This is a genomic window from Qipengyuania sp. NPDC077563 (assembly GCF_044901345.1).
Taxonomy (GTDB): domain Bacteria; phylum Pseudomonadota; class Alphaproteobacteria; order Sphingomonadales; family Sphingomonadaceae; genus Qipengyuania; species Qipengyuania aestuarii.
In genome coordinates this window covers 786974-902316 of the sequence record NZ_JBJDPC010000001.1, presented here as the reverse complement: position 1 = coordinate 902316, position 115343 = coordinate 786974, and the positions used below count along the sequence as shown (strand labels likewise).

Genomic DNA, 115343 nt, shown 5'->3' with positions numbered 1-115343 from the left:
ACGAAGAAGCCCTCTCACGCATACTTTCCGCAGTGCATCGCTTGCCGAGCGAGACGATACCGATCGCGCAGGCTGCAGGGCGGTTCCTTGCTCAGGACGTGCGTGCCGCAATCGATGCGCCCCGCGCGGATGTCTCGGCGATGGACGGCTATGCGGTCAGGATCGCCGATGCTGCGGGCGAGGGCACCCTGACGATGATCGGGGAAGCGGCAGCGGGCGCACCGTTTGCTGGGCATCTGAACGCGGGCGAAGCCGTACGCATCTTCACCGGCGCGCATTTGCCAATGGGCGCCGATTGCGTCGTGATGCAGGAATATGCCGAACGCGACGGTGACAAAGTTCGCTTTCGGCAAGGCTTCGGGCCGGCGCGCCATATCCGCACGAAAGCCAGCGATTTCTCTGCCGGGGACGTCCTTCTCGAAAAGGGGCAGCGTCTCGATCCCAGGGCCATGGTCTCGCTTGCCGGGGCCGACATGGCCACGGTCGAGGTCGCCCGCCGTCCGCGCATCGCGCTTATCGCCACGGGCGATGAACTGGCCGATCCGGGCCATGCCGCGCAATCGGCGCATGCCATTCCGGAATCGGGAAGCTTCGGTGTCGCCGCACTGGCCGAAAGCCGGGGCGCGGTAATCTCGGCGCGGATGACCGGGCGCGACGAACTGGACAGCCTGGCGCGTTTCGCGCGGGACGCCCTGGAAAGCGCCGACTGTGTCGTGGTCATCGGCGGCGCTTCGGTCGGCGATCACGATCTCGCCCGCCCGATGTTCGCGGGGACCGGGCTTGAAGAGCATTTCGCGAAAGTGGCGATAAAGCCGGGCAAGCCCGTGTGGTTCGGCATGGCGGGGGAAAAGCCCGTGCTTGGCCTGCCGGGCAATCCCTCCTCCGCCATGGTGACGGCCCGCCTGTTCCTCGCGCCTCTGATCGCGGCGTTGCAGGGCGGACGGGCGGGTGCCGAAACGCAGTTCATGCCGCATCTGCTTGCCGCCGACCTGCCGCCCAACGGATCGCGCGAAACTTTCGTGAGGGCGCGTGCCACCCAAGAGGGGCTGCTACCCGCCAGTAACCAGGAAAGCGGTGCGCAGGCCCCGCTCGCCGCAAGCGACTGGCTGATCCGCCGCGCCGTGGGTGCGGATGCCGCCGCCGCCGGAAGCGTGGTGCAGGCGCTGGCCTTCTGATCCCGTCGCGGCGAAATCCGGCCGCCTAATCTTTCGCAGGTCTGCGCCTGCGCGGGAACAGCCCGTGCGGATCGTTCATGACCAGCGCCGTGTCGCTGCGCGCAAGGGTCAGCAGCGTGAGCCTGCCCTCGCGCGCACGCTGGATGGCGAGGGTGGACGGCGCGCTGATCGTGACCAGCATCGGTATCCCGCAGCGCACGGTCTTCTCCACCAGTTCCTGACTGCACCGCGCGGAAAGCAGCACGAAACCCTGTTCATGATCGACACCTTGCCGGTCGAGCGCACCGATCAGCTTGTCGAGCGCGTTATGCCGCCCGACGTCTTCGCGCAGCAGCATGATCTTGCCATCGAAGGAACAGAATGCAGCGGCATGGGCCGCCCCGGTAGCCCGGCCCAGCTCCTGATGTGACCGCATCCCCGACAGCGCCCGGTTCACGGCTGCATGGCCGGCCCGCGGCTGGGCGGCAACCGGCTGCAGCGGGGCCAGCGCGGCGGCGATGGAATCGATGCCGCAGATGCCGCAGCCGCTTTCCGAAACCCGGCTGCGGGCACGTTCGGCAACGCGCGGAACGCTGGATGCGGGAAGGTTTGCGCGCGCGATCCAGCCTCCGCCTGTTTCGAACAGGGAAACTTCGCCGATCTCGTTTTGCCGGGCCAGCCCTTCGCTAAGCGAGAAGCCGGTCACGAAATCTTCCAGATCGGTGGGCGTGGCCATCATCACGGCATAGCCGATGCCGTTATATTCGATGGCCACCGGCACTTCGACGGGGACGATGCGCGTGGCTTCCTCCGCCTGCCCGGTCTCGAAATCAAGCTCGTAAGCGCCGTACACATCGGCTGCCGCCCCCAGCGCGCTCGTCTTCTCCAGTGCATCGAGCGCGGCTGGTGTGTTCACATTCACGATCTCGCGGCCCGCATAGTCCACCATGCGCGCACCGCAGGCTTCGATCCACGAAAGGACCGATCGGTTGCCGGCTTTCAGATGCTCCTCCAGCGCCTCTGCCAGATCGCTTGGCCAGAACCCAAACAGCCAGTGCCGGTGGAGGGCTGCCGGACCTGAGCCCGCAAGACGCCCCAGCAATCCATCCGGCACAGGATGCGCATCGACCGGCACGCTCAGTACCGCATCGAAACCACGATCGCGTGCATGGGTAAGGGCAGCGCATAGTCCGCCGAGCGGTCCGAGGCCGCGTTCCGGAATGTCCTGCAAGCGGACTGCCGATTGCGGAATGTCTTCATGGAAGCCGCCGCAGACCACCACATCATCGCATTCAGCGAATAACGCCCGTACCGAATGGCTCAACAGGGACCCGCCCTGCCATTCGGCAGCGCTTTTGTCGGAGCCGAAACGGCTGCTCTGGCCGCCTGCAAGGACAGCTCCGAGAACGCGGGAAGGCTGTTCCGTCAATGCGATGCTCCCATGCCGAATGTCATCGCAAAGCGATTACACCGTCCGGGCGATATGCCAACCGTGGAGAAGGACCATCTGGGCGCGCGAGAACCGTTCTCGATCCCTTGCGTTTATCGACCGGCGACGGTCTTGCTACGCCCGCTTTCAGGGTTCAGGATGCGCCGGGAAAACGAGCAGGACAGATGTATGGCCGACGATAGCGCACATAAGCCCAAGGATCTCCCGCACTCGCCCGGCCCCGCCGGTGGCTGGGGCTCGATGAAGGGCATTGCCAGCATCTACGGCGAAACCTGGGCATCGCCCGGTGCGCTCGACAGCCTGCGCCGTCTGAACAAGCCCAAGGGCGTGATGTGCATGTCCTGTGCCTGGCCGAAGCCGGCCAATTATTCCGCTTTCGAATTCTGTGAGAACGGCGCCAAGGCGACCTTGTGGGAACTGACCAAGGATCGCTGCACGCCCGAATTTTTCGCCGCCGAAGGCCATACGCTGGCCGAGCTGCGCGAATGGTCGGACCATGAGTTGGAGAAATCCGGACGCCTGACGCATCCGATGAAATACGACCCGGCATCGGACCGCTATGTCCCGATTGACTGGGACACGGCCTTTGCCGAAATCGGTACCACGCTGCGCGACCTGCCGCGCGAAGACGTGGTTTTCTATGCTTCCGGCCATGCCGGGCTTGAAGCGTCTTATCTCTATGCGCTGCTGGCGCGCGCTTATGGCAACAACAATTTGCCGCAAAGCTCCAACATGTGCCACGAAACGACGTCGGTCGGTCTGACCAAGGTGATCGGATCGCCGGTGGGCACGGTGACGTTCGAAGATCTCGCCGAGACGGACTGTTATTTCTATTTCGGCCAGAATCCCGGCACCAACAGCCCACGTTTCCTGCACAATCTGAAAGACCTGAAGGACCGCGGCGGCAAGATCGTCACCTTCAATCCGGTGATCGAGCAGGGGCTGGTCTCCTTCGTCGATCCGCAAAGCCCGTTGGAGATGATGACCGGCAAGGAAACCATCATTTCCGATCAGTACCATCAGCTGAAGGCAGGGGGCGATGTCGCCGCCATCCTTGGCCTTTGCAAGGTGGTGGTCGAAGCGGACGATGCCGCTCAAGCCGAAGGCAGGCGCGAGGTCATTGACCATGATTTCATCAAGCAGCACACGACCGGTTTCGACGAGTTCATCGCCTGTTGCCGCGATGCGCAGTGGAGCGACATCGAGAATGCCAGCGGTTTGACGGAAAGCGCGCTGCGCGATGCGGCGCAGGTCTATATCGCAGCCGAAAAGACTATCGGCGTCTATGGGATGGGATTCACCCAGCATACGTATGGTGCGCTCAACATCGCGATGATAGTCAACCTGCTGTTGCTCAAGGGCAATATCGGGCGGCCCGGCACCGGCTGTTGCCCGGTGCGCGGCCATTCCAACGTCCAGGGGCAGCGCACGGTCGGCGTCGCCGAGAAAGCCCATCTGGTGCCGTTGGACAAGCTCAAGCAATTGTTCGATTTCGACCCGCCGACCAAGGACGGCATGCATGTCGTCGACGCCGTGCAGGGCCTTATCGAAGGCAAGGTCCGCGGCTTTATCTCGCTGGGCGGTAATCTCGTTCGGGCCGTGCCCGATCAGAAGCGGATGGAGGAAGCCTGGGCCAGTCAGGATCTGGTCGTCATGGTCTCGACCAAGCTCAATCGCAGCCATCTCTATCCCGGCAAGGCGGCCTATATCCTCCCGTGCCTGGGCCGTTCCGAAGTGGATCAGCAGGCGACGGGCAACCAGGCGGTCACCAGCGAGGACAGCTTCTCGATGATCAATGGATCGGTGGGCCATCGTCCGCCCGCATCCGAACTTCTCAAGAGCGAGCTGGCCATCGTGACGGGCATCGCCAAGGCCACGCTCGACCCGAACCCCAAGCTGAAATGGGATGAATGGACAGCGGATTATTCGCTGGTGCGCGACCTCATCGAATATACCTATCCGGGCGATTTTCACGATTTCAACCGGCGCATGTTCCAGGCCGGCGGCTTCTGGCGCGGCAATCCCGCGCGCGAACGGGTGTGGAAGACCGATAGCGGAAAGGCCGTCATCACCACGCCGCCGCACCTTACCTCGCTGGGTTTCGAGGACAAGCCGGGTCGCTATCGCCTGATGACGCTGCGATCGAACGACCAGTTCAACACCACCGTCTATGGCTATTCCGACCGCTTCCGCGGGATCGAGGGCACGCGCGATGTGGTGCTGATGAACCCCGACGATATCGCCGAGGCAGGCCTGTCGGACGGTGATATGGTCACGCTGGTGACCGATTATGACCGCGACGACGTGGAACGGCAGCTGGCCGGGCTCAAGCTGGTTGCCTACAAGCTGCCGCGCGGGACGATCGCCGGGTACTATCCCGAATGCAATGTGCTGGTGCCGATCACCCACCATGACGAGATATCGAAGACTCCCGCATCGAAATCGATCCCGGTGAAGGTGGTCGCCGGCTGACCGGAGTGATCCCCGGCTGGGTCAGTACGGCCAGCATCGCTCTGCTGGCACTTGGCGTTGGCTGCGCGCTGTACATGGCGTGGGTGATGGTGCGTCATCCGCCAAAGATGGCAGTGATGCGGTTCGTCTGGCCGCTCTGCGCGCTGTTTGCGGGGCCGCTCCTGGTCTGGTTCTACCATCGCCATGCCGGACCCGAGGCCGGCGATACGCCCTTCGCCGCAAAAGTTGCCAAGGGTACTCTCCACTGCGGCGCAGGCTGCTCCCTCGCCGATCTCATATGCGAGAACTTGGCGCACTTCGCACCCGGCGTTCTGACCCTGTTCGGCATGGGCACCATCTTCTCGACGGAGATCTTCGCGCAGTGGACGATGGATTATGTCTTCGCTCTCGCGACGGGGATCGTCTTTCAGTATTTTGCCATTGCACCGATGCGCGACCTGTCGGTCGGTGAAGGGATCAAGGCTGCGGTAAAGGCCGACGTGCTATCGCTCACCAGTTGGCAGGTGGGCATGTACGGCTTCATGGGCCTTGCCCATTTCATTCTCTTTCCGTCTCTCTTCGGGGCAAAGGTGGACGCGGGCAGCCCGGTCTTCTGGGTCGCCATGCAGATCGCCATGCTGGCTGGCTTCGCGACTGCCTATTTGCCCAATTGGTGGCTGATCCGCTCGGGCCTCAAGGAAGAGATGTAGAGCGATCTTCGTGCGAGCTGTCGTGCATCCGGCCCCCGAGGTCGGACATGATGTACCACGTTCCACCAGCCATGATCGCCAGCAGCATGGCCGAAAACAGGACGAGCAGCAGATCCTCGCGCGATTGCTCGCCCGAGAAACTCAGATGGAGGAAGTTGCGCATATGCGTGACGATCTGAAGCAGAGCCGCAGCGCAGATGACGATGATCTTCCACTCGGTCGGCAGGTCCGAAAGCGCGGCGGCGAACGCGCCGACGGTAAGCAGCAGGCTGGCGACGAAGCCAATGCTGTAGGACCTCAGCTCTTGCCTGGCGCTTTCCTGCGGTTCGATCTCTCCGGTGTTGGGTTTGGTCATGACAGCGGCACCAGGAACACGAAGGAAAAGATGGCAATCCAGACCAGGTCGAGGAAGTGCCAGAACACGCCGAGCATCGAGAGGCGAACTTTCACCACGTCGTCCACGCCGCGCGAGATGACCTGTGCAATCATGGCGAGGATCCAGAGGATGCCGGAAAAGACGTGCACACCGTGCAGGCCGACGAGCGTCCAGTAGGAACTCAGCCAGCCACTCGCCTGCGGCACGCCGCCTTTACCGGCCTGCGTAATGAAATCCTTTATCTCGAAGAACAGGAAGCCTGCGCCCAATGCCGCGCAAATGAGCAGCCAGACGATGATCTTGCCGCGCGGATGATCGTATTTCACCGCCAGCGACACGCCGCCATAGGCCACGCCGCCCAGCAGGAGGAAAGCCGTCTGAATGGCGACGCTCCTGATGTCGAACAGGTCGGATGGGCCGGGACCTCCAGCCAGCCCGATCGGGTCGAGATAGGAGGCGTAGGAGGCGAACAGGATGCCGAAGATGATGAGATCGCTCATCACGAACACCCAGAATCCGAACACCGTGGTTTCCGCCTGTTCGTGCGCTTCGCCGTGGCCACTGCCGAGGTTCAGGCCAGGGTAGAGATTGCTCTCGCTCATCCGGCGAACTCCGACAGATTCGGGCGGCCGCGATTGCGCTCAGTCTCCTCGTCCGCGCGGGTGGCTGGGGCGAGGTCGGCCATCATCGTGCGGAAGCGCCGGTCGGTCTCCTCAACTTCGGCCGCAGGCACGATCCGCGGCTCGATGACCTGCATCCCTCGCCGCGCCAGCAGAGCAGGGATGGCGAGGGAGGAAAGAACGGCGAGCCACCAGATATGCCAGACCATCGCGAAGCCAAGGGCTGATGCAGTGGCTGCGATCAGCAGGCCATGCGCTGTATTGGCCGGCATCTCGATATCGACATAATCCTGCGGGGCTTTCCACGGATCGCCTGAACGCTTGCATTCGCCCCAATCGTCTCGCGCGGCGACATGAGGGATGTGGGGGAAGGTCCATTCGGGCACCGGTGCCGGGGTGGACCATTCGAGGCTGGACCCGTTCCACGGATCGCCGCCCGGAACGGCCAGCGCCAGGCGGTTGCGATAGCTTGTCCAGAAGGTCCAGGCGAGGCTAGCCAGCGCACACAGCATCAGCACTGCGCCAAAGGATGCGATATACATCCATGGCATGAAGTCGGGGTTCTGGAAGGTGGGCGAACGCCGCGGCATTCCCATCAGCCCCAGCACGTAGAGCGGCAGGAATGTGAACACGAACCCGCCAACGAACAACAAAGCCGTGCGCCGCCCCCAATCCTCGTCCAGCCGGAAGCCAAAGGCCTTGGGGAACCAGTAGTGGATGCCCGCGAGCATGCCATAGAGTACGCCCGGAATGATCACGTTGTGAAAATGCGCGACCAAGAAGGTGGAATTGTGCACCTGATAATCGATGGACGGGTTGGCGAGGATGATGCCAGACAGGCCACCGATGACGAACAGCAGGAAGAAGCCCGTCAGATAGACGATCGGCGCCGTAATGCGGATGCGCCCGCGCCACATGGTCGCCATCCAGTCGTAGATCTTCACGCCGGTCGGAATGCCGATGATCATCGTCGCGATACCGAAGGCGATGTTGACGCCTGCGCTCTGGCCCATGGTGAAGAAATGGTGCAACCAGACAGTGAAGCTGATGACCGCAATGCTCATGCTGGCGATTACCAGCGAGGTATAGCCATAGAGCTTCTTGCCAGAAAAAGTGGAGCTGATTTCGGAGAACACGCCGAAGGCGGGCAGGATAAGGATGTAGACTTCGGGATGGCCGAACATCCAGAAGATGTTGGCATAGTTCATCATGTTGCCGCCCGCTTCGTTGGTGAAAAAGTGGAAGCCGGCATAGCGGTCGAGCGCCAGCATCCCGCTCGACACGGTCAACGCGGGCATGGCGTAGATCAGCATGATCGCGACGCACAGGCTGGTCCAGCAGAACAGCGGCATGCGCAAGAAATGCATGCCGGGCGCGCGTTCCTTGAAGATGGTGACGGCGAAGTTCATTCCCGTCAGCGTCGATCCGACGCCAGATATGAGGATCGCCCATAGCCAGTAATCCACACCTTCCCCGGGGCTGAAATCGATGCCGGTGTAAGGCGGATACATCGTCCAGCCGCCGGTGCCGAACTTGCCGACCAGCAGCGAGATCATCACCAGCCCCGCACCAGCCGCGGTCAGGCCCAGGCTGACCTGATTGAGCACCGGGAAGGCCATGTCGCGCGCACCCAATTGCTGAGGCAGGACGAAATTGATCAGGCCGATGAGCAGCGGCATGGCGACGAAAAAGATCATGATCGTGCCATGTGTGCTGAAGAGCTGGGCGAAATGGTCCGGAGAAACCAGCCCGCTTTCTGGCTGCGTTAGCGTGCCGAGCGCGGTCGACTGGTGTGTGCGGATCACGAAGCCTTCGATGATGCCGCGCGCCATCATGACAAGCGCCAGCGCGATATACATGATGCCGATCTTCTTGGCGTCCGCAGAGGTCAGCCAGTTACGATAGAGCGGCCCCCACCAGCGCATCCAGGTCAGCAGCGCGATGGTCGCGATGGCGCCCAGCACCAGCACACTGGCCGCGCCGGCGCCCACGATGGTGCTGCTGTTCACCTCGCGCAGCAGATCGGTATAGGGCGTGACCGACCAGTCGAGCTTGCCGAAGATGGGGCTGGTATCCGCGCTCATTTGCCTGCCTTCGCACCGTCGGCGGCAGGCTGGCCTATGCCGCCCCAGTGCTGCTCGCGTGCCGGATCGCCCGCGTCGTCGTGGTACTTCGCAACGATTGTCTCGAACACATCCGGCTGGCCGAGCGACAGCGTGATGTGGCCGGAACTTCCGCGCAGTCCCAGGTCGCCGCGCGCTTCCGCCAGAACCGATTGGCGGCGCAGGATCGCATAGGTTGCTTCGTCCAGCACGGGAGCGCCGGCTGCGGCAGCCTGCCAGCGATTGAAATCGGCGGTATCGAGTGCGCGAACGGTGAATTTCTGTCGCCCGAAACCTCTTCCGTTGAACTGCGTGTTCTCTCCCTCGGCTGTACCCGGGCGGCTCGCGGCGAAGTTCAGCTTCGTCGTCATGCCGGGCATGGCGTAGATCTGGCCGGTGAGCGGGGCGATGAGCAGGCTCTGCATCACGGTGTCGGTGGTCAGCGTCAGCTCGACCGGGCGACCGACCGGAATCGCAAGCTCGTCGACAGTGGCGATGCCTTGCTCAGGATAGATGAACAGCCATTTCCAATCGAGCCCGATGACCTGCACCTGGAGCGGTTCCGGGCCCAGCGGGTCATAGGGATCGAGCTTTTCGGTAGAGTACCAGAGCCATCCGGCCAGTATGACGACCACCAGCACCGGCACGCCCCATAATGCCCATTCAATTTTCTTCGAAAACTCCCACTCGGGCGCATACTCTCCGCGTGGGGCTGAATAGCGATAACGCCACAGGATCAGCGGAACGCCGATCAGCACCGGAAGAATGACCACCATGGTGATGGCGACTACGCGCAAGAGATGATTCGATTGCTCTTCCGACACCGGCCCCATGGGCTGTAAAAAGCTTTGCTGGAGAGGGGCGGATGCACTTGCAGGTTCGGCGAAGAGCGCCAGAAGCACCCAAGCCGATGCAAGCCAGCCCACTACCCTGACTGCCGGATTGAGTTTGAGAGCTTGCGGTGCGGCCAAACCTTTCCACCCTGCTGCCAAGCCTGAAAAATCCGACATCGCGTTCGCGATCATACGATCGGTTTGAAACTATCGGGATTCGCCATGTGCCAATATTCGGCAAAAGGGGTGCCGTCCGGCTCATACAGCAATTTGCCCGGCTGCACTTCGTTTACGACTTTTGACCACGGAACCATTTCGGCGTTGTTCTTCCATTGGCGCAGATGACGCGGTGTGAATTCGTCCGGGCTTTCCAGACCGCAAGCGACGACGATATCGTGCAGGCTGTCGAGAGTCTTCGACTGGAAATTGGCGACACGCTGGGCCTTTTCGGGGATCACCAGCCCGCGTTGGCGAGCGGGCGAGCTGGTCGCTACCCCTGTCGGGCAAGTGCCTGTGTGGCAGCGCAGCGACTGGACGCAGCCGAGCGAGAACATGAAGGCGCGCGCCGCATTGCACCAATTGGCGCCCAGTGCGGCATTCATGGCTATGGCTGATCCGGAGAAGACTTTCTCCGATGCGGCCAGCTTGATCTTGTCTTTCAAACCGGTGCCGACCAGCGCATTGTTGACGTAATAAAGGCCGATTCTGAGCGGCAACCCCACATGATCGGAAAGTTCCAGCGGCGCCGCGCCAGTACCGCCGCCGCCGCCATCCACGACGATGAAATCGAGCGTTATGCCGCTGTCGATCATGGCCTTGCAGATCGCGAAGACTTCGTGCGGCATGCCGACACACAGCTTGATCCCCACAGGCTTTCCGCCGGACATTTCGCGCATCCGGGCTGCAAATTCCAGCATCTCGCGCGGCGTGGAGAATGCCGAATGCCCTGGAGGCGAGAGGCAGTCCTCATGCGCGGGGACCTGGCGTGTGTCGGCAATTTCTTGCGTCACCTTGGCAGCGGGGAGCAGGCCGCCATGGCCCGGTTTGGCGCCTTGGCTCAGCTTGATTTCGGTCATTTTAACCTGATCGTGCTGGGCCTTGTCGCGAAAGCTTTCGGGATCGAAATTGCCGTCCTTGTCACGTGCTCCGAAATAGCCCGATCCCAATTCCCAGACGACGTCGCCGCCATGCTTCAGGTGGTAGGGCGACAGTCCGCCTTCGCCGGTATCGTGATAGAAATCGCCGATCTTCGCACCGAGATTCAAAGCCTCGATTGCATGGTTGCCCAGCGCGCCGAAGCTCATCGCGCTGATGTTCAGGCGGGCAGCATCATAGGGCTTGCTACATTGATCCGTCCCGACCTTCACGCGGGTGCGTTTGGGGGCTTTCGCATTGGGATTGATCGAATGGCAGAGGGCCTCATATTCTTCCGAATAGACGTCCAGTTCGGTGCCGAACGGATGGGCATCTTCCTGCTTCTTCGCGCGGGCATATACCAGCGAACGCGAAACCCGGTCGAACGGGCGCCCTTCCAGCGGGCCCTCCACGATGTAGCTGCGCAAGAACGGCCGCAGGTCTTCGAACAGCCAGCGAAATCGTGCAATGAGGGGGTAATTGCGCCGCAGCGAATGCCTGGTCTGAAAGAGATCCCAAACGGCAATCGCCAGCAGCGGCGCGAACAGCACCAAAGCCCAGTAAAACCCGCTGGCTACCAAGGCACCCAAAACACAGGTCAGGATGGTCAGTAGCAAGGACGCCCACAGGCCGAGGTTTCTCTCCAGGCTCTCGGCCCCAAACAGACTGCGAAATGCCATCCAGAATATCCTTCTCTCTCCGGCTGCAAGGTTAGTAGGCATGGTTGGCTGCAAGTAAAGCAACTTGCACCGCGGCCGGCTGCTTACCTCCTCAGCTTCAAACCCAGCCAGAGGGTGCGCGGGGCACCGAGATCGATCGATCCGCCCTGGTTACGGGTGACTACTTCCTCGTCGGTCAGGTTCTCTCCGCGCACGACCAGCGCCAGGTTGCGGTGCAGGGCGAGTTCACCATAGGCATCAAGCGTTGTCACTGCGGGGAGAATATCGGTTTCGAGATCGTCCTCGAATTGGCGGCCGACATGTCGCAGTGTAAGTGCGAGGACGGAATCCGGCTGGATCGTGTAGCGCAGGCTCGCGCTGCCAGCCCAGGCTGGAACCTGCGCGGGCCGCTTCCCATCAAACGCCGCCCCGCCTTGCCTCGCGGCCGCATCGGTATAGGCTAGGGAGCCATTGAAACTGATCGCACCGAATGTGAGATCGGTGCTCACCTCGATCCCGCGGGACGCTATCTCGTCGATATTTTGTCTCTGCCGTGTGACAGGGCCAAGCGTGACATTTGCGATGGCATCCTTGACGCGGTTGTCGAATGCCGTCGCGGACATGCGGATATCGTCGCTAGGGACCAGATCGAAGCCCGCTTCGAACCCGACAAGCCGTTCACTGCCCAGATCTGCATTGGCCTGGGTCGTCACCGGAAACACGGTGAAGGGGCGGTACAGCTCGTTCAACGTTGGCAGGCGAAGGCCAGAATAGGCAGCCGCCCTCAGCCTCATGCCGCCGCCAAGGGCGTAGATAATTCCGCCCCGGAACGAGTGCTCCCAATCGCTGCGGTCGGGGTAGGCTTCCTCTCGCAATACCCTGCCTGCTGGGTCACGAACCAGATAAAAACCATCGCGAATGCTGGTGCGATCCAGTCGCGCTCCGGCGGTAAGAGTGGCCTTGCCAATCGACAGATCGCTTTCCGCGAACACGCCGAGATCGCTCGTCCGGCCTCCGGCTGCGCGGCGTTCGTTTACGGATCCACTGAAAGCGCTCAGCGACACCTCTGCCAATTGACCGTCGCTGAGCCGGTAATCTGTTCCCACCCGAAGCTTCACCTGCTCCCCCACCAGCGGACGGATTTCAAATTTCCCGCCGAGCCCGGTTGAAGGGGTGTTGCGTTGATCGAGGACCGGGGCGAAGCGGGTCGAACTGACGACGATGTTGCTGAAGTTTCGCGATTGAACATAGGCCAGGGCATCGAATGGCAAAGCGCCGCGGCCAACCACGCGCAGGCTTGCATCCTGACCGGTGCTGGAACTGTCGGCGCCGTCGAAACGCAAGGTGCGATGGTCTTCATAAATCAGCGCGCGCGCTTGTAATTCGACGTTTGCCGTCAATGGTGCAGTGGCGCGTGTCTGGACGGAGAAACTGTCGAATGCCGCTCTCGCGGACGCATCAACGCGATCCTCTGCGGGCGTAGTATAGAAACCCCGCCCGCGATCCCATCTCCCCGATACCACAGCGAACCCGCTGCCAAGCCTTCCTGTAAGATGTGCCGCACTTTCCGTCTCGCCGCGATCATTGAGATAGATGTGCCCGCCGAGTTCAGAAAGCTGGTCGGGTCCTGCGCTGTTCAGTTCAATGGTGCCAGCAAGGGCACCGGCACCGAAGGGCCCCGATCCGCCCCCGCGCGTGACACGCACGCCGCCCAAACGCTCTGGTGCTATCGCGCTGAGCGGAATGAAGCCGAAGAACGGATCCGCCATGGGCACAGCGTCCAGCAGGACCAGCGCCCGGCTCGTGGCATTGCCTCCAAGGGCGCGCAGCGTGACACCCTGCGCGCTGGGATTGGAAGAGCGACTGTCGGAGCGGCGGAATTGCTGGAAGCCCGCGACAGAAGCGAGCGCGTCCTCCAGGCGGCCGGACGCAGTCGTCGTCAATTGTTCGCGATCGATCGTCTTAACGGCGTAAGCGCCGCTCGATTGCGGCGGCGGGAGGCCTTCACCCGTAACCACGATTATCGGAGAGCGCTGCTGGCCTTCGATTTCTTCTCCATCCTGAGCTGCCACCGGCAGCGCAGGCAAGCAGAGCAGGCAGGTTCCCGCCAAAAAACGGTTTCGTATGGAATTGAATATCGCCAAGATCATGCTCCGTCAGAAGGCGCGCCTATCCGATCCCGCCGATTAGGCAAAGGCATGGTTCAGGGTCTGGGGTAGTCGAGCACTGTTGGGGGCGCGGCTCAGCCTTCGGTGAAACCGACCCGTGGAACCGCGGCCCAGGTGCTATCTTTCCGGAAAAAGCGCACGATACCGTAAAGACGGTACCAGAGGTTGATCTGCCGATAGCCGAAATTCTCGACGATGGCGGCCACGCCGATGCGCAATAGGTCCCTGGCGCTTGGCGTCCGGCGCAATTGCTGTTCTTCGAGCGCGAGCGTGCCGACACTTAAGGCACAGCCGAAGACAATCGAGACGAAGAAAAACGCCAGAGCCATCATTGGGTCGAGCAGGCCGAGTAGGGCGGCCGCCGGCAGGACCAGATAGCCGAGCAATTCGGCTGGAGGACCAAGAATGTCTTCCAGCACGATCTGCGGCATCGCGATCATTCCGATCCTTCCATATCGGGGATTGAAGATCATGCCGCGATGGCGCTGCAGCGTCTCCATCGCACCTTGCTGCCACCGCGCACGCTGGTTATCCAGGCCTTTCAACGCTGCGGGCGCCTCCGTCCAGCAGACGATATCAGGTACGAATGCAATGCGATAATCCCGCCGGTTATCGCGCAGGAAGCGGTGCATTCGCACGACGAGTTCCAGATCTTCCCCGACCGTGTCATGCCGGTATCCCCCCATTTCAACGATAGTGGAGCGGCGAAACAGCCCGAATGCGCCGGAAATCAGCATGAGCGTATTGAGATGCGCGTTTGCCACACGGTTCATCAGGAAGGCACGCAGATATTCGACGATCTGAATGCGGGGGATCATCTCCTTCGCAATCCCCATCCGGTGCAAGGAACCGCCTTTGACGATACATCCGTTGACGATTCTGATTGCCCCGCCCACGGCAACCAGGCGGTCGTCATCGTACATGAATGGCTCGGCAGCCCGCAACAGTCCGTCGGGCTCGATGATGGAGTCGGCATCGATCACGCAGACCAGCGGCGTTCGGGCAAATCCGATGCCGGCGTTGGCGGCGTCCGCCTTGCGGCCGTTTTCCTTGTCGACCACCAAAAGGTTCGGATACCGCTTGGACCGATAGACACCTAGAATGCGGGTGTGCTGGAGATGAGCTATCTGCGTGCGCTCCGTTTTTTTCATGCCGAAGGCATCGATCAGCGTGTCGAGCGTACGATCTTTCGAACCATCGTTTACGACGATGACTTCGTGTTCGGGATATTCCAGGGCCAGCAGAGCCCGGACGCTCTGCACGATCGACAGCTCTTCATTATAGGCTGGTGCGATGACTGAAATCGGCAAGGCAAGGTCGGCGTAGCGGTGCCACAGGTCCCGGGCACCCTTGCCAGGCCTGACACGCGTCGCAAAAACCCACCCGGCAAGCAATAGCTGCAGAAGGGCGATGATATTGCGGAGCGCCACTACGATGAAGCAGAAATAGGCGATCCAAATTACCACATTTGCGATAATGTGAATGAATTCGTCCCAGCTCATGACTTCGCGTCTCCCGGCGACGAAAGCAGGCTTGGATCGAGATGCTCAATGGCTTCTTCCGCCCTCAGACGAACCCAGAGTTCGTCATCGTTGCGTAGCTGCAGGATTACCGGAAGTGCTTGCTTCAGATTTAGTTGAACTGCGGCCCTGATCGCCTGAAGCCTGACGGAATGCACGGGGTCTTCCAAGGCAGGTAAAATCCAATCCGCGGCAGCCGGATGGCCCAGCTTCGCGGACGCGCGTAGGGCTGCGTTGCGGACTTCAGGGTTCGGATCGACAGCCGCATTTTTGACTGCGTCGATCACGGCCAGACTTTCCGACCATCCCAGCGCATCGATGATCCTGGCTCTCCAGGCGCTATCCAAATCGTCATCCAGCAGCAGAAGCATCTGATCCGGGTAAAGGGGGGCGGTCGAACGCAGCAATGCGATATCTATACGGGCTGGGGGCCGATCCATCGCGCCGAGGATGCGAAGCGTTTCGCGCGGCGGCGGGAGCGCCGCGTTCGCGGCCAGCCCGAAGGCCGCCTCCAGCCTCACCCGGTCATTGCGATCGCGCGCCATCAGTTCGCGCAGCCGCCCGATGCAGGCTTCGCTGCCGACGCGCTGTAAAAGATGGACCGCATTTACCCGGTCTTTTTTGTAAATGCCGTGCGATCGGTACAGCGTATCCGAAAGGACGCCGTCCAACTCTGCGATTTGCAGCAGGCGTGTCTTCTCGCCACCCCGCAAGAGCGGCAGAATGCGCGTTACCGCAGCCAGTTGCGCCTTGGCGTTCCATTTTTTGGGGTCATCGACCTTATGGCCAGCCACCCGGTGAAGATAACTGCGGGTGATCGCCGTATCGCGTGCATCCAGCAGGGCAGCTCTCTTCTCGCCGATATATCTCCTCAAGACGAGAACGAGAAAAAACAGAAATACGGCCGTCGCGCCGATCGTAATGCCCAAGACAACTTGCTGATAGGCATTCATCGCCGGTCGAACCTGTAAGTCAGCGCCAGATTGCCGGCCCATCTGCGGTAGCTATCCTTGCGATCTTCGTGGCTGCCAGTCGCCGAGAGAGACAGCCGTTCCGATAATGGCACGTTCATACCCGCGGCCACGCTGCGCAATTGCCGGACATCACCAGCTTCGGCATCGGGATAGCTCGCTGCCAAGGCAAAAAAGGACGGACGGCTATCGCGCTGGAAATCCAGCCTTACCGACCCGCCCAGACGATAGCTTTCTCCGCCACCGAAGATGTTGATCGCTCTACCCGTGAGGGAGAAATCGCTACCCAGTGGGACACGAAGCCCGGGTTGGACGGAAACGATCTCACCAGTATCATAATCCGCCAGGCGGACATCCATGAGGGCAGCCGTGCGCCCGGAAATCAGCAATTCGCCGCCGGCGCCCAAGCTCCAGTTCTCTTGGAAGTCAGCATTTGGTACCACTGTGGCCGCGATATAAACCGAACCATCGGCAATCCGGTGGTCGAGACGTAGTCCCCCTCTCATATCGATCGCCGATCGTTCCTCGCGCGACAGGCTGACAGCAAGCGTATCTTCGGCTGAGAGGTCGAATGCTGCGACGATATTCTGCGTATTCCACGTCCGGCTTGCGCCGCTCTGAAGTGTGATGTCGGAAACGCCCGCTCCGACCGAAAGCGCCCGCAACCGAATTCCCGAATCCGCTCGAGCGCGCCGTAAACTCGTCTGGAGAGTCGCCAAGTCGGGATAGTCGGGTTCACGCGCCGCAATGGACTCGGTGACATCCTTGGCCGCTTTCAGGTCTCCTCTCCAATAAAGTATGTACGCGCGGGCAAGGGCAATATCGAAATCTTGCGGAGCGATCGTCGCAGCGCGGTCTATCAGATCGAGAGCCACGTCGAGCCGGCCCGCCGCAGCTTCTACCCGTGCAAGGCGCCTCAACAGATCCGGATCATCGGGATTTTCTGCAAGGAGATCCGAAAGGAGCTTGCGCGCAGCACTGTAATTTCCTTCAGCCTGCGCTGCTTCCGCCGAATGGATGGCGCCTGCCCGATCTTTTCCGCGATCTTGCGCAAATGAAGGCGCGGAGTGAAGCGATGCTCCGAAAGCTAATGCGACAATACAGAAGCTCGCGCGCATGCTCACACGGTTTCGATGAGGCCCGAAATCCTCACCAGCAATTCCTGCGGAATAAAAGGTTTCGTGAGATAATCTGCCGCTCCGCCCTCCAGTCCCGCAATGATGTCGGCCTCGCCATCACGCGCGGTCAGCATAACTACCGGGATGGTCGAAAGATCAGGATCCGCTTTGAGTTCGGTCAGAACTTCGGGGCCGGAAAGAACGGGCATCATCGAATCAAGCACGATCAGATGCGGGCGATTTTCGCGTGCGGCAGCCAACGCTTCTTCACCGTTGGTCGCTATCGAGACGGAATGGCCAGCGCCTTCGAGCCGGAATTTCAGGATCTCGACGAGAATGGGATCGTCATCGGCAACAAGAATATCAGCCATTTCACTCCACCTGCGACGCCATAACTTGCACTTCCAGGCCGGGAGGAAATCATCCTCCCAAAGTGGGACACCTGAAAATTAAGACTTGCATTAGTGTAATATCAACCAAACGAAATTGCCAATTGTTCCTGCATCTGGCGTAAAATGCCGAGCGTTTCGTCGGTCGTGTAGCTATCGCGGAGCTGGTGGGATTTGCTCCGACAAATCGCGCCGAAGGCGTCCTGGCCAAAATAAGCGGAGACGCCCGCTAGCTGATGCAGGGTATTGGCTATTTCTGTCCGTTCGCCATCGGTGGGCTGTCCGCGTTGCAAGATGCCGTCGATGGCATCGCGGGTATGCGCGACTCGCTCCTGGAACATCGCCTGCAGGCGCGGGTCGGTTTCCTGTTCGATCCCTTCGTGGATGGGCTTTGCTTCGGGTTCGGGCCGCACGTCTGCCCGCGACCTGGGGGACCACTGAGCGATGGCCGCACGCAGGTTTTTCAATCTCAGCGGCTTGGCCAGGTGGGCCTGCATCCCGGCTTCTTCGCAGCGTTCGATATCGTCGGCGTAGGCATTCGCCGTAATGGCCAGAATAGGCAGCTTTGCGGCACTGATCCCAGCGGCTCTGATTGAGCGGGTTGCTTCCAGACCGTCCATTCGGGGCATCTGCATGTCCATCAGCACCATATCGTAGGACCGATGTTCCTTTTCCGCCCGGATGACCATGTCGACGGCTTCCTGACCGTCGCGCGCCAGTACGCTTTCGTGGCCCGCCCTCTCGACCATCGCCAGGGTAAGCTCCTGGTTCACCGGATTGTCTTCCGCGACGAGGACAGTCAGCCTCCGTTCGCGCCCGGTTTCGCCCTCGTCCTCCGGATCTGCCGGTAGCGGTATGTCCGTTAGTGCCTCGCCTTCCTCCAGCGGCAGGGACAAAGTAAAGGTCGAGCCTTCGCCTGGCTGGCTCCGCGCGGTGAGTTTGCCACCCATGAGTTCGGCAAGCTCGGCGCTGATAGGCAGACCAAGCCCGGTGCCGCCATATTTACGCGCGGTTGTATCGTCAGCCTGGGTGAACTTGCCGAAAATGCTGTCCAGCCGGTCTTCGGGAATGCCGATACCGGTATCTTGGACCGCGATCAGGAGAGTTCCCGGATCCTGAGCGTCGGCCGCAGCGGAAAGCGTCACCTCGCCATCAGCCGTGAATTTGAGCGCATTGCCGACGAGATTGAGCACGATCTGGCGCAGCCGCATCTTATCCGTCATGACGCGTTCGGGCAGGGCTGGATCGATCTCAAGGCGGAGGTCGAGCCCCTGGCTCTGGGCGACTGGCTCCATCAGGCGCTGGCAACTGCGCAGCGCATGGGCGAGATCGGTGCTCTCCTTGACGATAGCCATCTGCTTGGCTTCGATCTTCGCGAAATCGAGCAAATCGTTCAGCAGGCGAAGCATCGCATTGCCGGAATCCGCGATCATCTGGAGGCGGCGTTTCTGATCCGGGTTCTTTTCGGCGGACAGGGCAAGTTCGGTAAAGCCGATGACCCCGTTCATCGGCGTGCGGATTTCGTGACTCATATTGGCCAGGAAACTGGTTTTCGCCTTGTCCGCCGCCCTTGCTTCCTCGATCGAATGCGTGAGCTTCTCGCGCATGTTCGTTTCTTCGGTCCGGTCGATGATGACCCCGAAGGCTGAGATTGCCTCGCCGTCCTCGTTGCTCTGGACCTGGCCCCGCACCTCGACATGCCGCATTTCCCCCTTTGCTGGGCAAAGCCGTGCATGAAAATCGTACGGTTCATGTGTTTCCATTGCAGTCGCCAGCGCCTGTCCTACCAGCGCGCGATCATCGGGATGGTAGAATTCAATCGCCCGCTCCAGTTCCGGCGTGTCGCCAATTTCGAGCCCATGCAGCCGATAGACCTCATCCGACCAGCGGATCTGATTGTTGAGTGTATCGAGATGCCAGTGGCCAATATGCGCGGTCGCCTCGGCAAGTTCGAGCATGTGGTTCTGTTCTGCGAGTTCGGTAGTTGCCCGTTCGACTTCGTTGAAAACATGGTTTTCACGGCGCAGGAATGTGACCAGCAGCAGACCGAGCAGCAGGGTAATCGCAAATCCGCTTCCCACAGCGATGGCCGGGGCGCTCGACGAGTTGCGCGCGACGAACGGCTGGAGGCTGGTCCAGCGAAGGATCATGGGCTGACCTGCCAAAGTCACCGACCGCTCTATCTCGAACCGGGGGGCCGCGGTCGTCGTCGCTGAGGAGAAAATCGGAGAGCCGGTCGGGCCAGCTCCGTTATTGCGCACTTCGAGTGCAAAATCTTCACCTTGGGCGGGTGTCAGCCCAGCAAAGAGTTCTTCTGCCACCAGGGGGGCATAGATCCACTGGCCGGTGGGCCTGCCGCGATCGTCGCGCACGGGAAGCACGAGAAGAAAGCCTGCCCCTTGCTTGGCATCCTGAACGAGGACGACGGGTCGGGTAAGAACCGGATCATCGCGGTTGAGCGAGAGAAGGATGGCTTCCCTGCGACCTTCCTCGAAAGCAAGATCCAGCCCCAGCGCGGCATAGTTCGCGGAAAGCGGTTCGACCTTGGTAATGACGTAATGGGTATCGCGTGGAATTCGGGGGTGAATATCGAATTCATTGCCATATTCGCTTTGGATTTGGTCTCTCAGCGCCGGAAGATCTGCGCCCTCGGCTTGCTGGAATATGCCGATGCCGCGCAATCCTGGATAGGCATCCGAAAGATCGAGCCGGCTCGCGTAATCACGCCATTCGGAAGCCGTGATATTTTCGCTGGTAGCAACGAAGGCCGCGGCGCCCTGCATGCCCCTTTGATAGATCTGCAGGCGATGCCGCAAAGCGTCTTCGGTTTCGGCTGCCATGGCGGAGAAATATCCGTCCGCGCGGCTGTATTCCTGTTCTGAAATGAACTTCCACGCATAAAGCGTGAGAAGCAGAGTGGCCACGAGACTGATCGCCAGCAGCGAATGAATGCCCTGCAGGATCCGCCCGTGCCATCGTACCGCAACCGGCGAACGGCGCGAGAACAGGAGGATGGGTAGCGTAAGCAGAACGCCGAACAGGTCACCGAAGTACCAGGTGAACCAGTTTCCGGAAGCGAGATCCAAGTCGATCTTGCCGAACAGCAGGAGCATGATCACCCCGGCCGTTGGCGCTATAAGACAGGGTAAAAAGATGACGACCACGATCGCACGGCCAAGGCGGCGCAGATTTGAAAGGTCGAGACCGTCTGCAAATTCGCGCGCCATGCGAAAGCCGACCAAAGCCTGAAGCGCCGCGCCCGAGGCAACAGCCGCCGCAATGGCGAAGGCGTGCCAATTGCCTGAGCTTTCCAGGCCGACCATGACGTTGAAGGCAAACGATCCCAGCCAGATGCCGGGCCACCGCGCCGGGCCGCGAGCGAGCAGGGCGCACAAGGCCACCCCCGATGCGGGCCAGACTATCGTGGCATAACCCGGGGGAACGGCAAGCGAGATGCCAACGCAGCCGGCAAGATAATAGCAGATCGCAAGGATTGCGATGTCGCGCCACAGGGTCGGCCTCAACAGGTTTGTGCCCGTGCTCCGGGCCCGACTTGGCTGAATGCTATCCATGGCTTGAGCCTGTTGGTATTATGTTTTCCCAGCTTGCGCCAGATGGTTAAGATTTTGCGCGGGAGATCGGGCTGGCACGCCGTTGAGCCGGTGCATTAGTCGTCAGGAACACCGGCAATCATGCACCGCTGATTATAAGTGCAAAGTGCTGGACATCGCAGGCGTTGAAACGTCCGCCACGCTGGCAGGGATCGCCTCATTTGCGGATGTCCCAAGCAGTGCGTCGGATAAATGGCGGAGACGGAGGGATTCGAACCCTCGATACCCGTTACCAGGTATGGCTCCTTAGCAGGGAGCTGGTTTCAGCCACTCACCCACGTCTCCGCATGACGCATATCGGCTGCGAGGGGCGCGCTATAGCCAGCACCTTCCAACCCTTCAAGGAAGAAATCGGGCCTTCTGCAAATCGCTCGAAATAACGCGTGCAGGACTCGATTCGGCGCAATCGGGATTCGGTTCATCGCCGTTTCATTGCGCGGCTGCTCAAACACGATTCTGTTTGCGGGGCAGCGCCATGCTTTTTGCCCGCGATGCCGGACGAGGGAACCAGAATGAACATCGCCACCAAATTCACCGCGAGCCTGTTGGCCGCCTTCACCCTGGCCGCAAGCCCGCTTGCCGCGCAGGTCCAGAGCGTGGATCCCGATGCCGCCTGGGATGCGCCGATCGACGGGGATCTCGACGCCCCGCAGAACGAATTGCCGCCCGTCGGCGAGACCGCCCCTGCGCAAACCCAGCCGCCTGTCTGGACGGAACCGGCTGCCGAAGCGCAGGCGCCGGTCGGCACGGAGCAGCCGCAATGGTCCGAAAGCGAAGCCGAAATGGCCGCCAATGCCGCGGTCGATCAGACGGCGGTCGATGACCCCGCTACCACATATCGCGAAGACGATCTGATCGGCGCGGCCGAAGGCGTCTTCGGCAAAGGCGCCAAGGGCGTTGCCGACATGATCCGCAAGCTGCTCGCCGACCAAGGCGAACCCAATGGCTACATCGTCGGTCGCGAGGCGGGCGGCGCGTTCATCGTCGGTGCGCGCTATGGTTCGGGCACGCTGTTCCATAAGATCGAGGGCGAAATGCCGGTTTACTGGACCGGCCCTTCGATCGGTTTCGATGCCGGGGCCAATGCCGGTAGCACCTTCGTGCTGGTCTATAATCTTTACGACACCGAAGAACTCTACGAACGCTTCCCCGCTGCGGAGGGCACCGCCTATGCCGTCGGCGGCCTCAATGCGAGCTATGTGCGCAAGGGCGATGTCGTCCTCATCCCGATCCGCGTGGGCGCGGGGCTGCGGCTGGGCGTGAATGCGGGTTACATGAAGTTCTCCAAGAAGCAGAAATGGCTGCCGTTCTAAGCCGGAATACGAAAACAAGCGCCATTTGAGGGGCCGCAATCTCGATTGAGGTTGCGGCCCTTCGCGTGATTGCGCAAAGAGCGCGGCATGCTCGACAAACTTGCCCCTCAGGCGCCCGACGCCCTTCTCGCCCTTATCAAGATGCACGCCGCCGATCCGCGCGAGGACAAGATCGACCTCGGCGTGGGCGTCTATCGCACGAACGAAGGCGCAACGCCGGTCTTCCGCGCGATCAAGCAGGCGGAAAAGCGCCTGCTGGAAGTGCAGGATTCCAAGAGCTATCTCGGCCCCGAAGGCGATGGCGGCTTCGTGAAGGCGCTGATGCCGTATATTTTCGGCGACGACAGCCCGCTGGCCGGGCGCATCGAAGGCATGCAGACGCCGGGCGGCACCGGTGCGGTGCGGCTGGCGGTCTCGCTGGCAGCCAAGGCCGGGGTCACCCGCATCCATCTGGGCATGCCGAGCTGGCCCAACCATGCGCAGATCCTGCAGGATGTGGGCGTCGAAGTCGTGCCGTTCGATCACGCCAACCAAGACGGCACTGCCAATCTCGACGCCGTGCTCGGTGCGATCAAAGGAGCTGGCGCCAACGACGCCGTGCTGCTCCACGGCTGCTGCCATAACCCGACCGGCATCGATTATACGCCCGATCAGTGGAACGCGATCGCCGCCGCCTTTGCGGATACCGGCGTGCTGCCGATCCTCGATATCGCCTACCAGGGCCTGGGGCAGGGCATGGAGGAAGACGTCGCCGGTGTCCGCGCCGTCCTCGCCAAGGTGCCCGAAGCGCTGGTGGCCTATAGCTGCGACAAGAATTTCGGCCTCTATCGCGACCGGGTTGGGGCGTTCTACATGATTGCGCGAGAGGGCGGCGACATGGACGCCATCTCCTCCAACGCCAATGCGCTGGCACGCGCCAACTGGTCCATGCCGCCCGATCACGGCGGCGCGGCGGTTCGCTTGCTACTGGAAGATGACGGCATGACGGCGGTCTGGCAGGAAGAACTCGACGAGATGCGCGCCCGCATGCGCCGGGTGCGCGACCGGCTCGCAGCGGCGGACAACGAAGTGCCGGGCCTCAACCTCGCCGCGCTGGGCGAGCAGAACGGCCTCTTCGCCATGTTGCCGCTGAGCAAGGACCAGATCGCGTCCCTGCGCGAAGATCACGGGATCTACATGGCCGGATCGGGGCGCATCAATGTGGCCGGTCTGCACCAGGGCAATATCGAGAAGTTCATCGCTGCGCTGGGCGAGGTGACGAAGGGCTGACAGGACATGGCGCTCGACCGGCAACCCCTGCTGGAGACCGAGCGCCTGTCCCTGCGCCCGCTGGCCGAGGACGACCGCGAGGTTCTCTACGCCGTCGCATCCGATCCGGCGGTGTGGGAACAGCACCCGATCCACGATCGCTGGCGGCGCGAGGTCTTTGACGCCTTTTTCGATGATGGGCTGGCCAGCGGCGGCTCGCTCGCCGTGCTGCGCAAGAGCGATGGCGCGGTCATCGGCCACACGCGCTACGATAAATTCGACGCCGATGACGGCGGCGCGGTGGAGATCGGCTGGACCTTTCTCGCGCCGTCATGCTGGGGCAGGGGGCTCAACCCGGAAATGAAGCGCGCCATGCTCGCCCATGCCTTCACCCAGGTCGCAACGGTCGAATTCCGCGTCGGCGATACCAATTACCGCTCGCGCAATGCGCTGGAGGCCATCGGCGCCGAGCGGACCGAGCGCTATGAACTGAGCCGCTATCAGGGGCGGCGCGTGGTGCATCTGGTGTATCGGATCACGCGCGAGGGATTCGAAGACGGCCCGCTGGCCTGACCGATCTTCCCCGCTTGCGGAACCAGCCGCCACGCATGTCGTTCTGGTTCAACGGACTGGCAAATCAATTGCTTGGATCCGCCAAGGGGAGATTGATGATGAAGAAGTTCCTGACCATGCTGCTGTTCGGTGGCACCGCGCTGACGCTTTCGGCCTGCAACACTGTCGACGGTCTCGGCGAAGACGTCGAATCGGTTGGCGACTGTGTCGACGGTGTAGAAGGCAACTGCTGAGCCAGCCCTTCGCGCGACACGCGCACAAGACAAGCAATGACAGGCGTCGCCCCGCAGGGCGGCGCCTTCTTTTATGAATTGCTGTCTCGTACGCTAGATTGCTCGCGCCCTTGCCGACCGCGCTACGCACGGTGTTTTTTTAGCTCTTTCGCTTCAATAACTGTGTTTGTCGCGACCCCACCGACAGGTATTCAAGAGCATCTGCCGGTTGAGGTTTGCTGAAATAATAGCCCTGAAGATGCGTGCATCCAAGCTCACTCAGCAACTCCATCTGCTCCTGCGTTTCCACCCCCTCTGCGACGATTCCCATCCCCAGAGCTTTGCAGAGGCTCACTACCGCCTCGATCACTGCTTTCGCCGCCGGCGAACTGGAGACTTTTTGAGTGAAGGACCGATCAATCTTCACCTTGTCGAAGGGAAACCGTTCGAGATAGCTCAAGGCAGAATATCCCGTCCCGAAGTCGTCCATCAGGATCTAGATGCCGAGGGCTCTTAATTCTGCCAATACGCGAAAGGTCCTGTCGACATCGCGGATGACCAGCCCCTCGGTCACTTCAAGTTGCAGCCGGTTGGGCTCCAAGCCTGTTCGTTCAAGAATATCGCTGATCTGGTCGACCAGTCCAGCCTTCTCGAATTGCATTGGCGAGAGATTGACGGCAACGCGAATGTCTTCTGCCCAGGTAGTCGCAGTGGCGCATGCGATTTCCAGGACTTGGGCGCCTAACTCGCTTATCAGGCCGGATTCTTCAGCTATCGAGATGAAGACATCGGGCGGGATCTGTTCTCCGTCAGGGTGGGTCCACCTCGCGAGTGCTTCGCAACTCGATATTTGCCCAGTAACTGTTGAAAGCACCGGCTGATAAGCGACCGTGATCTCTTGCGAGGCGATTGCTTTGCGCAGTTCGGCTTCGAGTGTACGCCGATCCAAGGCGGCCTTTTCAAGATCGGGGTTGAAAAACGAAACCGTGCCTCGGCCCGTCGCCTTGGCCTGGCGCAGTGCTAGGTCGGCGGCTTGGCGCAGCTCATCAACAGTTCCGCCGTCGCGTGGGGAGATGGCGATACCGACGCTGGCACATATGTGGGCAACAATCCGATCGATTTCGTAGGGCTCGACAATACTGTCGATGAGAGCACTTGCCATACGCGCGACGCGCGATATCGGCTCATGCCCTATCACTATGATTGCGAACTCGTCTCCACCTATACGGGCGATTACATCCTGCGGTTCGACAAGACTGCGTAGGCGGTTGCTAACTTCGAGCAAAACCTTGTCGCCAACAAGGTGGCCGAATTGATCGTTTACAGCCTTAAAGCGATCGAGATTGATAATCTGTAGAGCGAAGGTGGCGTCGTCGTGGATCAACCGTTCTATTCGCGCAACGAAGCTGGTCAAATTGAACAAGCCCGTTAGAGAATCGTGATGCGCCAATTGGAACATGCGGCGCTCGTTCTGCCGCAATTCCGTCACGTCTTCCGACAAGCCAATTATAAGTTTGCTGTCTACATGCGATGGGCCCACAACAAGGCGCTTTGTGCGCAGGATAACCTGCCGCCCGGTATCGTTGGTGAACGCGCTTTCGAAGTGTTCGATACCCTTTGAGTTCAGCACATCGGTATCGCGTTGATGAAAACCTTCTCCCAACTCGGGAAACAGTTCGCGATCAGTGCGCCCGATGACCTCCGAGGCCGGGCGACCGATCACTTCTTCGCCCACCTTGTTGAGTAGAAGGTAGCGGCGGGTCGCGCTGTCCTTTACGAACAACATAGCGGGGAGTTGTTGGATGATCGTATCCAGAAGCGCGCGAGTGCTGGAACGGTCTTCTTCCAGTGTTTTACGCTCCGTAATGTCACGGATTATAGCTGCGAAACCGCTTGTCACTTCCGAGCCACTTTCGTTCCGCCTTGCGATGGATAGTTCGAGCGGAAACGTTTCTCCCGACGCGCGTCGCCCTCGTGTTTCGATGGTGGTCCCAATTGGCAGGGGCTTTCCGCCGATTGCGGGCTCTGCCACCTCGCCGGAAGGCGGAACAGAGATGTCAGGTATGATCAAGGGCAGCGGTTCACCAATCGCATGCGCGCCGTGATATCCAAACATCTTCTCGGCACCAGGATTCCAAAAGGTGATCCGGCAGTCGCGCCCAACCGCCAGCACTGCGTCCGAAGTGGCCGAGACAACGGTAGCCGCGACTTCTCCCTCTATGCGATTAAGGCGTTCCTCAATCCGGTCTACTGCAAGTTGCGCCAGATCCTTGAGCGCCTGTCGCTGCCGGGACGAGAGCGGCGCCCGGACCGAGGTGTCGAATGCACATACAGTGCCCAGACAATACCCGCTGGCGTCAATCATCGGCGCGCCCGCATAGAAGCGAATACCGCCTTTGCGGGTTACCAGCGGATTGTCCGCGAACCGAGCGTCAGCCGCTGCGTCCGTCACTTCGAAAAAGTCGCGGGTCTCCACAGCATGGGCGCAGAAAGCGTGCTCTCGCGGTGTTTCCTGAAAGTCTATCCCGGTCCGTGCCTTGAACCATTGGCGATGCTCGTCAACGAGGCTGATCGCGACGCTCGGCACGTCGAGCATCAATGCCGCGAGCCGAGTGATCTTATCGAAGGCTAGCTCTGGGGCTGAATCCAAGATGCCGTACCCCGTAAGGGCACGGAGGCGCTCTTCTTCCGACGATGGAACTTCGTCCATACCTTGGTCCTATGGCCACGTTAACCTCACGCTAGCCATACTTTCAGGTCTGATCAATCACCTCGCACTGCACAACCCTCATGCGGCAATCCTACCCCGCCAGCCCCTGCATCCGCTTGAGATAGCGCGCCAGCACGTCGGTCTCGAGATTGACCGTGTCGCCTTCCTCCAGCGTGCCCAGCGTCGTCACTTCGGCGGTGTGGGGGATGATGTTGAGCGCGAAATCGCAGGTGCCGTCTGCGCGGTCATGCACCTCGTTGACGGTCAGCGAAACGCCATCGACCGTGATCGATCCTTTTTCCGCCACGAAAGGCGCGAAGTCGCGGGCGATGCGGATGGCGAAGTGCCAGCTGCCGCCCTTTTCCTGTTTCGTCACCACTTCGCCCACCGTGTCGACATGGCCGGTGACGAGGTGGCCGCCCAATTCGTCGCCCAGCCGCCTTTTATGAATAGCGCTCGCCTCCGGACAGGGCCGAAGCCGATTTCGAAAAGGCACGGAGGTGAGCGGGGTATCCGGATAGAGCCACCGTCTCTCCCAATCACAACTACCCTTCCTCACTTGCCTGCCACGCCCGCGATACTATGAGATGGCCGCATGACGGGGCGTTCGATTGCGATTGCTGGATGCGGTCCTTGCGGACTGGCCTCTGCGCTGCTGCTCGCGCGGGCAGGCAATCGCGTTGTGGTTTTCGAGCGTTTTACCCAGCCTCAGCCGATCGGCTCGGGCCTCATGATCCAGCCTACCGGGCTCGCCGTGCTGCGTCAGCTTGGCCTTGCCGGTCGGATCATGGAGGAGGGTGCGCGGATAAACCGGCTCCATGGCATGGCTGCAAAGCGTGTCGTGCTCTCGGTCGGCTATGATGCATTGAAGGCCAGGCCCGCCATGTTCGGCATCGGCATCCACCGTGCCAGCCTGTTTGCCGCGCTCTACGATGCGCTGCAGGCCGAAGGAATCGCGCTGCGCACCGGTCACACGATCACCGGATCGGTCATGCACGGATCGCAGCGGTGCCTGCGTTTCGAAGACGGTCAGACCAGCGAGCCGTTCGACCTGATCGTCGATGCGCTGGGCACGCGTTCGGCGCTTGTCTCGGGTCCGTCGGGTCAACTGCCCTATGGTGCGCTATGGGCCTCGCTCGATTGGCCCGAAGGCTTCGACCTGCCGCGCGACACGCTTTCACAGCGCTATCACCTGTCCAGCACGATGGCGGGCGTTCTGCCGCTGGGTAAAGGGAGCGGGCCGGAGGAACGGCTGGCGTTCTTCTGGTCGCTGAAGGGCAGCGATCATGCCCGGTGGCAGGATGCGGGTCTGGATCGCTGGAAGGCGCAGGTCCGCAATCTCTGGCCGATATGCGAACCGCTGCTGGATCAGATCGCCCGGCCGGACCAGCTCACTTTCGCGCGCTATGCCCATCGCACGCTGGCGCATCCGGCCGAAGAGGCGTTGATCCATATTGGCGATGCCTGGCATTCGGCAAGCCCGCAGCTGGGCCAGGGAGCGAACATGGCGCTGCTGGACGCATGGGCGCTTTCGCTTGCCCTCGCGCGCAATGCGGATGTGGCGGCGGCCTTGAAGGATGCCGTGTCGCTGCGGCGCGCCCATGTGGGCATTTATCAGTGGCTGACCTGGCTCTTCACCCCGGTCTATCAATCCGACAGCCGGGTGCTGCCCTTCATTCGGGATCGTCTGGTCGGCCCCCTGTCGCGCCTGTGGCCAGCCAACAAGATCCAGGCGGCGATGGTCGCCGGGCTGGTAGCCAATCCCTTGCCAGCGCTAGAGTTAGACGGTCGATAGGAATGCGGTGACCCTACAGTCAGCCTGCCCGTAGGAACCAATACGTGCCCGGCGTCGTAAATGAGCGCCCGCCGCCTTGTGGCTCGCTGCCTGATATCCGGCAGGCACCGCATTCAAGGAAGCACATAAAACATGGACGAACTCGCCAATCGCACCGCGCAGCAGGTGCTCGACGATCATCTCAGCCTCGCCCAGGCGAGACAGATCAACGAGGATCTTGAGCGGAATTACGCCGAGGATTGCGTGGTGCTGACCATGCGCGGCCAGTATCGCGGCCATGCGGGCCTGCGCGAACTGGCAGATCTGCTCGGCAAGGAAGTGCGCGACGCCGAATACAAATATGTCCTCAAGCTGGTCGAAGACAGGTTCGGCTATCTCGAATGGACCGCCGACGACGGCAATGTCGCCATTCACGACGGCGCCGATTCCTACGTGATCGAAAACGGCAAGATCGTCATGCAGACGATCCACTACACATTGAACGTGCGCGACCCGGCGCGGATGTAGGATCGCACAAGCGAGGAATGCGCCGCCGCAGGTAGGCGAGCGTCAAACTATACCCTCACTGGCGGCGCCGCTATTTGCCCGCCAGCCCCTGCATCCGCTTGAGATAGCGCGCCAGCACGTCGATCTCGAGATTGACCGTGTCGCCTTCCTCCAGTCCGCCCAGCGTCGTCACTTCGGCGGTGTGGGGGATGATGTTGAGCGCGAAGTCGCAAGTGCCGTCTTCGCGGTCTTCCACGGCGTTAACCGTCAGCGAGACGCCGTCGACAGTGATCGATCCTTTTTCCGCCACGAAGGGGGCGAATTCGCGAACGATGCGGATGGCGAAGTGCCAGCTGCCGCCCTTTTCCTGTTTCGTTACCACTTCGCCGACCGTGTCCACATGGCCGGTGACGAGATGGCCGCCCAGCTCGTCACCCAGCCGCAGCGCGGGTTCGAGGTTCAGTCTGCGGCCCTCTTCCCACATGCCGGGCACGGTGCGCGCCACGGTTTCGCCCGATACGTCGAAGCCGATGCGGGCATGGCCCTTCTCGCCCGCCAGCGTCACCACGGTCAGGCACACGCCCGAACAGGCGATGGAGGCGCCGATGTCGATGGCTTTGGGATCGAAGGGGCAGGAAACGGTGACATGCGCATCGCCGCGCTGTTCCACGCTGTCGATGGTGCCGATGGCGGTGACGATACCGGTGAACATTTATGCCTTATCCTCTTCGATGATGCGGCGATAGGCGGTGAAAGTGTCGCTGCCAAGCTGGCGGGTTTCGGCCAGCTGCCAGCGGCCATGCGCATCGGCCAGCGTGCCGAGGCCGATATCGCCCAGGGCGGGCATGCCGCCGCCGATGATTATGGGCGCGCGGTAGATTTCCAGCCGGTCGACCAGATCGGCTTTCAGAAAGCTGGCCGCCGCCCCTGCGCCGCCTTCGACATAGAGATGGTTCACGCCGTCCAGCCCGGCGATCTGTGCGGGTGCGTTGATGACCTTCACCCCGTCGGGCGGGACGCCGCGGGTCAGCAGCACGCGCTGCGGACTGCGGTTTTCCAGCCCCGCCAGCCGCACGTCGAGCCGGGGGCGATCCTGCCGCCAAGTGCCGCCGCCCACCAATATCGCATCGGCGAGCGCGCGGCGCGAATGGACATGGGCGCGGGCATGCTCGCCGGTGATCCATTGGCTCGACCCGTCGGCGAGCGCGATGCACCCGTCGAGCGAGAGCGCCAGTTTCAGCGTGACATGCGGGCGGCCATGGCGGGCGCGGGTGAGATAGGCTTCGAGGCTGTGCTGCACGGCGGGAAGGGGGAGCAGGGAGGTTTCGATCCCCGCCTGTTCCAGCCGCGCGATCCCGGCGCCCGCGGTGCGCGGATCGGGATCCTGCGCGCCGATCACCACGCGGGCGAGGTTAGCTTTGGCCAGAAGCGTGGAGCATGCCGGACCGCGGGGCGATTGGTGGGCGCAGGGTTCCAGCGTAACATAGGCCGAGGCGCCGCTTGCGTCCTCGCCCGCCTGTGCCAGTGCCATGGCTTCGGCATGGGGGCGGCCGCCTTCCTGCGTCCAGCCGCGCGCGATGACGCGGCCATGCTTGACGATCAGGCAGCCGACGGAGGGGTTGGGGCGCGACAGCGGGCGGCCGCGCGCGGCCAGCCGGGCCGCCGCCGCCAGCCAGCGCGCATCACTCGCGGCCGGTGTCAATCGCGGTGTCCGCCTGATCCTGGCGCGCGGCGTCCTCGCGTGTACCGTCCTCACGCGCGCCGAAGAGCCGGTCTAGCCGTTCCTGTTCGGCGCGTTCCTCGGCCAGCCGTTCGGCTTCGGCCTCGGCTTCCATGGTTTCCACATCGAGACCGGTGGCCGCGCCCAGCGTCCGGTAGATATCGCGCTTGCGCTCCTCGATCCGGGCGCGTTCGGCGGCGCGTTCTTCCTTCAGCTTCTGGTTCTCGATGTTGGAAAGGCGGATTTCCTCGTCGGTCCGGCCATCAGCGAAGGTGGTGATATAGGTCACCTTGGGCTGTTCGGGCGGGTAGAAGTAATTTTCCTGCGTGATCCAGAACAACAGCGTCCCCGACATGGCGAAGGACGCGGCCAGGATCGGCCAGCGATAGGGAGTGGGCCGTTTCCATTCGGTCCAGAAATCGGCAAATCCGCCGACCGGGTTGATCCTGTTTCTCAAGCGCATGATGGCACAATAATAGCAGATGCACCTTAGCGCTAGCTGAAGCTGGCGTAGAGCGTGCGGCCATGCTCCTTCAGCCAGCGATTGGCTTGCTCGATATCGCCCTCGTAGATCCGGCCCAGCAGCGCGTGGAAAGCGGGCGAATGGTCGAAATGGACGAGATGGGCCACTTCATGCGCCACCACCGAGCGGCGGACGAAATCGGGCGCCTGCACCAGCCGCCAGTTGAGACGCAGTACGCCCTTGCTCGAACAGCTGCCCCAGCGGCGTTTGGCGCGGCTCAGCCGGACTTCCGCCGGGGGCAGGCCTGCACGCTCGCAATATTGGCGGACATCCTCGGTGATTACGGCGATTGCCGCCCGATCAAGCCAGTGTTCGAGGCGTTTTCCGGAACACTCGCGCGGGCCGCCGAGCTGCAAGCGGCCCTCGTGTAAGAGGGGTTTGCGGGGGGCATCCTCGCGCCAGTCGACGGGTACTTCCCCGCCGCGGTAGAGGACCTTGCCGGCGGTGACAGGGTCCTGTTTTTCAGGGATTTTTTCGAGCTGTCGGGCCAGCCATTCGCGCCGATCCTCGGCAAAGGCGACCGCTTCCGTGGAAGCGCACCAGCGCGGCAAAGTGATCCGCACCGCGCTGCCATCGGGCGCCAGCCGCATGGTCAGCCTTTTCGCCGTCTTGTGCCGCCGGATTTCGATCGGCAGGACCCGCGAACCCACGGAAATCTGCGGGTCGGCGCTTGCCTGCCGCAGCCATTCGATCATGCCGCCCGGCCTTCGTCCTGGTCCTCGCCATCGCCCCACTCGACGATATGATGCTCCAGCGGCCCGGCCTCATCCTCCGAGATAACCCGGCCCGCCACCGACACTCCTGCGGCAATGACTGCCTCGCGATCGCCGGAAATCAGGTAATGCCAGCGGGGCAGGGCGCGCCCTTCGGCACGGCGGCGATAGGCGCAGGTTTCCGGCAGCCACGGCACGCGGTCGACCAGCTTGAGCGTGAGGCGCAGGCAATCGGGCACGAAGGCCTTGCGATGCTTGTAGTCGCGGCATTGCGCCGTCTGGCAATCGAGCAGGGTGCAGGCGACATTCGTCTCCTCGATCTCGCCCGTATCCTCATATTCGACCTTGTGCAGGCAGCAGCGCCCGCAGCCGTCGCACAGCGCTTCCCACTCCTCGCGATTGAGATCGGCGAGGGGGCGTTCCCAGAACTTGTCCCTCAGCGAACCCATTTCGCCAGTTCCGCTGCCACCGCCTCGGGACCATCTGCCGTCGGCAGCAGGGCGAGCGGCTCTCCGTCCGGCCCGAACAGATAGGTCTGGTTGGAATGGTCCATCAGATAGCCGCCATTCTCGGTTTCCTCGCCCTTGCTGTAGAAAACGGCAAATTCCGAAGTAACCTTGTCGAGCTGTTCCTTGCTGCCCGTCATTCCGATCAGGCGCGGGTGGAAAGCGTCGGTAAATTCGGTGAGGACGGCGGGCGTATCCCGCTCCGGATCGACGCTGACGAACAGCGGCTGCACCTTCGCGCCCAATGCGGGACTGTCTTTCTCGAACCGTTTGAGTCCCGCCATCGCGCGCTGGTTGTCGGTCGGGCAGACATCGGGACAGAAGGTATAACCGAAGTAGATGGTGCGGTATTTCCCGTCGAAATCGGAGAAGCTGACCGGCTCCCCGGTTTCGCCGACAAGCGTGAAATCGCCTCCGATCGATGCGCCTGCGAGCGGCGGTTCGCCGCGCTCGGGCGCTGGATCGGCTTGCGAACAGGCAGCCAGAAGAAGGCTGGCGAAGAGCAGGTTGGTAAAGCGGGACATGACAGCAGGGTTCATGGTCTGCTAACGGCCGGGGTTCAAGGGTTTGCCGCGATGATATTCGCGATTTCGATACGGAGAATGCCACAGTGCGCAGGGTTGGACTGATACGGATACTGGCAATTGCAGGAACGGCGCTTGTTCTTTCGGCAAGCCCGGCGGCGGCGCAGCGGCAATCCGATGGCTACACTTTCATCAAGGCCGTGCGCGATCGTGAAGGCGACGTCGCGACCAGGCTGCTCGATGAGCCGGGCAACACCATTATCAACGCCCGCGATATCGGCACTGGCGAAACTGCCCTGCATGCGGTGGTTCAGCGGCGCGACATCACCTGGGTGAAATTCCTGCTTCAGCGCGGCGCCAATCCGAACATTGCCGACAAGAACGGCGTTTATCCGATTCAGATCGCCGCGCAGCTCGGCTTTGTCGAAGGGGTGGAGCGGCTGATTGCCGGCGGCGCGCAGATCGACGTCTCCGACAGCACGGGCGAAACGCCGCTTATCAGCGCGGTCCATCGCCGCGATCTGGGGCTGATCGAACTGCTTGTCTCCGAGGGCGGCAATCCGGACCGGACGGACAATTCGGGCCGCAGCGCGCGTGACTACGCAACGCTGCTGGGTGCGCGATCGGGTGCGCTGGAGGCTATCGAGAAAGCAGAAAAATCGGACGAGGACGAGGCCGAGACCTATGGACCAAGCTGAGATGAATCCCGCCGATCTGACGCTGGACGAGCTTCGTCTGGCGCTTGCCCCGGCGATCGCCGATGCCGCCGTTTTCGACGGCTGGACCGAAGAGGCGCTGGTGATGGCGGCAGACCAGATGGGCGCGGATATCGATGTCGCCCGGCTCGCCTTCAAGGGCAAGGGCGGCGGCGTTTCGGCGATGGATATGGTCAGCGCCTGGATCGAAACCGTCGACATGGCGATGGCCGCAGCTCTTCCGCCTGAAAAGCTGGCCCAGATGAAGATTCGCGAGCGGATCCGCAGCCTCGTGCAATTCAGGCTCGACGCGGTGGCGGGGCAGGAAGAGGCGCTGCGGCGGGGCCTTGCCATCATGGCCATGCCGCAAAATGCGCCGCGTGCGCTCAAACAGGGCTGGAACAGCGCCGACATCATGTGGCGCCTGGCCGGCGATACCGCGACCGATTACAACCACTACACCAAACGTGCGATACTCGCCTCGATATATGGGGCCACGCTCGCCGTCTTCGGCGACGATCAGAGCGAGGGCAAGGAAGAAACCCGTGCCTTCCTCGACCGGCGGATCGAGGGCGTGATGACCTTCGAAAAGGTCAAGGCGAAGTGGCTCGGATCGGATCGCGAAAGCTTCAGCGTCACGCGTTTCCTGGGCCGCCTGCGTTATCCTGCGCGCTAATTGGCGCGCTATTGATAACCAGTTGCAACAAGCCTTCCGATATGAGAGGGGGCGCGCATGACATTGGACGGTTTCGACAGTGAGAGAAGCGCTCGCATCACCAGCGTCGACTGGGCTGCGCTTGCCGAGGACGAGAGCAAGCGGCTCCAGGCCCTTGGTGTGGACGAAGGGGCCGAGGTTGCGATCATGCACCGCGGAATCTTCGGCACCCGCGATCCCATAGCCTTGCGTCTCGGCAACATGACCATTGCGATCCGCCGCGCCCATGCCGCCGCCATCACGGTAGAAGCGGTATGAGCCGCAAATATACGGCCGCACTTGTCGGCAACCCCAATTCGGGCAAATCGGCCCTGTTCAACGCGCTGACCGGTGCCCGGCAGAAGATCGCCAATTACGCCGGCGTCACGGTGGAGCGAAAGGCTGGCCGCCTGATCCTGCCGAGCGGGGACCCCGTAGAACTGCTCGATCTGCCAGGCTCCTACAGTTTCGATGCCGCCAGCCCCGATGAAGCGGTGACGCGCGACGTGGTGAAGGGCACTTTCGACGGCGAGGCTGTACCCGATGTGCTGGTCATCGTAATCGATGCGGCAAATCTCGAACAGCATCTCGTCTTCGCGCAGGAAGTGCTCGAACTGGGGCGCCCCACTGTGGTCGCGCTCAATATGGTCGACCTGGCGGAACGCGATGGCCTGACACTGGACCCGGCGGCCCTGTCCGAAGCCCTCGGCGTGCCCGTGGTGCCGACCGTTGCCGTTCGTCGTCGTGGGATCAGTGAACTGCTGGCGGCGATTGCCGAGGCCGAAAGTCATGCCGACGAAGAAGCGCACAAGCGCTGGCATCTGACGCTGCCTGAACGGCGGCTTTCGGCCAAGCACATCGCGCGCGGCACAATCTTGTCCAAGTCAACGCGGCACAGCATCGAAAACGGCGTCGACAAGGTCCTCCTCAATCCGTGGATCGGCCCGGTAATCCTGTTCGGGCTGCTCTTCATCATCTTCCAGGCCGTGTTTGCATGGGCCACTCCCTTCGCTGACGCGCTCGAAGGTGGTGTAGGTATCTTGTCCGAAGCGACCACCGACTTGGTTCCCGCCGGTATCGTAAGGGATTTTCTTACCGAAGGCGTGTTGGAAGGCGTCGGCTCGGTTGTGGTCTTCCTTCCGCAGATCGTGATCCTCTTCGCGTTCATCCTTATAATGGAAGCGAGCGGCTATATGGCGCGCGCAGCATTCCTGATGGACCGGCTCATGGCGGGTGTCGGCCTGTCGGGCAAAAGCTTCATTCCGCTGCTCTCCAGCTTCGCCTGCGCCATTCCCGGCATCATGGCCACGCGCAGTATTTCCGATCCCAAGGATCGGCTGACAACAATCCTCATCGCGCCGCTGATGACCTGCTCGGCGCGCCTGCCGGTTTACGCGGTCATCATCGCTGCCGTCATCCCACGGACGACGATCGGCCCCGGCATCGGCCTGCAAGGGCTCGTATTGTTTGCGCTTTATGTGGCGGGCATCGTCGGCGCCATGGTGGTCGCTCTGGTCCTGCGGAGCACGGTGACGAAAGGCGCGGCGAGCGGCTTCATCATGGAATTGCCGCGTTACCAGCTGCCCCGCTTGAAGGATCTTGCGATCGGTCTGTGGCAGCGTGCCTGGGTCTTCCTGCGGCGCGCGGGCACGATCATCTTCGTCGCCACGATCGCGCTGTGGGTGCTGCTCAGCTTCCCCAAGGCCGATCCGGGTGAAAGCCAGCTCGATGCCAGCTTCGCCGGCGCCGTGGCCGATACGCTGCACCCCGTGCTCGAACCGGTCGGCTTCAACCGCGAGATGAGTTTGGCGCTCGTCCCGGCGATTGCAGCGCGCGAAGTTGCGGTCTCGGCGCTCGCCACGACCTATGCCGTCGATGCGGAAGACGAGGATGTCGCAGCCGAAGGCGTGACCGAGAAGATCGCAGCCCTGTGGAGCTTGCCGACCGCGCTGGCATTCCTGGCCTGGTTCGTCTTCGCGCCGCAGTGCCTCTCCACGATCGCAGTCGCCCGGCGCGAGACCAATGGCTGGAAGTGGCCGACCGTCATGGTCGTCTATCTGTTCGGATTGGCATGGCTTGCGGCAGGCGCGACCTACTGGATCGCGGTGAGCCTGGGGCTTTAGGTCCAGTGCGGGGGAAATGCCCTGGCATTCCCCTAGAACTGTTTGGCCAGGGTCGTTAGGCCATGCGGCAAGACATTCACGAAGGAACGAATCGATGGCCGGAAGCCTCAACAAAGTCATGCTCATCGGAAATCTGGGCGCAGATCCAGAGATCCGCAGCTTCCCGAACGGCGGAAAGGTCGCCAATCTGCGCATCGCCACCAGCGAACAGTGGAAGGATCGCAACACCGGCGAGCGGCAGGAGCGGACCGAATGGCACACTGTCTCGATCTTCTCCGAAGGCCTCATCAACGTGGTCGAGCGCTTCCTGCGCAAAGGCTCGAAAGTGTTCGTCGAAGGCCAGCTGCAGACCCGCAAGTGGCAGGATCAGCAGGGCAATGACCGTTATTCGACGGAAGTCGTGCTCCGCGGCTTCAACGGGACGCTGACCATGCTCGATGGTCCCGGCGGCGGTCAGGGTGGCGGCCAGTCCGGTGGCGGCTATGGCGGCGGAAGCAGCAGCGGTGGCTCGCGCGGCGGAGACTATGGTGATGGCGGTCAATCCGGCGGCGGCTGGAACCAGGGCGGCGGATCCTCTGGCGGTAGCCAGGGCGGCAGCTCGAACTACGACGATCTGGACGACGATATTCCGTTCTAAGGCTCGTCTGGCTCGGAATATCCACGATCGTTTGCTGACCAGTCGGCGGGCCGGTTTAGCTCGTGGCGAGACCATTGGTGAAATTTGAAGAGAGCGCAATCGAAGCGCTTAATTCCAATTGCGATCCAGGCCCGATTTTGTCGGTGGCTGGCTCGCGAGCCGGAAGCCTGTTTCTGCATCTTCAGTAAAGCTACAATCAGCAGCAGTGACAAGCATATCGAAGCCAAGGCGATCTGCGGATCGGGGCATCTTGGCACTGCATCAAACTGGGACAAAGGCGGATCTCTCGGACCGGACTAAGTAATTCTTCGTAGGTCGGTGTCGTCGCTGTTCGAGGCTGATTCGAAGCTATTTGGCTTTGGGGTCAAACTCGGAATTGCGCATCGAAGTCTATTTTCGATCATTCAGTCTACGAGAGGGTACCCCAATGAAAAAGCTTATTTTCGCGACCGCGTCGGCCGCTCTGTTCAGCACCGCTGCTTATGCCGGAGATACCGATAGCCAGAGCTTTACCATCAGCGCGAACATCCTGCCAGAGTGCAGTGTCGAGGCTCCCGAAGATGTGAATTTCGGCAATCTCGCAATCAATGAAGATCCGGGCGAAAGCGCGCTTGAGGGCACTTTCGGTCGCCGCACTCAGACCCAGAACATCTGGGTCAGCTGCAACTATGGCGCCGACATGTCGATCGCTGCAGATTCGATGACCACCGACGAAGCGAACGACGGTCCCGATGCTAGCGATTTCACCAATGTCATTCCGGTTCGCATGGGTCTCGAAGCGTCCGACGGCACGGCATTCCGTAAGATGTTCTTCGACTCGCTGACCAAGGACGGCGATTCCAAGTCGAACACCGATGCCTTCCATGACCGCGCGAAGCTTTCGGTCGTCGTCAATCAGGAAGACCTCAAGGGCAAGCGCCCCCTCGCCGGCGCATATTCGTCCACTGCGACCGTCAATCTCGGCGCCATCTGATCGCGCTGACGTGATTGATCGGGAGGGGGCTGAAGGTCCCCTCCCTACCTTCCCTGCTACGCGGGCGAGTGGCCCATAGGGGCAATAAATATTTGGAGGTGGGCCGCAATCATGGGAACTCTGTTACGCCAAGGATTGAAGATCCTGGCTGGCTTCGGGCTGATTTTCTATCCTGTAACCGGCCAGGCAGCCAAGATTTCTCCGATGATCGTCGAGTTGAAGCCGGCAGGCCAGAACTCGATCGCCCGGGTCGAGCTGACGAATGACAGCTTGCGCGATATTCCCTTCGAAGCGGTGATGATGCGCGGTGTCATCACGGAAGATGGCGAGTTGGAGATGTCACCCGCGGAAGAGCAATTCCTGGTATTCCCCGCGCAAGCAATCGTCGAAGGCAATTCTCAACAAGTTTTCCGCGTCCAGTACGTGGGCGAGCCCGAGCTCTCTCAATCGGAAATCTATTATCTCGCGCTCAGGCAGGTACCGGTCGAGTTCGAGGGAGAAACCACGCAGGTGCAGATTGTGGTCAATTACAACGTCCTTGTGAACGTTGTCCCCGACGGCACCGCCCCGGTTGCTGCGGTGGCGGAAATTAATCCGTCAACACAGGACGAGAAGGATGGCCTCAGCCTGCTGGTGCGTAACGATGGCAACCGGTATTTCATGGCCGGGCTTTCGGATTGGATCGTCACCGGCACGACGTCGGACGGGAATCGTTATGAAGGCAAGTTCAAGGGGGGTGAACTGACACGCCACATTGGCGTTGGTGTGGTCGGCCCGGGACGTACACGCCGTTTCTTCCTACCCACCGATGTCAAGCTGAACCCTGGCAGCGTCCAAGTCGAAATCAATCCCTGAGGTCATGCAGGGTGGGGGGCGAGGCATGAGCGGGTTGGCGAGCAGGATTGCGATTTCTGCCGCATTGGCAGCAGTGGTGCCAGCACCCGCCTGGGCGCAGAAAATCGCTTGGCAAACCGCGCCATCGCAAATCCCCGCGGGCCAGAGGAAAATCACGTTCGCAGTACCGCTTGTTTACGGGGAGCGCGTTCTTGGCGACGTTGTGGTCGAAACATCTCCCTACGGCGGAGAGACCCGGATCGAACGAGAGAGCCTGCGCCTGCAACTGGCGCAACTCTTGAACGAAGATGGACTCCGTGCGCTAGACGATGTCCTAGGAAGCGCTCCATTCGTGACTCCGGCTCGTCTAGCGGCCGCCGGCTTTCCAGTGCGTTTCGACGACGGTCGCCTGGAATTGGTCGTGGAGACGCTAGCGGGTGAATACCGGCCAGTAAGCTCGCTGGGCGGCGAGCGGTATTCACCGATCCCATCCGAGCTACCGACAATTGAGCCGGCTGAGTTCAGCGCTTACATGAACATTAACGCGAACCTGGATTATTCCGACAGCGATGGGGCCGACGAGCCGAGCTTTTTCGCGTTCGGCGCGGCGCGATACCGCGACGTCGTTCTCGAGTTCGACGGCGCTTTGACCGGCCAGTTCGGCGAAGACTACCGGTTCTACCGGCGCAGCGTGCGCGCGATCTACGACGATCCCGAAAGCTATCGCCGCTATCAGGCGGGCGATCTTCGGCTGAACACGATACCAGTTTTGAGAACGCCGTTCATCGGCGGGGTGGCCGTCGAGAAGCGGCGGAGGATATTCGATCCGTTCATTGCGGTCCCGCTTTTGAGTGGGCGCGAAATCTTTCTCGACAGCCGGTCGGATGTGGAAGTCATTGTGAACGACGATGTCGTCCGATCGCTACAGCTTGAACCCGGTCGTTACGATTTCAGCAATCTCCCGCTCGAAACCGGCTCGAATGATGTGCGTGTCGTGATCACCGATTCAGCAGGCCGGCGACAGGCTATCGACCTCGACTATTTTTTCGAACCGCTCGACCTGGCAGTGGGGGAGGACGAATATGTTCTGGGCGCCGGCTTCATTGCGAGGGATATAGAGTTCGAGCCCGACTATACCGGCGATCCGGTCGCCACGGGCTATTATCGGCGCGCTTTGAACGAGCGACTCATTCTGGGCGGCGCGTTGGAGATTTCGGAAGACGTGCAGGTCATCGCCGCGGAAACAACGTTCGTGCCGCAGGTGATACCCGGCGTCATCGATGCGCAGATCGCCACGAGTTTCGCTGATGGGACGGGAATATCGGTACGCGCAGGGTACCGAGTACAAGGCGGAAACAGCTTGGCGAACCGTCGGCAACTGAGCGTCACCGTCGATTACGAAAGCGCGAACTACACCACGATTGGCGACATATTCCCCAGCGACTTTGATCTGCTGACTGTCTCGGGAAGCTACACTCAATCCCTCACCGAGAGAACCTACGCTAGCGCCGGGGTGCTCTACTCGAAACGCGGAGGCAACCGGGAGGATCGCAAGCTTGCCTTCGTCGATGTCTTCCACCGTCTGACAGACCGGATGAGGCTGACCGGCGGGCTGGTCTTTGGCGAAGACGAGTTTACCAGCAAGAATTTCGGCGTTCACCTTGGTCTCGCCTGGCAATTCGGCGACCGTAGCCGCCTGAATGCGGACTACCGCAGCCGCAGGGAAACCACCCGGCTTACTGCATCGCGCGGATCAGACAACTCCGTCGGTTCCTTCGGATATGATGTCGGCTTCTCCGATACACGGGGATCGACAAGCGTCGACGGCAGCGTCAATTATGTCGGCAACCGGTTTGATGCGCGCGCGACCGTCATCTCCAGCGGGACCGGGTTCGGAGATCTCACATCCGATCAGCGCGCCCGCCTTCAGATCGGTACATCACTTGCCTATGCCGACGGTTCTTTCGGCATCGGTCGTCCGATCTTCGACTCCTTCGCGGTGCTGAAGCCGAACAATGTTCTCCGCGACCAGGAAGTGATCTCCGGCCGGTCGCTCAGCAATAACGAATATACCGCCCGCAGCGGCCCCTTGGGGGCGGCCGTTCAGTCGGATCTTTCATCCTATAATGTGCAATCGATACAGTTCGACCTGCAAGGTGCGGATCAGGTGGTTGCCGTCGGCGACGGTACGGCGCGCGTCGAGCCCCGGTTCCGTTCCGGATACAAGATCGTGGTGGGCGATTCCCGCTTTGTCAGCGCCGTAGGCACGTTGAGCGTAGGCGGCAGCCCGGCCGAACTCTGGTCGGGGACCATCACCTCGGTCGATGACGAAGGGTTCAAGCCAATGCCTTTCTTTACCAATTCAAGAGGCCGCTTTGGTATCATCGGTCTTTCCCCTGGAAAGACGTACAGCGTCACGATTTCGCGCGAGGGTCGGGAATTCGAGATAACCGTCCCTGAGGACAACACCGGTCTGCTTCGTCTCGACGAGGTCGACCTGCCAGCCAGCGAGGATTAGGAGAAAAGCATGCATAATTTCGTCAAGGTGCTCGCCTTTGCCGCGCTCTTCTCCACGCCAGCCATGGCCAAGGATTGCGAACCCCAATTTGCCGAGCCAAGCACCACGGTAACGGTTTCGGGAGTCACGATCGGCGCCAACGAGGTTTCTCGCGAGAATTTCAACATTCGCGTCCGCAATGACGGCAACGGGCGCTGCACAGCCAATATTCGCGTCGCCCGGCTCGATGGCGCCAATGTTGGGGCACCGCTTGCCTACAATCTGCGTTCGGGGTCGAACGCGATCGATATCCTGCCCACCGAAGGCTCTGCTGCCACTGCAGAAAGCGATTTTCTGGTCAATGGTATTCCCGGCGGGTCAAACGGCCGCGCCGTTCCGTTTATTATGACGGTTCCCACCCGGTGGGGCCTCGAAGCGGGCTTCCGGAGCGAACAATTCCTGCTTTCGTTGCTCGACTCTGCGGGGGAGGTCGTTGACCGACACATCCTGACGATCAACATGACTATTCCGTCGTCGGTGAGCATGCGGCTCGTCGGGGCGACAGGCAGCGATTCCATTCGATCCGTCCAGCTTGGCACCATCGGACAGGACAAGCCGAACCAGTCGGATCCTTTCGGCGTCCGGGTGTGGAGCACCTCGCCTTACAGCGTGAGTTTCAGTTCCGAAAATGCCGGCGTGCTGGAACACGAGGCCGGGCTGGACCGCATTCCCTACGACTTGCGAATGGACGACATGCTGGTGAACCTCGCAGCTGGAAGCGAGTTCACGATACCGAGTGTTGCGCCGCCGCTGGGGATCATCCACCGGTTGAGCATCAAGGCAGGACCTGCCGCGGCGAGGGCCGGAAGCTATTCTGATCGGGTGACGGTTACGGTTTCGGCGCTCTGATCAGAATTGCGCCAAAGACAGGCTGATCGCCATACCGCTGTCGAGATTTTCCGAGCGAACTGCGATCGGTTTCCTGCTCATGCGTGGACCGGAACGGAACGCAATGGGGGATTGGCCGGAAGCGTCGAGCACAACCGATTGGCCGTCGAACTCGATCTCGACTTTTTCATCGGCTGCAAGCGAACGATGATTTGCGAGGATATGGTATCCGCGAGACGAGTTACAGAACTCGGTCAAGGTTCCGCGAACTTCGCCTGAACCGGTGTCAATGGAAAGCGCATCGGATGCGATGTCACAGCGTTCCGGAACAATGGCAGAAACAGAAAATCCCCCAGCATCACGCTGCTGCGCATGAGCCGAAGTACCGCATATCGCCAAAGCCAGAATAAGAGATGTTTTCCGCATCGCCAGTCTCCAAGATGGTTACTGACTACCCCCAAATAGTTAATTTTACCACAATACGTCCCGAACGGGTTAGAAGAGCAATCTTCAGCCTTTCAATTTCGTTTTGCTTTCAGTTGATTAATCAAGTCCGCTGCGGCATCGCATGCAACGCCAACCATCTCGCCTCAGACCGGGCTTATTCGAATCGGTGCCGCGCGTTGTCCTTCGATCGCTGCGACTCATCGATCAGCAAGAACGCCGAGGCTGACGACGCTCAGGCTACCTCTTGGGAAAGTGTGTCTGGAGCAATCGTCATCGGATCTCGATCCGGAAGGTGGTGGGGGCGGAGCCCACGAGTTCGAGAGAGCCGCCATGAGCCCGCGCGATCTGGCGTGCGAGGGAAAGGCCGATACCTGAGCCATTCGGCTTGGTCGTGTGGAAGGGCCGGAAAATCAGCGCCGCATTTTCGGGTCTGACTCCAGGGCCGCTGTCGGTAACTGTGATCGTCAGGCGGTCTTGCCTGATCCACGCGGTGAGCCCGACCTGCGTGCCGCCCTGCGCATTAGCAGCTTCGGCGGCGTTATTCAGCAGCGCCCAAACTGCCTGGTGCATCTGATCGCGATCCATTGTCCAACGGTCACTGGAGTTATATTCGACCGCGAGTATGGCATACCACCGCTCTGCGAAAAGCCGCGCAATGTCCTCTACGAATTCGGCGAGCGGGACCTCGGCGAGGCGAGGTTCGGGCAGGCGGGCCAAGGCACGATAATTGGTTGCGAAGCGCTCGAGGCCCTCGGCGCGGCGCGCAAGCGGCCCCAGAATTTCCTTCAGCAGTTCTGCATCCAGCGGTTTTCGCGCGGCAGCCATCTGCGCACTTTCTGCAAGTGAGACAATCGGTGACAGACCGTTTAGCAATTCGTGGCCCAGAATCTCGATCAGGTCGGCGCTGGCTCGCGCTTCAGCGGCTAGTTCTTCGTGCTCGACATCGATGAGAGCTGCGACAGTCAAGTGTGCGGAAGTTTCGACGCGATCGATCCGCCACAAGCGACCTTCGTGGCGCAAGGTTTTTGCGGAAGGATCGAGGAGGGCAGCAGGGGCGGGCACGATCCGGTGATCCGCGCCGAAAATGTTGCGCGCCGTTCGGTTGAGAACCCGAACCGTTTCTGGCTCGATGGCAAGCAGGGGGGTAGGGGCAGCGTCGAGGAGCAAGCGATGCACGGTCGTCTCCTCGTCGATACCGCCGTCTTTGCCCTCCGGCGGACGCGCTGGAGGTTGCGCAGCATTCCACCACGCCAGCGCCAGCATCCAGAGAGCCGACAGAAAAGCTCCGGCGAACAGTCCCCAGAGGCCATTGTTCCAGGCGTGAGTGCATATGAGGCCCGATGCGATCAGACCTCCCCCCAACGCTGATGCCCGCCACCCTCGCCCGTGGTAGAGCATCACAGGCCGTGGCGCTCCATTCGCCGGTAAAGCGCCCCCCGGCTCAATCCCAGCGCCTTGGCGGCGTGACTGACATTGTGATGATGTTCGGCAAGGGCTGCTGCGATCATTGCCTTCTCGGACCGATCAAGATCGAAATTGACGCTGCCGCTCGGCGCATGATCGTTTGTCTTGGCTGGTCCACCGAGCGCGAGGGCGGCCGTGTCGATCGTACCGTTTTCATCAGCTAGCAGCACCGCCCGTTCCATCGTTGCGGCAAGGCCACGCACCTGATCCGGCCAGCCTGCTTCGCGCAAGGCGATTTCAGCTGCTTCCGTCAGGCGGGGAACAGGGCGTCCGAACCGCTCCGCTGCGTCCAACAGGAAGTGCCGTGCCAAGAGAGCGATATCGTCGCGCCTCTGGTACAGCGCAGGAACTGCAAGCTCGATCGTGGCGATACGGCGCCGAAGCACTGGGGTGAGGTCCTCGATCCGATCTATTATCGCGATAGGACGTAGATTGGCGGAAAGGTTTGCGGCAAGCCGATCCTGCTCGAGCTCGTTCAGCCGTTCGGGATAACGCAAGATCACCGTGCCTGAGGCATGCGCGGGGTTTTCAAGCGCATTCTCTTCCCGCAGGTCGAGGATGTGGGGCACCTGTCCGGCGTCGGCAGAGGCCGCTTGAACAGAAAGTGCGGCAAGCATGCGTCCCGCACCTGACGGTCCTGTGATCGCCACCCCGGCTCGGGTCGGGGCAACTTTTCTAATTAGCTGGCGCAAGTACTCGACCGCTGCGCTTTCGCCGAGAATGCGCGCAGGCTCCGCACTGCGTTCGGAAGATGGTATGCCTGCTGGTGCGAGTGACGGTTTGCGCGCCGCCGCACCTTCCACTTTGGCGATGAGATCCGCGTTGCTCCACGGCTTGACGGCAAAATCTCTCGCGCCTGCCTGCATCGCGGCCACTGCCATTCGGATACCGCCATGTGCGGTGAGGACCACGACATTGGTGCCAGGATCGTCTGCCATCAGCCTTTCAAGACATGCGAGGCCTTCCTGGCCGTTGCTCACTCCCGACGTGAAATTAAGATCCAGTATGACCGCGTCGAACGGCGTTCGGGCAAGTGCGGAGTAGGCTTCTTGAGGCGAATGCGCGACCGTCAACCTGTGGCCGGCCATGCGAAACGCGATTTCCATGGCGCCGGCAACTTCGGGTCGGTCATCGATGAGGAGAATCGTCAGACTGGATTCGGCGCTTGACGCAGAGGTTTCCTGTCCATTTCCGGACACTGTGTCCGCAGATGGACGGTTGGAGCCTACTTCTTCGCCAGAATTTCTTTTAATCATATGGACTTAGGTCTTTCGGCCCTGTTCGGCGATACTCGGCTCATGATGACGCACAAAGCCGAACAGTCCAACCCTTTGTCACAGGGCGCGCCCGGCGCGGCGATGGACCGCAAGATCGAAAAAAGCAGTGGCCACTGGTGGCGCGACCGCAAGTTACTTGGCGGGATCGGAGCTGTCGCACTCGTAGTCCTTGGCTGGAACGCCCTTCCTGCCAGCGGATCGACCGATGTCGCTGGCGATGATCTCCAGATCGGGGAAATCACTCGCGCGCCCTTCGATGACTACCTGCCAGTCCGAGCCAGCGTTGTCCCGGCCACCAGCACGCTGGTGGGCGTGATGAGCGGCGGCCAGCTCGAAGAACTGCTGGTTCAGGATGGCGCATTGGTGACAAAAGGACAGCCGCTCGCCCGGCTTGCCAACCCAGACCTCGAACTGACCGTGCTGAGCCAGGAAGCCCAGATCGCCAGCCAGTTGGGCGGGGTGGCGGGGGAAAACCTCGGAATCCAGCGTTCTCGGGTCGAGCGTGCCGGGCAGGTGGCCGCGACCGAATACGATCTGATCCGGGCACGCCGCGATCTCGATATCCGTCGCCAGTTGCACCAGAAGGGCTTTGTCTCCGACGCAGGCGTGAAGAGCTATCAGGAAGAAGTCGATTACCAGACCCGGCGTCTATCGCAGCTCCGGCGGGGCAGTGCTGCCGAGGCCGGAATAACCGCGACGCAGGGGCGAATGCTCGATGCCACTCGCGCGCGCTTGCAAAGCAACCTCGCCGCCGTTCGCGGCAGTCTCGATGCGCTGGTCATTCGCGCGCCGATGGCGGGCCGGCTCACCAATTTCTCGCTCCAGCCAGGGCAGACGCTGGCCGCAGGCGATCCTGCCGGGCAGGTCGATAGCGAGGGCGCGTGGAAGCTGGAGGCGGAAGTCGACGAATATTATCTCGGGCGCGTGGAACTGGGCCAGAAAGCGCGCACCTCCGAAGGTGCCATGCTGACGGTATCCAAGGTCCTGCCGACGGTCACCGACGGGAGGTTCCAAGTGGAACTGACTTTCGACCGCCGACCGCGGCAGGATCTCAATCGCGGACAGACACTCGACGTGCGGATCACGCTCGGTGCTTCTAAAGCGGCCCTAATTGCGCCGGTCGGCGGCTGGCTGAGCGATGGCGGTTCGTCGGTGTTCGTCGTCACCGGAGACGGAGAACACGCGAGCCGGACCGGGGTGACCATTGGTCGCCGCAACCCGCGACAGGTCGAAATTCTGTCTGGCCTCGAACCGGGCCAACGCATCGTCACCAGTAATCTTGCCCGGATCAAGGGCGACACCATCAATATCCGCTGAACAGAGGGATTATCTTCGTGATCAAGCTCGAGAATATCGAACGCCGCTATATCTCCGACGAAGTCGAGACCACTGCTCTCCTCGACGTCAATCTGGCCGTGGCAAACGGCGAATTTCTGGCCATAATGGGGCCATCGGGTTGCGGCAAATCGACCCTGCTCAACACATTGGGAACGATAGACCGGCCGACCTCGGGCCAATACTGGTTCGGCGATACCGATCTGGCCGCCCTGGGCGAAAAAGATCTGGCGAAATTTCGCGCGGCCGAACTGGGCTTCGTGTTCCAGAGCTTCAACCTGATCGACGAACTGACGATCCAGGAAAACGTCGCGCTCGGTCTTGCCTATCGCAAGGATGTGGCGGGAAACAAAGCGGAGCGGGTGGCGGCGGCGATGGACACCGTCGGCATCGCCCACCGCGCACGCCATTTTCCGCACCAGCTTTCGGGCGGTCAGCAGCAGCGCGCCGCGATCGCCCGCGCCATCGTCGGCCAGCCCAAGCTGATTCTCGCCGACGAGCCGACCGGCAATCTCGACACTGCCAATGGCGAGCAGGTGATGAACATCCTGACCGCGCTCAACGACGATGGCGCGACGATTGTGATGGTCACCCACTCGCCGAGCCATGCCGATATGGCCAAGCGCCGGATCGACATGCTTGACGGCCGCATCGTCGCCAGCGCCATGCGCGCGATCTGAGGGAGGCGACGCCATGAACCGTTTCGCGCTCCTGTCGCTCTATCGCTCGCTCACCCGGCACAAACTTTACGCCGCGCTCAATATCGGCGGGCTGGCAGTGGGGATCGCCGTGTTCCTCGTGCTGGGCCTCTATGTCCGCTTCGAGACCAGCTACGAGACCTGGCTGCCGCACTATGACGAGGTTTATGCCGTCCAGTCGGAATGGAAGGATCCGACCAGCCCCTTCGCAGGCAAATACAACGAAACAATGGGCGGGCTACTCGATCAATTGAAGGAGGATTTTCCGGAACTGGTGGGCACCAGAATCATGGGCGGCGAAGGCGGTGGAGCCGTCCTGCATGACAATGCTGCGCTCAGGGAAGATGTGGCCTTGGTAGACCCCCAATTCTTCGACGTGTTCGATTTGCCCATGGTTGCGGGGCGCGGCGCAGGGGCACTGGCCGAGCCGGACGCCGCGATCATAAGCGAAAGCGCGGCAATGCGCTATTTCGGCACGCGGGATCCGATCGGGCAAACTCTCAATATCGCGTTGTGGGGAACCAAGCCCTACCGCATCGCTGGCGTTTTTCAGGATATTCCGGATAACAGCGATCTGCGAATTGCCGTGCTGATCCCGCTTCCCGCAGACATCGCCGAACTCGAGACCAACTGGTATCATTGGGGCAGCACCAGTCTGCAGACTTATCTGCGGGTATCCGATCCTGCCGACGCCGCAAGATACGATGCGGCGATGCCCGCCTTCGTCGACCAGCGAGGGCGCGCCGACCTGGGCGAGAATGCGTCAGATGTCGCCGGCCTTAGTCTGTTGCCTTTGGCCGAAAATCATCTCGAACCCCAAGGTAGTTCGGCATCAAGCGCCAAGATGACGCTGGTGACATTGAGCCTGGTCGGCACTTTCGCGCTGCTGATCGCTCTTATCAATTACGTCAATCTGGCCACCGCACGCGCCGCGCTGCGCGCACGTGAGGTCGCCATGCGAAAAGTGCTGGGAGCTGATCGCCGAGCGGTAATGCGGCAGTTCCTGGCGGAGGCGCTGCTGACCGTTGCGATCGCGGCCTTGCTGGGCCTGATCCTCGCCGAGCTCGGCCTGCCGCTCATCAACGCGGCGGGCGGATTGTCGCTCTCCATCTCTTATGCCGAAGTCATTCCCGTGCTCGTCATCCTCACGCTGGCTGCGGGTTTCATGGCTGGTATCTACCCTGCTCTGATCATTTCGCGATATCGCCCGGCGGCGGTCCTGGCCTCATCCCGCTCACCCGGGGGAGGCCGCGCCGGAACGCGCGTGCGCGAAGCGCTGGTCGTGCTGCAGTTCGGCCTCGCCATAGCCTTTCTTATCGCGACCGGTGTCTTGGTGGCGCAGACGCAGCACGTCCGATCTGCCGATATAGGTTTCGAACGGGAAGGCTTGATGACCGTTACATCGCTGCGCGACAGCCTAGTTGAACCTAGCCAGCAGCGCGCCTTCGTGGAGCAGGTGCGCGCACTGCCCCAGGTGCGGAGTATCGGGGTGGCGAATACGGTCGTCGGGGGCAGCGGCAGCCGAAACGGGGACAACGTCGCACTGCCCGGAGTTCCCGGAGACGGACCTACACTCATGTGGGAAATCCTCGGGCCCGGCTTTCTCGATGTCTATCGACCCCCGTTGATCGCAGGCCGTCTATTCGACCAGCGGGCCGCCGACGACAGCAGCAACCGCGATCAAGCGAAGGGCAGCAATGTCCTTATTAACGTGCAGGCGGTAAGCACGCTCGGATTCGCTAATCCGCGTGAGGCTGTGGGCAAAACCGTTGGCGGCGAGCGCCCCCGCACCATTATAGGAGTGATTGGGGAACTTAGTTTTTTTGGTCCGCGGGAGCCCGTATCGCCAACCTATTATTACTACTACTCGGATCCGACACGAACGGGCACCAATGTTGCCTCGATCCGCTTCACAGGCGATCCGCGCGCGCTGCGCGCTCGGCTGGAGACGATCTGGCAAGGTCTGGTGCCGCAGGTGCCGTTCGATGCCCAGACCGCGGACGAGCGGCTGACGGAATTCTACGAGGATGACGAACGCGCCACTCGCCTGTTCGCCATCGGCGCGGGGCTGGCCGTCCTGATCGGCATGGTCGGCCTGTGGGGGCTTGCCTCCTTCAACACCGCGCGGCGGGTTAAGGAAATCGGCATCCGCAAGTCTCTCGGCGCGTCGGCCACCGATATCGTCAAATTGCTGGTCGGCCAGTTCATGCGGCCGGTCCTTATCGCGAACATCATCGCGTGGCCGCTGGCCTATTGGGCGATGCGGATGTGGCTGGCGGGTTTCGACGACCGGATCGAGCTTTCGCCGGTCTATTTCATCGGGGCCAGCCTTATCGCCATCGCGATTGCCGTTCTGACGGTGCTGGGCCAGTCGCTGCGCGCCAGCCGAACGGCACCGTCCTGGGCCCTGCGCCATGACTAGGCGCCTGCTGACCGGAGGCACGCTGCTCGCAGGCCTCTTGATGATATTTCCGGCACAAGCCCGGGCCGATACTCTGCGCGAGGCAATCGCCGCGGCCTATGCCACCAACCCGACGCTAGCCGAAGCGCGCGCCCGGCAGGATGCGCTGGAAGAACAGCCCGAGCAGGCGCGCGCGCAGGGCCGCCCCACGCTTTCTGCCAATGTCGACGCCGGCTATGACGATCTTGGCCGGGGAAATGCGGGCAGTGCCGATCTGCGCGCCGGTCTGCCGATCTGGACCGGCGGAAGAGTGCAGTCTTCCGTCCGGGCGGCCTCGGCGGATGTCGCGGCTGGCGAGCAGGGCCTGCGCGACCGTGAGGCGGCCGTTCTTGAAACCGTCGTCATGGCCTATGCCGACCTGCTTTTCTCGCAGGAGGCGGTCGAGGTGGCACGGATCGGGATCGAGCGGCTGGACCGGCAGGTGGACGAGGCGAAATCGCGCTTCGATCTTGGCGAGGCAACGCGCACCGATGTCGCCCAGCTCGAGGCCCAGCGATCGAGCGTCATCGCCAATCTCGCGGATGCCGAAGCGGCGCTTGCAGCCGCGCGGGCCGCCTATCTCGCCATCGTGGGAAGGGAGCCTCGTCAATTGGTGGCCGACGTCCCCGCTCCGGCGCTGTTGCCAGGGACCCTTGCGGAAGCAAAAGCTTCGGCCGAACGCGCCAATCCCCGCCTGCTCGAACGGCTTCGCATCGCCGATGCTTCTTTCGCCCGGATCGCGCGAGCCCGCGCGGAACGTTCGCCCGAAGTGGGGCTCGTGGGGGCGTATGGTCAGGGACTGTACGAAAGCGGCGGCAGGCTGAGGCGCTACGACAATGCTGCCAGTCTGGGGGTGGCGATCAGACTGCCGATCTATTCGGGAGGCCTATATGCATCGCAGGTGCGGGAAGCCGAGGCGATCTTTCGGGCCGACGGCCATGCCGCCGATGCAGAGGCGCGTGAAACGATGCGCACGGTCGAAACGGCTTGGGCTGGCCTGACAGCGGCGACTCGGCGCGAAAATGCCAGCAAGGAAGGGCTGGCCGCCGCGCAATTGGCGCTGGACGGCGTAAGGGCGGAATATGAATTCGGTCTGCGCTCGACGATCGATATTCTGCTGGCAGAACAAAGCTACCGCTCCGCACAGCTCGCGCTCGCCAAGGCGCGAAGCGATGTGCTGATAGCACAGGCAGCGCTTCTCCGCGCTACCGGCAGGCTTGATCGAGGGGCCTATCAAGGGTGACGTTATACATGATGATCACCTGATAGAATTCTTTCATACGGAGGATTCGTAGCCTTTTTGCGATCGTTACTTCTAGTCGGCGATAGGAATCTAAATCGAGGTGAGGTTTATCCATGATATATCAAACGTTTGAGGGATGAATATGCACACCGGATGAGAGCGATAGCTTCGACAAATGGTTACGATAGGGCAGCGCGGCACTTCCTATCAAAGTGCGTTAAGCTGAACTTAAATTAGAGCGCTCTAAAAAGCGAATGCTAAAGATTTGCCCGACTAAGACTGGCAGGTCGCAGTTTTTAGGGGTCGGCAAATTGTCTCAGAATTCCGTGCGTATTCGTGCCTGTTCCGCTTTCATGGCCGGGGTGGCCTCCTGTGGTCTGGCCGCGTGCGGTGGCGGGGGCTCGGTTCGCAGCACGCCTCCCCCGGTTTCAAGCCCGTCGCCATCGCCAGCGCCAACCCCTACGCCCACCCCAACTCCTGCGCCAACGCCCGCTCCGACACCCAGTCCCACGCCGACACCGCCAGCAGGGTATGTGATTACCCCTGAGTCGCAGCAGCCCCAAAGGTCGGCGCAAGACGACCGGGAGTATCGCCAGAACTACGTCGCTGCCGAGCTCATTAACGGTCTTTTTGCGTTGGAAAGCGGCTGGGACGGCTCCGGCGTCGTCGTCGGCGTCGTCGATGACGGTGTGAATGAGATTGGTGAACTTGTTGGCCAAATCGATCATGACGTGAGCAAGGATTTCGGGCTGGAGATAAATGGCTCCAGCCGCCAGCCGCTTCGTCCCGGCGCAGAAACAGGGGATGTCAATTCGACGCACGGCACGCCGGTTGCGGCGATCATCGCGGGCAAGAACGATGGACGGGGCACCCAAGGTCTCGCGCCGGGGGTCAAGATCGCATCGCTACGGATCGACTCGGTTTCGGATGGCGAGGAAACGATGCTTCTCGGCTCCGACGTGTATGAATGGGCGGCGGACAAGAAAATCCCGATCCTTAACATGTCGCTGTCCTCCAATGATGAGGGCGGCAAGCCTTACCAGATCGAGCGCATTCTCCGTTACGGAGCATCGGGCGGGTTGATCGTCCGCTCAGCCGGGAACAGCAGCAAGGATAGTGTCAGCAATTTTCGCGATCTCACCGGTGAGACGGCCAATGTGCAGATTTTCGTCGTCGCGATCGATGCGGATGAGCGAAAATACACAATCTCGTCCTATTCCGACCGCTGCGGCGTCGCGATGGATCGCTGTGTCGCGGCGGTCGGTCAGAACGTGACGATGAATGCCGATGGTCAGACCGTATATTTCGCGGGCACCAGCTCGGCAGCACCGCAGGTCAGCGCTCTTGCGGCAATGGTGCTGTCGAAATGGCCGCAGCTCAGCGGGCAGGATGCCGGCAACATCATCCTCAATACCGCGCGCGATATCGGTGAAACTGGCACGGACGCGATCTACGGGCGAGGGTTGATAGACGTTCGCGCTGCTCTCGAGCCGATCAATCCAGCACTGTCCAATGGCCGAAGCTCGACCGCCGTATCGAGCTCCGTCGCAGTCGTGGGCAGCGCTCTCGATGCCTGGGGGCCTGCGTCGCTAGGAGCGGCTTATGCAGACATGACGGTTCTCGATGCGTACGGCCGGAACTATTCGGGCGATCTATCGGGGTTGGTCGTTAGCCCGACGCAAGGGGAAGAGCGCTGGCTTCACCGCACAATGGACGCGCAGGCCAACTCCGGTGTTTCCGGTTTCACTAGCCAGAATATGAGCGCGAGCGTCGGTTATACCGCGCTTCCCACACGGTATCGCGACGAGGACGGCCAGGAGCTTCTGCAAAATCGTCTTACTGCTGCGCAACTGGCTTATCGTATCGACGCCGCGACCACTGTTACAGCTGGATATAATTCCACCGATAATGTGATGGACGACTTTATGGGCCTTGCCCCGTCGTCCGACGCAATGTTTGCCTACTCTCCACTGGCACAGACGAGCATCGGCGTGCGGCACGTGGTGGGCGAGACGCTTCTCAGCCTCAATGCCGTCGGCGGGAAGCGCGATGGGATGAGCGTCGTCGGCACAAGCGCGGCCTTGTCCAGTAAGCAATCAAGCCTGAAATTTGGGTACCTTAGCGAAAAGGGGACCGTGTTCGGCACCCCGGTGGGCGCGGGAGCGATGCGGTTCGGTGATGGGGCCGACACTTTGTTCTTCGAAGCTGCGCAAGGGTTCGCTATCGGGGCCTGGACGCTAGAAGGCTATGCAAGCCTCGGTGCGACGAAGCTGAAATTATCAGACGATATGTTGCTCACCAAAGCGGGAACGATCGCCAGCGGCCGCTATGGCTTCACCACTTCTCGCAGCGCATGGGGCGGGCTGCTGAGCATGGGTGTCGCACAGCGGCTGGTTGGCCTTAGGGCAAATGGCGTGGTGACGGTCGGCTCCGATTACGATCTGGCCAGCCGCAGTCTTCGCTTTGAGCAGCGCCCGATAGACATGCGTGGCAAGTTGAGGCCCGAAATAACCCTCGGGTATGAGAAGTCGGGTGAACGCAGTGCGCTTCGTGTCGGAGCAGCTAGCGATTTGGCTGGCAATAGTATCCGTGCGTTGGCCACCTACAGACTGAAACTCAATTAGCAGTGTTGCAGAGCTTACCCAGGAAGCTGAGGGCAATCTGACGCAAACTCTGTCATTCAGCTGTCGCTTTGCTATCGCATGGCGACGCGATACGCACCGATGGAGAATTTCGTGACCGCAGAATTGCACCGCCGCCAGTTCCTGTCCGCTACAGCCAGCGCTTTCGCGGCGCTGTCTCTCAGCGGATGCATGACGCGCGGAGTAATGCCCGGTGGCTTCGCAGGTTATGGTCCGCTTGTCCCGGATCACGATGGTCTGCTCGACCTGCCTAAGGGTTTCACATACAGGCTCATCTCCAGCCTCGGCGATCAGATGAGCGATGGCGGGACAGTGCCCGACAAGGCTGACGGCATGGGTTGCCTTCCCTTGCCCGCTGGAGAAATCGCTCTGGTACGCAATCACGAACTCGTGCCCAGTGACGAATCGGGCGGGCTTATTGAGAAGGGTTACGACAAGATCGCGGGCAAAACGGTCCTGCCGGGCGGGACAACTACTGTCGTTCTCGATGCGGAGACGTTGGAAAAGAAAAGGGAATTTCGTTCTCTTGGCGGGACGATCCGCAATTGTTCGGGTGGCATTACGACCTGGGGGAGCTGGCTCACGTGCGAAGAATTCGTAACGGAGACGAAGCATCTGGGCGCCGAAAAGCTCGGCGCGGACCACGGCTGGGTGTTCGAGGTTCCCGCGGCAGCAAACGGGTTGGTCGATCCCGTGCCGCTCAAAGCCATGGGCCGCTTCAATCATGAAGCCGCATGCGTCGATCCGGCCACCGGTATCGTTTATCTGACCGAAGATCGCGACGATTCGGTTCTCTATCGCTTCGTGCCCACGGTGCCCGGAAAGCTGCAGCAAGGTGGCCAGCTTCAGGCCATGCGGATCGTGGGCATCGCCGATACACGCAATTGGAAGGCCTCCGCCATGCCCGTGGGCCGTCGCTACAAGATCGAGTGGCTGCCACTCGATGCGGTCGATGCACCGCAGGATGATCTGCGCAAACGCGCCGCTGCGATGGGGGCGGCCATCATCGCGCGCGGCGAGGGCATCCACATGGGGTCTGATGAACTCTATGTTTGCTCGACGAGCGGTGGCGCCGCAGAACTGGGCCAGATCTTCAAGCTCATTCCGGGTCGCAGCCGCCGCGCTGATGAAGTGGAACTCTTCTTCGAAAGCGAGAACAAGGAGCAGTTCAATTTCGGCGACAATCTTACCGTAGGCCCCAATGGACATCTGATTGTCTGCGAAGATCAGTATACCGATGTCGTCGACAACCGGTTGATCGGATTGACTCCGGCCGGCGATCCCTATGTGTTTGGCCGTCTGCGGCTTCAGACAGAGCTGGCGGGTGGGTGTTTCTCACCCGACGGGAAATGGTTTTTCGTCAATGCTTATGCACCGACGCGAACCGTGGCCATCACCGGACCTTGGGCGGGCTGATTTGTGATCGTAAAAAACGATTACTGAATTCCCCAGTCTCCCAGAAACCTGTCGGCAAGTTCTCCGTTGGGTGCATGAAAACACTCTCGGAGGAAATTCATGCCCGAACTCGGTAATAACGCAAAAGCAGGTCTCGTCACAGCGCTCAACGGGGTGCTGGCAGATACTGTTGCACTCTATTTCAAAACAAAGAACTTTCACTGGCATGTGGCCGGACCGAGGTTTCGTGATCTGCATTTGTTGTTCGATGAGCAGGCCGCCCAGTTGATTGGCACGGTCGACGACATCGGAGAGCGTGTGCGCAAGAATGACGAATACACGCTTACGTCGATCGGTACTGTCGCTGCGGAAACCAAGATCAAGGACCAGGACGACGTAACGATCACTGCCGATGCAATGGTGGCCGAATTGCGCGACGACAACCGCAAGCTTCATGGTCGACTTGAGACCGTGAAGGAAGAGGCGGAGGCCGTCGGTGACAATGCGACCAGCGGAATTGTCGATGACTGGATCGATCAGTGCGAGGAACGCATCTGGTTCCTCAACCAGTCCAGCAAGTAACTGTGTCGACGCATAGCAATTCACCCGCCTCGCGGCTTTGACGCAGGCGGGTTTTCTGTATTCGGTAGGGCCATGACACATATCAAGATTATCGAAAACGCGGACGACGTCCAAATTGCAGCATGGCTGGAGGAGAAGTTGAGTGCTGCACTGTCGGCTACCACAGGCCCGGTGGTGATCACGGTGCCCGGTGGTTCCACCCCTTTCCCGATTATCGAACAATTGTTGAAGGCAAGGCTGGACTGGTCACGCCTGGTAGTCTGGCCCGGTGACGATCGCGTCGTACCCGAGGATCACGATGCTTCGAATACGGGCAAGCTTCGCGCGCTTTTCGAGCCTGCTGGGGCGGAAGTTGTCACGCTGACCATCATGGAACAGGTGCCACATTTCGACCTAGCATGGCTGGGCATGGGCGAGGACGGACATATTGCTTCGCTGTTCCCGAACACCGACCCAAAGCTAGACGAAGAGCGACAAATCGCCCGGCTGACGCCGGACCCCTTGCCGCCAGAAGCTTCGTTCGATCGCATTACCCTGACTTTGCCGTCCTTGCTCGATAGCGACGAACTTTTGTTGGTGATCCGTGGTGACGCTAAGCGGAAGGTCTTCGCAGATGCCGTAGAGCAGAAACACGATTTGCCAGTTGCGAGGCTGCTTTCGGGCGCTAAACAACCGGTTACATGCTTCAGCTAATTCCTGCTCCGCTTCACCGGCTCGCTCTTCGCGTCGCTTATCGCCTGCGCAATAAAATCCGCCGGACGATGGGCGTGGCGCGGGATGGCGTGATGATCATCGGAAAAGATTTCGATGGTCAGATAATGCTGGTCCGGCATAGCTATGGCCCCAAGGAATGGTTTTTCCCTGGCGGCGGTATCGCCAATGGAGAAGCGCCAGAGGCTGCGGCCCGCCGCGAATTGCGCGAAGAAACCGGGTGCGAAGTCGATGGTCTGAGACTGATCGGCACTGTGGACGAGACGATTTCAGGTGGAGCGCATAAGGGATACCTTTTCGAAGGGGTGGTGCATGACATGCCCGAACCCGATGGCCGGGAAATCATAGAGGCACGCTTTTTTCCGACCCATTCCTTGCCGCAGCCGCTGAGTCGTATCACGCAGCAGCGGCTCGAGATGTGGCAGGCCCGCAAGTCCTAGAGCAGCGATAACTGGGCGTCAGGCCGCCTCGGTTCCTCCGCTTCACTACGCTCCAGCTTAGACAGCGTCAGGCCCATCAGCCGGATCGGCATGGGAAGTGGTAGCACTTCTTCCAGCAAGGATTTGGCGCAGCGTTCGAACTGGACGCGTTGCGTGATTGGTTGATCCAGCGTTTTCGCCCTGCTGAATATCTGGAAGTCGGTGTATTTCATCTTCAGCGTCACAGTCCGCCCTGTCGCTTCGGCTCTTTCGATATAGCCCCAGACGATGTCGATGATATCATCCAGTGTCTCACGCAATTCGCTGCCCGAAGACAAGTCACGGCTGAACGTACGCTCACCGCCCACCGATTTTCGAATGCGGCTGGAGCGGACAGGGCGCAAATCGATGCCCCGCGCTGCGCGGTAAAGGTAGTCGGCAAAGCTGCCGAAATTTGCACGCAACCATTCGATGTCCTTGGCGGCAAGATCGGCGCCTGATGAGATACCCAGACGGTTCATCTTCTCTTCCGCCTTCGGGCCCACTCCGTGAAAGCGCCGAACGGGGAGCGACTGGACGAAATCCGCGCCTTGCCCAGGGCGGATCACGCACATTCCGTCTGGTTTGTTTTGGTCGCTCGCAAGCTTGGCGAGGAACTTGTTGTAGCTCACCCCGGCACTTGCAGTCAGTCTGGTCTTCGCCTTAATTTCCTGGCGAATGAGTTCAGCGATCCGCGTGGCGCTGCCAATCCCGAGCTTGTCTTCCGTAACATCCAGATAGGCTTCATCCAGGCTCAGCGGCTCGACGAGGTCGGTATGGTGCCGGAAAATCGCTCTGATCTGCTGGCTTACCTCGCGATAGATATCGAAGCGGGACTTGCAAAAGATGAGGTCGGGGCAAAGGCGCTTGGCGGTAACGCTGGGCATCGCGCTTTTGACGCCAAACTTTCGCGCCTCGTAGCTGGCCGCTGCCACAACGCCGCGCCCGCTCGATCCGCCAACGGCCACCGGTTTGCCGCGCAATTCAGGGTTGTCGCGCTGTTCCACGCTGGCAAAAAACGCGTCCATATCGACGTGAATGATCTTCCTCAGGCCATCAGCCTCGGTATCATTTGAGTCGTCGATCTCGGTCATGCGTCATCAGATAGACTGCCGGGTTGCAAATCGGAACCTTGTGGTCCACGCGCCATTTTGTGCAAATGCGAAACGATCACCTAGCCAGCGGCGAACGGCCGCTTCCCGATAGCGCCCGGCGTCCCGCCGTGGGCGAGCGCGAGCTGATCTGGATGATGGCGCTGTTGATGGCATGCAACGCCTTCGGGATCGACGCCATTCTTCCGGCGCTCGATGCGCTAGCGGGCGATCTGGGAGCTACCGGAAACAGTCGCCAGTTCGTTGTCGGAGCCTACCTGTTGGCGGCTGGGTTCGGTACTTTGGTACCCGGTGCGTTCGCCGACCGCTATGGCAGGCGGCCCGTATTGTTCGTGGCACTGGCCTGTTACATAGTCTTCTCGATCGGATGCGCCCTGGCGACCAGCTTCGACGTGCTTGTCATATTGCGTGCGGCGCAAGGTTTCTTCGCCGCCGGTATTATCGCGCTTCCTCCCGCCATCATTCGCGACCGGGTTGGCGGCGACAAGATGGCGCGCATGATGAGCCTGATCTTCGTCATCTTCCTGCTTGTCCCAGCCGTTGCTCCTTCGATTGGTCAGGCCGTCCTGCAGGTTATGGGTGACTGGCGCTGGATTTTTGGAGCGATGGCGCTGGCAGGAAGCATCATGACGCTGTGGGTCTATTTCCGCCTGCCCGAGACTCTTCATCAGGAAGACAAGCAGGAAATCCACCTGCCCACGATCCTGCGGAATATGACCAGCGCCGTGACGCTCCGCGAAACCATCGGATACACGCTGGGGAGCGCGCTGGTTTTCGGCGGACTGTTCGGTTTCATCAATTCCAGCCAGCAGTTGATCGGCGAGGCATTCGGAGCAGGTGATCGTTTCCCGATGATCTTTGCAATCTGTGCAGGCTGTATGGCCATCGCCAATTGGTCGAACAGCCGCATCGTCGAACGCTTCGGAGCCCGCAAGGTGAGCCATGCCGGTCTTTTCGCTTTCATCGCGGTTGCGATCGCCCAGCTTTATTTCGCCAGTCAGCCGGACGAAACGCTGTGGACCTTCGTGCCGCTTATGGCGGCGAACATGAGCCTGCTGGGCTTCATAGGCGCCAATTTCGGCAGCATCGCACTGCAGCCATTCCATAAGATCGCTGGCGCTGCTTCGAGCGCTCAGGGCTTCCTTCGCCTGACGAGCGGCGCCGCGCTCGGTTCTTTCATCGGTTATGTCTACGATGGCACCGCGAGACCGCTCGCCCTGGCGCTACTATGCACGGCCGTGCTGAGCCTTGCATTCGTCCTCTTCAGCGAGCGTGGCGCGTTGTTCGGCGAGAAAGTGGAAGACTGAACACGCAGCCAAACGTCACCAGCAGGCTGCGCGAAATCTAATCTGCGTCCGGTTCGACCACGGCGAGGACCGCGTCGACTTGAACCTGACCGCCTTCGCTTGCGGAAAGCTCGGTCACGGTCCCGCCGAACGGCGCGGTGAGCGCGTGTTCCATCTTCATCGCTTCGAGTACCATGAGACGCTGGCCCGCAGTGACAGTTTCGCCTTCGGTTACATCGACTGTGATGACCTTGCCGGGCATCGGTGCGATGACGGCGCCGTCGCCCGCTAAAGCTGCGCCCGAACCTCGCGATTCACGTTCGAAAACGAAGCTCTGGCCGTCGGCGAACACCACCGCTCTTGAGGGGTCGACAAATCCAGTCGTTTCGCTGTCGGCCACTGTGCGCCCCGCGACGACCTTCCTCGTCTCCCCCTTGTGATGGAGCGTGGTGGTCAGCACTCCGGGAGCATTGAGGCGTAGGCCGATAGGCAGGTCCTCGTGGTCCTCGCTTTCGCTCAGCGCAATGAAGTCCGCCGCACTTTGCCAAATGGAATCGCCCGCCGTGTCGGAGGAAACCAGACTGTCCATCTTCTCTGCAATAAAAGCAGTGTCGAGATTGGCCTGTTCGAAATCGTCGTCCCGCAAGCAATTTGCAATGAACGCGGCGTTGGTTTTCACGGGCCAGATTTCGACTCTTTCAGCGATCTCCGCCAGCTGATCTATAGCTTCGCCGCGTGTCTCCCCCCACACAACAAGTTTGGCGACCATGGGATCATAGAACGGTGAAATCGTGTCGCCTTCTTCAACACCTGTTTCTATGCGGCCTGCGATCCCCAGGTCGAAATGCTCCAGAGGACCTGTCGAGGGGAGAAAGCCGCTTGAAGGATCTTCTGCGTAAAGGCGCGCCTCGATCGAATGGCCGTCGATGAAGAGATCTTCCTGCTTTGCAGGGATTGGTTCTCCGCTTGCAACACGGAGCTGCCATTCGACCAGATCGACGCCGGTGATTTCCTCGGTCACCGGATGTTCGACCTGCAGGCGTGTGTTCATTTCCATGAAAAAGATCCGGTCGGCGCGCAGGCCCTCGCTGGCGTCGGCGATGAATTCGATCGTGCCTGCGCCTTCGTAGTCGACTGCCTTGGCGGCGCGTACGGCCGCTGCGCAAAGCTCTTCCCGCGTGGCCTCGTCCATGCCGGGGGCGGGGGCTTCCTCGATGACCTTCTGGTGCCGGCGCTGGAGCGAGCAATCGCGTTCGAACAAATGGACCACATTGCCATGGGCATCCCCGAAGACCTGCACCTCGATATGCCGGGGCGAGGTAATCCACTTTTCGAGCAACACTTCGTCGTTCGAGAAACTGGCCTTGGCTTCGCGCCGACAGCTTTCCAAAGCAGCCTCGAAATCCGCTGGCGCATCCACCTTGCGCATGCCTTTGCCGCCGCCGCCCGCAACGGCTTTGATCAGTACCGGATAGCCGATGGCGTCTGCTTCCTTGCTGAGGCGCTCCACGGACTGGTCTTCGCCTTCGTAGCCGGGAGTGACAGAAACGCCTGCCTCGCGCATTAGTCTCTTGGCAGCGTCCTTAAGCCCCATCGCATCGATGCTGCTGGGTTTAGGGCCGACCCAGATCAGATCGGCATCGATCACAGCCTGGGCGAAAGCGGCATTTTCGGACAGAAACCCATAGCCGGGATGGATCGCTTCGGCGCCGGTCTGCTTGGCCGCTGCGATGATCTTCTCTCCGACCAGATAGCTTTCCGCTGCGGGAGACGGGCCGATATGAACCGCTTCATCAGCGCTGCGCACGTGCAGCGCCTTTGCATCGGCATCGGAATAGACGGCCACCGTTAAGATGCCCATCTCACGGGCGGTACGAATGATGCGGCAGGCGATCTCGCCACGATTGGCGATAAGCAGTTTCGTGATCATACGAATGCGCTAGCGGCAGCCGCTCGATCCATCAAGCGGTGGGGGCAGCTACCAGCCTGCGAGCGGCCGATAATCGTGCCGCGACCACGTGATGGGTTCGTCGGGCCCGGGAGGGTTGTTGCGGAGCGCTTCGAAGAAAGCTGTGGTAACGTGCCACGCCTTTTCCAGCCTGCTGACGCAAGTACGGCTATCCCAGGCCTTCTGCCCGCGGTCGAGAACCTTGCGGCCGATCGCACCGTAGATATTGGCCGCTGCGAGAACCGCCCAACGCGAACGAAAAGGAAGATTTTTTGCGCCAAGACGCGCTGCATCTTCATGTTTCTGCATCAGCGCGATCATGCGCGGCATGATGCTGGCGAGAATGAAGCGATTTTCGGGTTTCGCATGCTCTCCCGGGGCAAGACCTGCCTCGGCAAGCCAGTCGGCGGGAATATAGACACGCCCGGCAGCGGCATCTTCCACGACATCACGGCTGATATTGGCGATTTGGAAAGCAAGACCAAGGTCGTTGGCTCTGTCCAGCGTCTCTCCGTCGTCCGAGCGGACGCCCATGATATGGGCCATCATAATCCCCACAGCACCGGCGACATGATAACAATAACGCATCATGTCCCGTTCGTTGGTCGGGGCGAAGCCGGTCGCGTCCATCGCGAAGCCGGTGATGACATCATTGGCCATGTCGTAGTCGAGATGGCATTCCTTGGCCACGAGCCCGAACGCGTCGAAGGCGAAGTCGGCCGTTGGCTGTTCTTCGAGTGCGCGGCGAGTGAGCACACGAATTGCCTGAATTCTATCTTCCGCGTCCTTGGGCGTACCCTGCTCGCCCAGAGGACCGCCCTTTTCCTGATTGTCCGCAATGTCGTCGCATCGGCGACACCACGCATACAGCAGCCAGCTGCGCTCGCGGGTGGTCTTGTCGAACAGCTTTGAGGCTGCGGAAAAACTGTGGGAGCCGACCTCGATAGACTCCAGCGCCTTTTCCACCAAAGCATGCCGGTCCCGCCCGCCACCAGCCCTGGTGTAGGTGGGGCGAAGGTTCTGCGTCGTAAGGGGGCGGGGCTTGTTCAGAGGTCGGCTGCCTTCATCTTGAAGATCGGAGTATGCGGCTCATAAGTTTCCATCTTGTCGAGCAACGCACTTAACGTCTCTTCTGCCAGAATTATCCCCTGATGGGCAGAGCGCACGAAACCGACCTCAGCCATGTGGCGGTTGAAGGCAATGAGATGATCGTAAAAGCCAAAGGCGTTGAGCAGTCCGACCGGTTTGGTGTGATAGCCCAATTGCGCCCAGCTTACCGCTTCCCACAGTTCATCCATGGTGCCCACGCCGCCGGGAATCGTGATGAAGCCGTCCGACAGGTCGGTGAACTTCTGTTTGCGTTCGTGCATTCCGCCGACCGTGTGCAATTCGGTGCAGTCGTGATTGGCGACTTCGCTACTGGCCAGTGCCTCGGGAATGATGCCGATCACTTCGCCGTCTGCATCAAGCGCACCGGAAGCGACGGCGCCCATTAGGCCCAGTCGGCCTCCACCGTAAACGACACCGATGCCGCGCTTTGCAAGGCCGGCGCCCACTTCCCGGGCAAGTTCGATATACCGCGGATCATTCGGCGATGCCGAACCGCAATAAACTGCCAAACGCTTCATGCCTGAACCAAATCCTCGACCATCAAGCCGGCGGTCGCCTTGGCGCTACCAACTACGCCGGGTATCCCGGCTCCTGGATGCGTCCCTGCCCCGACGAGATAGAAATTGTCCAGCACGTCATCGCGGTTGTGCCCGCGGAAAAATGCGCTCTGGGTCAATAGCGGCTCAAGACTGAAGGCGCTGCCTTTGTGCGCATTGAGATCGGTTGCGAAATTGCTCGGCGCGTAATGAAACTTGGTCTTTATCCGTCCGTGCAAATCAGGAATCAGTCGGCGCTCGATCTCGTCGAGAATCCGTTTTTCGAGAACGGGACCCATTTCGTCCCAGTCGATCGACAACTTACCCATATGAGCGACGGGAACCAGCGCATAAAATGTGCTCATTCCTTCAGGTGCCACGCTTGGATCGGTCACGCTGGGATGGTGAAGGTAGATGGAAAAATCTTCCGGCAAGACGCCGTGATCGTAGATGTCCTCCAGCAAGCCTTTGTAGCGGGGGCCAAACAGGATCATGTGATGCGGGATCCCGGGCCAGGTTCCCTCGATCCCGAAGTGCACGACGAAAAGGCTTGGCGAAAATTTCTTGCGTGAGAGCGTTTTCGAATAACTCGCGCCCCGCTTTGTGCCCGCCAGCAGGTCCTTGTAGCTGTGCATGATGTCCGCATTGCTGGCTACCGCGTCGAAGCGTTGCTTGAAGCCGGACTGAGTTTCCACTTCGCTGGCCTTGTTACCCAGTGTGTGGACTTGGGTCACAGGATCACCCACGCGGATCGTGCCGCCGATGCGCTCGAAATGGGTAACCATTGCCGCGATCAGCCGGTTTGTCCCGCCTTTGGCCCACCACACGCCGCCGTCTTTCTCCAGCTTGTGGATGAGCGCGTAGATACTGCTGGTCTTCATCGGATTGCCGCCGACCAGAAGCGTGTGGAAGCTCAGCGCCTCCCGCAACTTCTCGTTCTCGACATAGCTTGAAACCATCGAATAGACGCTGCGCCAGGCCTGTTTCTTGGCGAGGGCCGGGGCAGCCTTCATCATCGACTTGAAGTCGAGGAAGGGCACATGGCCCAGCTTGACATAGCCTTCCTCGTAAACGCCCTCGGCATATTCAAGGAAACGCTGGTATCCGGCCACATCCACGGGATTGAGCTCTACGATTTCGCTGAAGAGCTGCTCTTCGTCGTTCGAATAGTCGAAATTGGTGCCGTCGGGCCAATTGAGCCGGTAGAATGGCATGACCGGCATGATCTCGATATCCTGAGCCATATCGTGGCCGGTCAATGCCCACAGCTCCCTCAGGCAGTCGGGATCGGTGATAACCGTGGGGCCCGCATCGAAGGTAAAACCATCGCGGTCCCAATAGTAAGCGCGCCCGCCGGGTTTGTCCCGACCTTCGATGACAGTCGTGGCGATCCCGGCAGACTGCAGCCGGATAGCAAGAGCAAGACCGCCAAAGCCCGATCCGATCACGCAGGCGTTCTTGCCGGTCGATGCTGGGAGGGTCGGCGAGTTGGGAAGATCTGAGGCGACCGGCGGATACGGCGTTTCGGCGTTCATGGTCACTTTCCTTGGACGAGCGGAGCGCCCTTGCCAAGCAGAGCCTTCATGGCGCGGGCGATGGGCACAGGCGGTTTTCCGGTTAGGATGCGCATCTTGTCGAGCGGGGTTGAGCGGGCGGCGTAAAAGCGTTCGATTAAAGGTTCGGGTAGTCGGTAGAAGCGCTCGAATACCCGATATCGTTCCTCCGGCTCCGCCGCTTCGAACAGCATTTTCCCAAGCAGCCGATAATAGGCGGTACGCTGCCAGTGCGATTTTGCCCGCTCCTCCACCACTTTGGGCAGACGCGCGAGATTTTCGCGGGCTGCTTCGGCGATCGCCAGAGCGTTCTCGACGGCGATGGGCAGGGTGTAACTTGTCAGGGGGTGGACGAAGCCGCCTCTTGCTCCCGCCAAGGCCACCCCCGCTTGGGCCAATGATGTACGATAGGCTGAAAAATCCCCGCCGGTGACGACCGGTAGCACACCCGTCTCCTCATGCAGGACCTGGAATCGCCAGCCTTGTTCCTCGGCATAATCAGCGATGCGCTGGCGCAGAAGCGGCGCGTCGAGCTGCGTACTGTCTGCATAATACGTGTCTTCGACGAAGATTTCGTCCTCGCTCAGCGGCAGTAAGTAGACGAAGCGATAGGCGCCCGGTTGATCGACGGCCGCATCCATGATCACCGGACGATCCACCCCGTGCGGGCGATCCGTCTTCAGGTTCTGGCCGAGGAAAACCTGCCATCCGCCGGTAAGATGCTCGCTCGGCTGAGCGTCCCGGCAGTCGAGAACCATTGCAGCCGTAACGCGCTTGCCGTCCGACAGGGTTACTCCCTCGCTGTCCAGCCCGATCACCTTGGCGCCCGTGCGGATTGCCGATTGCGGCAGCTCACGCCGCAGTGCGAGGTCGAAATCACGGCTGCCGAGCGAACGATAATCGCTTTGCAGGCATCGGCTGTAGGCGGGAAAACGGACCTCGTTGCCCCCGCTCCACTGCATCTTGCGAAACCGCTGCATCAGCTTGGTGCCGCGCGCGTCGAGATCACCTTCGAACCAGCTCCAGCGGTGATTGCCTCCGAAGCTTTCGCCTGCTTCGAACAGACCTACCGTAAGGTGCGGCGCACAATCTCGCACGGCCAAGGCAATCAATCCGCCGGCAAGACCGCCTCCGACGATAGCAAGATCGATATTTTCAGAATTCATCGGGAAATGGATTAGAAGCGCCATGCATTGGCGGCAACGTCCTTTTCTACTAACGCGGGCATACCAGATAACGCATTCCTGTGTCTGCCAGGAATAAATTGAGGGAATATTGAATGATTCGTTTCGTGCCTGCGATCGCCGCCGCTGCTATCTGCGCGCTGGCCGCGCCTGCTGCCGCCCAGCAGACTGACACTGCCGCACCGCTTCCGACCGGAGAGGAAGGCACGGTATTCGACGGCGATTTTCTCAGCGTCGGCGTCGGTGTCGGTTACAACCCCAGCTATTCGGGCAGTGACGACTACAATGTGAACGTCCTGCCGATCGTCCAGGGTTCTGTATGGGGCATCGATATCAATCCGCGCCCCGCCGGCCTGGCGCTCGATCTGATCCCCGACGCGTCGGAAGGTGTTTCCTTTTCCGCCGGCCCGATGGTCCGCCTGCGCAACGACCGTGTCGACGCCGATGACATCAACGACGATGTCGTTGCAGCTTATGGCGAGCTCGATCGCGCTGTCGAGGTCGGCGCTTCGGTCGGGGTGAAGTTCCCGCAATTGCTCAACCCCTTTGACAGCCTCAGCCTTTCGCTCGACGCCACTTGGGATGTTGCAGGGGCTCATGATGGCCGCACGATCAGCCCGTCGGTGACCTATTTCACGCCGGTCAGCCGCGCGACGGCAGCTTCGCTATCGTTCAGCACCAGCTTCGTGGATGACGATTTTGCCGATTATTATTATTCGGTTCCCGCCGCCAACGCTGCTCTTCCCGCCGAGGACGTTCTCCCTGGGTTCAATGCCGAGGGCGGAATGCAAAGCTATGGCCTCAACCTGCTGGTCGCTCACGATTTGAGTGGTGACCTTACCGATGGCGGCCTCTCGCTGGTCGGCATTGGCGGGTGGACGAAGCTAGTGGGAGACGCGGCCGATACGCCGTTCACCAGCATCCGCGGTGATGATGACCAGTATCTCGTCGCGCTTGGCGTCGGCTACACCTTCTGAAGACTGGGGCTGGCGGGTGACCGGTCGCGCTTCGCTGACGGGGAACCCGCTCGCCGCCCATCGGGGTGCCTGGCTCGCCACCTTGGCGCTGTTACTGGTAACGCTGGCTATCCTGCTGGCCATGGACCGCCCGCTCATCTGCACCTGCGGTGACATCAAGTTATGGCATGGTGTGGTGCAGTCGTCGGGCAACAGCCAGCACATAACGGACTGGTACAGCCCGAGCCATTTTATCCATGGCTTGATCATGTATTTCCTGGCTTGGTTGCTGTGGGTGCGCTGGAGCGTGTTCAAAGGTCGGCTGGCGAAATGGGCCCTGCCAATCGCGGTCGGCATCGAAGCAATCTGGGAAGTGGTGGAAAATACCCCGATGATCATCGATCGTTACCGCGACGTAACGGTCAGCTTCGGCTATGTCGGGGACAGCATCGTCAATTCCATGGCGGGCATTGGCTGGATGATGGCTGGTTTCCTCATCGCTTTCCGTCTGCCATGGAAAGTCAGCGTCGCACTGGCAGTGCTGTTTGAACTGCTGACCCTGTGTATCATCCGCGACAATCTTACGCTCAATGTGGTGATGCTGTTCTGGCCGATCGAGGCAATTCGCGAATGGCAATCATTGGGCTGAGATAACGCCGGCAATGTGAAAAGGGCGACCTGTTGGCCGCCCTCTCCTCCTCAGTCTTCTGCCTTGCCGGCCCCGGTCGTTCCAGCCGGGAGTTCGGGCCTGCTATCGGGGAGCGGAGCATCCCGGTCGCCCGTTTTCAGGTAAGTGTCGAACCAGCGCATCATCCGCAGATTGTAGTCGTAGCGCGCGGCAGCCTTGGAGTTGCCGTGGCCTTCGCCCGGATAAAGCACGAGCCGAACCGGCACTTCAGGCTTGCGCACCTTCATGGACCGATAGAGTTCATAGCTCTGGCTGGGCGACACGCGGGTATCTTCTTCGCCGTGCATGATGAGCAGCGGCGTATTGGCCTTGTCTACGTGATAGATCGGGCTGACTTCGAGCATGCCCTGCCAGTCGTCCCACGGCCATTTGCCTGAATGCACGTTGTACATCTCGTAGGGAATATCGGTGGTGCCGAACTTCGAAATCTGGTTCGAGATCCCGACAAACATCACACCGGCGGCAAATTCATCGGACAGGGCTGTCGACGACCAAGCAGTGGCATAGCCGCCGTATGATCCGCCGGTCACGCCGGTGCGATCCGGATCTGCGATACCCTCGCTCACCAGGGCGCGCTTGGCATCGACGAGATCGGTGAATTCCGGGTCGGTATAATTGCCCGTGTGCTGCTTTGAGAACGCTGTCCCATAGCCAGTGGAACCGCGATAGTTGGGGAGGAACACGGCATAACCCTGGCCCGCGGCAACCTGCCCGGGAGAGGAATAGCCCGTGACCCAGCCATTGCTATCATGCGCTTCCGGTCCGCCGTGAACGCTTAGGATCAACGGGGCGCCGCCGCGTGGGGCTCCCCCGACCGGTTCGATCAGGACGCCTTCGATTTCCTGACCGTCTCGCGCGTTATAGCGGAACGTGCGCTGCTTGCCGAAGTTGATTTCGGAGAGCCACGGATTGTGCCGCGTCCAGCGATTGAAGCTACCGTTGTTCCACACGAACAGTTCTGTCGGATGGCTGGGACTGCTCGCTTCCACCGCCAGGGTGTTGCCACCGGCCTCGACACTCGAGAGGATCAACGCGCCGCCATCATGCTCTTCGGCAACGGTACCATCGGGATTGTAGATACGCAGAGCGCTCTGCGCTCCCTTGTGGATGACTGCCGCGAGGCGGCCGTCGGCGAGCCATTCCGCATCGACCGCTGCTTCCGGCGCACCGGCATTGAGTGCGCGATAGGTGCCGGTCGCGACATCGACCAGGTGCAGCGTCGTGTCGGCGGGATCGTTCATATCGACGCCCGCGATCATCGAAAGCTGGCGGCCATCGGGCGAGACCTCGATATCGCCAAGTTTGCCAGGTGTTTCGATCACGCGCAGTATTTTGCCGGTCTCCAGGTCGAGGACATGCGCCCGCTTGGAGGTGTAGGCATCATCGATCTGCGGCGTGGGCGCGCTGTCGACAACTGCGGTCTTGCCGCCGGGCGCGATACGAAAACCGCTGACATAGCCCGGGATCGTGACCGCCACCGGATCGCCATCGACTTCCTGCCCTACGCTGGCAGAGAACAGCCGGTTAAGGCGGGCCTCCTCTTCGTAGACGACCGAATTAAACCCTGCTCCGGCCTGCTTTTCACGATCCTCGTCTTCCTTCGCCGATGCCAGCATCCAGATACGCGAACCGTCCGGCGCCCAGGCGTAGGAGCGAACGTTCGCATCTTCGACCGCGGCCAGCTTGCGCTGTGCACCGCCATCGACGGGTATGCCCCAGACAGCCCGGTCTTCTCCTTCGTCGGCCCAGACGAAGCTGACCATGCGGCTATTCGGTGAGAAGGCGATTCCCGAAACGCTGATGTCGTCCGGCAGGAAATCCCGTGCGCTCATCGGCGCATATGCCATTTTGAGCTGCTGCTTGAAGCTGCCGTTATCCTCGCCATCGGTGATGTCGGGCAGGCTGGCGGTCGTGTAGGCGATGCGGCTGCCGTCGGTCGAAACGGCGATAGTGCCGACGCTTTCGAGCTTGGCGACATCGTCCGGCGTCATCGGGCGCGCTTGCGCGGTTGCACCGATCGAAGCGCTCGCAAGCAGCGATGCGGCGACGGCCAAAGGGCGAAGTTTCATGTGCGATCCTCTCCTGTTGAATTGCGGGAGCTTTCATAACGAGCCATGCACAAAGGGCAAACCGGGGCTTGTCGGTGGCGGGCGGAGACGGCATCACCGAAGGCGACAGGAGGAGAGAATTCATGCGCGCCATCACTTTGGGCCTCGTCGGCAGTCTGCTCGCCAGCGCGAGCGCCTTGTCTGCTGAAACCACGATCATCCACGCCGACCGGGTGATCACCGATCCGGCGACCGCACCGATGGGGCGATCGACGGTGACGGTCACTGATGGGCGCATAGTGAGTGTTGAGGAAGGCTGGGCGGAAGCACCGGAAGGCGCCGAGATGGTCCATCTGGAAGGCAAGACGCTGGTGCCAGGTCTCATCGATCTGCATGTTCATCTGACCGGGGATCCGGGAGGGGACTTCTGGCGTGAAGCGGTGGAGCCGGATGAATGGGGCGTGGTGGTCGGCGTCAAGAATGCGGAAAAGACCCTGAAGGCCGGGTTCACCACCGTCCGCGAAGCCGGTAGCGCGCAGCACACTGCCTTCTCGCTACGTCGCGGCATCGAGGAAGGTCTGATCCAGGGGCCGCGCATCATTGCCGCTGGTCCGCCGCTGGCTATCGTTGGTGGTCATGGGGATGTTTCTGGCTTCAAGCCGGAAATTAACGCGATCCTTTCTAGCGGTTACAGTTGTACTGGGCCGGTCGAATGCGCCGAGAAGGTGCGGCGCGCCAGCCAGAACGGCGCGGATATCATCAAGATCACCGCCACGGGCGGCGTCCTCAGCCAGCAGGGCAGGGGATTGGAAGCGCATTTCTCCGACGCGGAGATGAAAAGTATCGCGGATACGGCCCACTCGCTGGGGCTCGATGTCATGGCCCATGCCCATGGCGCACGGGGGATCGAAGCGGCTGCCAACGCGGGCATCGATACGATCGAGCATGCGACTTATCTGGACGAAGCCGCCGCGAAGGCGATGAAGGATAACGGCACGGTTCTGGTTCCCACGCTCATGGCTTTCCAGGGGGTGACGGAACGGCTCGGGCAAGGTGTCTATACGCCCACGGTCGAGACCAAGATTCGCGACGTGGCGGAAATAGCCAGCGTCTTCATGGGCAAAGCCTACCGCTGGGGCGTGCCGATCGCCTTTGGTACCGATGCCGGCGTTTTCGAACATGGGCGCAACGCCGGTGAATTCGCGCTGATGGTCGGGCAGGGCATGAGCCATCGCGATGCGCTCGCCACCGCAACCACGAATGCCGCCAAGGTGCTCCACATGGAGAACGAGATTGGTCGCATCGCCCCCGGTTATTCCGCCGACATGATTGCGGTTGAGGGTAATCCCTTGGAAGATGTGACCGCGCTGGAGGATGTCGACTGGGTGATGGTTCGCGGCCGCATTGCCGACTAGGCCGGTCGTTGGTCGAAGGGCATGGTGCCGCGGTCGGCAGGCGATTTCACTTCGCGGAAGCTTGGGCGTAAAGTGGGCAGATAACCAGAGGGGGTAATCTGCACATGAAATTCACCCGCATAGCATTCATCGGCGCATCTGCTCTTTCGCTTGCCGCCTGCGCGACAACCGGACAGTTGGCCAATTCCGAAGGGGTTGCCGACGCTGCCGCGCCTGCCTCCGCTGAGGATGCGGCCCATGACGCGCTCTTCGCGCTGTTCGACGATGCCGATGAACGGAGCCTCGCGCTCAATCCGATGAGCGCGCTGTTCCGCGGGGACATGCGGTATGCCGACCGGCTCGGCGATTACCTGACGGATGAATATAACGATGCGAGCCGGGCGGATGCCGAGCTGAACTTGCGCAGGCTCGGCCAGATCGATCGCAGCGCCCTGACGCCGACCGACCAGCTTGCCTATGACGTGTTCGCATACGACCAGCGCCAGGCGATCAAGGGGCTCGCGCCCGAACTGCTCGCGGTCACGGAAGTGCGCCCGGTGAACCACTTCTCCGGCTTCCACACCTTCTATCCTGGTTTTGCCAGCGGCCAGAGCGCGGCGCCGTTCGAGACGGTCGAGGATTACGAAAACAATCTCAAGCGGCACGAGAATTATGTCGAATTGAGCGACCGCGCGATCGCCCGTTTCCGCGAAGGTCTGGCAAGCGGAGTGCTGGAGACGCAGCTGACGATCGGCAATGTCATCAGCCAGCTCGATACGCAGCTGGCCATGGATATCGAAGAATCGCCCTTCTGGATGCCGGTGACGAATTTCCCGGACGATTTTTCCGAGGCCGACAAATCGCGCCTGACCACGGAATATCGCGCGTCCATCGAGGATATCTACGCCGCGCATGAGCGCATGCGCGATTTCCTGCGCGACGAATATTATGCCGAGGCGCGTACCAGCGTCGGTCTCTCCCAGATGAAGGGTGGACCGGCTCTCTACCGGCAGCTGATCGAGGACACGACCACGCTGCCGCTGACCGCCGATTATCTCCACAATCTTGGCCTGGCCGAAGTCGCGCGGATCAAGACCGGACTGGAAGAGATCAAGGCCGAGGTCGGGTTCGACGGCACGCTCAACGAATTCTTCGATTTTGTCCGCACTGATGCGCAGTTCAAACCTGAAAGCAGGGCAGCGCTGACGCAGAATTATTACGACATCGGCAAGCAGGTGGATGCGAAGATCGGCGACTATTTCTCGCTCGTTCCGGAGACCCCGCTGCTGATCAAGCCTTACGAGGAATATCGCGAGCAATTCAGCGCTGGCGGGTCCTACGAGAGCGGGGCACCGGACGGATCGCGCCCGGGGACCTTCTATTTCAATGCCTATGATCTGCCGAGCCGCCTGACGACCGGCAATGTCACGCTTTACCTCCACGAGGGCGCTCCGGGGCATCACTTCCAGATCAGCCTCGCGCAGGAAAACGAGGACCTTCCGGCTTTCATGCGGTTTGGCGGCAAGACCTCCTATGTCGAAGGATGGGCGCTTTACGCCGAAACTCTCGGCTACGAGATGGGCTTCTACGACGACCCCTGGAACCGCTATGGCACGCTCCAGGACGAGCAACTTCGCGCCATGCGGCTGGTCGTCGATACCGGGCTTCATGCCAAGGGCTGGACGCGCCAGCAGGCAATCGACTTCATGCTGGCGAACAGCGGAATGACCGAAACCGAAGTCGTCGCCGAAGTCGAACGCTATATCGCCATCCCGAGCCAGGCGCTGGCCTACAAGGTGGGCGCGCTCAAGATCCAGGAACTGCGCGAACGGGCGGAGCAGAAGCTGGGGGATCGCTTCGACATCCGCGACTTCCATGCCCAGGTGCTGGACACCGGCGCGCTGCCGCTTCCGGTCCTGGAAGCGAAGATCGACCGCTGGATTGCCGGCGGGGGCGGCTAGTTTCGCTGGCATCCACCGAAAAAAATAGCTTGTTCTGATATAAGCTGCTTGCCGGGAAACCGCGGCTCACGATGGTTAATGTTGCAGGCGCGCCACAGCTATCGCGTCTTCTCCATGGCGCGGCCGGGAACCGGATTCTGGCCTAGGTGGTTCTACCCAGCGGACGAAGGGAAAAGATTTCATGGAGGAATTGCCCATGTCGAGCTTGTCCTACCGCAGCAGCCGCCCCGACGGGTGGGTGAAGCCCAAGACTTATAGCGATGCCAGTCTTCGCTATAAGCACCACGGGAAGATTATCCCGATGGAAGAACCGGGTTTCCTCGCACGTCTGTTCGGTGCTCGCTGAAAAGATTGGTTCAGTCACGATAAAAGACAGGGGCCGGGAGTAGCGATACTCCCGGCCCCTTATTTTTGCTGCCGGCTAGGCGGAGGAGATCAGTATTCCTCCGGTTCCTCGGGCGTCTTGGCGGTGAAGGTCTTGCCCGCAGTCTTGTCCCCGCGCGAAAGCGCAAAGACCACACCGGACAGGAGCACCAGTGCAAGGAGGTTGGGGACGACCATCACGGCGTTGGCGATATCGCCCATGCGCCAGATAAGGTCGCTTTCCCGGCTCGCCCCGACGAAGATGGCCACGCACCACAGCACGCGCCACGCCATATGGAGGATCCTCTCGCCGCCACGGGTCGAGCCCGGGATGCGGTCGTAGATGAAGGTGAGTGCCCGTTCCCCGTAATAGCTCCAGGTCAGAAGCGTCGTGAACACGAACAGGAGCAGCGCGATGCTGGCGATCAGCGTGCCCAGCGGGATCGCGCCGATCTCGAAGGGGAAGGCCGCGGCAAAAGCGCCGCTGGTCATGGCGAAGCCATCGAGATCGGCTTGCCAGGCATGCAGCACCGGCGCGCCGTTATGCGTGAAATTGCCCTCCACCGTGAGGATGACCAGCGCCGTCATGGTGCAGATCACGATCGTGTCGATGAAAGTCCCCAGCATCGCCATGCGGCCCTGGAACTGCGGATCGTCAGTCTGCGCAACCGCGTGGGCGATCGGGGTCGAACCCTGACCGGCCTCGTTGGAAAACAGGCCGCGGGCCACACCCGCGCGGATCGCCAGGATCACGGCCGCGCCCACGAAACCGCCGCTGGCCGACTGCGCGTTGAATGCGCCGCCGAAGATCCGGCTGAAGGTTTCCGGGATGTCCTGGATGTTGAGGAGGATCGCGATGATCGCCATCACGATATAGGTCGCCGCCATGAAGGGGACGACCTTTTCCGCGACATTGCCGATCGACTTGATCCCGCCGATGATCACGATGAACACCAGGATCGCGACGATCAGCCCGCCGAGCCATTCCTCGATGCCGAACAATTCGTTGAGGCCATCGGCCACGGCATTGGCCTGAATGCCATTGCCGGTGACCAGCGCGCTGATCAGCGTGCCGATGCAGAAGAAGATCGCCAGCCAGGTCCACTTGGGGCCGAGGCCGAGCATGATGTAGCTCATCGGGCCACCGCGATACGTGCCGTCGCTGGTGGTTTCGCGATAGCGGATCGCCAGCGATCCTTCGGCAAAGGCCAGCGCCATGCCGAACAGCGCGGTAATCCACATCCAGAAGATGGCGCCGGGACCGCCCAGGGCGATCGCCGTTGCGACGCCGGCAAGGTTACCGGTTCCGACCTGGCCCGAAAGCGCGGTGGAAAGCGCCGCAAAAGGGGAAATTTCACCTGCGCCGCCGCTCTTGCGGCCAGCGAACAGGTTTTTGACTGCTGCGGGCAGGTTCGTGACCGGATAGAGCCGGAGGCCGATCATGAACCACAGACCTGCGCCCAGCAGGATGATTGCCAGCGGGGGGAAGGGCAGGATGGCCTCGCCATTCCACGTTCCACCCCAGATGAAGTCCGCCACATTGGTGACGGGGCCAAGCAGACGTTCGTCGAACGTAGCCGGTTGGCTTGTTGCCATTGAATTTCCCCTCATGCGTCCCGTAATCGAGAAGCGCGCAGGCTAGCCATGGGAAGGTCGCTTGAAAAGGCGCAATTGCGCTGCTTCCCACGGCTTGCGTTTTTATTGCGCTCCGCCTAGACGGCTTTGCGTCTTCCGACATCGATGAAGGAAAAGCCCCTCCCGACCTTGTATCGGGGCGGCGAAACCCCCATCCCGGAAGCGACACAAAATTCTAGCTTCGAGAGCGCATTCATCATGGCCGAAAAAGCCGACAACACAGCCAAGGTCGCAAAAGCGAACAAGACCTCGCCCGCCGAGTTCATTCGGCAGGTACAGACCGAAGGCCGCAAGGTCGTGTGGCCGACATGGCCCGACACGGTCCGCATCGCGATTTTCGTGTTCATCATGATGACGATCCTCTCGCTCTTCTTCCTCGGCGTCGATTCGCTGTTCGGCGCCCTGGTGCGCTGGCTGCTGACGCTGGCCTGATCTGACAGGGGTAACGAGACACATGGCACGCTGGTACATCATCCACGCCTATTCCGGCTTCGAGAACAAGGTTCGCGATTCGATTATCGCGGAAGCCGAACGCCTCGGCCTGTCCGAAGGCGTCGAAGAAGTGCAGGTCCCGACCGAAACCGTGACCGAAGTGAAGCGCGGCAAGAAGGTCCAGGTCGAACGCAAGTTCATGCCCGGCTATGTGCTGGCCAAGCTCAACATGACCGACGACGTGTATCACCTTGTGAAGAACACGCCAAAGGTCACCGGCTTCCTTGGCAACAACAACAAGCCGCAAGCCATTTCCGAACGTGAAGCCGCCCGCTATTTCGGCGGTGTCGAAGAGGCGAAGTCCGCTCCGAAGAAGCAGGTCAGCGTCGATTACGAAATCGGCGATCAGGTCAAGGTGCTCGACGGGCCCTTCGCCAGCTTCAACGGTGTTGTCGAGGAACTCGATTTCGACAAGCAGAAGGTCAAGGTTTCGGTTTCGATCTTCGGCCGCGCCACTCCGGTGGAACTGGAATTCGAACAGGTCGAACTGGTCAAGTAAGAGCCTACGAAACGATTTTCGAAAGGGCGCTCTCCCGCTGGGAAGGGCGCCCTTTTCGTGTCAGGTCGCGGGCATGATGCCCAGCTTGGTGGCGTAGGACAGGCTCATCATGATCGTATCCACCGCGACATGGGCGATGATGCAGGCCCATAGATTGCCCTTGTTGTGGAAGCGCAGCCAGCCGAGCCCGATACCGACAACACCCGTGATGATCACGCCGCCCAGTCCCTGATAGGCGTGGGGCAGGCCAAACAGGATCGCCTGGATAAGGATGATCGGCCAGACCTTGCCGCGCAGGCCGCCAAGGCGGGAAAGCCGGTCCATGAGATAGCCGCGCCACAGCAATTCCTCGCCGAAACCGGCCGAAAAGAAGGCGACCATCACGATCCACAGCGCGAATTGGAACGGGCTTTCGGTGACCCAGCCCAGCACTTGCCCGACGTCGGGCGTGGTCAGGCCGATCGCTTCCACCAGCATCGCGCCGAGCGTGAACCATCCGATGATCGCGACCGTCGCGGCCACCGCCCATCCCAGGGTGGTGCTCCAGCTCGTTGGCGCTTTCAGATTCCACGCCTGTTCCACCGCGTCATCGCGGCGCAGCCAGTACCAGGCCATCAGCAAGGCCCCGGCCATGCCGCCCGCCGTGGACACTGCAGCTCCGGTGGAGGTAATCGAAAACTGGCCGTCCGCCGTCGTGAAGCCCCAGATCAATGCCGGCGGGATCTGGGCGATGAAATAGACCAGCAGTATCGTGATGAACTGCCAGATGAACCGGCCCCAGCCCAGCTCGCGTGCGTCGCTTCGTATCATGCGCGGTCTTTCTCTCGGTCAATCGGCCGGGAAGATTGGTCCGGCGCCGATCCCGTAACAGCTTGCTGCCGGGTGATCACGCGGCCTTGGTGCGTTTTCCGCTCTTGGCCGCAGCTTTCTTCGTCGCCGCGGCGCTGTCGCGCCGCATGGCGGCAAGCTCTTCCTCGATTGCCGAGCCGCGGCGCAATTCCTCGATCTCGCGCTCGATCGAAGTGTTGGCGCATGTCTGTGCGTCTTCCTCCACGGCGAAAGTCGTTCGTTTTTCGAGCGCGTCGATCCGGTCCAATCGGCGCTCCGTGCGGCTGCCATGATGGCTGGCGGCACCTGCCGCACTGGTCTCGGCGGCCACCTGATCGGCCCGCTTCTGTCTCACCTCTTCGCGCTTTGTTTCGAGCTTGCCGATCGCCGCTTCGCTTTCGGCGATATCTTCCGCGAGGCTGGCGATATCGCGGCCGGTCCGTTCTTCCTTCTCCCGGCAGTCTTCCCGCGCCATAAGGGCCTGCCGCGCAAGGTCCTCGCGGCCGTGATTCATCGCGACCTTGGCTTTCTCCGACCATGCCGCAGCTTGGTTTTCGGTCTGCGACAATGCGGTTTGTAGCCGCTCTTTCTGCCGCCGCGCCTTCGTGATCTCGCCGTGAAGATCGACGATGGCATCCTCGATTTCTCTCTGCAGGCGGGAAAGCATTTTCACCGGATTGGTCGCCGCGTCGAGAGCGCTCGTGACGTTGCTGGAAATCAAGTCGCGCACCTGCACAGTAATTCGAAACATGCTATGCCTTCCCCTGCAATTGCATTCCCGGTTAGTTCTGAACAGGTAAATTTCCGCTTACCTTGGCAAGTTGCGCGCGAAGCCGCCGGCGGATGCAGGCAGGGATTTCCTACACGGCTCTGATGGGGCAGGGTTGGCCGATGAATCGCCTCTGCTCCTCCCCCGGTTTCGCCGCGCGCCCGCCAGCGATCGGGAAGGCGGAATATTTGCCTCAAGGGTGTGCTCCATGTGCTCCATCCTGTAGGATTACCGCAGGGCAATCCTACTTTCGGCCGTGCTTGCATTTACGGCCAGAATCGCTATGTGCGCGCCTTCCCAAACGACAGTTACGGGAACCCCACGCGGGAGGACTGCGATCCGTCAGGATGCAGACCGCTCGACCGCTCAACATGAGGCATCCTCGTCAGACGGTGCCGACAGTGTGAAAGGAGGCCAGTGATGGCCAAGAAGATCGAAGGCTACATCAAGCTGCAGGTGCCCGCGGGCACTGCAAACCCCTCGCCGCCCATCGGCCCTGCGCTGGGTCAGCGCGGCGTGAACATCATGGAATTCTGCAAGGCGTTCAACGCTGCCACGCAGGACCTCGAAAAGGGCGCTCCCATCCCGACGGTCATCACCGTCTATGCGGACCGTTCGTTCACCTTCGTCACGAAGACCCCGCCGGCATCGTTCTATCTGAAGAAAGCTGCCAAGCTGAAGTCGGGTTCGAAAGAGCCGGGCAAGGTTTCGGCCGGAACCATCAAGCAGAGCGCGATCAAGGAAATCGCCGAAGCCAAGATGGTCGACCTCAATGCGAACGATATCGATCAGGCCATGAAGATCATCGAAGGCTCCGCGCGTTCGATGGGCCTCGAAGTGGTGGAGGGCTAAGCACATGGCAAAGCAGACGAAGAACCAGCAGGTCCGCGCAAAGCTCGACAGCGAGAAGCTTTACACGGTCGAAGAAGCTCTCGCCACGCTGCGTGAGCACAAGTCGAAGTTCGACGAGACCGTCGAAGTCGCGATGAACCTCGGCGTCGACCCGCGCCACGCCGACCAGATGGTCCGCGGCATGGTTTCGCTTCCCAGCGGCACCGGCAAGGACGTGAAGGTCGCCGTGTTCGCCAAGGGCGACAATGCCGAGAAGGCTCTGGCCGCCGGCGCCGACAAGGTCGGTGCGGAAGACCTCATGGAAGACATGCAGAACGGCAATCTCGATTATGACCGCGTCATCGCGACGCCGGACATGATGGGTGTCGTCGGCCGTCTCGGTAAGGTTCTGGGTCCCAAGGGCCTGATGCCGAACCCGAAGCTGGGCACCGTGACCCCGAACGTGGAACAGGCCGTGAAGGACGCCAAGGGCGGCCAGGTCGAATTCCGCGTTGAAAAGCAGGGCATCATCCACTCCGGCATCGGCAAGCTGTCGTTCAAGGACGAAGACCTGAAGACCAACTTCAAGGCTCTGACCGATGCGATCGTCAAGGCGAAGCCGTCGGGTGCCAAGGGCAAGTATGTCCGCAAGGTCACGCTGACCAGCTCGATGGGTCCCGGCCTCAAGGTCGACCTCGGCGAAGTCGAAGGCGCGTAAGCTTCACGCTTCATACCGGATAGGCGAAAGCGCGGACAGAAAGCGCTTTCCTACACGGAACAGATTTGAAAGGGCCGGGGGAAACTCCGGCCCTTTCTCATTGCGGCGCTGGCGAAGTCTTCAATTGCCTGGAATAGAACCAGCCGATCCCGATCAGGCTGGCGCCCAGTGCCACGAAGCTCGCAATGCGCAGCAGTCCTTCCAGCCCCGCAGTGTCGATGATGAAGACCTTCAGCACCGTTCCGGTCATCAGCACCAGCGAACCGACCCGCCACAACCGCTCGCCCCGCGCGCTGCCGATCAGGAGAAAGGCGATGGCGAGCAGGATGCCGATGAGAGAACGCAGCAAATCCTCGGTCTGAGACATGGGCAGAATGTCGAGATAGGTTCCGGCGAACACCTGCCGCAGCAAGGTCACGGCGCCGAGTGCGGCAAGCGCCATCATCGCGCTGTCGGTAAAGCGCCGCCACTCGGGCCACCACAGCCGCGCGGACCACAAGGCCCCGATGCCAGTCGCATAGGCCGCGAGGGCAAGGTTGGCCAACGGGACTGGCCCGATAGCCTGATGCTCCCAGAGAGGATTATGCAGGATGACGGTGAACCAGAGGAAATGGAGAAACGATGCGGAAACAAAGGCTGTCGCGATCAGGCGATCCTTCAGCCCCAGCCAGATGCCCCAGCCGATGGCCAATAGCGCGCTTTGCCACAGTGTCCGCTCCGCAAGACCCTTCGCGGCAAAGTCGGGCAGCGAATTCAGCGCGAATAGCTGCTTGAACACGACGTGGGCGACAATGAGCGCGAATGGCAGAGCGATCAAGAAGAGCGGGATCGGCCGTTCGCGATAGCTTGGGATGCTGATTTGAGTAAAAGCCAGCGCGAGCGCAAGCGGGAGGATAAATCCGAACACGCTCCGCAGATTCGGCAGATAGGTCAGCAGCATCGGATCGCCGGCCAGAGCCCGCGTTCCTTCGTATATCCACTCGCCGGTAGGTGTGATGGCCCATAGCGCCATGCAGACGATAAGCGCCAGCGCAGCGGAAGACCGCTCTGGCAAGGCGTAACGGATGGCCACAGCCAGCGTCCCCGCCACCCAGACCAGGACAATCGGCGCGAGGATCTGGGCCAACGCGGCGAAGAGCAGCAGTCCTGTGATGAACTCGGCTGCCATTCTCCTGCGCACGGAGCTGCGCCCCCAGGCAATCGCGGTAAAGGGCAGCCCAGCGGCGAGCCAGCGCAGGAAAGACAGGACCGAAGCTTCGCTCCGCCCATCGAACAGCGTGTCCACTTCGCTCAGCCGCGGATCGGCAACGGGTAGCAGGATGAGTGGCCCGAATGCTGCTATCCAGAGGAGCGCGGAAAGCGATCGGCTATCGGCGGCGCGTTCGCGCAGGATGTAGGCCAGACCAAGCGCAATGGCGCTGGCGGCGAACGGCAGGGTGGCATCGGGTAGCAAACAGGCTGTGGCAAGACAGGCCAGCAGTCCTGCGCTGGCGAGATTGGCTGCCAGCTCTCCATTCGCCCGGCGTGTCCACAGAGTTAAGGCGGCGGTTGCGGGAAGGGCCAGCAGCAGGAACAGCCCGATCCCTTCCCAGATGCGGAGCGCATCGCGGTCGAAAGTATCGAAGGTCCACAGTGCAATCAGGCCGATCACCAGCGGCACGGCGGCGGTGCTGAGCGCTTCAAGCACTCCCTCGCTGCCGCGACGCAGAAGCATCAAGGGGACCGCGGCGAAAATGATCGCAAGCGCGGCAGCGACCACTGCGAAGAAGAACGGATCGGGTGCTGGCCACAGCTGGAGCAGAACCACTCCGATTGCGGCTGCCATGGCACTGCCAGCACGCATGTCGGGCTTGCTCCAGCCGAACCACGCCAGCGTGGCGCCAAGCAGAAGATACAAGCCCCAGGCGAGCGGTTGGTAGCCTCCCGCGTCCACCAACACTGCGAGCTGCAATCCGGCCGCGCTAGCCGCAGCAAGACGAATAGGCTGCTCGAATTGTTCGATATCGAGCAGGGCGGGTATAAGAGTCCCGAGAACAACGAAATAGAGGCCCAGAGCGAGGATATCGGAAAAAGCATAGTCGCCGCCGATCAGGAGCAGCGCGCCCGAGCCCAGCCCGCCCATCAACGCGCCAAGACCCAGCCACGAGCGTTTCTGGCGGTTGGCAGTCTGCGTTAGGCCGCCGGTCACCAGCGCGAGATACAGCGCCAGCATCGGCAGGTTCGCATCATCGCCGCCGACCAAGGCAGGCGCGGTAAATCCGCCGACGAGGCCGAGCACCGCGCTTGGCAGGCCAAAGCGATAGGAGAGGAAAATGGCTAGCGCCGTCACACCGGCGAGCCCCAGGAAGGCCAGCGTCTGGCCGATCAGAGCGTACTGCGTGCCGGCGAGATAGAACGCGGCGTAGAGTGTCGCCAGTCCTGCGCCCGCCAGCGCCTGGCGAACTCGATCGTCCTTTACGCGGCCTTCAAACCGGAAAGTCACTTCGGCAGCGCCCAGCAATCCAATGCCAAAAAGGAAAGACAGGGCAACGCGCACTTGCGGCGTAAGAACGGATTCGATCGAATAGCGGACGAGAAACACGCCTGCCAAAGCCAATGTGATGCCGCCAGCCCAGATGGGGAGGCGGCGTCCGAAAATGTCCTCGAGATCGAGGCTGAAGTTTCTTCGTGGTGCTTGGCTATCGTCGGCTTGCTCGGTGCTCTTTTCCCGCTCGGGAGGTTGCACTTGCGACACGAGCACCGGCTCGTCGCTTCGGCTCAGGGTTACGGCAGGGATGGGCGCCGGCTTATGCTCTACAAGCGGTTCTGGCTCGGCATCTTCATCTGCTTTGGTTTCAGATCCGGTTGCCGATGCCAGCGCAAGCAATTGCCAGGCTTGTTCGTGATAGCGATCATTCAGTTCTTCGATCCGCCGTTCGGCAGCCGCGACGCGCTTGAAAAGCACCACGCAGGCGACGAACAATCCGACGGCGACAAGTTCAAGCATTGCAGTTCAGGCTAGTCCGAGCACGACAGTGCGCAAGTCCGACCTAAATTCCGCCGTGGGTAAACGCGAAACCCGCTGCTTCAAGTCCGCGGCACAAGTCGGCCGCGCATTCATCGAGGTCGGCCTGGTTGGTCGATCGGATAACGAAGTTCGCGCCGACCTTTCCTTCCTTGAAGAAGGGGTAGCTTCCGATCTGGCAGTTTTCATGCGCTTTCTCGACATCGCGGAGGAGGCCGGATACCTCGCTTTCCGGGATGAAGCCACCCACCGTCGCAGAGAGCAGCGGGGCGCCGCCTTCCAGCGTTCCGGTGAGCGCATCGAGCATGCCGGCGGTAATGTGCGGCACACCTGCCATCATGTGGACGTTCCCGATGCGAATGCCAGGCGCGCCCGACATCTTGTTCGGGATCAGCTCTGCGCCTTCGGGGGTACGGGCCATGCGCAGCCGGCCTTCGTTCACGCCGCCCTTGTCCTGATAGTATCGTTCAAGGATTGCGCGCGCTTCGGGATGCACGATGACTGGCACCCCCAATGCTTCCGACACAGCATCGACAGTGATGTCATCGTGCGTCGGACCTATGCCTCCGGTCGTGAACAGGTAATCGTAGTTTTCCCGCAGCGCGTTGACCGCTTCGACGATACGCTCGATCACATCCGGGACCACCCGCACCTCTGACAGTCTGATGCCTTGTACCTGAAGCCAGCTGGCGACCTGGGCGATGTTCTTATCGTGAGTGCGGCCAGAGAGAATTTCGTCGCCGATGACGACAAGGCCTGCGGTATAGATGCGATCGGTCATGACCTGGGGCTTAAAGCGCTAATCGCGGGAAAGCTACCGGGCAGCTTGCAGAGGTTTGTCATTCTGCGCGGCAGTCTTGGCTGTGCTCTGCATCACAAGGATCCCGTCATCGACCGGTTCCGTCTTCATCCGCTTGCGATCGGCCACATATTCCTGGTTCAGCCGCCAAGGATATTCGACTGCGTTCTTTGGCATGAGGTGCCTGCTGCGCTGGATATAACCCGAAGAAAAATCGAAGATATTGTCCTCTTCTAGAGTATGGTTCTCGGGCAGGTATGGTACTGCGATATCGGCGTCTTTCTCGGCCATCTCGTTTACAACACGGCAGATGAAGTCTGCATTTATGTCGGCGCGCAATGTCCAGCTCGCATTGAGATATCCGAAAACCACGGCCAGGTTCGGCACGTTCGAGAACATGCACCCTTTGTAATAGAACCTGTCAGCCAGATCGATCGCGGTGCCGCCGATCGACAGGCCGATCTTCCCGGCGACCGCCAGCTTGAGCCCCGTCGCGGTGACGACGATGTCTGCGGGAAGGAAGCGGTCGTCGGTAAGCCGCACTCCACCTTTTTCGAATGCCTTGATGTGGCCGGTGACAATTTCTGCCTTGCCGCGCTTTATCGCGCTGAACAGATCATCGTCCGGGATGAGGCAAAGCCTTTGATCCCAAGGATCATAGGGCGGTGTAAAGGCGGCCAGATCGTAGTCTTCGCCCATCGTTTTGCGGATGCGCTTGTGCAGCAGGGCGGCCATCTTCTTCGGTTTCCGCCGAGCCATCTTGAAGCTGAAATCCTGAAGTTTGATATTCTTCCAGCGCGTGATCGCATAAGCGACCTTCTCTGGCAGGACCTTCCTCAGGAAATTCGCCACACGGTCTTTTGCCGGTCTCGAAAACATCCAGGTCGGCGTTCGCTGGAGCATGGTGACCTTCGACGCTGTGTTCGCCATGGATGGAACGATCGTGACCGCCGTGGCGCCAGAGCCGATCACGACGACCTGTTTGCCGTCATAGTCCAGATTTTTCGGCCAGAACTGCGGATGCAGCACCTGTCCCTCGAAATCACCAAGCTCGAAACCCGGATCATAAGCGTGATCGTAATCGTAATAGCCAGACCCGAGATAGAGCCAGTTCGCGGTTAGCATTTTGCGCTCCCCGTCGGGCATTTCGAGCGTCACGTGCCAGCGCGCATCCGCCTCGCGAAAGTCTGCGGAGATGACCTTGTGATTGAACCGGATGTGGCGGCGAATGTCTCGCTCGTCGACTATGCGATGCAGATAGTCGAGAATGGCGGGGCCGTCCGCGATCGTCTTCTCGTGGGTCCAGGGTTCGAATTCGAACCCAAGCGTATGCATGTCGCTATCCGATCGCACACCGGGATATCGGAACAGGTCCCAGGTGCCGCCCAGATCCTCGCGGCGCTCGACAATTGCGAAACTGTGCTCCGGAGTTTTTTCCTGCATATGCGCGGCCATTCCGATGCCCGACAGGCCCGCACCCACGATCAGCACGTCGAAATCCGTCGCCCGGCTGCTTGTTGGTCTTTCTCCCATGAAACAAGGCTATCCCAAGCTGGCGGCAAGGGAAAGGAGGAGCTGCGCAATAAAACGGGGAAGTAGGGCATTCCTGCGGCGCCAAACTCTCGCCTTGACGCAGCGCCTAGGCTAGGGCGGAGGAGAGTGAGGAGATGCCATGAAAAAAGAGGAAAACGGGCGCCCGCACCGAGTAACGTCGATCGACGTCGCTGAACGCGCCGGGGTCAGCCAGTCTACGGTCAGCAGAGCCCTTTCGGGGTCAGAGACGATTACGGAAGCGACGCGGCGTAGGGTCGAACAGGCGGCTGCCGAACTCGGTTACCACATAAACATGCGCGCGGCAGGACTGCGCAAGGGAGAAACCGGTACGATAGCGATCGTGGTGATCGGGCGCGACGGGCAGGGACCTGCTGCGATGAATCCGTTTTATTACAGTCTTTTGGGCAGTACGTGTGCGGCGGCCGCCGAGCGGGGATATGAAGCTCTGGTTTCATTCCAGGCGCGGGAAGATGAGCTGTTCGGGCACTATGTGGGGCGCCGTCAGGCTGATGGCGTGGTGGTGATCGGCACGGCGAGTAATGGACCGGCATGGGACTATTTTCGCAACGTGGCCGCCCAAAGCCAGGCGATTGCGTTTTGGGGTTCGCCATTTGACGATGCGGTCTGGGTTCGGTCGGACAATCTCGCAGGCGGACGTCTGGCCGTCGAAAAGCTGATTGCGGGCGGCGCGAAAGAGGTGGTCTTCGTGGGAGATCCTAATTCATCGCAGCGCCAGTTTCGCGAACGCTACGAAGGGTACCGAAATGCCATGTCGGAAGCCGGCCTGAAGCCGCGCGAAGCCTTGGTTTCGGAAGGCGCGGATCGGGTCACCCAGGGGCGCAATTCCGTGATCGCGCTGGAGGAAAGCGGGGCCAAGTTCGATGGCCTGTTCTTCGCATGTGACGCGATGGCCCTTGGCGCCCTGGAGGAACTCGCCGCGCGTTCCGTCGCCGTTCCGGAGCAAGTCGGCGTCGTCGGTTTCGACGGGCTGGGATCTGGCGCTTTCAGCAATCCGCCACTTACGACTGTCGAACCTGATTTTGCCGAAGCGGGACGATTGCTGGTGGAGACTGCGCTGGCCGGAGAAGGCGAGCGTGCAGAGCGCCGGGTGCCAGTCCGGCTGGTCGAGCGTGCAAGCGCCAGATAATGTTTCTCGTCGATTAGCGGTTTACCAAACGGACATGGCGCTGTCTAAAACTCGCCGTCCAATCTCTTAGGGGAGAGATATCATAATGAAGACCAGCATTGCTTCCGCTCTTGCGCTCGTTCTGTGCGCGGGCACCGTCCATGCACAAAATCAGGAGCCCGATCCAAGTCCGAACCCGGTTGAAGAGCAGGAGGTCGATGCATCGCAGGACGAACTGCCACCCGAGGGCAGCGGCGATCAGGTTGAGGCAGCACCGGCCACCGTTCCGATCGCCGGCGAAAGCCAGAAGGACGAGACCTGGGACGTAACGGCTCCCCGCGGCGCGGTTCTGCGCGAGATTGCGATCAATACCGACGAGGGCACCTGGATGGATGTCGATGTCTCGCCGGACGGACGCACGCTCGCTTTTTCGCTGCTCGGCGATATCTACACCATGCCGATCTCCGGCGGCACACCGACGCGCATCGCGGAAGGGCTGGCGTGGGAAGTGCAGCCACGATTTTCGCCGGACGGAAACCGCATCGCGTTCATTTCCGACCGTGCCGGGGGCGACAATCTCTGGATCATGGACGCCGACGGTTCGAACAAGCTGCAGGTGACGAAAGAAGACTTTCGCCTCATTAATCAACCCAGCTGGTCTCCCGACGGGCAATACATCGTAGCCAAGAAGCATTTCACCACACAGCGCAGTCTCGGCACGGGTGAAATCTGGCTTTATCACGTTTCCGGCGGGGGAGGCGTGCAGCTGGTCAAACGCGCTAGCGAAGTGCTGCAGAAGGAATTGGGCGAACCGATCTATGCGCCCGACGGGAATGCGATCTACTACACCCGCAACGTCTCTCCGGGCCCGATTTTTGAATATGCCCAGGATTCCAACGCCGGTATTTTCAATGTCGAACGCTACGATATCGATACCGGCGAGGTGACTACGGCCGTGGGTGGATACGGCGGCGCTGTCCGGCCAACACCTTCGCCTGACGGCAAGAGGCTCGCTTTCGTGCGCCGCGACAAAGACAAGACACAATTGTGGGTGAAGGACCTTCAGACGGGCGAAGAGCGCATGATCTATGGCGCGCTCGATCTCGATATGCAGGAGACCTGGGCCGTTTACGGCGTCTATCCCATGATGGACTGGATGCCGGACAGTTCTGCGCTGGTTGTTTGGGCCGGTGGCAAACTGCAGCGCGTCTCAGCGGATGGCTCGGGAGCGCGCGAAATCCCTTTCCGCATCAACGATACCCGCACGGTCGCGTCCGCGCCCCATCCCGTCATCGACGTTGCACCGGAAAGCTTCACTGCGAAAATTCCCCGTTTTGCCAGCGTGTCGCCAGATGGTCGCACCGTGGTGTTCGAGAGCCTCGGCAAATTATACGTAAAGCCGGTCGGCAGCGAGGCACTGCCTGAACGTCTGATTTCGGGTGGCGGTGACAGTCTCGAGCTGTGGCCCACCTGGTCGCGTGACGGGCGGAGGATCGCCTTTGTCCGCTGGACCGATGATGAGCTTGGTAGGATCGTGACGGTAGACGGGCGCGGGCGCGGTGAGCGCATCGTTACCCAGCAGCAGGGCCATTACGCACTCCCTCAATTCTCGCCAGATGGGAATACGATCGTTTTCGAGAAGCGCGGCGGTGGTTATCTGACCTCGCCCAATTATTCTGAGAACGAAGGCGTCTATTCCGTCCCGGTTTCGGGCGGAACACCGCGCCTTATCGCCCGCGACACCTCCACTCCGCAGTTCGGGGCAGACAATGACCGGGTCTTCATGCTGGCACGAGCCGACGGCAATCTGCAGCTTATTTCTGCGGATCTGGATGGCGAGGCGCGACGGGTCCACGCTCAGGGCGAACTGGCGAACGACTTCAAGGTGAGCCCTCGCGGCGACTATGTCGCTTTCCGCCAGAATTATGAAGTTTTCGCCATGCCGCTGCTTCCCGGCGGCCAGACGGTGACCGTGGGCGAAAAGACCAGTTCCCTGCCCGTTACCAGGGTCAGTAAGGGCGGCGCGGATTACATCGGTTGGACCGATAATGGTTCCACACTGCACTGGTCGATGGGGCCGGTCCTTTATCGCGCCAGCACTGCTGCATTGACACCAACGTCGCCAAGCGAAAGCGCGCCGGAATTCACGCCCCCGGACAGCGGCACCTCGCTCGCCCGGACTATCCGTGCCGGTAAGGCGAGTGGAACCGTGGCGATCACGGGCGCGCGTATCCACACGATGGCCGGCGATGGGGCAGGTACGATCGACAACGGGACCATCGTGATCGAAGGGGATCGGATTGCTGCGATCGGTCCCGCAGCGAATGTGGCGGTACCTTCTGGCGCGACGGTCATCGACGCTGCTGGGCAGACGGTTATTCCCGGATTGGTCGACGCCCATGCCCACGGCGCCCAAGGGGTGGGCGACCTCGTTCCGCAGCAGAACTGGTCGCTTGTCCAGAACCTCGCGCTGGGCACCACGACGCTGCACGATCCGTCTTCATCGGCGAGCATGATCTTCTCGGCATCAGAGCGCCAGCGGGCAGGAAATTTGCTTGCTCCCCGGATCTTCTCGACCGGCGAGATTATCTACGGCGCCAAGTCTCCGGGAGTATATGCCCGCGTCGACAGTTACGAAGATGCTCTTGCCCATGTTCGCCGTATCAAGGCGCAGGGCGGTATTAGCGTGAAGAACTACAATCAGCCCAGACGCGAGCAGCGGCAGCAGGTTGTGGCTGCTGCACGCGCGGAAAACATGCTGGTCGTAGCCGAAGGCGGCTCGCTCTTCGGTATGGACATGAACCTCGTCGCGGACGGCAATTCCACGCTCGAGCACAATATCCCGGTCGACATCATGTATGATGATGTGCTGCAGATGTTCGGCAATTCGGATACGAATTACACGCCGACACTGGTCGTGACCTATGGCGGCCTCGCGGCCGATCCCTACTGGCGCCAGGCGACCGACGTTTTCGACAATCCGTTACTCGTTCATACCCCGCCCAAGATGCTGCTGGCCGAAACCGGACGCCGCATCAAAGCGCCGGAATGGGCCTTCGTTGACGACAATTCGGCACGCGAGGCAAAGAAGCTGGCCGACCGGGGGGTCAAAGTCAGCATCGGTGCTCACGGGCAGCAGGCGGGCATCGCTGCGCACTGGGAACTCTGGAGCTTCGTTCGCGGCGGCATGACCGCAGTGGAGGCACTTCGCGCCGGAACGATCGAGCCGGCAAAGTCGCTCGGTATGGATCGCGATGTCGGAAGCCTTGAGGTGGGCAAGTTAGCCGATCTCGTGATCCTCACTGCCGATCCTGCCGAGAACATCCGCAATTCGGACGATATTGCGCAAGTGATGCTCGGTGGCCGTCTCTATGATGCAAGGACGATGAACGAAACCGTCACCGGCGATGCTCGGCGCAAGCCCTATTGGTGGGAATAAAAGAAAGGGCAGCTCCGGCCGAGACCGGGGCTGCCCTTGCTACGATGTCGGACGAAAGTCAGGCTGAGCGGATCTGAAAAAGAAACTCATCCACCTTGTCGCGCAGCGTTGTCGCCTGGCTTTCCAGGTCGCTCGAAGAAGCTAGGACCTGACTGGCGGCAGCGCCGGCGGAGATGCTTGTGTCGCGCATGCTCTCGAGATGAGTCGCCACCTGGTCTGTCCCATGAGCCGCGCGATCGATGCTGCGGGCAAGATCCTGACCAGCCACCGACTGCTGATCGACTGCACTCGCAATCGATATCGCGGTGGTTTCCAACTGTTTGATCTGATTGCCGATCGAACGAAGCGCGTTCACGCTGGCGCCCGTCGAGGACTGCATAGCCTGAATCTGCTCCGACACCTCTTCAGTCGCCCGGCTTGTCTGTGCGGCAAGTTCCTTAACTTCGCTTGCGACAACCGCGAAGCCGCGTCCTGCTTCTCCGCCGCGAGCCGCTTCGATGCTGGCGTTCAACGCGAGGAGGTTCGTGCGCTGGGCAATGGACTGGATCAGCTCCACGATCTGCCCTACCTGATCGGCAGCCGAGGCTAGAGCCGAAATGGTCTCGTCTGCACCTTCTGCATCATCGGACGCTTTTCGCGCGAGTTCGGCAGAATTCGCCGCCTGCCGGCTGATTTCGCTGATCGACATTGCGAATTCGTCTGATGCAGCGGCGGCAGCCGTCACGCCGCCAGATGCCTGCTCCATTGCATTTGTGAGCTGACTGGCCTGTCCGGCTGCTTGTTCGGCTGCGCTCGCCATGGTGCCAGCCGTCGCGTTGAGTTGGCTGGAGGCCGCGGCAACCCCGCCGACCACGTCACCGATGCTCTGCTCGAACCGGTCGGCGAGCAGCATCAGTTCATGCTTGCGATGCTCCGTAGCAGAACGGCGACCGGCAAAAAGTTCGTCGAGCTTGATGCCGGACTTTGCGAAAATGCTGAGAGAACGGGACAAGTTTCCGATCTCGTCGGGGCGCGTTGTGTCGCCGACGTCAATGTCCCGTGCACCGTTTGCCAGCCTACCCATTTCTGCCGCGACATGAGTAAACGGGGCAATTACGTCTCGCAGGATCATTTGCATACTGATGAAGCTTGCAATCAACGTCACCGCAAGAACGATGATGATGGCGGTGGCCATCGCTCCTGCCAAATCTGGGTTGTAAATGCCGATGAGGCCGGCCGCAGCCAGAAGGGTCATTCCGACGACAGTTATGCCGGTCGATAATTTCGATTTTGTCGTTAGGGAAAGGCCCAGGAACCAACCGCGCAGGCCAGGGACATCGGTTGCTTCGCCCAGCTCAATGCCGTCGACTGCAGCGATTTCCCCCCTCATTTCCTCGGCGAAAATATCGCTTTGCATTTCCATCACGGTTCTCCCCCAATGCAGCATATCGAATTGGACTTTTTTGTTGCCAGGTCAGCTAGCTCTGACGTGCTGCAAAAATACATCGACCTGTTCGCGTAAAACTGAAGCCTGGGATTCCAGCGAAGAAGCTGAACCGAGCACTTGGCTAGCCGCCGCTCCCGTTGCCTGGCTCGCTTGACGAACCTGAGAAATACTCCCCGAAACTTCATCCGTGGAGCGCGCCGCCAGATCGATGCTTCGAGCAAGGTCCTGCCCGGCAACCGATTGCTGATCGACTGCACTAGCAATGGAGATCGCGGTTGTCTCGAGCTGCTTCACCTGTTCGCCGATCGAGCGAAGGGCGTTCACGCTTGCACCGGTGGAATCCTGCATTGAGCGGATCTGCTCGGCAACCTCTTCCGTCGCACGGCTTGTCTGCGCAGCAAGTTCTTTTACCTCGCTGGCAACAACGGCAAAGCCGCGGCCAGCTTCCCCGCCTCGGGCAGCTTCGATGCTGGCATTGAGAGCGAGGAGATTGGTGCGTTTCGCAATGGATTGGATAAGTTCGACGATCTGGCCCACCTGATCCGCCGAAGATGACAGCGCCGAAATGGTGCCGTCCGCCTGTTCGGCGTCATCGGAGGCTTTGCGCGCCAGTTCTGCCGAGTGGGAAGCTTGTCGGCTGATTTCACCAATCGACATTGCGAATTCATCCGATGCCGCAGCAGCTGCGGTAACCCCGCCGGACGCACTTTCCATCGAGTTGACGACCGCTTCGCTCTGCTGCGAGGCCTGTTCGGCGGCGCTGGCCATGGCTGCAGCAGTAGTGTTGAGTTGAGACGAGGCGGCCGCCACTCCGTTGACCACTTCACCGACGGTGGCCTCAAACTGTTTGGCAAGACGCTGCAGCGCGTGGCCGCGTTCGGCCTGCAGGGCCTGTTTTTCAGCTGCCATTTTTTCAAACCGGAACGCGCTTCTCAAAAAGACATGGAGCGAGCGCGCTAGACCACCCAGTTCATCCCGCCGCTCAAGACCCGGTATTTCGATAGTCTTATCGCCGGTAGCCAGTCGCTCCGAAGCATCTGTCAGCTGGCCGACAGTTCCCGAGATATCGCGAGCGATGAACCGAGTGGTCGCAATTATGAGGACGACACCGAAGGCGGTCACTGCCAGAAATACGAAGAGAAGCCAGGCGATGGTCTTGTTGCCATCTGCTTCACTTAGCTCCGCAAAATTGAATAGCTCTGTCTTAAGCTTGCGAGCATCTGCAGCGAAGGTCTGGCTCCTAGTGAAAGAAGCTTGGGCGAGGGCGGCGCGGCTTTCATACTGCGTTTCCGCCGCTTGCCTGTTCAAGTCCGCAAGCAAGCCATCAAGGCCTGTTCGCAGCTGTGCGATATGATCGCTGGCCTCCGGAGCCACTTCGCTGGCATTGATTTCGATAGAATTGAGATCGCGGCGAACCTCTTTGAGATTGTCTTCCGCGCTTGCCAGGGCTTGGCTATCCCCCGAATTAACGAACCTGTAGGTATCGAGAAGCGCAGCGTTGGTATCCGCCTGCAGTTCGGTCGATAGGATCAGCATCTCGGAAATCTTCATCCGCTCTTCGCGAAGATCGTATGCTATCAATCCCCCAATGAGCGTGGCTATGAGACACATGGCAACCGCGAAAATATTTGCCATGGATACCAAGGTAAGTTTGCTGCCGAGTGTCAGATCGGCAAACTTTCCCCGCAATCCATCGCTGCCGGCTCCGATATCCGCAAGAATGGCGCGATCCTCTGCGATTTCGTCCGAATAATATTTGCTGTGATCGATTTCAGAAGTTGTGAAATCGCCCGTCATTGCGTTCATGCTGCCTTGACCCCTTGGTCGCCTTTAAACCCGGACATCGCATCTTCGATCTTTGTCCCGAGATATTGTTTGATTTCTTGCGCAGGCATCGCTCGGAAATAGAGCCACCCCTGTATCTGGTCGCATCCCGCTGCCCGTACCATGTCTGCTTGTTCGCGCGTTTCGACGCCTTCGGCAGTCACCGACATGTTCATTGCCTGTGCCATGGTGATGCTCGACAGCATCATTGCGCGACTGGACTCATCCTCGCTCGCCTGCATGATCAAGCTGCGATCTATTTTGAGTTTCTCGAAACGGAATTGTCTGAGGAAACCGATCGATGCATATCCGGTGCCGAAATCGTCTAGTGCAACGCGCACTCCGAACCCGCGGATGAGATTCAAGCTGCGCTCAGCCACTATAGGATCTAGAACGAGGCAGGTTTCCGTAATCTCAAGTTCGAGACGCTCCGGATCAAAACCTGTTTCTTCCAATATATGACCAAGCTGAATCGGGAATTCCGGATTGCGAAGCTGGGCGGCGGAAATATTCACCGACAATGTCACGTCGTGCCATTCGAGCGCATCGCAGCAGGCTTGACGCAATACCCATAAGCCAATTGGGTTAATAAGCCCGGATTCCTCGGCTACCGGAATGAACGTCGCCGGCCCCACGGTCTGGCCGTCCGGTCTTTCCCAGCGCATCAGGCTTTCGACAGCTACGATCTCGCGCGTTTCCGCGTCGACCAAAGGTTGATAATGCATGCGGAACTGGTTCGTGGTCAGCGCTTGGCGCAATTCTTCGTCGAGGCGTTTGATTTGCTCGCGACTGCGATCGAAAGCCTCATTGAACCAGGAGCAACGCATCTTCCCGCCGCGTTTCGATGCGTACATGGCAACGTCTGCGCGTCGGAGCATTTCGGACGATGTAAGTTCCTGTCCCGGAGCATTTCGCGACAGTCCAATGCTGGCCCCGAGGCTGAGACGCCTTTCTTCGATCTTGATCGATTTCGCCAGGCGCTCGATGATTCGACGACAGTGACCTTCGAGCAGCGTTCCCGCCAAGTCCCCGGTCTTCAGAATAGCGAACTCATCGCCTCCCAAGCGATAGATGATAGCGTCGTTATCGCAAATCTCGCCGATGATCTTGCTCACAGCGCGAAGCATCGCATCGCCAAGCTCATGGCCGTAGTGGTCGTTGATGGTCTTGAAGCCATCGAGGTCTACAATGCCAAGGGCTACCTCGTGCTGATCAGACATGAGAGAGGTGATATCGCGGTGGAGAGCGCGGCGGTTGGGAAGCGAAGTCAGAGAGTCGCTGCTTGATAGCCGTTCTATGCGCCGAACGTGCCGCAATCCCAATATCGCGAATCCTCCGATACTTGAGATGAGGGCGATGAAGCCTCCACCAAGCACTGCGCGCAGAGAGGCGATGCCGAAATAGGGGCCCAGGAGCACCATGATGGCAGTTACACTCGCAATTCCCGCCAGCGAGGCGAGGGGCGCGAATATCATTATTCGCGTGCTCTTCTCTGCCATGTCGGTATTTGACCGCACGCGAATTCCCCTGGAAAACTCTACTCTTATGGTTACTGGATAGCGCGGATTAGCTAATTAACCGTAAACTTGAAATTTACCTTGGGTCGCCCACAAATCGAGCGTTTTCGATCCTTTGCGGCCTACCTAGCTGCGCCTGATAGAACGACGCCGATCGAGGTTTCGGCTGCACTTCGGGTATAGATCGCAGAGCCACAGCTGGCCGGTTCGAATTTGTCGGTTTGTCCGACTACCGTTTCGCCTGCGCCAAGCATGAGGAAGCCATCGGGGGCGATTCCGCTGGCAAGCCGGTCGAACGCTGTGCGCCTGGTGCCTGGATCGAAATAGAGCAAGCAATTGCGACACAAGACCAAGTCAAATCGACCAGGCGCCGGGGGAAAGTCGAGGATATTCCTTTGTTCGAACCGGGTCATGTTCATGACCCGATCGGCAACCTTCCAGCCTTTTGCAGTTTCCGAGAAGAAATTGAGCATCTGTGCGACGGAGATCCCGCGCTGGATTTCGAATTGCGAGTAAATCCCTGAGCGCGCCTGTTCGACGGCTTTGCCCGACACGTCAGTGCCGAGAATTTCAATGGTCCAATCAGCCCAACGCCCCGGTTGCTCGCAAAAGAGCATTGCGAGGCTCAGTACTTCTTGGCCGGTGCTGCAGCCGGCTGACCAGATGGTCAGTTTTTTGGAATCGGCGCGTTTCTTTGCCAGCTCTGGGAGAACCGTGTTTCCCAGTGTCGTAAAATAGGCGTGATCGCGGAAAAAGTACGTCTCATTGTTAAGCAAGGCTTCAACCACCCGGGTGGCGAGTTGGTGCTCGCCGGGCCGCTCAAGTAAACAAGCAAGCTGGTCGACGTTTTCGATTCCGAACTCCCGGAACAAACCAGAAAGAGCCGTGGAAATGCGCCAACGACGGCTTTCGGAAAGGGTCTGGCCCGTTCGCGAGTTGAGCAAATCGGCGATGATTACGTGGGAAGCGTCTTCTAACGCCATGCGTCTGCTCCAGCGTCAGAGAGAATTTTTTCGGCGAGCTCCGCCGGGGGAAGAATGGCAGAGGCTAGACTGCTTTCGGTGACTGCCCGCGGCATCCCCCATACGGCGCAGCTTTCGGCGTTCTGGGCATACATCGTGCCCCCCGCATTGATTATCGCGTCCGCGCCATCTGTGCCGTCACGCCCCATACCCGACAGCAAAATACCCGCGACCTTGCCCTCGCATGCTTCGGCGGACGTTTCGAACATTGGATCGACTGACGGTGTGCATCCGCTTTTTACTGGGTTGAACGCGAGGCCGGTAAGTAGCTGCGAGCCCCTGCGACGTACCACCATGTGGCCGTGACCCGGCGCGATGACGATCATACCGCGGCGTATCTCTACGTCTTCGCCCGCAAGCAGCGCGCGTCTTCCGGAAGCAGCTTCCATTTGTTTGGCGAAAACTGGAATGAAGCTCTCCGGAAGGTGCTGCGTAATCAGGATCGGCAGATCGAAGTTCGCGGGTACCTGCCGCAAAAAAAGGTTCAGGGCGTGAATGCCGCCAGTGGAAGCACCGATCGCGAGCAGCTGGGGCTTTTTGCCCACGCGCCGCTCTGTCCATTTCGAGGCCGCGCGAAGCGGTTGTTCATAGGGGGCAAGCCCTTTTAACGCACGGATCTTGCCGAGAAGCTGGCCGCGATAATCATCGTTGAAACCGCCCGGTCGTGGCTTGAGCATGGTGTCGGCGGCACCCATGCGGAGTGCCTGAACGGTATGCTCGGCGCCTGCTGCGGTTAGCGAAGAGATCACCAAGACCTTGGTGCGCGGAGATGCCTTCAAAAGCTTCGGCAGGGCTTCGATTCCGCCCATGCCCGGCATTTCCAGGTCAAGAAGAATAACGTCAACCTGATGGCGCCGAAGCTCCTCCAGGCCTCGCTCAGCAGTGCTGGCGCTCGCAACGATCGTCATGTCGCTTTCCCGCTCGATCATGCGCGAGAAAACGGTGCGCACAGTCAGCGAGTCGTCGATCAGCATGACCTTGACGGATCCGCCCACGGGCACTCCACCAGGCATCCGCTTAGTGTCGGATCGAAGCGTGGTCTCCACGGCCAGTCTTCTTCCGGATCAAACCATGCCGACGAGTTGAAGCTTGATCTGCAAAGTTTCGTGGTCGAATGGCTTCATGACATATTCGTCAGCTCCGGCGCTGATCGCTTCGCGAATGTGCGCGACATCGTTCTCGGTGGTGCAGAATACGACCTTAGGTTTGTCACCGCCTTCATGCTTGCGCAGCTGATGGATGAACTCAATCCCGGTCATGACAGGCATGTTCCAGTCGAGCAGAACCACGTCGGGCATGCTTTCAAGGCATTTGTTCAGGCCTTCCTGGCCATTCTCAGCTTCATCTACGGAAAAGCCGAGTGTTTCCAGAATATGGCGCGAGACCTTCCTGATCACGCGGGAGTCGTCGACGATAAGACACGTTTTCATTCTTGTGATTCCCTAATTTGCCTAATCTTGATAATGTTAGGCGGTAACCAATCGCTTAAGCTGCTTGTTGTAGAGGTCCGGATACCAGCTGGTGGATTTCGACCAGCAGGGTGGGGCCGCCATCGGTTTCGACCATGCCGGTGGACGCCCGCTGCCAGTTTTCTCCGAAGCCTCCAGGCACGGCGACCGGGTCGCTCGTAGCTTCGCCGACGTCATGAGCGTTATCGACGAGAAGGGCGTAAAGGTGTCCATCGACTTCAACGACGGCAGCCCGGCGGTCTTCGGACTGGGAAGGCGTTCCGAGTCCTAGCGCCAGCGAGCAATCGATCACGGTCAGCGCCTGGCTTCGCAGTGCGGTAAGGCCCAGAATGAAATCCGGAGTACCAGGGATCGGGGTGATAGCTTCGATTTCGATCACCGATTGCACATGGCTTGCGCTGATCGCAGCGCGCCGTCCTGCAATCGTGCACGTGAGAAGCAATTCGTTCATGCTGCCCTTCCTGTCCGAATGCGTTTGAGGGCGGCGAGAAGCCCGTCCCGATCATAGCGATAAATACTGTCGTCTCCGGCATCGTCCGGGTCGGGCCGCAGACGAATAATCTGGCGTGCGCTGCAAATCGGGCTTTCCGCTTCTTCAGCCAGCGCAATCGCTAGATCCGCCTCCACCTCTTCATCTTCGGCTGCGATCCGATAGCCAGCAGCAGCAACGAGCGGCTCGAGGATGGTTTTCGCCCATTCGCTGTGAGTCGGAATACGGCAAGTGAGAGCCTGCTCGACTTTTCGGGTCGCGCGATATTTCGAGAAGACAGCGTGGCCATCCAGAAGCGGGATGGGTCTGCCCCCGATCAGCGTCACGCCTTCGATCGCGGTGTCGGCTTCGCTCGGCACCACGTCTTCGGTGACATCAGCTGCGTCAAGGACCTCCTTTACGGCATAAACGAGTTCGTTCTCCGCATCCGACAAGCGGAGTAAACGGATCCTGCCGTCCGGGAGAGGACCGACGTCGTGTCCGGCCAGAGTGAAAATTTCGCCGTCGATGACCGCTTGGGCGCGCTCGCCCTCGATATCGATTGCTTCGCTCGAAATCGTTTCGATCCGCCGAACGAGTTCGAGGCGTACTGCCCGATGACGACCGTCGAGACCCGCAAACAACATGACCGGAACTGCCTTGGTTACACGTTCCTGGCTCTCACGTTCAATTGCCGTTGCCTTGGTGCGCACGCCGCCCACCATGCCGCGCATCTGCGCGATAGACGGAAGGTCCATCAGCATCATTGGGCGGCCATCATCCAGCAAGGTAGTGCCAGCGTACAGGCGTGTATTCATGATGGCCGGCGCGATCGGTTTTACCACTACATCCTCGTGATCGAAGACACGGTCTACGGCCAAGGCGAAAACATCCTCGCTGGCCAGTCGCACCATGACGAGAGTTTGATCTTCCCAGCGAAGGTTGGATTTGTCCTGGCAGCCAAGAACCTCCGCAAGCGATAAGCAGGGGACCCGTTTTTCGCGGAAAGTGACGAGATGTCGATCTCCGGCCTGTGCGAATTCGACGTGCGATGAACTGCCGAAGACGATCTCTTCCACGTAACTACGCGGAAGAGCGTAGCGCTGGTCGCCAGATCCGACCGTTAGCGCGGCGATGATCGAAAGAGTGAGCGGAAGCTGCAAGTGGAAGCTGGTGCCTTCGCCAACCTTGCTGGCTACCTCAATCGATCCTCCGACGCGTTCTATATTCGCGCGGACGACGTCCATGCCGACGCCGCGACCGGAAACCGAACTGACCGCTTCGGCTGTCGAAAGGCCTGGCTCGAAAATAAGATTCTGCTTCTGGTTGTCCGACATCTTGTCGATTTCGGACTTGGAATACAGTCCATTCGCAATTGCCTTGTCGCAAAGCTTATCAAGATTGATGCCCCCGCCATCGTCGGTGATCACAAGGCTGATTTGATTGCCCGATTGCCGAGCAGCGAACTTCAGAAGCCCGATCTCGCGCTTGTTGTTCTTAAGGCGAGCGGCCGGTGTTTCGATGCCATGATCGATCGCATTGCGAATGATATGAGTGAGCGGGTCGCGCACCATCTCGATCATCTCGCGGTCGAGTTCGACCTCCCCGCCCTCGAAATCGACCATGACCTGCTTGCCCAATTCGTTCGACAAGTCGCGCACTAGGCGGGGGAGGGAGGAAAACAGATGCTCCAGGCGCTGCATGCGCATCCGCGTAATCGACGTGCGGACGTCCGCAAGTATGGCAGACAGGCGCTCGAATGGTCCATCGATCGTGGGCTGTTCCCCAGCTTCGCGTAGTCGGCGCGCAAGGTCGTTCCGAGCCAACACCATGTCCGACACGCCTTTCATCACCTCATCAAGGAGATCGACTGGTAGACGTATCGAGCGCTGTACGCCTTGGCGCGGCGCTTTATGCGAGACCTTTTCATCCTCCGGAACGCTGGCGACTTCAGCTTCCTCTACGACTTCCAGGTCGCTCTGTACTTCGAGCTCCGAACGCTGATCGAGCGCGGCGATGAGGTCGTCGTCACCATCTTCGCCAAGCTCTTCGCCAGCTTCGATCGAATCGGTCATTTCCGAAATCCGATCGATGATGGCGAGCACGGCCGTTACCAGCGCGCTATCGGGTTCACGGCGTCCGGCGCGGCATTCTGCAAGTGCGTCTTCTGCGGCATGGCTAAGTTTTTCCAGTCTGGGAAAGTCGAAAAATCCGCAGTTTCCCTTCACTGTGTGAACAAATCGGAATATCGTGTCGATGCGGGCTTTGTCTGACGGGTCGGCTTCCCAAGCGACCAATTCGCTGCCGCTCTGCTCCAGCATTTCACGGGTTTCGGCCACGAAATCGGCCAGCAGTTCATCCATTGGTCTCGGACCCCCAGTTCTCGATGAGGTCCGCTATGCACGATGATGGTTAACGTTTCGTATGAGCGCTCGCGCTTGTTTCAGACTTATCGCGAAGCACCTGCCAAACGACCAGCGAAGCCAATGCCCCGCCAACGATATTGGCAACGAGCTCGGCGGCGTAGACCGCGTCGGAATTCCAACTTGCACGGAGAAGCCACGCGAAGGGAAGCATCACCAGAAACACGCGTGCAGCGCTTTGCGCTAGCGCAAACGAGGCGCGATCTACTGCATTGAGCGCTCCATTGCCCACGATGAGCAATCCGTATCCAGCGTATCCCCATACCGAAATAGCGAGGTATCGGGAGAATTCGTCAATGACCTCGGGATCTTCGGTGAAAAAGTCCGCGAACCAGTCGCCGAAGGCAAACAGGACTACCGCGATCGACAGTCCGTAGCCAACGCAAAAGAGGCTGGCCCAATACATCGCGCGACGTGCGCGGTCGGCACGATTGGCTCCCCAGTTCTGGCCGATAATGGCCCCGATTGAGCCCGACAGGCCGAGCAGTGGTACCACGGCAAAGCTCTGTAACCGGCCGGCTGCGCCGAAGCCCGCTACTGCTGCTTCGCCTTGGCTAGCGAGCAGGGCTGTGAGAACGGAAAGGCCGATGGGATTGATGGCGTTCGAAAAAGCGGCCGGGCCAGCGATACGCAGGATTGCGCTGCTGGATTCGCCGATGTTGCAGCCGCGGATTTTCGCTGGCGCAATAGCCAGTTGGGTATGCTTGATGAAAAACAGGGCTACCACGCATGCCAGACCATACCCGATGATGGAGGCATAAGCGGCACCGGCCACCCCGAAGCCTCCAAAGTCGAAGACACCCGTGATAAGCACCGGGTCGAGCAACCAGTTGGCGACGGAATAGGTGATCGAGATAGCCGATACGCGGCGTGCCTCACCTTGGCCCCGCAATACTCCGCTGAGGCTCATCTGCAGCAGCAAAACCGGCATTCCAAGCGCATATGGCTGCATATAGGCCTTAATGAGGGGCAAGATTGCATCGCTGGCCTGCATCAACCCAAACAGGGGGTCTAACAGCAAATAGAGAGCGGAGCCGAGAACGATTGCCGCTAAGATGGCAAACACTACGCCGAAATTGGCACGCCGCTCTGCCCTCTCGACGTCGCCTTCGCCTAATGCTCGTGAAATAACGGAATTGATCCCGACCATCACACCGACACCGAGGCTGGTCAGCGCCATGGTGATGGGAAAGATAAAGCTGACAGCGGCAAGTTCTGCGGCGCCCAACTGTCCGATGAAATAGGCGTCGATCAGACCGACCGACATGATCGCGGCAACACCGATTACCATGGGAAGGGTTTGCGTGACGAGATGGCCGCGTATGCTGCCGCGGGTGAGTTTGGCCGTCTCGCTCATATCGTGCGCGCGCTAGCCGGGCAGGGCGCGCTTGGGAAGCGCCGATTTGCAACCGGTTGCTTGTGCGAAGCACCTCAGCCGTGCGATAGACATAGCAAAGAAAAATCTGAGGAGAGCGAGCCGTGGCGACACAGATGAAGCCGAAATTCGAATGCAGCGAGGAAGAGTGGAAAGTCCGCCAAGACCTCGCCGCGTGTTACCGTATCTTCGAACACCTTGGCTGGGGCGAGAGCATCTACAACCACATCTCGGTGGCGGTACCGGGCGAGAAGGGTGCTTTCCTCATCAATCCCTTCGGCCTGCTATATGACGAGGTTACGGCCTCTAATCTCGTGAAGATTGATGCCGATGGTAATAATGTCGGCCAGTCGCAATACATGGTCAACAAGGCAGGCTTCACCCAGCACGCGCATTTCCATAAGCAACTTGGCGAGCGCGCCAACGCGATCTGCCATGTCCACACCACAGCGACCATGGCGGTGTGCAGTCACAAGGAAGGGTTGTTGCCGATCAATTTCTACGCCTGCAACTTCCAGGGTCAGATCGGTTACCATGACTTCGAAGGCGTTACCGTGAGGTCAGAGGAAGGTGATCGGCTGGTCGAAAATCTCGGCCGGCATTCTATCCTGATGTTGCGCAACCATGGTCCGGTAGTAATGGATAAGACCATCCCGGGCATGTTCCTCAAGATGTGGGCTCTGCAGCGCGCTTGCGAGATACAGGTGGCGACGCTGAGCCAAGGCGAACCAAATATCGTGAAGCAGGAAGTGGTCGACACGCACCAGCGTGATCTGTCCGTCATGCAAACGCAGGGCGGGGCAGGCGTTTTCGATTTCGAAGCTTGGAAACGCCGCGTTTCGAAAATCGACGATAGTTGGAAAAGCTGAAACCACTCGACATTCTGCCTAAGTTGAAGGAATAGCGCCGCCATGTCGCGCATGACCGTCAACGACAGGCCCATCGAATTCCTGATGGATCCCGAAACACCCCTGCTGTGGGCGTTACGCGATGCCGCCAATCTGACCGGCACCAAATATGGCTGCGGCAACGGTGATTGCGGTGCCTGCGTCGTACATATCGATGGCGAACCCTTGCGCAGTTGCCTCGTCACAATTGCAGAGTCCGAAGGGCGCTTTGTAAAGACGATCGAAGGCCTGTCGGGCGACCGTATGCATCCGGTGCAGCAGGCAATGGTGGCCGAACAAGCGATCCAGTGCGGCTTCTGCACTCCGGGCATCGTGATGGCTGCCGCCGCGCTCATCAATCGCAACCCGGGGGCGAGTGAGAGCGAAATCCGGGATGCCATCCCCAATATCTGTCGCTGCGGCGTCTATCCACGCCTCGTTCGCGCCATCCAGCGCGCAGGGCGGGTAGCCCAGCGGCAAGAGCGCATTAGTGCCGCACCTTCTCCGGGCATCAGCGCAGAGGATGCAGCCGCGGAAGTTCCTGCGCTGAATGCGCCTGACCCGACCACTCCCCGGGATTGAGACAAAGCAAAAGCGGTAGGCGTTTTCACCCGCCGCTTTAGCACTGCGATCTTTAAGGACTAAATTTCGAACCGAAGCCCGATCCGCGCGCTGAACGGGTCCGCGGGCTGGATGTTGTTGTCACCATGTGCGCTGGGATAATAACTCTCATCGAAAAGGTTTTCGATGTTCAGCTGGAGGCTCAGCTTGTCGCTCACCGTGTAATAGGCAGCGGCATCGACTCGCCAATAACTTGGAAGAACAACGTCGTTGGAGAAGCTTGCGAACTGGTCCGACTGGTGGATGACGCCAAGACCGAAGCCGATCTGTTGGTTAATATCGAACCTGTTCCACGCACTGACGGAATGTTCGGGCAACTGCTGCAGGCGCTGGCCCGCGCTACCGAAGGCGCTGTCGGTAAGCAGTTCGCCGTCGAGATATGTGTAGCCAAGGTTGGCCTTCCAGAAGTCAGTAACTTCGCCGACCGCACCAATTTCGAAGCCTTCGGTGCGGCTCTTGCCGGTCAAGAGAGTATCGCCAGTCAACGGGTCCGTAAAACGGGTATTGTTGCGATTCAGGCGGAAGATTGCTGCGCTCACCAGCACATTGTCTAACGGAGCCCATTTTGCGCCGATTTCGTAATTGGTGAACTTTTCCGGTTCGAACTTCGCGTTGTCCGGCGACAGGACAACGAACTGGTCTCCAGCCTGGGGTAGAAAACTTTCTGCGTAGCTCGCGTAGATCGACAGGTCGGGCGTTGGCTTCACTATAACGCCGGCGCGCGGACTGAACTGTTCGTCCACACGGTCACTTTCGACCATTTCGATGAGGTCGAGCGTCTCGAGGTCAAACCGGTCCCAACGCAGACCGCCTACCAGTTCGACATGCTCGCCGATCTGCAACTGCTCCTGCGCATAGAAGGACAGGGTAGACAGCTGGCTATCGCGTGAACGCGAGACAGGGCGCAGCGTGTAAGCTGGTATCGAGATCGTCTGCGCAAGCGGCGTGCGATTGTCCCCGTCCGTAAGCGGGTCGCCATCGTCGAAGCTGACGTTCTGGCGGGCATTCTGCGTATCCTGACTGCTCGCCTCGACGCCGAACAGCAGCGTCGATTCTATAGCGTCGGCGCCTGCTTCCCAGATTGCGTTCGCCTGGCCGATCCAGTTGCGGCGGTCTGTGGTATCCCGATAGCCGCCGAGCACCACATCTTCGCCTTCGATGCGGCTTGGCACGATGTTCTGGTAAGCCTTGTTGTAATCAGCCAGCTGGACACTGGCATTGGCCGACAGCCCGCCGTTGAAATCATGGTCGATCCGCGCTCGCGCGATGTTGACTTCGGCCTCGGAGAAATTGAAATCGGGGTCGCCGAAAAAGGTGCTGTCATAGCCGCTCAGCGGGCCGGTGCCGGACGCGGGAACACCGCGATCGGTGACGCGCTCGTCATTGTCGTAGGTGTAGCTGGCGGTCAGCGTGGTGTCGGGGCCTAGCGCCGCGGTCAGCGTGGGCGAAATACCGATGAAGCGGCCTTCGTAGAAATCGCGGTCGTTGTCGAATTCCTCATATGTTGCATTCAGGCGCAGCGCGAGCGCATCGGACAAAGGCTGGTTCACATCGGCAAGCAGTGCGAAGGCGCCAAAGCTGTCGACCGAGGCCTCGCCGCTGAAGGCAGATTGGAACTCTGCACGCTTGGCAACACGATTGATCGCGCCGCCACCGGCTCCGCGGCCAAAAATCAGAGCATTGGCCCCCTTAAGTACCTCGACGCGCTCGATATTGTATAGGGAGCGATAGTATTGTGCATCGTCGCGGAGCCCATCAATGTAGAAATCGGCTGTTGTTTCCTGGCCGCGGATGAAAACCTCGTCGCGGTGGCCTTCGCCGCTTTCCATGCTGATTCCCGGAACATAGCGCAGCGCGTCATTCAACTGGTGAACGGCCTGATCTTCCAGCTGGTCCTCGGTGATGAAGCTGACCGATTGGGGAACATCGATTAATGGCGTCGGCGTCTTGGTAGCGGTCGAACCATCCTTGATCTCGTAGGTTTGCGAGCTTTCGCCCGTCACGATGATATCGTTGGGAAGGTAAGCCCGGTCAGGCTGCTCATCCGCTGTGGCAGCAAAGGCGGGGCCTGCAATCGCGACGCTGGCGAGAAGTGAGGCGAGGGTTGCAACGCGGTTCATTGGTAACTTTCGGCTGAAGAAAACGAAGATGACTCGGCGGCAGCCTGCTATTGCGAGCCATTTTCATTAGCAACCCCTATATTAGCCCTTGGCGCAAATTTGTTGGGAATGGGTTTTCGTGGACACATCCCTCGACTAGCGCGGCCTTGAAGGAGATATTCAGATGAAAGCCACGATCTGGCACAACCCGAAATGCGGCACTTCGCGAAAGACTCTGGCGATTCTTGAGAGCCTGTCGAAAGTCGAGGTGGAAGTGATCGAATATCTTAAGAGGCCACCCACTGCGGAAAAGTTGGCGCAGCTTTACAAAGATGCGGGGATCTCTCCGAATGAGGGGCTTCGCTTGCGCGGAACGGACGCCGAGGAGCGTGGCTTGACCCAGGCGACTGGGACGGAGGTGCTCGCCGCTATGGCTGCGGACCCCAACCTGATTGAGCGCCCCATTGTCGAGACCGAGAAGGGCGTGCGTCTCTGCCGCCCGCAAGATATCGTTCTCGAGATCCTTTAGGGTTTCAGGCGGTGAGGGCCTTGTCCCTCTCCAACGCGCCCCACCCGTACAGAAACACCGTCAGGCAGAGCGCCCCAATCAGGCCGAATCCAAGCCAATCGGAATGGCCATAAAGCCATACGCCCAAGGCGGGAGCGTAAATGAAGCTCGCACCGGAAACCGACGCGGTGATTCCCGAAGCCTGACCTTGTTCTGCGCGATTCACTGCAAGGGATGTGCCTGCAGTGCTGCCGGGTCTGAACAAGCCGAAACCTAGAGAGGCAACGGCATAGGCGAGGGCAATTGCGTGCAGGTTCTGGGCAATCGAGAGGTAAGCGACGCCCGATGCCGCGATTGCTATACCCGACAATGTCGCCGCCCGCGGCCCCAAATCCAACCGCGGGATGAGCGCCCACTGCGCGAGGAGCGTCGCAATAGCGCCACACATTAGTACGAGCCCGACAGGTCCCGTGCCTTGGGCGGGTGTATCTCGCAAGCCAAGTCGGTCGAGGATGAGAAATCCGATAATGCCGAGCACCATTGCCTGAGCGTGACCTCCGAGCAGAGCCACGGTTACCCATGGACGCAATCGCGGTTCGAACCAACGCAGCGTGCTGGGTTCTGCCAAGTCTTCGTCTTCACCGTCCTCCTGGCCGATTTCCGAAGTTGATGCGCCGGCATAAGGCGCATCGTAACTGTGGCCCCGAGCGGGGAATTGTGGTTCGTCATTGGGCAGGCGAAGGCGCAAGGCCAATAAGGTTGCCAGACCGATCAGTGCAAAGATGATGAACGGCCCGGTGAGCCCAAGGAAAGGTAGCACCATCAATGGTGCAAGCGCGGGACCAATCACTGTCCCGAGACCGAAGCTGGATGCAATTAACGAAAGCGCCTGGGTCCGCTCCGCCCGGGGCGTGCGACTGGCTACGTAGGCCTGCACCGCCGGTGGCGCGGCGCTTCCAAAACCTCCGTACAGGCTCCGAGCAATAGCAAACGCTATCAAGGCCGCCGTACCTCCGAGAAACCCCTTCAAGCCTAACCAGAGAGAGAAACCGCAAAGGATCATCGAAGAGGCGAAACCTATAAGCCCGACGGCCATCATGGCCTTCCGTCCGCGTCTGTCGGACCTTCGGGCCCAAAGGGGTGCACAAACAACCCACAACAAAGCCGACCAACTGTAAGCGAGGCTGATCCATACGTCGTCTATTTCCAGCGCGGTCCCGATCGATGGCATGACCGACTGCATGGCCGTGTTGCCGGCGGCAGTGGTCAGCATAACGGCAAAGAGCAAGGCCATCCGCTCTCGCGAAATGCTCCGCGTACGCGCCACTGGAGCATTCTCGGGTTCGCTGTCGGCCATGGAGAAGTCGCTACGCCCGCCCAGCCACGCTTGCAATGCTTTCGCGGCGCTGCCAAACCGCGCGTTTCAATTGGGACTGCCAAAGGGATTTTACTTGAGCGGACAACAAGGTACCGGCGCAATCGAACGCCGTAGCGTCAAACAGAAGGCTGCGCGGCTGTTCGGTCAATGGGGTGTTTTCTTCAAGGGGTTCCTAGAGCATCCCAAGATGGTCGGCTCGATCATACCCTCTTCGCGTTTCACGATCTCCAAGATGCTTTCTCGCGTGAAGTGGGATGAGTGCAAGGTGTTCGTGGAATATGGACCCGGGGTCGGCACGTTCTGCCAGCCTGTCCTCGATCGCCTTCCGCGCGACGGGCAATTGATTGTGATCGATACCAATCCGCTCTATATCGATTACCTCAAGAAGCACTTTCGCGACAGCCGCTTTTCGGCCGTGCTCGGCTCCGCTGCAGACGTTGAAGAGATCGTGCGTGCGCATGGCCATCAGAATGCGGACTACGTCCTCTCAGGACTGCCGTTCTCTACCCTCCCCAAGGGCGTGGGCCCGGCGATTGCCGCAGCCACCTATCGGGTAATCCGGCCTGGCGGCGCGTTCCTTGTCTACCAATTCTCGGCCAAAGCGCGCGATTTCATGGCGCCGCATTTCGAGCGTATCGACAGTGGGTTCGAACCCCTGAACGTCTTGCCGTGCCAGCTGTTCTGGGGGTGGAAGGAACCCGCAGCTTAGCTGGCAGCCGTTCCGGCACGACCTCCGCCGCGCTCCCGCAGCCGAGTGAGTTGTGCGTGCACCGACGCCAGAACGCATGTGAAGAGAATTGCCGCGAGAGTGTTCATAAGCGCGCTGTTGAAAGCTTGCCCGAAAAGCTGAATTTCTGCCCCGCCCAAGGCGAAGACCAGAGAGATTAACATCGAGACGATGGTCGAGATGACCAGATAGGCGATGAAGAGCAGGAAGTAGAAAAAGAAAATGCGAAGGGAGTTGCCCTTGGTGAGGCTCCATGCCCTGCCAAGCGAGCGGATTGGGCTCAATTCCCCCTCCACTGCGATGACCGGCGATACGATGGATAACTTGGTGAAAAGATAGATCGCGCCGACGGTCGCGAGCATGGCACCAATCACGACGGCGACACTCAGACCGATCGCGGCGGGAATGCTGACGAGCACGAGCAATAGAAGAACGATCGCAAAACCCGCTAGAAGCGACGCTACCAAATAGGTCCCAACTGACTTGGCTCCGATTTGAAGTGCTTCCGCGACGGTCGGCTTGGCGCGTCGGCGCAGCAACGCCAGCATGGCGAGAAAGCCGATGCTTTGCAGTAGAAAGAGCAACAAGAGCGCCCACCAGTAGCCCGCCAAAAGCTCGTTCATCCGGGCTTCCATTGCTGCAGATGAGGGATCGATCTGGCCGGACGACAACTCTGCCAGTCCCGGTATCCAGAGCACTGCGGCAAAATAGGGGAGGAAGTAGAACACGCCTGCAATCACGGCGAGCAGTCCAAACCCGTCACGCAGCAAGCGCGTCGTGTCCTTCCAAGCCGTATCCAGATCGAATTTCATAATGCCTCCCGTTGCGTTCCCTCTTGATAAGCGTGAAGACAATCGCCACGCAATCGCCGATGGCGGCTGAACTCCCCGAAAAGATCGAATGGCGCGAGGAAAAGGGACAAATACCCTACCGCGCGGCGCTGGAGAGCATGGTTTCGCGAAACCAGGCGATAGCGCAAGGCGACCAGCGCGAGCTGGTCTGGCTGCTGGAGCACCCCCCCGTCTACACTGCGGGTACCAGCGCCGATGGCGCGGAGTTGCTCGACCCGCGGTTCGAGGTGGTCGAGGCCGGGCGTGGTGGGCGCTATACTTATCACGGTCCCGGTCAGCGCATCGGTTATCTGATGCTCAACCTCAAGGAACGTGGCCGCGATGTCCGCTGCTTCGTGCATTCGGTCGAAGGCTGGGTGATTGGAACGCTTGCGGATCTGGGTGTCGAATGCTGGCGGTCGGAAGGCCGGATTGGTATCTGGACGCAGGACATCGACGGGCGAGAAGCCAAGATCGGCGCGATCGGCGTGCGGGTCAGACGCTGGGTCACGATGCACGGGTTTTCAGTGAATATCGCACCCGATCTTTCGCATTTCTCGGGGATCGTGCCCTGCGGTATAGAAGAATTCGGCGTGACCAGCCTGGCCAAGCTTGGTCTCGACATTCGCCCGGAAGATTTCGATAAGGCGCTCAAGAACCGCGCGAGCGATTTCCTCGCTGCGCTTGAAGGAAAGGCCTGCTCCCTCCCGTGAAACGTGTTTTAATATACACCACTGCTTGCTTTGCGCTCGCCGGGTGCGGAGAAAACTCAGCGCCTGATCCCACGCAAGCCGATGATGCGACCGCCCGGGGAGAGGTCTTGGGCGGCACCATAAGCGACGACATGCTTCCGCTCGATACTCTGAGGTCCCAGTCACCGCCGCTTCAGATAGATGGCGAGCAGGGCGCTAATTCAAATGGAAACGAGCAGGGCGCTGCCGAGGCAGAAGATTCCCAAGAGGCAGGCGCTAGTGAAGACGAAATATCAGACGAGGCCGCTCCCGAGGCCACGGTCGATTAGTAGCGCGGCAATGTGCAGGCTCTAGGCCGCAGGCGTTCAAACTTGAGATGGGAGCGAGCGCAGAAGCGGGTCTGCCGCGTCCGCGCTCGCTGATATTCTGGACCGGTCAGGCCGATGCTTTTTCCGCCTCGGCAAGCGTCGGATAATCGATATATCCCTCCGGACCTGGCAGGTACCAACTTTGCGGCACATTTACATTGGGCTGGATCTCGCCGCCAATCCTGAAGCGCGCCGGAAGGTCGGGGTTCGAAATGAAATCGCGGCCCCAGCTGACCGCATCGCAGCGCCCGGCTTCAATATCCGCAACTGCCTGCTCGGGAGAATAGTCGCTGTTGAGGACGAGTGCGCCTGAATAGATCGAACGGATCAGCGGGCTCTGCTTGGGTACATCGGTAGATCCGAAGGTTCCGTCCGGTCCCGGCTCCCGCAATTCGAGGAAGGCCAGACCAAGTTCTTCCACGACCTTTGCAGCCGCGCCAAAGGTTGCGGCTGGGTCACTGTCATCGCAGCCCTGTGTTTCGCCATTGGGCGATAGGCGAACGCCAACCCGATCCGCACCCCAAACATCGACGAGAGCGGTGAGAACCTCCCGCAGGAACCGAGTACGGTTTTCCGGGCTTCCTCCATATTCATCCTCGCGAAGATTTGTGCTGTCGCGCAGGAATTGGTCGACAAGGTAGCCATTTGCACCGTGCAACTGGACCCCGTCAAAACCGGCTTCTTTGGCGTTCTCTGCCGCCTTGCGGTAATCCTCGACGACCCTGGATATCTCGCTCTTCGAAAGCTCACGGGCTCCCTCGTAGTCCTTGCGGCCCTCGAAGGTGTGAGCATGGCCGGGGGCCTTGGTAGCGCTGGCCGACACAGGTGCATCGCCGCCCAGGAAATCGGGATGGACCAGACGTCCCATGTGCCACATCTGGAGAACGATCTTGCCGCCTTCCTCATGCACGGCATCCGTCACGAGATTCCATCCTTCGGTTTGCTCATCAGTCCAGATACCCGGTGCAGCAGGCCATCCGAGACCTTCCACACTGATCCCCGTCGCTTCCGAGATTATGACGCCAGCACCAGCCCTCTGGCGATAATAGGTCGCCATCATCTCATTGGGTATCGACCCCGGCTGGGTCGAGCGGGCTCTGGTGAGCGGCGCCATGAATACGCGATTGGCGGACTGAATAGCCCCGAGGGTGAGAGGCTCGAACAATTTGTCATGCATGCGGCGAAGTCCTTTTTGGCTGGCCTTGTACGGAACCGGAGCTAGGTGGCGAGGATGAGCGAAACAAGCGGCAGCCCGGACAACAATGGCTTTCAGACGAATGCATGGCACTTCGCCGCTCTGATCGCTGGCAATGTCGCGCTGGCGCTTGGTCCTTGGCTAGTGAGGCTTTCAGATACCGGTCCGATCTCGGCCGCGTTCTGGCGCCTACTGCTTCCAATACCCGTCTTCGCCTTCCTTGCATGGCGAGCCAGGACGCCGGGTCCGATCGACAGAAAGCTGGCATTGCTGGTTATGATGGCGGGGCTTTTCTTCGCGGCAGATCTGGCAAGCTGGCATGTTGGTATCGAGCGCACACGCCTCGGCAATGCCGTGCTTTTCGGGAACTCGGGAAGCGTAATCCTGATGGTCTGGGGGCTTATTGCTTTGCGCCGCGCGCCATCCTGGCGGGAAGCAGGCGGCGTCATGGCGGCATTTGTCGGTGCCGCCATTTTGCTTGGGCGCAGTCTGGAGATTTCGGCCGAAAATTTCGTGGGCGACCTGTTCTGCCTTTTTGCAGGCGTATGCTACGCGTTTTATCTGCTTCCCAGCCAACGCGCACGCACGGCCCTGGGTCAGTGGAGCGTGCTGCTGCTGGTCTGTATCGCGGCATCCCCGCTCTTGCTCGCCTTGGCGATTTCAGCGGGCGAACCTATCTGGCCAGGCGGCGCCGGATGGACACCAGTCTTCCTGCTGGCATTGAGCAGTCAGGTCGTGGGGCAGGGCCTGCTCGTCTATTCTCTCAAGAATTTCTCCCCGTTCATCATCGGGATGGCGTTGCTGACTCAACCTGCGGTGGCGGCGAGCGTCGGATGGCTGGCATTTGGCGAATTGCTCGTTCCGCTGGATATTGTCGGGATGGGACTGATCGCTGCGGCACTCTTGCTGGCGAAAAGCACTCCTCGCCAGCGCGCTCCTACCGCTTCATCCTGATAAGGAACTGCTGGTAGCGGGCCTCTACCTCGTGAAGCTCGGGGCCGACGAGGTGCTCACGAGCCTGTTCACGCAGCAAATCTCCCTGTAATTTTAGTTCTGCCCGACGGGTCTCGTCATCAAGCGTCGATGCAGCGTCGACCAGCGCGTCGAAAGTCACCAGGGCCGCAATGCGGTTCGTTGCCAGCCCTCCGCGCATGGCGCCGAAACCGCGCCTTACGAAATGGTCGAAATCGTCTTCGAGCAAGATGAGATGGGGCTCCTCGCCCGCTGCCGCAAAGGACCGCGTCAACTTTCGCCGCGCGAGTTCAGCCGTGGCTGCACCAAGCCAGTGGACTGCGGTCACTGCAGTGAATGGGTCGTTGATGCCGGGAGAGAGGGCGCGCAGGCCGATTTCTACTAGTTCATCGATAAGGAACTGCATATCCTGACTGGGTGTACGCATGCTGCCAAGTGTGAAGGCCGCGCGAACCTCGTCATCAGGGCAGTCCTCAACCACGTCCATGTCCGCCCAATACGCAATGGTCACGTCGGGGTGCACGAAATCGCCGGTGCGGACAGCCAGTTTCAGCTTGCCGTTTTCCTTCTCAGCCAGCTTCTCGAGCTTCGCGAAACCGATAGCTTGGACGTATCCGGTGGCGTGGGAAACTATCGGAACACCATCGGGGGCTCCTCCAGTATTTTCACCGTCATTATTATCGGGAAATCGATCCTCGATTTCTTCCAGCAACCTCGCTCCGATCCCCTTCAGAACGGTATTGATGCGAATAGACGCTGGAATGTGATTGAGGAAGTAAACAAGCACCGCCACGCTTAGCAACATGAGCGCGAAGGCTGTGAGCATGGACAGCTGAGGCACGAACCCAGGAAGGGAACCGGAGGCGATCGCATCCTGCAAATCAGCAGGAGCCTCATGTTCCGCGCGCACGGTGCGAAGGATCAGGATTGAATAAACAAAGGTACCGATGAAGGTGGCAAGACTGAACTGATTGCCGCGGTCCTCCATGAAGTTCGTCAGGAGCCGCGGCCCGTAATTACCGCTGGCATACGCGACCGCGGCGATGGTGATCGAAAAGACGGTGGAGGCCACGCCGATCATCGCACCCGCAATGACCGACAGCATGTTGCTGGCCCCATCGGGACGTGCGGGCTGCAACCAGCTGACGTCGGTGACAGAAGTCGCGTAGCCATTGCGGTCGAGCCACAATGTTAGAGTGGCGAGAAGAAGGGCGGCAATCGAGAACAGGGCAGGAAGGAACCAGTAGCTCGCATTCACGTCGAGCCAGATCTTTTTCAAATAAGCGGTCATCCAGTCCCTGCCTCTGCCCTCAATTGCGCCAGACTAAGATCGAGCGCATTCCTGTCCTTGTCGATTTCGCACCGCGCACGTGATTGCTGGTGAAGTTCGGCACCATATTCGGTAAGAAACGCTACGAGGCCTGGCGCGTCGGAGCAATGCAAACGGATAAGCCGCCGAAGGTTTCCGAGGATACGCAGGGAGACTGAGGGATAATCCGCAGCGGCCTGTCTCAGGGCAGCGAGGGGATCTTCGAAGAGCCCGCGGAAATCCTGTCCGGGCAACGCAATGGTGGGGTAATCCACGCTGACGGGGACGCTTCCATCATCTATCCAGTTTCCGCAATGGCCCGACGCGACTTCTGTCAATGCGTCGACAGCAGCCAGTGCGGTGTAAAAATCGTTGACGGCCGGGGAAAGCGCGCGGGCCGCGATTTCCACCAGGAGGCGAACCTGAAACACGGCGCCTTGCGTATTGCTGCGAAACTTGCCGATCGGGATGGCCCTGAGAACTGCTTTCGGATCTCCGCAATTTGACTCGCATGAGACAAGCAGTTGGCCCTTTAGGACATGCTGGCCGGGGGCGACTTCAAGCCGCGACTTTCCGCTGTCGGCAAGTGCCTCGCTCAGCCGCCTCAGCTCTACCCCTTCGACATATCCGCTTCGCGGTGCTCGCACGCCGTCACCCGATTTCATGTCGGTTTGTAGAACCGCCGTAAGCTCGATTACGCTGGTTCGCCCGTCGAACGCGACGGCGTCGATTGCCCTGTCGACGAACATCGTGCGCCCGAGATCGTGGGTCGCCACGGCCAGCATGACCGTGTTGACGATAAGTAGAAAAACCGTGGAGGCGAAAGTGGCAAGAGGGTGTCGATGAGATCGGCATCCGCGTCCATCGCGTTCATCGTCAGCGTGGCATGGATCAGGGTGAAGCACAGCCCGGCAATGGATACGCGAACGAGACGCTTCGCCAGCCAGCGGTCGATGAGCCGAACGCCCAGATTGCCTGCTGCGATGGTCAAAACGATCAATGAGATGGAAAAGTACAGGGTAAGGAAAGCCGCATCTATGCCGGCAATCAGCGCCGCAGCATCACGCGCAGTTTCCGCCGAGGCAACGGGGGCGAGGTTCCGGTCAAGGATCCAGGCAGTCAGCCCGTTGCGATCGGCATGCAAGCTGACGGCGAAGACCAGCGGCGCGGCAATAACGGCACAAAGGGCCAAGGACCAATAATTGGCAGTGAGACGGTGCACGAACCAGCCGAACAGGTCGTTTATCGGTTTTGGTCCAGTCAAAAAGCACACCCCACAATTACTTAGTCAGGAACACAACCGTGAAATCGCGATTTGGTTGCTACGCGCACAGCTTAAGGGGGTAAGGACTGGGCAGTGTCGCTTCAATTGGGGCAAGTCCCCCTTTTTCGAAGGACAATCGCATGATTGCTGAACAAGCTGTGGCTCAGTTGGGGAGTATTGAGAACCTCGTCACCCTTACAGCCGAACAATTTACCAGTGGATCGCTGATCCTGATGTTCAGCTATGGCGCGCATTTCGCATTTATTCTCTTCTTTCTCATGATGTCACTGCAATTGGCGCCGCGGTATCGCATCGTTCCTATCCTTTCGGCAGTGGTCATGGCTTCTGCCGGGCTTAGCCTGCTGCGGGAATTCAATCTTTGGCAGAGCAGTTACGAACTGGTCGCGGGCGTCTATCGACCCTTGGCCGAAAATCAGAGCTTCACCAACGCTTTCCGGTATGGAAACTGGACGATTACGGTTCCCATTCTGCTAACGCAGCTGGCCATCGCATTCGGCATCGCCCGGCCAGACCTTCATAAGCGCGCACTCCGCATGATCGTCCCCGCCGTGCTGATGATCTGGACCGGTCTATACGGCCAGTTCGGCGAAACGGGTGACTGGTCGCGCTTCAACATCTGGGGCGTGATATCGACGGTGTTCTTCGTATGGCTCATCATCGAAGTCCGCGGCGTCATCTCAATCGGCGTGGCCAACAGCCCGGCCGAACTGAAGGCGTGGCCCAAGAACATCTGGTGGTACTTCCTCGCCACCTGGGGCATCTATCCCATCGCCTATGCGCTGCCGCAGCTCGGCTTCAATGGTGATGTGGTGGTCATCCGCCAGTTGCTGTTCTCGGTTGCCGACATCTCGTCGAAGTTGATCTACGGCCTCATCCTGAGCCGCTATGTCCTTCGTCGCTCGGCGCTCGAAGGCTATGTCCCGGCAGCCGAAGCGCTCGAGACTTCGCCGCTCGGCTCGGCAGTCGCCTCGCGCAGGGGAGACTGACGGCTGAGACCGGCTACCGCCTTGAACAAGAGAGGGCCCTGGCACAATGCCGGGGCCCTTTTCTCGTGGGTGGTGGTCGCTCTGGCCGTCATCGCCCAGTTTGCGGGCGAGGATTTCGCGATCTACCTCGGTCTTGTGCTTTTCGTGCTCGGCCTTTCGCACGGTGCCGGCGACGAGCAGGAAGATACGCTCGCGTCTTTCACGCTCGTTCACGCAGCTGCCTATGTCGTCATCGGCGCGGCGGTGGCTGGGCTCTTTCTCGTCGAACCGCTTGGCGGGCTGGCGCTCTTCTTTGCCCTTTCCGCCTGGCACTTCTCGCGCAGCGACTGCCGGTTTGACCAGACAACGCGCATTGCGATTGCTGGGCTGGCGATAGGCGGCAGCGCGCTGTTTCGCGCGAACGAGACAGCCGAAGTGCTGAGCTTCGTGACGGGCGAGGACCTGCCGGTCAATTTCCTGCGCTTTCTTGCGCTGGCGGGGATCGGCGGCACCGGCTTCGCGCTATA

At 60.4% G+C, this 115343-nt stretch carries 98 protein-coding genes, 1 tRNA gene and 2 pseudogenes (2 of these 101 running past the window's edge); 48 read left to right on the top strand and 53 right to left on the bottom strand.

All coding sequences use genetic code 11. The features are described from left to right. Positions 1-1175, top strand: the 3' portion of a protein-coding gene (locus ACI2I1_RS04375; RefSeq protein WP_404678061.1) for a molybdopterin molybdotransferase MoeA. It extends 10 nt beyond the left edge of the window; only the last 1175 of its 1185 coding nucleotides appear in the window; its start codon lies beyond the left edge, outside the window; its stop codon occupies positions 1173-1175. Between the two features lie 25 nt (positions 1176-1200). Here ACI2I1_RS04375 and fdhD read toward each other — a convergent pair whose 3' ends face one another. Continuing rightward, on the bottom strand, positions 1201-2583 hold the full coding sequence (gene fdhD, locus ACI2I1_RS04370; RefSeq protein ID WP_404678060.1) for a formate dehydrogenase accessory sulfurtransferase FdhD: 1383 nt from the start codon (positions 2581-2583) through the stop codon (positions 1201-1203). Positions 2584-2772: 189 nt separating this feature from the next. Between fdhD and ACI2I1_RS04365 the strand changes: the two genes are divergently transcribed. Then, positions 2773-5076, top strand: a complete 2304-nt coding sequence (locus ACI2I1_RS04365; protein ID WP_404678059.1) for an FdhF/YdeP family oxidoreductase — start codon at positions 2773-2775, stop codon at positions 5074-5076. Positions 5077-5081: 5 nt separating this feature from the next. Further along, a complete protein-coding gene (locus ACI2I1_RS04360) occupies positions 5082-5765 on the top strand; it encodes a DUF4396 domain-containing protein (protein WP_404678058.1) in 684 nt (227 codons plus the stop codon). Here ACI2I1_RS04360 and ACI2I1_RS04355 read toward each other — a convergent pair. The 12 genes from ACI2I1_RS04355 to ACI2I1_RS04300 all read right to left on the bottom strand — a co-directional run bounded on the left by ACI2I1_RS04355 (position 5749) and on the right by ACI2I1_RS04300 (position 21551). Further along, the gene (locus ACI2I1_RS04355) at positions 5749-6120 is read right to left on the bottom strand and encodes a cytochrome o ubiquinol/quinol oxidase subunit IV (protein ID WP_404678057.1); all 372 of its coding nucleotides are present in this window, start codon (positions 6118-6120) and stop codon (positions 5749-5751) included. The two genes, ACI2I1_RS04360 and ACI2I1_RS04355, sit on opposite strands and share 17 nt — an antisense overlap. Next, entirely contained in the window at positions 6117-6743 is a 627-nt protein-coding gene (locus ACI2I1_RS04350; protein WP_404678056.1) for a cytochrome c oxidase subunit 3, read from the bottom strand. Before ACI2I1_RS04350 ends, ACI2I1_RS04355 begins: the two co-directional genes overlap by 4 nt. After that, positions 6740-8845, bottom strand: coding sequence for a cbb3-type cytochrome c oxidase subunit I (locus tag ACI2I1_RS04345; RefSeq protein WP_404678055.1), 2106 nt, complete (start codon positions 8843-8845; stop codon positions 6740-6742). The genes ACI2I1_RS04350 and ACI2I1_RS04345 overlap by 4 nt, the downstream gene beginning before the upstream one ends. Continuing rightward, positions 8842-9873: a cytochrome c oxidase subunit II gene (locus ACI2I1_RS04340; RefSeq protein WP_404678054.1), complete on the bottom strand. Its 1032-nt coding sequence runs from the start codon at positions 9871-9873 to the stop codon at positions 8842-8844. The genes ACI2I1_RS04345 and ACI2I1_RS04340 overlap by 4 nt, the downstream gene beginning before the upstream one ends. Before the next feature lie 11 nt (positions 9874-9884). Next, a complete protein-coding gene (locus ACI2I1_RS04335) occupies positions 9885-11510 on the bottom strand; it encodes an FMN-binding glutamate synthase family protein (protein ID WP_404678053.1) in 1626 nt (541 codons plus the stop codon). 83 nt (positions 11511-11593) lie between these two features. Further along, a complete protein-coding gene (locus ACI2I1_RS04330; protein WP_404678052.1) occupies positions 11594-13639 on the bottom strand; it encodes a TonB-dependent receptor in 2046 nt (681 codons plus the stop codon). A 92-nt stretch (positions 13640-13731) separates the two neighbouring features. Next, positions 13732-15159 carry a glycosyltransferase family 2 protein gene (locus ACI2I1_RS04325; protein WP_404678051.1) on the bottom strand — a complete coding sequence of 476 codons (1428 nt, stop codon included), beginning with the start codon at positions 15157-15159 and terminating at the stop codon, positions 13732-13734. Beyond that, complete coding sequence (locus ACI2I1_RS04320) at positions 15156-16130, bottom strand: HEAT repeat domain-containing protein (RefSeq protein ID WP_404678050.1); 975 nt, start codon at positions 16128-16130, stop codon at positions 15156-15158. The genes ACI2I1_RS04325 and ACI2I1_RS04320 overlap by 4 nt, the downstream gene beginning before the upstream one ends. After that, a complete protein-coding gene (locus ACI2I1_RS04315) occupies positions 16127-17266 on the bottom strand; it encodes a tetratricopeptide repeat protein (protein ID WP_404678338.1) in 1140 nt (379 codons plus the stop codon). The genes ACI2I1_RS04320 and ACI2I1_RS04315 overlap by 4 nt, the downstream gene beginning before the upstream one ends. A 2-nt stretch (positions 17267-17268) precedes the next feature. Beyond that, positions 17269-17637 (bottom strand): response regulator transcription factor, encoded by a 369-nt coding sequence (locus ACI2I1_RS04310; protein WP_221542617.1) that lies wholly within the window; start codon positions 17635-17637, stop codon positions 17269-17271. A 101-nt stretch (positions 17638-17738) separates the two neighbouring features. Beyond that, the gene (locus ACI2I1_RS04305) at positions 17739-21227 is read right to left on the bottom strand and encodes a CHASE domain-containing protein (protein WP_404678049.1); all 3489 of its coding nucleotides are present in this window, start codon (positions 21225-21227) and stop codon (positions 17739-17741) included. 232 nt (positions 21228-21459) lie between these two features. Continuing rightward, positions 21460-21551, bottom strand: a tRNA-Ser gene (locus ACI2I1_RS04300). 227 nt (positions 21552-21778) lie between these two features. Here ACI2I1_RS04300 and ACI2I1_RS04295 point away from each other — a divergent pair. The 4 genes from ACI2I1_RS04295 (at position 21779) to ACI2I1_RS04280 (ending at position 24633) form a co-directional block, all read left to right on the top strand. Beyond that, the gene (locus tag ACI2I1_RS04295; protein WP_224813112.1) at positions 21779-22579 is read left to right on the top strand and encodes a DUF1134 domain-containing protein; all 801 of its coding nucleotides are present in this window, start codon (positions 21779-21781) and stop codon (positions 22577-22579) included. 87 nt (positions 22580-22666) lie between these two features. Then, a complete protein-coding gene (locus ACI2I1_RS04290) occupies positions 22667-23848 on the top strand; it encodes an aromatic amino acid transaminase (RefSeq protein WP_404678048.1) in 1182 nt (393 codons plus the stop codon). A 6-nt stretch (positions 23849-23854) separates the two neighbouring features. Further along, positions 23855-24400, top strand: coding sequence for a GNAT family N-acetyltransferase (locus ACI2I1_RS04285; RefSeq protein WP_404678047.1), 546 nt, complete (start codon positions 23855-23857; stop codon positions 24398-24400). Between the two features lie 35 nt (positions 24401-24435). Then, a complete protein-coding gene (locus tag ACI2I1_RS04280) occupies positions 24436-24633 on the top strand; it encodes a hypothetical protein (RefSeq protein WP_345719333.1) in 198 nt (65 codons plus the stop codon). Positions 24634-24772: 139 nt separating this feature from the next. Here ACI2I1_RS04280 and ACI2I1_RS04275 read toward each other — a convergent pair. Both ACI2I1_RS04275 and ACI2I1_RS04270 read right to left on the bottom strand, forming a co-directional pair. Then, positions 24773-27322: pseudogene (locus ACI2I1_RS04275) on the bottom strand (EAL domain-containing protein). Positions 27323-27413: 91 nt separating this feature from the next. Beyond that, positions 27414-27761: pseudogene (locus ACI2I1_RS04270) on the bottom strand (riboflavin synthase); the annotation flags it as partial. Positions 27762-27917: 156 nt separating this feature from the next. Here ACI2I1_RS04270 and ACI2I1_RS04265 point away from each other — a divergent pair. Further along, positions 27918-29117, top strand: a complete 1200-nt coding sequence (locus ACI2I1_RS04265) for an FAD-dependent oxidoreductase (protein WP_404678046.1) — start codon at positions 27918-27920, stop codon at positions 29115-29117. A gap of 132 nt (positions 29118-29249) precedes the next feature. Then, positions 29250-29624 (top strand): hypothetical protein, encoded by a 375-nt coding sequence (locus ACI2I1_RS04260; protein ID WP_404678045.1) that lies wholly within the window; start codon positions 29250-29252, stop codon positions 29622-29624. A 70-nt stretch (positions 29625-29694) separates the two neighbouring features. Here the strand turns inward: ACI2I1_RS04260 and ACI2I1_RS04255 are convergent, their stop codons facing one another. Genes ACI2I1_RS04255 through ACI2I1_RS04230 form a run of 6 tightly spaced genes read right to left on the bottom strand, consistent with a single transcriptional unit; the run spans position 29695 to position 33604 of the window. Further along, entirely contained in the window at positions 29695-30315 is a 621-nt protein-coding gene (locus ACI2I1_RS04255) for a riboflavin synthase (protein ID WP_404678044.1), read from the bottom strand. Beyond that, the gene (ribD, locus tag ACI2I1_RS04250) at positions 30316-31305 is read right to left on the bottom strand and encodes a bifunctional diaminohydroxyphosphoribosylaminopyrimidine deaminase/5-amino-6-(5-phosphoribosylamino)uracil reductase RibD (RefSeq protein WP_404678043.1); all 990 of its coding nucleotides are present in this window, start codon (positions 31303-31305) and stop codon (positions 30316-30318) included. It lies immediately after the preceding gene. Continuing rightward, complete coding sequence (locus ACI2I1_RS04245) at positions 31286-31786, bottom strand: hypothetical protein (protein ID WP_404678042.1); 501 nt, start codon at positions 31784-31786, stop codon at positions 31286-31288. Before ACI2I1_RS04245 ends, ribD begins: the two co-directional genes overlap by 20 nt. Before the next feature lie 32 nt (positions 31787-31818). Next, the gene (locus ACI2I1_RS04240) at positions 31819-32541 is read right to left on the bottom strand and encodes a M48 family metallopeptidase (protein ID WP_404678041.1); all 723 of its coding nucleotides are present in this window, start codon (positions 32539-32541) and stop codon (positions 31819-31821) included. Further along, positions 32538-33008: a YcgN family cysteine cluster protein gene (locus tag ACI2I1_RS04235; protein ID WP_404678040.1), complete on the bottom strand. Its 471-nt coding sequence runs from the start codon at positions 33006-33008 to the stop codon at positions 32538-32540. Before ACI2I1_RS04235 ends, ACI2I1_RS04240 begins: the two co-directional genes overlap by 4 nt. Then, on the bottom strand, positions 32996-33604 hold the full coding sequence (locus ACI2I1_RS04230) for an SCO family protein (protein ID WP_404678039.1): 609 nt from the start codon (positions 33602-33604) through the stop codon (positions 32996-32998). Before ACI2I1_RS04230 ends, ACI2I1_RS04235 begins: the two co-directional genes overlap by 13 nt. 71 nt (positions 33605-33675) lie before the next feature. On the opposite strand from ACI2I1_RS04230, the gene ACI2I1_RS04225 reads away from it, so the two are divergent. From ACI2I1_RS04225 to ACI2I1_RS04185, 9 genes are all read left to right on the top strand, one after another. Next, positions 33676-34287 (top strand): ankyrin repeat domain-containing protein, encoded by a 612-nt coding sequence (locus ACI2I1_RS04225; RefSeq protein WP_404678038.1) that lies wholly within the window; start codon positions 33676-33678, stop codon positions 34285-34287. Continuing rightward, positions 34274-34960 carry a COQ9 family protein gene (locus tag ACI2I1_RS04220; RefSeq protein WP_404678037.1) on the top strand — a complete coding sequence of 229 codons (687 nt, stop codon included), beginning with the start codon at positions 34274-34276 and terminating at the stop codon, positions 34958-34960. The genes ACI2I1_RS04225 and ACI2I1_RS04220 overlap by 14 nt, the downstream gene beginning before the upstream one ends. Before the next feature lie 57 nt (positions 34961-35017). Further along, positions 35018-35257 (top strand): FeoA domain-containing protein, encoded by a 240-nt coding sequence (locus ACI2I1_RS04215; RefSeq protein ID WP_221542631.1) that lies wholly within the window; start codon positions 35018-35020, stop codon positions 35255-35257. Beyond that, on the top strand, positions 35254-37101 hold the full coding sequence (locus ACI2I1_RS04210; RefSeq protein ID WP_404678036.1) for a ferrous iron transporter B: 1848 nt from the start codon (positions 35254-35256) through the stop codon (positions 37099-37101). The genes ACI2I1_RS04215 and ACI2I1_RS04210 overlap by 4 nt, the downstream gene beginning before the upstream one ends. A gap of 94 nt (positions 37102-37195) precedes the next feature. Then, entirely contained in the window at positions 37196-37738 is a 543-nt protein-coding gene (ssb, locus tag ACI2I1_RS04205; protein WP_404678035.1) for a single-stranded DNA-binding protein, read from the top strand. Between the two features lie 427 nt (positions 37739-38165). Beyond that, on the top strand, positions 38166-38711 hold the full coding sequence (locus ACI2I1_RS04200; protein WP_221542634.1) for a hypothetical protein: 546 nt from the start codon (positions 38166-38168) through the stop codon (positions 38709-38711). A gap of 111 nt (positions 38712-38822) precedes the next feature. Beyond that, on the top strand, positions 38823-39566 hold the full coding sequence (locus ACI2I1_RS04195) for a fimbria/pilus periplasmic chaperone (RefSeq protein WP_404678034.1): 744 nt from the start codon (positions 38823-38825) through the stop codon (positions 39564-39566). A gap of 25 nt (positions 39567-39591) precedes the next feature. Then, the gene (locus tag ACI2I1_RS04190; RefSeq protein WP_404678033.1) at positions 39592-42063 is read left to right on the top strand and encodes a hypothetical protein; all 2472 of its coding nucleotides are present in this window, start codon (positions 39592-39594) and stop codon (positions 42061-42063) included. Between the two features lie 9 nt (positions 42064-42072). Beyond that, positions 42073-42951, top strand: coding sequence for a hypothetical protein (locus ACI2I1_RS04185; RefSeq protein ID WP_404678032.1), 879 nt, complete (start codon positions 42073-42075; stop codon positions 42949-42951). Here ACI2I1_RS04185 and ACI2I1_RS04180 read toward each other — a convergent pair whose 3' ends face one another. The 3 genes from ACI2I1_RS04180 to ACI2I1_RS04170 all read right to left on the bottom strand — a co-directional run bounded on the left by ACI2I1_RS04180 (position 42952) and on the right by ACI2I1_RS04170 (position 46097). Further along, complete coding sequence (locus tag ACI2I1_RS04180) at positions 42952-43356, bottom strand: hypothetical protein (protein ID WP_404678031.1); 405 nt, start codon at positions 43354-43356, stop codon at positions 42952-42954. A gap of 291 nt (positions 43357-43647) precedes the next feature. Further along, positions 43648-44775 carry a sensor histidine kinase gene (locus ACI2I1_RS04175; RefSeq protein ID WP_404678337.1) on the bottom strand — a complete coding sequence of 376 codons (1128 nt, stop codon included), beginning with the start codon at positions 44773-44775 and terminating at the stop codon, positions 43648-43650. Then, the gene (locus ACI2I1_RS04170) at positions 44775-46097 is read right to left on the bottom strand and encodes a sigma-54-dependent transcriptional regulator (protein WP_404678030.1); all 1323 of its coding nucleotides are present in this window, start codon (positions 46095-46097) and stop codon (positions 44775-44777) included. Before ACI2I1_RS04170 ends, ACI2I1_RS04175 begins: the two co-directional genes overlap by 1 nt. Between ACI2I1_RS04170 and ACI2I1_RS04165 the strand changes: the two genes are divergently transcribed. The 9 genes from ACI2I1_RS04165 to ACI2I1_RS04125 all read left to right on the top strand — a co-directional run bounded on the left by ACI2I1_RS04165 (position 46098) and on the right by ACI2I1_RS04125 (position 57604). Next, positions 46098-47435 (top strand): efflux RND transporter periplasmic adaptor subunit, encoded by a 1338-nt coding sequence (locus ACI2I1_RS04165; protein ID WP_404678029.1) that lies wholly within the window; start codon positions 46098-46100, stop codon positions 47433-47435. It begins immediately after the preceding gene. A gap of 17 nt (positions 47436-47452) precedes the next feature. Further along, positions 47453-48133 (top strand): ABC transporter ATP-binding protein, encoded by a 681-nt coding sequence (locus tag ACI2I1_RS04160; protein ID WP_404678028.1) that lies wholly within the window; start codon positions 47453-47455, stop codon positions 48131-48133. 13 nt (positions 48134-48146) lie between these two features. After that, positions 48147-50573 carry an FtsX-like permease family protein gene (locus ACI2I1_RS04155; protein WP_404678027.1) on the top strand — a complete coding sequence of 809 codons (2427 nt, stop codon included), beginning with the start codon at positions 48147-48149 and terminating at the stop codon, positions 50571-50573. After that, positions 50566-51834, top strand: coding sequence for a TolC family outer membrane protein (locus ACI2I1_RS04150; RefSeq protein WP_404678026.1), 1269 nt, complete (start codon positions 50566-50568; stop codon positions 51832-51834). The genes ACI2I1_RS04155 and ACI2I1_RS04150 overlap by 8 nt, the downstream gene beginning before the upstream one ends. A 533-nt stretch (positions 51835-52367) precedes the next feature. Continuing rightward, the gene (locus ACI2I1_RS04145) at positions 52368-54458 is read left to right on the top strand and encodes a S8 family serine peptidase (RefSeq protein ID WP_404678025.1); all 2091 of its coding nucleotides are present in this window, start codon (positions 52368-52370) and stop codon (positions 54456-54458) included. Between the two features lie 78 nt (positions 54459-54536). After that, positions 54537-55892, top strand: coding sequence for an alkaline phosphatase PhoX (locus ACI2I1_RS04140; RefSeq protein ID WP_404678024.1), 1356 nt, complete (start codon positions 54537-54539; stop codon positions 55890-55892). A 99-nt stretch (positions 55893-55991) separates the two neighbouring features. Continuing rightward, positions 55992-56453 carry a Dps family protein gene (locus ACI2I1_RS04135; RefSeq protein ID WP_404678023.1) on the top strand — a complete coding sequence of 154 codons (462 nt, stop codon included), beginning with the start codon at positions 55992-55994 and terminating at the stop codon, positions 56451-56453. 72 nt (positions 56454-56525) lie between these two features. After that, positions 56526-57146 (top strand): 6-phosphogluconolactonase, encoded by a 621-nt coding sequence (locus ACI2I1_RS04130; protein ID WP_404678022.1) that lies wholly within the window; start codon positions 56526-56528, stop codon positions 57144-57146. Beyond that, positions 57134-57604, top strand: a complete 471-nt coding sequence (locus ACI2I1_RS04125) for an NUDIX domain-containing protein (protein ID WP_404678021.1) — start codon at positions 57134-57136, stop codon at positions 57602-57604. The genes ACI2I1_RS04130 and ACI2I1_RS04125 overlap by 13 nt, the downstream gene beginning before the upstream one ends. Here the strand turns inward: ACI2I1_RS04125 and dinB are convergent. Beyond that, entirely contained in the window at positions 57601-58716 is a 1116-nt protein-coding gene (gene dinB, locus ACI2I1_RS04120; protein ID WP_404678020.1) for a DNA polymerase IV, read from the bottom strand. The genes ACI2I1_RS04125 and dinB overlap by 4 nt on opposite strands. Positions 58717-58781: 65 nt before the next feature. Between dinB and ACI2I1_RS04115 the strand changes: the two genes are divergently transcribed. Beyond that, entirely contained in the window at positions 58782-60041 is a 1260-nt protein-coding gene (locus ACI2I1_RS04115; RefSeq protein ID WP_404678019.1) for a multidrug effflux MFS transporter, read from the top strand. A 37-nt stretch (positions 60042-60078) separates the two neighbouring features. Here ACI2I1_RS04115 and ACI2I1_RS04110 read toward each other — a convergent pair whose 3' ends face one another. The 5 genes from ACI2I1_RS04110 to crtY all read right to left on the bottom strand — a co-directional run bounded on the left by ACI2I1_RS04110 (position 60079) and on the right by crtY (position 66333). Further along, complete coding sequence (locus ACI2I1_RS04110; protein WP_404678018.1) at positions 60079-61950, bottom strand: acetyl/propionyl/methylcrotonyl-CoA carboxylase subunit alpha; 1872 nt, start codon at positions 61948-61950, stop codon at positions 60079-60081. A gap of 48 nt (positions 61951-61998) precedes the next feature. Next, complete coding sequence (locus ACI2I1_RS04105; protein ID WP_404678017.1) at positions 61999-62934, bottom strand: phytoene/squalene synthase family protein; 936 nt, start codon at positions 62932-62934, stop codon at positions 61999-62001. Positions 62935-63014: 80 nt separating this feature from the next. Next, a complete protein-coding gene (locus ACI2I1_RS04100; protein ID WP_404678016.1) occupies positions 63015-63596 on the bottom strand; it encodes a TIGR00730 family Rossman fold protein in 582 nt (193 codons plus the stop codon). After that, positions 63593-65149: a phytoene desaturase gene (locus tag ACI2I1_RS04095; RefSeq protein WP_404678015.1), complete on the bottom strand. Its 1557-nt coding sequence runs from the start codon at positions 65147-65149 to the stop codon at positions 63593-63595. The genes ACI2I1_RS04100 and ACI2I1_RS04095 overlap by 4 nt, the downstream gene beginning before the upstream one ends. 2 nt (positions 65150-65151) lie before the next feature. Continuing rightward, positions 65152-66333 (bottom strand): lycopene beta-cyclase CrtY, encoded by a 1182-nt coding sequence (crtY, locus tag ACI2I1_RS04090; protein WP_404678014.1) that lies wholly within the window; start codon positions 66331-66333, stop codon positions 65152-65154. Between the two features lie 113 nt (positions 66334-66446). On the opposite strand from crtY, the gene ACI2I1_RS04085 reads away from it, so the two are divergent. Together ACI2I1_RS04085 and ACI2I1_RS04080 are read left to right on the top strand one after the other, a co-directional pair. Further along, complete coding sequence (locus tag ACI2I1_RS04085; RefSeq protein ID WP_404678013.1) at positions 66447-67328, top strand: MipA/OmpV family protein; 882 nt, start codon at positions 66447-66449, stop codon at positions 67326-67328. Further along, a complete protein-coding gene (locus ACI2I1_RS04080) occupies positions 67282-67956 on the top strand; it encodes a DUF2585 domain-containing protein (protein ID WP_404678012.1) in 675 nt (224 codons plus the stop codon). The genes ACI2I1_RS04085 and ACI2I1_RS04080 overlap by 47 nt, the downstream gene beginning before the upstream one ends. 50 nt (positions 67957-68006) lie before the next feature. On the opposite strand, the gene ACI2I1_RS04075 is transcribed toward ACI2I1_RS04080, so the two are convergent. Beyond that, positions 68007-70064: a S9 family peptidase gene (locus tag ACI2I1_RS04075; protein ID WP_404678011.1), complete on the bottom strand. Its 2058-nt coding sequence runs from the start codon at positions 70062-70064 to the stop codon at positions 68007-68009. Between the two features lie 122 nt (positions 70065-70186). Here ACI2I1_RS04075 and ACI2I1_RS04070 point away from each other — a divergent pair, with 122 nt between their 5' ends. From ACI2I1_RS04070 to ACI2I1_RS04060, 3 genes are all read left to right on the top strand, one after another. After that, the gene (locus ACI2I1_RS04070; RefSeq protein ID WP_404678010.1) at positions 70187-71458 is read left to right on the top strand and encodes an amidohydrolase family protein; all 1272 of its coding nucleotides are present in this window, start codon (positions 70187-70189) and stop codon (positions 71456-71458) included. Positions 71459-71562: 104 nt separating this feature from the next. Continuing rightward, positions 71563-73398 (top strand): DUF885 domain-containing protein, encoded by a 1836-nt coding sequence (locus tag ACI2I1_RS04065; RefSeq protein WP_404678009.1) that lies wholly within the window; start codon positions 71563-71565, stop codon positions 73396-73398. Positions 73399-73579: 181 nt separating this feature from the next. Continuing rightward, the gene (locus ACI2I1_RS04060) at positions 73580-73744 is read left to right on the top strand and encodes a hypothetical protein (RefSeq protein WP_221543212.1); all 165 of its coding nucleotides are present in this window, start codon (positions 73580-73582) and stop codon (positions 73742-73744) included. A gap of 89 nt (positions 73745-73833) precedes the next feature. On the opposite strand, the gene ACI2I1_RS04055 is transcribed toward ACI2I1_RS04060, so the two are convergent. Then, entirely contained in the window at positions 73834-75357 is a 1524-nt protein-coding gene (locus ACI2I1_RS04055) for a sodium:alanine symporter family protein (RefSeq protein ID WP_221542654.1), read from the bottom strand. A gap of 237 nt (positions 75358-75594) precedes the next feature. Between ACI2I1_RS04055 and secE the strand changes: the two genes are divergently transcribed. Beyond that, positions 75595-75828, top strand: coding sequence for a preprotein translocase subunit SecE (gene secE / locus ACI2I1_RS04050; RefSeq protein ID WP_221542655.1), 234 nt, complete (start codon positions 75595-75597; stop codon positions 75826-75828). Positions 75829-75850: 22 nt separating this feature from the next. Next, positions 75851-76387, top strand: a complete 537-nt coding sequence (gene nusG / locus ACI2I1_RS04045; RefSeq protein ID WP_221542656.1) for a transcription termination/antitermination protein NusG — start codon at positions 75851-75853, stop codon at positions 76385-76387. A gap of 60 nt (positions 76388-76447) precedes the next feature. Here the strand turns inward: nusG and ACI2I1_RS04040 are convergent, their stop codons facing one another. Beyond that, positions 76448-77197, bottom strand: coding sequence for a CPBP family intramembrane glutamic endopeptidase (locus ACI2I1_RS04040; RefSeq protein ID WP_404678008.1), 750 nt, complete (start codon positions 77195-77197; stop codon positions 76448-76450). Between the two features lie 76 nt (positions 77198-77273). Further along, positions 77274-77966 carry a PspA/IM30 family protein gene (locus ACI2I1_RS04035; RefSeq protein WP_404678007.1) on the bottom strand — a complete coding sequence of 231 codons (693 nt, stop codon included), beginning with the start codon at positions 77964-77966 and terminating at the stop codon, positions 77274-77276. Between the two features lie 438 nt (positions 77967-78404). Between ACI2I1_RS04035 and rplK the strand changes: the two genes are divergently transcribed. Continuing rightward, positions 78405-78836: a 50S ribosomal protein L11 gene (gene rplK, locus ACI2I1_RS04030; RefSeq protein ID WP_221542659.1), complete on the top strand. Its 432-nt coding sequence runs from the start codon at positions 78405-78407 to the stop codon at positions 78834-78836. Positions 78837-78840: 4 nt separating this feature from the next. Then, positions 78841-79533 (top strand): 50S ribosomal protein L1, encoded by a 693-nt coding sequence (gene rplA / locus ACI2I1_RS04025; RefSeq protein WP_221542660.1) that lies wholly within the window; start codon positions 78841-78843, stop codon positions 79531-79533. Between the two features lie 97 nt (positions 79534-79630). Here rplA and ACI2I1_RS04020 read toward each other — a convergent pair whose 3' ends face one another. From ACI2I1_RS04020 to ACI2I1_RS04010, 3 genes are read right to left on the bottom strand one after another with little or no spacing between them, the layout of a single operon-like run. After that, positions 79631-82519 carry a DUF2339 domain-containing protein gene (locus tag ACI2I1_RS04020; protein ID WP_404678006.1) on the bottom strand — a complete coding sequence of 963 codons (2889 nt, stop codon included), beginning with the start codon at positions 82517-82519 and terminating at the stop codon, positions 79631-79633. A 43-nt stretch (positions 82520-82562) separates the two neighbouring features. Beyond that, the gene (locus ACI2I1_RS04015; RefSeq protein WP_404678005.1) at positions 82563-83318 is read right to left on the bottom strand and encodes a competence/damage-inducible protein A; all 756 of its coding nucleotides are present in this window, start codon (positions 83316-83318) and stop codon (positions 82563-82565) included. A gap of 33 nt (positions 83319-83351) precedes the next feature. Then, entirely contained in the window at positions 83352-84869 is a 1518-nt protein-coding gene (locus ACI2I1_RS04010; RefSeq protein ID WP_404678004.1) for a flavin-containing monooxygenase, read from the bottom strand. 139 nt (positions 84870-85008) lie between these two features. Here ACI2I1_RS04010 and ACI2I1_RS04005 point away from each other — a divergent pair, with 139 nt between their 5' ends. Together ACI2I1_RS04005 and ACI2I1_RS04000 are read left to right on the top strand one after the other, a co-directional pair. Continuing rightward, complete coding sequence (locus tag ACI2I1_RS04005) at positions 85009-86037, top strand: LacI family DNA-binding transcriptional regulator (RefSeq protein ID WP_404678003.1); 1029 nt, start codon at positions 85009-85011, stop codon at positions 86035-86037. An 85-nt stretch (positions 86038-86122) separates the two neighbouring features. Continuing rightward, entirely contained in the window at positions 86123-89455 is a 3333-nt protein-coding gene (locus ACI2I1_RS04000; protein ID WP_404678002.1) for an amidohydrolase family protein, read from the top strand. Positions 89456-89513: 58 nt separating this feature from the next. Here ACI2I1_RS04000 and ACI2I1_RS03995 read toward each other — a convergent pair whose 3' ends face one another. From ACI2I1_RS03995 to ACI2I1_RS03955, 9 genes are all read right to left on the bottom strand, one after another. Continuing rightward, entirely contained in the window at positions 89514-90857 is a 1344-nt protein-coding gene (locus ACI2I1_RS03995) for a methyl-accepting chemotaxis protein (RefSeq protein ID WP_404678001.1), read from the bottom strand. Between the two features lie 51 nt (positions 90858-90908). Beyond that, positions 90909-92687: a methyl-accepting chemotaxis protein gene (locus ACI2I1_RS03990; protein WP_404678000.1), complete on the bottom strand. Its 1779-nt coding sequence runs from the start codon at positions 92685-92687 to the stop codon at positions 90909-90911. Next, the gene (locus ACI2I1_RS03985) at positions 92684-94126 is read right to left on the bottom strand and encodes a putative bifunctional diguanylate cyclase/phosphodiesterase (protein WP_404678336.1); all 1443 of its coding nucleotides are present in this window, start codon (positions 94124-94126) and stop codon (positions 92684-92686) included. Before ACI2I1_RS03985 ends, ACI2I1_RS03990 begins: the two co-directional genes overlap by 4 nt. A 218-nt stretch (positions 94127-94344) precedes the next feature. Then, positions 94345-95205 (bottom strand): CheR family methyltransferase, encoded by an 861-nt coding sequence (locus tag ACI2I1_RS03980; RefSeq protein ID WP_404677999.1) that lies wholly within the window; start codon positions 95203-95205, stop codon positions 94345-94347. Beyond that, positions 95196-96218 (bottom strand): chemotaxis-specific protein-glutamate methyltransferase CheB, encoded by a 1023-nt coding sequence (gene cheB / locus ACI2I1_RS03975; RefSeq protein ID WP_404677998.1) that lies wholly within the window; start codon positions 96216-96218, stop codon positions 95196-95198. Before cheB ends, ACI2I1_RS03980 begins: the two co-directional genes overlap by 10 nt. Before the next feature lie 90 nt (positions 96219-96308). Then, a complete protein-coding gene (locus ACI2I1_RS03970) occupies positions 96309-96674 on the bottom strand; it encodes a PleD family two-component system response regulator (RefSeq protein ID WP_221542669.1) in 366 nt (121 codons plus the stop codon). Positions 96675-96729: 55 nt separating this feature from the next. Further along, complete coding sequence (locus ACI2I1_RS03965; RefSeq protein ID WP_404677997.1) at positions 96730-97164, bottom strand: chemotaxis protein CheW; 435 nt, start codon at positions 97162-97164, stop codon at positions 96730-96732. After that, the gene (locus ACI2I1_RS03960) at positions 97161-99545 is read right to left on the bottom strand and encodes a chemotaxis protein CheA (protein WP_404677996.1); all 2385 of its coding nucleotides are present in this window, start codon (positions 99543-99545) and stop codon (positions 97161-97163) included. Before ACI2I1_RS03960 ends, ACI2I1_RS03965 begins: the two co-directional genes overlap by 4 nt. Positions 99546-99594: 49 nt before the next feature. After that, positions 99595-100962, bottom strand: coding sequence for an MATE family efflux transporter (locus tag ACI2I1_RS03955; RefSeq protein WP_404677995.1), 1368 nt, complete (start codon positions 100960-100962; stop codon positions 99595-99597). A 122-nt stretch (positions 100963-101084) separates the two neighbouring features. On the opposite strand from ACI2I1_RS03955, the gene ACI2I1_RS03950 reads away from it, so the two are divergent. Next, the gene (locus tag ACI2I1_RS03950; protein WP_404677994.1) at positions 101085-101849 is read left to right on the top strand and encodes a class II aldolase/adducin family protein; all 765 of its coding nucleotides are present in this window, start codon (positions 101085-101087) and stop codon (positions 101847-101849) included. Positions 101850-101891: 42 nt separating this feature from the next. Next, positions 101892-102449 carry a (2Fe-2S)-binding protein gene (locus tag ACI2I1_RS03945; protein WP_404677993.1) on the top strand — a complete coding sequence of 186 codons (558 nt, stop codon included), beginning with the start codon at positions 101892-101894 and terminating at the stop codon, positions 102447-102449. 59 nt (positions 102450-102508) lie between these two features. Here ACI2I1_RS03945 and ACI2I1_RS03940 read toward each other — a convergent pair whose 3' ends face one another. Then, on the bottom strand, positions 102509-104608 hold the full coding sequence (locus ACI2I1_RS03940) for a TonB-dependent receptor (RefSeq protein ID WP_404677992.1): 2100 nt from the start codon (positions 104606-104608) through the stop codon (positions 102509-102511). Between the two features lie 163 nt (positions 104609-104771). On the opposite strand from ACI2I1_RS03940, the gene ACI2I1_RS03935 reads away from it, so the two are divergent. Continuing rightward, a complete protein-coding gene (locus tag ACI2I1_RS03935; protein WP_224812179.1) occupies positions 104772-105116 on the top strand; it encodes an arsenate reductase family protein in 345 nt (114 codons plus the stop codon). 4 nt (positions 105117-105120) lie between these two features. Here ACI2I1_RS03935 and ACI2I1_RS03930 read toward each other — a convergent pair whose 3' ends face one another. Further along, entirely contained in the window at positions 105121-106452 is a 1332-nt protein-coding gene (locus ACI2I1_RS03930) for an MFS transporter (RefSeq protein ID WP_404677991.1), read from the bottom strand. 121 nt (positions 106453-106573) lie between these two features. Here ACI2I1_RS03930 and ACI2I1_RS03925 point away from each other — a divergent pair, with 121 nt between their 5' ends. Continuing rightward, a complete protein-coding gene (locus tag ACI2I1_RS03925) occupies positions 106574-107182 on the top strand; it encodes a class I SAM-dependent methyltransferase (RefSeq protein WP_404678335.1) in 609 nt (202 codons plus the stop codon). Here the strand turns inward: ACI2I1_RS03925 and ACI2I1_RS03920 are convergent. Next, positions 107179-108012 (bottom strand): hypothetical protein, encoded by an 834-nt coding sequence (locus ACI2I1_RS03920; protein WP_404677990.1) that lies wholly within the window; start codon positions 108010-108012, stop codon positions 107179-107181. The two genes, ACI2I1_RS03925 and ACI2I1_RS03920, sit on opposite strands and share 4 nt — an antisense overlap. Positions 108013-108071: 59 nt before the next feature. Between ACI2I1_RS03920 and lipB the strand changes: the two genes are divergently transcribed. Beyond that, entirely contained in the window at positions 108072-108743 is a 672-nt protein-coding gene (gene lipB, locus ACI2I1_RS03915) for a lipoyl(octanoyl) transferase LipB (RefSeq protein WP_404677989.1), read from the top strand. 107 nt (positions 108744-108850) lie between these two features. After that, on the top strand, positions 108851-109051 hold the full coding sequence (locus tag ACI2I1_RS03910) for a hypothetical protein (protein WP_404677988.1): 201 nt from the start codon (positions 108851-108853) through the stop codon (positions 109049-109051). Between the two features lie 106 nt (positions 109052-109157). Here the strand turns inward: ACI2I1_RS03910 and ACI2I1_RS03905 are convergent, their stop codons facing one another. Continuing rightward, positions 109158-110267: an alkene reductase gene (locus ACI2I1_RS03905; protein ID WP_404677987.1), complete on the bottom strand. Its 1110-nt coding sequence runs from the start codon at positions 110265-110267 to the stop codon at positions 109158-109160. Between the two features lie 54 nt (positions 110268-110321). On the opposite strand from ACI2I1_RS03905, the gene ACI2I1_RS03900 reads away from it, so the two are divergent. After that, a complete protein-coding gene (locus tag ACI2I1_RS03900; protein ID WP_404677986.1) occupies positions 110322-111239 on the top strand; it encodes a DMT family transporter in 918 nt (305 codons plus the stop codon). Here ACI2I1_RS03900 and ACI2I1_RS03895 read toward each other — a convergent pair. The 3 genes from ACI2I1_RS03895 to ACI2I1_RS03885 are packed head-to-tail and all read right to left on the bottom strand — an operon-like array spanning position 111223 to position 113830. Continuing rightward, positions 111223-112536, bottom strand: a complete 1314-nt coding sequence (locus tag ACI2I1_RS03895) for a DUF2254 domain-containing protein (protein WP_404677985.1) — start codon at positions 112534-112536, stop codon at positions 111223-111225. The genes ACI2I1_RS03900 and ACI2I1_RS03895 overlap by 17 nt on opposite strands. A gap of 8 nt (positions 112537-112544) precedes the next feature. Beyond that, positions 112545-113351, bottom strand: a complete 807-nt coding sequence (locus tag ACI2I1_RS03890; protein WP_404677984.1) for a DUF2254 family protein — start codon at positions 113349-113351, stop codon at positions 112545-112547. Then, the gene (locus ACI2I1_RS03885) at positions 113261-113830 is read right to left on the bottom strand and encodes a DUF2254 family protein (RefSeq protein ID WP_404677983.1); all 570 of its coding nucleotides are present in this window, start codon (positions 113828-113830) and stop codon (positions 113261-113263) included. The genes ACI2I1_RS03890 and ACI2I1_RS03885 overlap by 91 nt, the downstream gene beginning before the upstream one ends. 140 nt (positions 113831-113970) lie before the next feature. Here ACI2I1_RS03885 and ACI2I1_RS03880 point away from each other — a divergent pair, with 140 nt between their 5' ends. Further along, positions 113971-114837, top strand: a complete 867-nt coding sequence (locus tag ACI2I1_RS03880; RefSeq protein ID WP_404677982.1) for a bacteriorhodopsin — start codon at positions 113971-113973, stop codon at positions 114835-114837. A 21-nt stretch (positions 114838-114858) separates the two neighbouring features. Next, positions 114859-115343 carry the 5' portion of a Brp/Blh family beta-carotene 15,15'-dioxygenase gene (locus ACI2I1_RS03875; protein WP_404677981.1) on the top strand. 316 nt of this gene lie beyond the right edge of the window, so the window shows 485 of its 801 coding nt (coding positions 1-485); it begins with the start codon at positions 114859-114861; the stop codon falls past the right edge of the window.

What these genes read in the sequence shown, in the direction of transcription:
- ACI2I1_RS04245 (WP_404678042.1), bottom strand. Translation starts at nt 31,786, where the DNA reads ATGCGCTTGAGAAACAGGATCAACCCGGTCGGCGGATTTGCCGATTTC.
- lipB (WP_404677989.1), top strand. Translation starts at nt 108,072, where the DNA reads ATGGCGGCTGAACTCCCCGAAAAGATCGAATGGCGCGAGGAAAAGGGA.
- nusG (WP_221542656.1), top strand. Translation starts at nt 75,851, where the DNA reads ATGGCACGCTGGTACATCATCCACGCCTATTCCGGCTTCGAGAACAAG.
- ACI2I1_RS03985 (WP_404678336.1), bottom strand. Translation starts at nt 94,126, where the DNA reads ATGGTGCTCCTGGGCCCCTATTTCGGCATCGCCTCTCTGCGCGCAGTG.
- ACI2I1_RS04065 (WP_404678009.1), top strand. Translation starts at nt 71,563, where the DNA reads ATGAAATTCACCCGCATAGCATTCATCGGCGCATCTGCTCTTTCGCTT.
- ACI2I1_RS04310 (WP_221542617.1), bottom strand. Translation starts at nt 17,637, where the DNA reads ATGGCTGATATTCTTGTTGCCGATGACGATCCCATTCTCGTCGAGATC.
- ssb (WP_404678035.1), top strand. Translation starts at nt 37,196, where the DNA reads ATGGCCGGAAGCCTCAACAAAGTCATGCTCATCGGAAATCTGGGCGCA.
- ACI2I1_RS04060 (WP_221543212.1), top strand. Translation starts at nt 73,580, where the DNA reads ATGGAGGAATTGCCCATGTCGAGCTTGTCCTACCGCAGCAGCCGCCCC.
- ACI2I1_RS04010 (WP_404678004.1), bottom strand. Translation starts at nt 84,869, where the DNA reads ATGGGAGAAAGACCAACAAGCAGCCGGGCGACGGATTTCGACGTGCTG.
- ACI2I1_RS04080 (WP_404678012.1), top strand. Translation starts at nt 67,282, where the DNA reads ATGATGACCAGTATCTCGTCGCGCTTGGCGTCGGCTACACCTTCTGAA.
- ACI2I1_RS04240 (WP_404678041.1), bottom strand. Translation starts at nt 32,541, where the DNA reads ATGATCGAATGGCTGCGGCAGGCAAGCGCCGACCCGCAGATTTCCGTG.
- ACI2I1_RS04175 (WP_404678337.1), bottom strand. Translation starts at nt 44,775, where the DNA reads ATGCTCTACCACGGGCGAGGGTGGCGGGCATCAGCGTTGGGGGGAGGT.
- ACI2I1_RS04110 (WP_404678018.1), bottom strand. Translation starts at nt 61,950, where the DNA reads ATGATCACGAAACTGCTTATCGCCAATCGTGGCGAGATCGCCTGCCGC.
- ACI2I1_RS04330 (WP_404678052.1), bottom strand. Translation starts at nt 13,639, where the DNA reads ATGATCTTGGCGATATTCAATTCCATACGAAACCGTTTTTTGGCGGGA.
- rplA (WP_221542660.1), top strand. Translation starts at nt 78,841, where the DNA reads ATGGCAAAGCAGACGAAGAACCAGCAGGTCCGCGCAAAGCTCGACAGC.
- ACI2I1_RS03905 (WP_404677987.1), bottom strand. Translation starts at nt 110,267, where the DNA reads ATGCATGACAAATTGTTCGAGCCTCTCACCCTCGGGGCTATTCAGTCC.
- ACI2I1_RS04315 (WP_404678338.1), bottom strand. Translation starts at nt 17,266, where the DNA reads ATGCGCGCGAGCTTCTGTATTGTCGCATTAGCTTTCGGAGCATCGCTT.
- ACI2I1_RS04155 (WP_404678027.1), top strand. Translation starts at nt 48,147, where the DNA reads ATGAACCGTTTCGCGCTCCTGTCGCTCTATCGCTCGCTCACCCGGCAC.
- ACI2I1_RS03930 (WP_404677991.1), bottom strand. Translation starts at nt 106,452, where the DNA reads ATGGCCGACAGCGAACCCGAGAATGCTCCAGTGGCGCGTACGCGGAGC.
- ACI2I1_RS04195 (WP_404678034.1), top strand. Translation starts at nt 38,823, where the DNA reads ATGGGAACTCTGTTACGCCAAGGATTGAAGATCCTGGCTGGCTTCGGG.
- ACI2I1_RS04230 (WP_404678039.1), bottom strand. Translation starts at nt 33,604, where the DNA reads ATGAACCCTGCTGTCATGTCCCGCTTTACCAACCTGCTCTTCGCCAGC.
- ACI2I1_RS04000 (WP_404678002.1), top strand. Translation starts at nt 86,123, where the DNA reads ATGAAGACCAGCATTGCTTCCGCTCTTGCGCTCGTTCTGTGCGCGGGC.
- ACI2I1_RS03880 (WP_404677982.1), top strand. Translation starts at nt 113,971, where the DNA reads ATGATTGCTGAACAAGCTGTGGCTCAGTTGGGGAGTATTGAGAACCTC.
- ACI2I1_RS03940 (WP_404677992.1), bottom strand. Translation starts at nt 104,608, where the DNA reads ATGAACCGCGTTGCAACCCTCGCCTCACTTCTCGCCAGCGTCGCGATT.
- ACI2I1_RS03965 (WP_404677997.1), bottom strand. Translation starts at nt 97,164, where the DNA reads ATGAACGAATTGCTTCTCACGTGCACGATTGCAGGACGGCGCGCTGCG.
- ACI2I1_RS03920 (WP_404677990.1), bottom strand. Translation starts at nt 108,012, where the DNA reads ATGAAATTCGATCTGGATACGGCTTGGAAGGACACGACGCGCTTGCTG.
- ACI2I1_RS04005 (WP_404678003.1), top strand. Translation starts at nt 85,009, where the DNA reads ATGAAAAAAGAGGAAAACGGGCGCCCGCACCGAGTAACGTCGATCGAC.
- ACI2I1_RS04235 (WP_404678040.1), bottom strand. Translation starts at nt 33,008, where the DNA reads ATGGGTTCGCTGAGGGACAAGTTCTGGGAACGCCCCCTCGCCGATCTC.
- ACI2I1_RS04130 (WP_404678022.1), top strand. Translation starts at nt 56,526, where the DNA reads ATGACACATATCAAGATTATCGAAAACGCGGACGACGTCCAAATTGCA.
- ACI2I1_RS04125 (WP_404678021.1), top strand. Translation starts at nt 57,134, where the DNA reads ATGCTTCAGCTAATTCCTGCTCCGCTTCACCGGCTCGCTCTTCGCGTC.
- ACI2I1_RS04355 (WP_404678057.1), bottom strand. Translation starts at nt 6,120, where the DNA reads ATGACCAAACCCAACACCGGAGAGATCGAACCGCAGGAAAGCGCCAGG.
- cheB (WP_404677998.1), bottom strand. Translation starts at nt 96,218, where the DNA reads ATGCTGATCGACGACTCGCTGACTGTGCGCACCGTTTTCTCGCGCATG.
- ACI2I1_RS03990 (WP_404678000.1), bottom strand. Translation starts at nt 92,687, where the DNA reads ATGAACGCAATGACGGGCGATTTCACAACTTCTGAAATCGATCACAGC.
- ACI2I1_RS04265 (WP_404678046.1), top strand. Translation starts at nt 27,918, where the DNA reads ATGACGGGGCGTTCGATTGCGATTGCTGGATGCGGTCCTTGCGGACTG.
- ACI2I1_RS04320 (WP_404678050.1), bottom strand. Translation starts at nt 16,130, where the DNA reads ATGAATGCCTATCAGCAAGTTGTCTTGGGCATTACGATCGGCGCGACG.
- ACI2I1_RS04365 (WP_404678059.1), top strand. Translation starts at nt 2,773, where the DNA reads ATGGCCGACGATAGCGCACATAAGCCCAAGGATCTCCCGCACTCGCCC.
- ACI2I1_RS04285 (WP_404678047.1), top strand. Translation starts at nt 23,855, where the DNA reads ATGGCGCTCGACCGGCAACCCCTGCTGGAGACCGAGCGCCTGTCCCTG.
- ACI2I1_RS04220 (WP_404678037.1), top strand. Translation starts at nt 34,274, where the DNA reads ATGGACCAAGCTGAGATGAATCCCGCCGATCTGACGCTGGACGAGCTT.
- ACI2I1_RS03945 (WP_404677993.1), top strand. Translation starts at nt 101,892, where the DNA reads ATGTCGCGCATGACCGTCAACGACAGGCCCATCGAATTCCTGATGGAT.
- ACI2I1_RS04170 (WP_404678030.1), bottom strand. Translation starts at nt 46,097, where the DNA reads ATGATTAAAAGAAATTCTGGCGAAGAAGTAGGCTCCAACCGTCCATCT.
- ACI2I1_RS04075 (WP_404678011.1), bottom strand. Translation starts at nt 70,064, where the DNA reads ATGAAACTTCGCCCTTTGGCCGTCGCCGCATCGCTGCTTGCGAGCGCT.
- ACI2I1_RS04040 (WP_404678008.1), bottom strand. Translation starts at nt 77,197, where the DNA reads ATGATACGAAGCGACGCACGCGAGCTGGGCTGGGGCCGGTTCATCTGG.
- ACI2I1_RS03980 (WP_404677999.1), bottom strand. Translation starts at nt 95,205, where the DNA reads ATGGCGTTAGAAGACGCTTCCCACGTAATCATCGCCGATTTGCTCAAC.
- ACI2I1_RS04165 (WP_404678029.1), top strand. Translation starts at nt 46,098, where the DNA reads ATGGACTTAGGTCTTTCGGCCCTGTTCGGCGATACTCGGCTCATGATG.
- ACI2I1_RS04180 (WP_404678031.1), bottom strand. Translation starts at nt 43,356, where the DNA reads ATGCGGAAAACATCTCTTATTCTGGCTTTGGCGATATGCGGTACTTCG.
- ACI2I1_RS03900 (WP_404677986.1), top strand. Translation starts at nt 110,322, where the DNA reads ATGAGCGAAACAAGCGGCAGCCCGGACAACAATGGCTTTCAGACGAAT.
- ACI2I1_RS04260 (WP_404678045.1), top strand. Translation starts at nt 29,250, where the DNA reads ATGGACGAACTCGCCAATCGCACCGCGCAGCAGGTGCTCGACGATCAT.
- ACI2I1_RS04055 (WP_221542654.1), bottom strand. Translation starts at nt 75,357, where the DNA reads ATGGCAACAAGCCAACCGGCTACGTTCGACGAACGTCTGCTTGGCCCC.
- ACI2I1_RS04095 (WP_404678015.1), bottom strand. Translation starts at nt 65,149, where the DNA reads ATGAACGCCGAAACGCCGTATCCGCCGGTCGCCTCAGATCTTCCCAAC.
- ACI2I1_RS04135 (WP_404678023.1), top strand. Translation starts at nt 55,992, where the DNA reads ATGCCCGAACTCGGTAATAACGCAAAAGCAGGTCTCGTCACAGCGCTC.
- ACI2I1_RS04185 (WP_404678032.1), top strand. Translation starts at nt 42,073, where the DNA reads ATGCATAATTTCGTCAAGGTGCTCGCCTTTGCCGCGCTCTTCTCCACG.
- ACI2I1_RS04335 (WP_404678053.1), bottom strand. Translation starts at nt 11,510, where the DNA reads ATGGCATTTCGCAGTCTGTTTGGGGCCGAGAGCCTGGAGAGAAACCTC.
- ACI2I1_RS04345 (WP_404678055.1), bottom strand. Translation starts at nt 8,845, where the DNA reads ATGAGCGCGGATACCAGCCCCATCTTCGGCAAGCTCGACTGGTCGGTC.
- ACI2I1_RS04150 (WP_404678026.1), top strand. Translation starts at nt 50,566, where the DNA reads ATGACTAGGCGCCTGCTGACCGGAGGCACGCTGCTCGCAGGCCTCTTG.
- secE (WP_221542655.1), top strand. Translation starts at nt 75,595, where the DNA reads ATGGCCGAAAAAGCCGACAACACAGCCAAGGTCGCAAAAGCGAACAAG.
- ACI2I1_RS03970 (WP_221542669.1), bottom strand. Translation starts at nt 96,674, where the DNA reads ATGAAAACGTGTCTTATCGTCGACGACTCCCGCGTGATCAGGAAGGTC.
- ACI2I1_RS03935 (WP_224812179.1), top strand. Translation starts at nt 104,772, where the DNA reads ATGAAAGCCACGATCTGGCACAACCCGAAATGCGGCACTTCGCGAAAG.
- crtY (WP_404678014.1), bottom strand. Translation starts at nt 66,333, where the DNA reads ATGAATTCTGAAAATATCGATCTTGCTATCGTCGGAGGCGGTCTTGCC.
- ACI2I1_RS04015 (WP_404678005.1), bottom strand. Translation starts at nt 83,318, where the DNA reads ATGACCGATCGCATCTATACCGCAGGCCTTGTCGTCATCGGCGACGAA.
- ACI2I1_RS04070 (WP_404678010.1), top strand. Translation starts at nt 70,187, where the DNA reads ATGCGCGCCATCACTTTGGGCCTCGTCGGCAGTCTGCTCGCCAGCGCG.
- ACI2I1_RS03960 (WP_404677996.1), bottom strand. Translation starts at nt 99,545, where the DNA reads ATGGATGAACTGCTGGCCGATTTCGTGGCCGAAACCCGTGAAATGCTG.
- ACI2I1_RS04255 (WP_404678044.1), bottom strand. Translation starts at nt 30,315, where the DNA reads ATGTTCACCGGTATCGTCACCGCCATCGGCACCATCGACAGCGTGGAA.
- ACI2I1_RS03955 (WP_404677995.1), bottom strand. Translation starts at nt 100,962, where the DNA reads ATGAGCGAGACGGCCAAACTCACCCGCGGCAGCATACGCGGCCATCTC.
- ACI2I1_RS04035 (WP_404678007.1), bottom strand. Translation starts at nt 77,966, where the DNA reads ATGTTTCGAATTACTGTGCAGGTGCGCGACTTGATTTCCAGCAACGTC.
- ACI2I1_RS04140 (WP_404678024.1), top strand. Translation starts at nt 54,537, where the DNA reads ATGGCGACGCGATACGCACCGATGGAGAATTTCGTGACCGCAGAATTG.
- ACI2I1_RS03890 (WP_404677984.1), bottom strand. Translation starts at nt 113,351, where the DNA reads ATGCTGGCCGTGGCGACCCACGATCTCGGGCGCACGATGTTCGTCGAC.
- ACI2I1_RS03995 (WP_404678001.1), bottom strand. Translation starts at nt 90,857, where the DNA reads ATGGAAATGCAAAGCGATATTTTCGCCGAGGAAATGAGGGGGGAAATC.
- ACI2I1_RS04290 (WP_404678048.1), top strand. Translation starts at nt 22,667, where the DNA reads ATGCTCGACAAACTTGCCCCTCAGGCGCCCGACGCCCTTCTCGCCCTT.
- ACI2I1_RS04020 (WP_404678006.1), bottom strand. Translation starts at nt 82,519, where the DNA reads ATGCTTGAACTTGTCGCCGTCGGATTGTTCGTCGCCTGCGTGGTGCTT.
- ACI2I1_RS04215 (WP_221542631.1), top strand. Translation starts at nt 35,018, where the DNA reads ATGACATTGGACGGTTTCGACAGTGAGAGAAGCGCTCGCATCACCAGC.
- ACI2I1_RS04115 (WP_404678019.1), top strand. Translation starts at nt 58,782, where the DNA reads ATGCGAAACGATCACCTAGCCAGCGGCGAACGGCCGCTTCCCGATAGC.
- ACI2I1_RS04305 (WP_404678049.1), bottom strand. Translation starts at nt 21,227, where the DNA reads ATGGATAGCATTCAGCCAAGTCGGGCCCGGAGCACGGGCACAAACCTG.
- ACI2I1_RS04085 (WP_404678013.1), top strand. Translation starts at nt 66,447, where the DNA reads ATGATTCGTTTCGTGCCTGCGATCGCCGCCGCTGCTATCTGCGCGCTG.
- rplK (WP_221542659.1), top strand. Translation starts at nt 78,405, where the DNA reads ATGGCCAAGAAGATCGAAGGCTACATCAAGCTGCAGGTGCCCGCGGGC.
- ACI2I1_RS04210 (WP_404678036.1), top strand. Translation starts at nt 35,254, where the DNA reads ATGAGCCGCAAATATACGGCCGCACTTGTCGGCAACCCCAATTCGGGC.
- ACI2I1_RS04100 (WP_404678016.1), bottom strand. Translation starts at nt 63,596, where the DNA reads ATGAAGCGTTTGGCAGTTTATTGCGGTTCGGCATCGCCGAATGATCCG.
- ACI2I1_RS04190 (WP_404678033.1), top strand. Translation starts at nt 39,592, where the DNA reads ATGAGCGGGTTGGCGAGCAGGATTGCGATTTCTGCCGCATTGGCAGCA.
- ACI2I1_RS04350 (WP_404678056.1), bottom strand. Translation starts at nt 6,743, where the DNA reads ATGAGCGAGAGCAATCTCTACCCTGGCCTGAACCTCGGCAGTGGCCAC.
- dinB (WP_404678020.1), bottom strand. Translation starts at nt 58,716, where the DNA reads ATGACCGAGATCGACGACTCAAATGATACCGAGGCTGATGGCCTGAGG.
- ACI2I1_RS04295 (WP_224813112.1), top strand. Translation starts at nt 21,779, where the DNA reads ATGAACATCGCCACCAAATTCACCGCGAGCCTGTTGGCCGCCTTCACC.
- ACI2I1_RS04200 (WP_221542634.1), top strand. Translation starts at nt 38,166, where the DNA reads ATGAAAAAGCTTATTTTCGCGACCGCGTCGGCCGCTCTGTTCAGCACC.
- ACI2I1_RS04280 (WP_345719333.1), top strand. Translation starts at nt 24,436, where the DNA reads ATGTCGTTCTGGTTCAACGGACTGGCAAATCAATTGCTTGGATCCGCC.
- ACI2I1_RS04325 (WP_404678051.1), bottom strand. Translation starts at nt 15,159, where the DNA reads ATGAGCTGGGACGAATTCATTCACATTATCGCAAATGTGGTAATTTGG.
- ACI2I1_RS04340 (WP_404678054.1), bottom strand. Translation starts at nt 9,873, where the DNA reads ATGTCGGATTTTTCAGGCTTGGCAGCAGGGTGGAAAGGTTTGGCCGCA.